Source organism: Saccharothrix sp., from assembly GCF_031180885.1.
Lineage (GTDB): Bacteria > Actinomycetota > Actinomycetes > Mycobacteriales > Pseudonocardiaceae > Actinosynnema.
Map to the genome: position 1 here is coordinate 57,672 of NZ_JAPSLK010000011.1, position 115,343 is coordinate 173,014.

The 115,343-nt window shown below is 71.3% G+C and carries 106 protein-coding genes and 4 pseudogenes (2 of these 110 cut by a window edge); 65 read left to right on the top strand and 45 right to left on the bottom strand.

Annotated features, from left to right (window positions below):
- Positions 1-934, bottom strand: partial view of a M56 family metallopeptidase gene (locus RIN75_RS16125; protein ID WP_309112738.1) — the 5' portion only. 5 nt of this gene lie to the left of the window's left edge; the window shows 934 of its 939 coding nt (coding positions 1-934); the start codon lies at positions 932-934; its stop codon lies off the left edge, out of view.
- A complete protein-coding gene (locus RIN75_RS16130) occupies positions 931-1,293 on the bottom strand; it encodes a BlaI/MecI/CopY family transcriptional regulator (protein ID WP_309112739.1) in 363 nt (120 codons plus the stop codon). Before RIN75_RS16130 ends, RIN75_RS16125 begins: the two co-directional genes overlap by 4 nt.
- A gap of 263 nt (positions 1,294-1,556) precedes the next feature.
- Between RIN75_RS16130 and RIN75_RS16135 the strand changes: the two genes are divergently transcribed.
- The 8 genes from RIN75_RS16135 to RIN75_RS16170 all read left to right on the top strand — a co-directional run bounded on the left by RIN75_RS16135 (position 1,557) and on the right by RIN75_RS16170 (position 11,150).
- Positions 1,557-1,892 (top strand): hypothetical protein, encoded by a 336-nt coding sequence (locus RIN75_RS16135; protein ID WP_309112740.1) that lies wholly within the window; start codon positions 1,557-1,559, stop codon positions 1,890-1,892.
- Between the two features lie 130 nt (positions 1,893-2,022).
- On the top strand, positions 2,023-4,146 hold the full coding sequence (locus tag RIN75_RS16140; RefSeq protein WP_309112741.1) for an MMPL family transporter: 2,124 nt from the start codon (positions 2,023-2,025) through the stop codon (positions 4,144-4,146).
- A 153-nt stretch (positions 4,147-4,299) separates the two neighbouring features.
- Complete coding sequence (locus RIN75_RS16145) at positions 4,300-4,629, top strand: hypothetical protein (RefSeq protein ID WP_309112742.1); 330 nt, start codon at positions 4,300-4,302, stop codon at positions 4,627-4,629.
- Positions 4,630-4,883: 254 nt separating this feature from the next.
- The gene (gene kdpF, locus RIN75_RS16150) at positions 4,884-4,985 is read left to right on the top strand and encodes a K(+)-transporting ATPase subunit F (protein WP_309112743.1); all 102 of its coding nucleotides are present in this window, start codon (positions 4,884-4,886) and stop codon (positions 4,983-4,985) included.
- Positions 4,985-6,607: a potassium-transporting ATPase subunit KdpA gene (kdpA, locus tag RIN75_RS16155; RefSeq protein ID WP_309112744.1), complete on the top strand. Its 1,623-nt coding sequence runs from the start codon at positions 4,985-4,987 to the stop codon at positions 6,605-6,607. The genes kdpF and kdpA overlap by 1 nt, the downstream gene beginning before the upstream one ends.
- Positions 6,604-8,658 (top strand): potassium-transporting ATPase subunit KdpB, encoded by a 2,055-nt coding sequence (gene kdpB / locus RIN75_RS16160; RefSeq protein WP_309112745.1) that lies wholly within the window; start codon positions 6,604-6,606, stop codon positions 8,656-8,658. The genes kdpA and kdpB overlap by 4 nt, the downstream gene beginning before the upstream one ends.
- The gene (locus RIN75_RS16165) at positions 8,655-9,197 is read left to right on the top strand and encodes a potassium-transporting ATPase subunit C (protein WP_309112746.1); all 543 of its coding nucleotides are present in this window, start codon (positions 8,655-8,657) and stop codon (positions 9,195-9,197) included. Before kdpB ends, RIN75_RS16165 begins: the two co-directional genes overlap by 4 nt.
- 129 nt (positions 9,198-9,326) lie before the next feature.
- Positions 9,327-11,150, top strand: coding sequence for an alpha-galactosidase (locus RIN75_RS16170; RefSeq protein WP_309112747.1), 1,824 nt, complete (start codon positions 9,327-9,329; stop codon positions 11,148-11,150).
- A gap of 502 nt (positions 11,151-11,652) precedes the next feature.
- On the opposite strand, the gene RIN75_RS16175 is transcribed toward RIN75_RS16170, so the two are convergent.
- Positions 11,653-12,858, bottom strand: a complete 1,206-nt coding sequence (locus RIN75_RS16175) for a helix-turn-helix transcriptional regulator (protein WP_309112748.1) — start codon at positions 12,856-12,858, stop codon at positions 11,653-11,655.
- Between the two features lie 157 nt (positions 12,859-13,015).
- Between RIN75_RS16175 and RIN75_RS16180 the strand changes: the two genes are divergently transcribed.
- Positions 13,016-13,591, top strand: coding sequence for a hypothetical protein (locus RIN75_RS16180; protein WP_309112749.1), 576 nt, complete (start codon positions 13,016-13,018; stop codon positions 13,589-13,591).
- A gap of 95 nt (positions 13,592-13,686) precedes the next feature.
- A complete protein-coding gene (locus tag RIN75_RS16185; protein WP_309112750.1) occupies positions 13,687-13,995 on the top strand; it encodes a hypothetical protein in 309 nt (102 codons plus the stop codon).
- Between the two features lie 126 nt (positions 13,996-14,121).
- Here the strand turns inward: RIN75_RS16185 and RIN75_RS16190 are convergent, their stop codons facing one another.
- Genes RIN75_RS16190 through RIN75_RS16210 form a run of 5 tightly spaced genes read right to left on the bottom strand, consistent with a single transcriptional unit; the run spans position 14,122 to position 17,832 of the window.
- Positions 14,122-15,138, bottom strand: a complete 1,017-nt coding sequence (locus RIN75_RS16190; protein WP_309112751.1) for a methyltransferase domain-containing protein — start codon at positions 15,136-15,138, stop codon at positions 14,122-14,124.
- Positions 15,135-15,572: a lasso peptide biosynthesis B2 protein gene (locus tag RIN75_RS16195; RefSeq protein WP_309112752.1), complete on the bottom strand. Its 438-nt coding sequence runs from the start codon at positions 15,570-15,572 to the stop codon at positions 15,135-15,137. The genes RIN75_RS16190 and RIN75_RS16195 overlap by 4 nt, the downstream gene beginning before the upstream one ends.
- An 8-nt stretch (positions 15,573-15,580) precedes the next feature.
- Positions 15,581-15,811 carry a PqqD family protein gene (locus tag RIN75_RS16200; RefSeq protein ID WP_309112753.1) on the bottom strand — a complete coding sequence of 77 codons (231 nt, stop codon included), beginning with the start codon at positions 15,809-15,811 and terminating at the stop codon, positions 15,581-15,583.
- A 13-nt stretch (positions 15,812-15,824) separates the two neighbouring features.
- Complete coding sequence (locus RIN75_RS16205) at positions 15,825-17,672, bottom strand: albusnodin/ikarugamycin family macrolactam cyclase (RefSeq protein WP_309112754.1); 1,848 nt, start codon at positions 17,670-17,672, stop codon at positions 15,825-15,827.
- 16 nt (positions 17,673-17,688) lie between these two features.
- Positions 17,689-17,832: a lasso RiPP family leader peptide-containing protein gene (locus RIN75_RS16210; RefSeq protein ID WP_309112755.1), complete on the bottom strand. Its 144-nt coding sequence runs from the start codon at positions 17,830-17,832 to the stop codon at positions 17,689-17,691.
- Positions 17,833-18,090: 258 nt separating this feature from the next.
- Here RIN75_RS16210 and RIN75_RS16215 point away from each other — a divergent pair, with 258 nt between their 5' ends.
- Together RIN75_RS16215 and RIN75_RS16220 are read left to right on the top strand one after the other, a co-directional pair.
- Positions 18,091-18,720 carry a NucA/NucB deoxyribonuclease domain-containing protein gene (locus tag RIN75_RS16215; protein ID WP_309112756.1) on the top strand — a complete coding sequence of 210 codons (630 nt, stop codon included), beginning with the start codon at positions 18,091-18,093 and terminating at the stop codon, positions 18,718-18,720.
- Entirely contained in the window at positions 18,717-19,220 is a 504-nt protein-coding gene (locus RIN75_RS16220) for a hypothetical protein (RefSeq protein WP_309112757.1), read from the top strand. Before RIN75_RS16215 ends, RIN75_RS16220 begins: the two co-directional genes overlap by 4 nt.
- A gap of 48 nt (positions 19,221-19,268) precedes the next feature.
- Here the strand turns inward: RIN75_RS16220 and RIN75_RS16225 are convergent.
- A pseudogene (locus tag RIN75_RS16225) lies at positions 19,269-19,505 on the bottom strand (helix-turn-helix domain-containing protein); the annotation flags it as partial.
- 19 nt (positions 19,506-19,524) lie between these two features.
- A complete protein-coding gene (locus tag RIN75_RS16230) occupies positions 19,525-21,267 on the bottom strand; it encodes an alpha/beta fold hydrolase (protein ID WP_309112758.1) in 1,743 nt (580 codons plus the stop codon).
- 673 nt (positions 21,268-21,940) lie between these two features.
- Between RIN75_RS16230 and RIN75_RS16235 the strand changes: the two genes are divergently transcribed.
- The 4 genes from RIN75_RS16235 to RIN75_RS16250 are packed head-to-tail and all read left to right on the top strand — an operon-like array spanning position 21,941 to position 27,634.
- On the top strand, positions 21,941-23,644 hold the full coding sequence (locus RIN75_RS16235; protein ID WP_309112759.1) for an amino acid adenylation domain-containing protein: 1,704 nt from the start codon (positions 21,941-21,943) through the stop codon (positions 23,642-23,644).
- Entirely contained in the window at positions 23,641-25,101 is a 1,461-nt protein-coding gene (locus tag RIN75_RS16240; RefSeq protein ID WP_309112760.1) for a tryptophan 7-halogenase, read from the top strand. The genes RIN75_RS16235 and RIN75_RS16240 overlap by 4 nt, the downstream gene beginning before the upstream one ends.
- Entirely contained in the window at positions 25,098-26,234 is a 1,137-nt protein-coding gene (locus RIN75_RS16245) for a cation:proton antiporter (RefSeq protein WP_309112761.1), read from the top strand. The genes RIN75_RS16240 and RIN75_RS16245 overlap by 4 nt, the downstream gene beginning before the upstream one ends.
- Complete coding sequence (locus RIN75_RS16250; RefSeq protein WP_309112762.1) at positions 26,231-27,634, top strand: tryptophanase; 1,404 nt, start codon at positions 26,231-26,233, stop codon at positions 27,632-27,634. Before RIN75_RS16245 ends, RIN75_RS16250 begins: the two co-directional genes overlap by 4 nt.
- 51 nt (positions 27,635-27,685) lie before the next feature.
- On the opposite strand, the gene RIN75_RS16255 is transcribed toward RIN75_RS16250, so the two are convergent.
- On the bottom strand, positions 27,686-28,210 hold the full coding sequence (locus tag RIN75_RS16255; protein ID WP_309112763.1) for a hypothetical protein: 525 nt from the start codon (positions 28,208-28,210) through the stop codon (positions 27,686-27,688).
- Between the two features lie 199 nt (positions 28,211-28,409).
- Positions 28,410-28,637, bottom strand: coding sequence for a hypothetical protein (locus RIN75_RS16260; protein WP_309112764.1), 228 nt, complete (start codon positions 28,635-28,637; stop codon positions 28,410-28,412).
- 242 nt (positions 28,638-28,879) lie between these two features.
- Here RIN75_RS16260 and RIN75_RS16265 point away from each other — a divergent pair, with 242 nt between their 5' ends.
- Genes RIN75_RS16265 through RIN75_RS16275 form a run of 3 tightly spaced genes read left to right on the top strand, consistent with a single transcriptional unit; the run spans position 28,880 to position 32,888 of the window.
- Entirely contained in the window at positions 28,880-31,570 is a 2,691-nt protein-coding gene (locus RIN75_RS16265) for an RICIN domain-containing protein (RefSeq protein ID WP_309112765.1), read from the top strand.
- Between the two features lie 35 nt (positions 31,571-31,605).
- A complete protein-coding gene (locus tag RIN75_RS16270; protein ID WP_309112766.1) occupies positions 31,606-32,136 on the top strand; it encodes a SigE family RNA polymerase sigma factor in 531 nt (176 codons plus the stop codon).
- Positions 32,133-32,888, top strand: a complete 756-nt coding sequence (locus tag RIN75_RS16275) for a hypothetical protein (protein WP_309112767.1) — start codon at positions 32,133-32,135, stop codon at positions 32,886-32,888. The genes RIN75_RS16270 and RIN75_RS16275 overlap by 4 nt, the downstream gene beginning before the upstream one ends.
- A 6-nt stretch (positions 32,889-32,894) precedes the next feature.
- Here the strand turns inward: RIN75_RS16275 and RIN75_RS16280 are convergent, their stop codons facing one another.
- The 3 genes from RIN75_RS16280 to RIN75_RS16290 are packed head-to-tail and all read right to left on the bottom strand — an operon-like array spanning position 32,895 to position 35,149.
- Positions 32,895-33,137, bottom strand: coding sequence for a hypothetical protein (locus tag RIN75_RS16280; RefSeq protein WP_309112768.1), 243 nt, complete (start codon positions 33,135-33,137; stop codon positions 32,895-32,897).
- Positions 33,127-33,672: a sigma-70 family RNA polymerase sigma factor gene (locus tag RIN75_RS16285; protein ID WP_309112769.1), complete on the bottom strand. Its 546-nt coding sequence runs from the start codon at positions 33,670-33,672 to the stop codon at positions 33,127-33,129. Before RIN75_RS16285 ends, RIN75_RS16280 begins: the two co-directional genes overlap by 11 nt.
- Complete coding sequence (locus RIN75_RS16290; RefSeq protein WP_309112770.1) at positions 33,665-35,149, bottom strand: sodium:solute symporter; 1,485 nt, start codon at positions 35,147-35,149, stop codon at positions 33,665-33,667. Before RIN75_RS16290 ends, RIN75_RS16285 begins: the two co-directional genes overlap by 8 nt.
- 163 nt (positions 35,150-35,312) lie before the next feature.
- Between RIN75_RS16290 and RIN75_RS16295 the strand changes: the two genes are divergently transcribed.
- From RIN75_RS16295 to RIN75_RS16310, 4 genes are all read left to right on the top strand, one after another.
- Positions 35,313-35,642, top strand: a complete 330-nt coding sequence (locus tag RIN75_RS16295) for a hypothetical protein (RefSeq protein WP_309112771.1) — start codon at positions 35,313-35,315, stop codon at positions 35,640-35,642.
- An 87-nt stretch (positions 35,643-35,729) separates the two neighbouring features.
- Entirely contained in the window at positions 35,730-37,796 is a 2,067-nt protein-coding gene (locus tag RIN75_RS16300; RefSeq protein ID WP_309112772.1) for a carbon starvation CstA family protein, read from the top strand.
- Positions 37,797-37,920: 124 nt separating this feature from the next.
- Complete coding sequence (locus tag RIN75_RS16305) at positions 37,921-38,661, top strand: hypothetical protein (protein ID WP_309112773.1); 741 nt, start codon at positions 37,921-37,923, stop codon at positions 38,659-38,661.
- A 237-nt stretch (positions 38,662-38,898) separates the two neighbouring features.
- Positions 38,899-39,195: a hypothetical protein gene (locus tag RIN75_RS16310; protein ID WP_309112774.1), complete on the top strand. Its 297-nt coding sequence runs from the start codon at positions 38,899-38,901 to the stop codon at positions 39,193-39,195.
- Positions 39,196-39,261: 66 nt separating this feature from the next.
- On the opposite strand, the gene RIN75_RS16315 is transcribed toward RIN75_RS16310, so the two are convergent.
- Positions 39,262-39,897 carry a choice-of-anchor M domain-containing protein gene (locus tag RIN75_RS16315; RefSeq protein ID WP_309112775.1) on the bottom strand — a complete coding sequence of 212 codons (636 nt, stop codon included), beginning with the start codon at positions 39,895-39,897 and terminating at the stop codon, positions 39,262-39,264.
- Complete coding sequence (locus tag RIN75_RS16320) at positions 39,894-40,541, bottom strand: choice-of-anchor M domain-containing protein (RefSeq protein ID WP_309112776.1); 648 nt, start codon at positions 40,539-40,541, stop codon at positions 39,894-39,896. The genes RIN75_RS16315 and RIN75_RS16320 overlap by 4 nt, the downstream gene beginning before the upstream one ends.
- 211 nt (positions 40,542-40,752) lie before the next feature.
- Between RIN75_RS16320 and RIN75_RS16325 the strand changes: the two genes are divergently transcribed.
- The 6 genes from RIN75_RS16325 to RIN75_RS16350 are packed head-to-tail and all read left to right on the top strand — an operon-like array spanning position 40,753 to position 47,628.
- On the top strand, positions 40,753-42,270 hold the full coding sequence (locus RIN75_RS16325; protein ID WP_309112777.1) for an anchored repeat ABC transporter, substrate-binding protein: 1,518 nt from the start codon (positions 40,753-40,755) through the stop codon (positions 42,268-42,270).
- Entirely contained in the window at positions 42,258-43,046 is a 789-nt protein-coding gene (locus RIN75_RS16330) for a TIGR03773 family transporter-associated surface protein (protein WP_309112778.1), read from the top strand. The genes RIN75_RS16325 and RIN75_RS16330 overlap by 13 nt, the downstream gene beginning before the upstream one ends.
- Complete coding sequence (locus tag RIN75_RS16335) at positions 43,039-43,791, top strand: anchored repeat-type ABC transporter ATP-binding subunit (RefSeq protein WP_309112779.1); 753 nt, start codon at positions 43,039-43,041, stop codon at positions 43,789-43,791. The genes RIN75_RS16330 and RIN75_RS16335 overlap by 8 nt, the downstream gene beginning before the upstream one ends.
- Positions 43,788-44,660 carry an anchored repeat-type ABC transporter permease subunit gene (locus tag RIN75_RS16340; protein WP_309112780.1) on the top strand — a complete coding sequence of 291 codons (873 nt, stop codon included), beginning with the start codon at positions 43,788-43,790 and terminating at the stop codon, positions 44,658-44,660. The genes RIN75_RS16335 and RIN75_RS16340 overlap by 4 nt, the downstream gene beginning before the upstream one ends.
- Positions 44,657-46,027, top strand: a complete 1,371-nt coding sequence (locus RIN75_RS16345) for a choice-of-anchor M domain-containing protein (RefSeq protein WP_309112781.1) — start codon at positions 44,657-44,659, stop codon at positions 46,025-46,027. The genes RIN75_RS16340 and RIN75_RS16345 overlap by 4 nt, the downstream gene beginning before the upstream one ends.
- Positions 46,024-47,628, top strand: a complete 1,605-nt coding sequence (locus tag RIN75_RS16350; protein WP_309112782.1) for a choice-of-anchor M domain-containing protein — start codon at positions 46,024-46,026, stop codon at positions 47,626-47,628. Before RIN75_RS16345 ends, RIN75_RS16350 begins: the two co-directional genes overlap by 4 nt.
- A 112-nt stretch (positions 47,629-47,740) precedes the next feature.
- Here the strand turns inward: RIN75_RS16350 and RIN75_RS16355 are convergent, their stop codons facing one another.
- The 3 genes from RIN75_RS16355 to RIN75_RS16365 are packed head-to-tail and all read right to left on the bottom strand — an operon-like array spanning position 47,741 to position 50,406.
- Positions 47,741-48,916, bottom strand: a complete 1,176-nt coding sequence (locus RIN75_RS16355; protein WP_309112783.1) for a GTP-binding protein — start codon at positions 48,914-48,916, stop codon at positions 47,741-47,743.
- Between the two features lie 29 nt (positions 48,917-48,945).
- Positions 48,946-49,359 (bottom strand): transcriptional repressor, encoded by a 414-nt coding sequence (locus tag RIN75_RS16360; RefSeq protein ID WP_309112784.1) that lies wholly within the window; start codon positions 49,357-49,359, stop codon positions 48,946-48,948.
- Positions 49,360-49,368: 9 nt separating this feature from the next.
- A complete protein-coding gene (locus tag RIN75_RS16365; protein WP_309112785.1) occupies positions 49,369-50,406 on the bottom strand; it encodes a methyltransferase in 1,038 nt (345 codons plus the stop codon).
- A 268-nt stretch (positions 50,407-50,674) separates the two neighbouring features.
- On the opposite strand from RIN75_RS16365, the gene RIN75_RS16370 reads away from it, so the two are divergent.
- Positions 50,675-50,815, top strand: coding sequence for a hypothetical protein (locus RIN75_RS16370; RefSeq protein ID WP_309112786.1), 141 nt, complete (start codon positions 50,675-50,677; stop codon positions 50,813-50,815).
- Positions 50,816-50,856: 41 nt separating this feature from the next.
- On the opposite strand, the pseudogene RIN75_RS44125 reads toward RIN75_RS16370, so the two are convergent.
- Both RIN75_RS44125 and RIN75_RS16375 read right to left on the bottom strand, forming a co-directional pair.
- A pseudogene (locus RIN75_RS44125) lies at positions 50,857-51,039 on the bottom strand (twin-arginine translocation signal domain-containing protein); the annotation flags it as partial.
- On the bottom strand, positions 51,032-51,166 hold the full coding sequence (locus RIN75_RS16375; RefSeq protein WP_309112787.1) for a hypothetical protein: 135 nt from the start codon (positions 51,164-51,166) through the stop codon (positions 51,032-51,034). The gene RIN75_RS16375 and the pseudogene RIN75_RS44125, both read right to left, overlap by 8 nt.
- Positions 51,167-51,177: 11 nt before the next feature.
- On the opposite strand from RIN75_RS16375, the gene RIN75_RS16380 reads away from it, so the two are divergent.
- From RIN75_RS16380 to RIN75_RS16390, 3 genes are all read left to right on the top strand, one after another.
- Positions 51,178-51,351: a TetR family transcriptional regulator C-terminal domain-containing protein gene (locus RIN75_RS16380; protein ID WP_309112788.1), complete on the top strand. Its 174-nt coding sequence runs from the start codon at positions 51,178-51,180 to the stop codon at positions 51,349-51,351.
- Between the two features lie 82 nt (positions 51,352-51,433).
- Positions 51,434-52,093, top strand: a complete 660-nt coding sequence (locus RIN75_RS16385) for a response regulator transcription factor (RefSeq protein ID WP_309112789.1) — start codon at positions 51,434-51,436, stop codon at positions 52,091-52,093.
- Positions 52,090-53,187, top strand: a complete 1,098-nt coding sequence (locus RIN75_RS16390; RefSeq protein ID WP_309112790.1) for a histidine kinase — start codon at positions 52,090-52,092, stop codon at positions 53,185-53,187. The genes RIN75_RS16385 and RIN75_RS16390 overlap by 4 nt, the downstream gene beginning before the upstream one ends.
- Here the strand turns inward: RIN75_RS16390 and RIN75_RS16395 are convergent.
- Positions 53,174-54,973, bottom strand: a complete 1,800-nt coding sequence (locus RIN75_RS16395; protein WP_309112791.1) for an ABC transporter ATP-binding protein — start codon at positions 54,971-54,973, stop codon at positions 53,174-53,176. The genes RIN75_RS16390 and RIN75_RS16395 overlap by 14 nt on opposite strands.
- Positions 54,974-55,596: 623 nt before the next feature.
- On the opposite strand from RIN75_RS16395, the gene RIN75_RS16400 reads away from it, so the two are divergent.
- Both RIN75_RS16400 and RIN75_RS16405 read left to right on the top strand, forming a co-directional pair.
- A complete protein-coding gene (locus tag RIN75_RS16400) occupies positions 55,597-56,061 on the top strand; it encodes a DUF418 domain-containing protein (RefSeq protein WP_309112792.1) in 465 nt (154 codons plus the stop codon).
- Between the two features lie 206 nt (positions 56,062-56,267).
- Positions 56,268-58,604, top strand: a complete 2,337-nt coding sequence (locus RIN75_RS16405; RefSeq protein WP_309112793.1) for a xyloglucanase — start codon at positions 56,268-56,270, stop codon at positions 58,602-58,604.
- 24 nt (positions 58,605-58,628) lie between these two features.
- Here the strand turns inward: RIN75_RS16405 and RIN75_RS16410 are convergent, their stop codons facing one another.
- On the bottom strand, positions 58,629-59,108 hold the full coding sequence (locus RIN75_RS16410; RefSeq protein WP_309112794.1) for a tetratricopeptide repeat protein: 480 nt from the start codon (positions 59,106-59,108) through the stop codon (positions 58,629-58,631).
- Between the two features lie 257 nt (positions 59,109-59,365).
- Here RIN75_RS16410 and RIN75_RS16415 point away from each other — a divergent pair, with 257 nt between their 5' ends.
- Complete coding sequence (locus tag RIN75_RS16415) at positions 59,366-59,683, top strand: phosphatase PAP2 family protein (RefSeq protein WP_309112868.1); 318 nt, start codon at positions 59,366-59,368, stop codon at positions 59,681-59,683.
- A gap of 57 nt (positions 59,684-59,740) precedes the next feature.
- On the opposite strand, the gene RIN75_RS16420 is transcribed toward RIN75_RS16415, so the two are convergent.
- Positions 59,741-61,177: a leucine-rich repeat protein gene (locus tag RIN75_RS16420; protein ID WP_309112795.1), complete on the bottom strand. Its 1,437-nt coding sequence runs from the start codon at positions 61,175-61,177 to the stop codon at positions 59,741-59,743.
- A 113-nt stretch (positions 61,178-61,290) separates the two neighbouring features.
- Between RIN75_RS16420 and RIN75_RS16425 the strand changes: the two genes are divergently transcribed.
- Complete coding sequence (locus tag RIN75_RS16425) at positions 61,291-61,638, top strand: L-rhamnose mutarotase (RefSeq protein ID WP_309112797.1); 348 nt, start codon at positions 61,291-61,293, stop codon at positions 61,636-61,638.
- A 458-nt stretch (positions 61,639-62,096) separates the two neighbouring features.
- Here the strand turns inward: RIN75_RS16425 and RIN75_RS16430 are convergent, their stop codons facing one another.
- Positions 62,097-62,348, bottom strand: coding sequence for a TauD/TfdA family dioxygenase (locus RIN75_RS16430; protein ID WP_309112798.1), 252 nt, complete (start codon positions 62,346-62,348; stop codon positions 62,097-62,099).
- A 55-nt stretch (positions 62,349-62,403) separates the two neighbouring features.
- Between RIN75_RS16430 and RIN75_RS16435 the strand changes: the two genes are divergently transcribed.
- Both RIN75_RS16435 and RIN75_RS16440 read left to right on the top strand, forming a co-directional pair.
- Entirely contained in the window at positions 62,404-63,045 is a 642-nt protein-coding gene (locus RIN75_RS16435; protein ID WP_309112799.1) for a hypothetical protein, read from the top strand.
- A gap of 27 nt (positions 63,046-63,072) precedes the next feature.
- Positions 63,073-63,636: a CYTH domain-containing protein gene (locus tag RIN75_RS16440; protein WP_309112800.1), complete on the top strand. Its 564-nt coding sequence runs from the start codon at positions 63,073-63,075 to the stop codon at positions 63,634-63,636.
- A gap of 101 nt (positions 63,637-63,737) precedes the next feature.
- Here RIN75_RS16440 and RIN75_RS16445 read toward each other — a convergent pair whose 3' ends face one another.
- Together RIN75_RS16445 and RIN75_RS16450 are read right to left on the bottom strand one after the other, a co-directional pair.
- Positions 63,738-64,397, bottom strand: coding sequence for a hypothetical protein (locus RIN75_RS16445; RefSeq protein WP_309112801.1), 660 nt, complete (start codon positions 64,395-64,397; stop codon positions 63,738-63,740).
- 12 nt (positions 64,398-64,409) lie between these two features.
- On the bottom strand, positions 64,410-66,707 hold the full coding sequence (locus RIN75_RS16450) for a helix-turn-helix domain-containing protein (RefSeq protein ID WP_309112802.1): 2,298 nt from the start codon (positions 66,705-66,707) through the stop codon (positions 64,410-64,412).
- A gap of 175 nt (positions 66,708-66,882) precedes the next feature.
- On the opposite strand from RIN75_RS16450, the gene RIN75_RS16455 reads away from it, so the two are divergent.
- Positions 66,883-67,842, top strand: a complete 960-nt coding sequence (locus tag RIN75_RS16455; protein WP_309112803.1) for a hypothetical protein — start codon at positions 66,883-66,885, stop codon at positions 67,840-67,842.
- A 6-nt stretch (positions 67,843-67,848) separates the two neighbouring features.
- Positions 67,849-69,150 carry a hypothetical protein gene (locus RIN75_RS16460; RefSeq protein WP_309112804.1) on the top strand — a complete coding sequence of 434 codons (1,302 nt, stop codon included), beginning with the start codon at positions 67,849-67,851 and terminating at the stop codon, positions 69,148-69,150.
- Positions 69,151-69,161: 11 nt separating this feature from the next.
- Here RIN75_RS16460 and RIN75_RS16465 read toward each other — a convergent pair whose 3' ends face one another.
- Positions 69,162-69,551, bottom strand: coding sequence for a hypothetical protein (locus tag RIN75_RS16465; protein WP_309112805.1), 390 nt, complete (start codon positions 69,549-69,551; stop codon positions 69,162-69,164).
- Positions 69,552-69,911: 360 nt separating this feature from the next.
- Between RIN75_RS16465 and RIN75_RS16470 the strand changes: the two genes are divergently transcribed.
- Positions 69,912-70,346: a DUF6196 family protein gene (locus RIN75_RS16470; RefSeq protein WP_309112806.1), complete on the top strand. Its 435-nt coding sequence runs from the start codon at positions 69,912-69,914 to the stop codon at positions 70,344-70,346.
- Here the strand turns inward: RIN75_RS16470 and RIN75_RS16475 are convergent.
- Both RIN75_RS16475 and RIN75_RS16480 read right to left on the bottom strand, forming a co-directional pair.
- Positions 70,332-70,727 (bottom strand): NmrA family NAD(P)-binding protein, encoded by a 396-nt coding sequence (locus RIN75_RS16475; protein WP_309112807.1) that lies wholly within the window; start codon positions 70,725-70,727, stop codon positions 70,332-70,334. The genes RIN75_RS16470 and RIN75_RS16475 overlap by 15 nt on opposite strands.
- Before the next feature lie 165 nt (positions 70,728-70,892).
- On the bottom strand, positions 70,893-71,225 hold the full coding sequence (locus RIN75_RS16480; protein WP_309112869.1) for a helix-turn-helix domain-containing protein: 333 nt from the start codon (positions 71,223-71,225) through the stop codon (positions 70,893-70,895).
- Positions 71,226-71,333: 108 nt separating this feature from the next.
- On the opposite strand from RIN75_RS16480, the gene RIN75_RS16485 reads away from it, so the two are divergent.
- Positions 71,334-72,188 (top strand): NAD(P)-binding domain-containing protein, encoded by an 855-nt coding sequence (locus tag RIN75_RS16485; protein WP_309112808.1) that lies wholly within the window; start codon positions 71,334-71,336, stop codon positions 72,186-72,188.
- Here the strand turns inward: RIN75_RS16485 and RIN75_RS16490 are convergent.
- Entirely contained in the window at positions 72,185-72,484 is a 300-nt protein-coding gene (locus RIN75_RS16490; protein ID WP_309112809.1) for a BBE domain-containing protein, read from the bottom strand. The two genes, RIN75_RS16485 and RIN75_RS16490, sit on opposite strands and share 4 nt — an antisense overlap.
- 191 nt (positions 72,485-72,675) lie before the next feature.
- On the opposite strand from RIN75_RS16490, the gene RIN75_RS16495 reads away from it, so the two are divergent.
- Positions 72,676-73,167, top strand: coding sequence for a hypothetical protein (locus RIN75_RS16495; RefSeq protein ID WP_309112810.1), 492 nt, complete (start codon positions 72,676-72,678; stop codon positions 73,165-73,167).
- On the opposite strand, the pseudogene RIN75_RS16500 reads toward RIN75_RS16495, so the two are convergent.
- Positions 73,053-73,598 (bottom strand): annotated as a pseudogene (locus tag RIN75_RS16500) (FAD-binding oxidoreductase); the annotation flags it as partial. The gene RIN75_RS16495 and the pseudogene RIN75_RS16500 overlap by 115 nt on opposite strands.
- Positions 73,599-73,615: 17 nt before the next feature.
- Complete coding sequence (locus tag RIN75_RS16505) at positions 73,616-75,664, bottom strand: cellulase family glycosylhydrolase (RefSeq protein ID WP_309112811.1); 2,049 nt, start codon at positions 75,662-75,664, stop codon at positions 73,616-73,618.
- 366 nt (positions 75,665-76,030) lie between these two features.
- On the opposite strand from RIN75_RS16505, the gene RIN75_RS16510 reads away from it, so the two are divergent.
- The 3 genes from RIN75_RS16510 (at position 76,031) to RIN75_RS16520 (ending at position 79,369) form a co-directional block, all read left to right on the top strand.
- Positions 76,031-76,387: a family 43 glycosylhydrolase gene (locus RIN75_RS16510; RefSeq protein ID WP_309112812.1), complete on the top strand. Its 357-nt coding sequence runs from the start codon at positions 76,031-76,033 to the stop codon at positions 76,385-76,387.
- A gap of 17 nt (positions 76,388-76,404) precedes the next feature.
- A complete protein-coding gene (locus RIN75_RS16515; protein ID WP_309112813.1) occupies positions 76,405-77,853 on the top strand; it encodes a glycoside hydrolase family 43 protein in 1,449 nt (482 codons plus the stop codon).
- A gap of 100 nt (positions 77,854-77,953) precedes the next feature.
- Positions 77,954-79,369: an RICIN domain-containing protein gene (locus tag RIN75_RS16520; protein WP_309112814.1), complete on the top strand. Its 1,416-nt coding sequence runs from the start codon at positions 77,954-77,956 to the stop codon at positions 79,367-79,369.
- A gap of 225 nt (positions 79,370-79,594) precedes the next feature.
- Here the strand turns inward: RIN75_RS16520 and RIN75_RS16525 are convergent, their stop codons facing one another.
- Positions 79,595-82,285: an RICIN domain-containing protein gene (locus RIN75_RS16525; protein WP_309112815.1), complete on the bottom strand. Its 2,691-nt coding sequence runs from the start codon at positions 82,283-82,285 to the stop codon at positions 79,595-79,597.
- A gap of 331 nt (positions 82,286-82,616) precedes the next feature.
- Between RIN75_RS16525 and RIN75_RS16530 the strand changes: the two genes are divergently transcribed.
- Positions 82,617-85,484: an AAA family ATPase gene (locus RIN75_RS16530; protein ID WP_309112816.1), complete on the top strand. Its 2,868-nt coding sequence runs from the start codon at positions 82,617-82,619 to the stop codon at positions 85,482-85,484.
- A gap of 10 nt (positions 85,485-85,494) precedes the next feature.
- Here RIN75_RS16530 and RIN75_RS16535 read toward each other — a convergent pair whose 3' ends face one another.
- Complete coding sequence (locus RIN75_RS16535; protein ID WP_309112817.1) at positions 85,495-87,222, bottom strand: S8 family serine peptidase; 1,728 nt, start codon at positions 87,220-87,222, stop codon at positions 85,495-85,497.
- Positions 87,223-87,319: 97 nt separating this feature from the next.
- A complete protein-coding gene (locus tag RIN75_RS16540) occupies positions 87,320-87,760 on the bottom strand; it encodes an STAS domain-containing protein (RefSeq protein ID WP_309112818.1) in 441 nt (146 codons plus the stop codon).
- Between the two features lie 161 nt (positions 87,761-87,921).
- Here RIN75_RS16540 and RIN75_RS16545 point away from each other — a divergent pair, with 161 nt between their 5' ends.
- A complete protein-coding gene (locus RIN75_RS16545) occupies positions 87,922-88,242 on the top strand; it encodes an SDR family oxidoreductase (protein ID WP_309112819.1) in 321 nt (106 codons plus the stop codon).
- Positions 88,243-88,254: 12 nt separating this feature from the next.
- A complete protein-coding gene (locus tag RIN75_RS16550) occupies positions 88,255-88,809 on the top strand; it encodes a nuclear transport factor 2 family protein (protein WP_309112820.1) in 555 nt (184 codons plus the stop codon).
- On the opposite strand, the gene RIN75_RS16555 is transcribed toward RIN75_RS16550, so the two are convergent.
- From RIN75_RS16555 to RIN75_RS16565, 3 genes are all read right to left on the bottom strand, one after another.
- Positions 88,806-94,226 carry a ThuA domain-containing protein gene (locus RIN75_RS16555; RefSeq protein ID WP_309112821.1) on the bottom strand — a complete coding sequence of 1,807 codons (5,421 nt, stop codon included), beginning with the start codon at positions 94,224-94,226 and terminating at the stop codon, positions 88,806-88,808. The two genes, RIN75_RS16550 and RIN75_RS16555, sit on opposite strands and share 4 nt — an antisense overlap.
- A gap of 171 nt (positions 94,227-94,397) precedes the next feature.
- Complete coding sequence (locus RIN75_RS16560; RefSeq protein ID WP_309112822.1) at positions 94,398-98,642, bottom strand: patatin-like protein; 4,245 nt, start codon at positions 98,640-98,642, stop codon at positions 94,398-94,400.
- Positions 98,643-99,037: 395 nt separating this feature from the next.
- Complete coding sequence (locus RIN75_RS16565) at positions 99,038-99,637, bottom strand: hypothetical protein (RefSeq protein ID WP_309112823.1); 600 nt, start codon at positions 99,635-99,637, stop codon at positions 99,038-99,040.
- 55 nt (positions 99,638-99,692) lie between these two features.
- On the opposite strand from RIN75_RS16565, the gene RIN75_RS16570 reads away from it, so the two are divergent.
- The 7 genes from RIN75_RS16570 to RIN75_RS16600 all read left to right on the top strand — a co-directional run bounded on the left by RIN75_RS16570 (position 99,693) and on the right by RIN75_RS16600 (position 107,183).
- Positions 99,693-100,604: an LLM class flavin-dependent oxidoreductase gene (locus RIN75_RS16570; protein ID WP_309112824.1), complete on the top strand. Its 912-nt coding sequence runs from the start codon at positions 99,693-99,695 to the stop codon at positions 100,602-100,604.
- A gap of 19 nt (positions 100,605-100,623) precedes the next feature.
- Positions 100,624-101,067: a MarR family transcriptional regulator gene (locus RIN75_RS16575; RefSeq protein ID WP_309112825.1), complete on the top strand. Its 444-nt coding sequence runs from the start codon at positions 100,624-100,626 to the stop codon at positions 101,065-101,067.
- A 48-nt stretch (positions 101,068-101,115) separates the two neighbouring features.
- Positions 101,116-101,766 carry an endonuclease gene (locus tag RIN75_RS16580; protein WP_309112826.1) on the top strand — a complete coding sequence of 217 codons (651 nt, stop codon included), beginning with the start codon at positions 101,116-101,118 and terminating at the stop codon, positions 101,764-101,766.
- 119 nt (positions 101,767-101,885) lie between these two features.
- On the top strand, positions 101,886-103,214 hold the full coding sequence (locus tag RIN75_RS16585; protein ID WP_309112827.1) for a jacalin-like lectin: 1,329 nt from the start codon (positions 101,886-101,888) through the stop codon (positions 103,212-103,214).
- The gene (locus RIN75_RS16590) at positions 103,214-104,800 is read left to right on the top strand and encodes a PHP domain-containing protein (protein WP_309112828.1); all 1,587 of its coding nucleotides are present in this window, start codon (positions 103,214-103,216) and stop codon (positions 104,798-104,800) included. Before RIN75_RS16585 ends, RIN75_RS16590 begins: the two co-directional genes overlap by 1 nt.
- A 107-nt stretch (positions 104,801-104,907) precedes the next feature.
- Positions 104,908-105,609, top strand: a complete 702-nt coding sequence (locus RIN75_RS16595; RefSeq protein WP_309112829.1) for a TIGR02206 family membrane protein — start codon at positions 104,908-104,910, stop codon at positions 105,607-105,609.
- Positions 105,610-105,692: 83 nt separating this feature from the next.
- Positions 105,693-107,183 carry an alpha/beta fold hydrolase gene (locus RIN75_RS16600; protein ID WP_309112830.1) on the top strand — a complete coding sequence of 497 codons (1,491 nt, stop codon included), beginning with the start codon at positions 105,693-105,695 and terminating at the stop codon, positions 107,181-107,183.
- On the opposite strand, the gene RIN75_RS16605 is transcribed toward RIN75_RS16600, so the two are convergent.
- The gene (locus RIN75_RS16605; RefSeq protein ID WP_309112831.1) at positions 107,132-107,488 is read right to left on the bottom strand and encodes a hypothetical protein; all 357 of its coding nucleotides are present in this window, start codon (positions 107,486-107,488) and stop codon (positions 107,132-107,134) included. The genes RIN75_RS16600 and RIN75_RS16605 overlap by 52 nt on opposite strands.
- Here RIN75_RS16605 and RIN75_RS16610 point away from each other — a divergent pair.
- The 3 genes from RIN75_RS16610 (at position 107,482) to RIN75_RS16620 (ending at position 109,601) form a co-directional block, all read left to right on the top strand.
- Positions 107,482-107,778, top strand: coding sequence for a hypothetical protein (locus RIN75_RS16610; RefSeq protein ID WP_309112832.1), 297 nt, complete (start codon positions 107,482-107,484; stop codon positions 107,776-107,778). The two genes, RIN75_RS16605 and RIN75_RS16610, sit on opposite strands and share 7 nt — an antisense overlap.
- Positions 107,779-107,948: 170 nt before the next feature.
- Positions 107,949-108,743 carry a cellulose binding domain-containing protein gene (locus tag RIN75_RS16615; protein WP_309112833.1) on the top strand — a complete coding sequence of 265 codons (795 nt, stop codon included), beginning with the start codon at positions 107,949-107,951 and terminating at the stop codon, positions 108,741-108,743.
- Positions 108,744-108,956: 213 nt separating this feature from the next.
- Entirely contained in the window at positions 108,957-109,601 is a 645-nt protein-coding gene (locus RIN75_RS16620; RefSeq protein ID WP_309112834.1) for a DUF6782 family putative metallopeptidase, read from the top strand.
- 55 nt (positions 109,602-109,656) lie between these two features.
- Here the strand turns inward: RIN75_RS16620 and RIN75_RS16625 are convergent, their stop codons facing one another.
- The 3 genes from RIN75_RS16625 to RIN75_RS16635 all read right to left on the bottom strand — a co-directional run bounded on the left by RIN75_RS16625 (position 109,657) and on the right by RIN75_RS16635 (position 111,852).
- Positions 109,657-110,316 carry a YdcF family protein gene (locus RIN75_RS16625; RefSeq protein ID WP_309112835.1) on the bottom strand — a complete coding sequence of 220 codons (660 nt, stop codon included), beginning with the start codon at positions 110,314-110,316 and terminating at the stop codon, positions 109,657-109,659.
- Between the two features lie 115 nt (positions 110,317-110,431).
- A complete protein-coding gene (locus tag RIN75_RS16630; RefSeq protein WP_309112836.1) occupies positions 110,432-111,160 on the bottom strand; it encodes a hypothetical protein in 729 nt (242 codons plus the stop codon).
- Positions 111,161-111,237: 77 nt separating this feature from the next.
- Positions 111,238-111,852, bottom strand: coding sequence for a class I SAM-dependent methyltransferase (locus tag RIN75_RS16635; RefSeq protein WP_309112837.1), 615 nt, complete (start codon positions 111,850-111,852; stop codon positions 111,238-111,240).
- Between the two features lie 446 nt (positions 111,853-112,298).
- On the opposite strand from RIN75_RS16635, the gene RIN75_RS16640 reads away from it, so the two are divergent.
- Entirely contained in the window at positions 112,299-112,817 is a 519-nt protein-coding gene (locus RIN75_RS16640) for a DUF692 family multinuclear iron-containing protein (protein WP_309112838.1), read from the top strand.
- 97 nt (positions 112,818-112,914) lie between these two features.
- Positions 112,915-113,076, top strand: coding sequence for a hypothetical protein (locus tag RIN75_RS16645; RefSeq protein WP_309112839.1), 162 nt, complete (start codon positions 112,915-112,917; stop codon positions 113,074-113,076).
- A gap of 31 nt (positions 113,077-113,107) precedes the next feature.
- Here RIN75_RS16645 and RIN75_RS16650 read toward each other — a convergent pair whose 3' ends face one another.
- A complete protein-coding gene (locus RIN75_RS16650; RefSeq protein WP_309112840.1) occupies positions 113,108-113,515 on the bottom strand; it encodes a TetR/AcrR family transcriptional regulator C-terminal domain-containing protein in 408 nt (135 codons plus the stop codon).
- A gap of 375 nt (positions 113,516-113,890) precedes the next feature.
- On the opposite strand from RIN75_RS16650, the gene RIN75_RS16655 reads away from it, so the two are divergent.
- From RIN75_RS16655 to RIN75_RS44130, 3 genes and pseudogenes are all read left to right on the top strand, one after another.
- Positions 113,891-114,541 (top strand): hypothetical protein, encoded by a 651-nt coding sequence (locus RIN75_RS16655; protein ID WP_309112841.1) that lies wholly within the window; start codon positions 113,891-113,893, stop codon positions 114,539-114,541.
- Between the two features lie 102 nt (positions 114,542-114,643).
- Entirely contained in the window at positions 114,644-114,844 is a 201-nt protein-coding gene (locus RIN75_RS16660) for a hypothetical protein (RefSeq protein WP_309112842.1), read from the top strand.
- Positions 114,845-115,035: 191 nt separating this feature from the next.
- Positions 115,036-115,343, top strand: a pseudogene (locus RIN75_RS44130) (SDR family NAD(P)-dependent oxidoreductase); its annotated part runs 223 nt beyond the window's last position; the annotation flags it as partial.

The window sequence follows — 115,343 nt, forward strand, 5'->3', positions numbered from 1 at the left end:
GGCAGCCGAGCGCGACGAGGACGAGCAGGCCGCCGAGTCCGGCGACGGTGGGCAGTGCCATCGCGGTCGTGCCGGCGGCCACGCACAGCACGCGGCCCAGCAGCGGGCTCCGGTGGCGGCGGACGCCGGCCAGCCGCTCCAAGCGGACCTCCACCGCGTCCTCGCCCATCGCGAGAGCCGTGCCGGGTGTGCCGTGCTGCGACACCTTCAGCAACGCGGTCCGGACGGCGTCCACGCCGCAAGCCCGCACGGCCGCCGCGTCGGCGGCGAGTTCGACCAGGGCCCTCACCGCCGCCGGCGCGTGCCGGAACAAGGGCAGGAACGGCAGCACCGTGGCGATCGCCTCGCTGGCCGCGACCAGCAGGTGGTGACGGCCCGCCAGGTGGGCCCGTTCGTGGGTGAGCACGGCGGCCACCTGGTCGTCGGTCAGGTGCCGGTTGAGCCCTTCGGTCGCGACCACGACGCCGGGTGTGCCGGCGAGGGTGAACGCGAGCGGTTCGTCGTGGTCCAGCCACAGGGTCGACGGTGAGCCGGGCTCCTGCCGGGCGGCCGTGCGCAGGGTGGCCAGGTGTTCGCGCCGCGTGCGCGCCCGCCGTCGTGCCGCGCGGGCGCTGACCACGGCGAGCCGGGCCAGCAGCGCGGTGACCAGCACCAACCCCGCCACGCCACCGGCGGCTTCGACACTGGGCGTCATGCCGTGTTCGAGGTACGACCAGCAGTCGTGCATGCGGCTGAGCAGGTGCGTGCCGTGGTCGGGCACGAGCAGCAGCGCCACCGCCAACGTGAGGGTCGCCACGACACCGACGGCGGACGCGAGCCACGCGACGATGGACAGGGTCGGGTCGACGTCACGGGCGGCCAGTCGGAGCAGCGGCCGGGGCGCCAGCACCCCGACCAGGCCCGCCGTGAGCAGCAGCGCGGCGGCGACGGTCACGTCTTGCGGGACTTCCGCGGCAGGGCCTTGCGCAGCAGTTCGGTTTCCCGCTCGGACGCCGACCGGGCGAAGTGCAGCAGCGCGCCCTCGGGGTCACCGGACGCGGTCAGCACCTCGCGCAGCGCCTTCGCCGCCGCCTCCGTCCGGCTCACGGCGGCTTCGTAGCGGAACGCCTTGCCGTCGCGCTCGCGGTCCACCCAGCCCTTGCGGTGGAGGTTGTCCAGCACGGTCATGACGGTGGTGTAGGCGAGGTTGCGGTCGTTGTTCAGCTCGTCGAGCACGTCACGGACCTTCATGGGTGCGGGCGCGCGCCACAGCACCTCCATGACGGCCGCTTCCAACTCGCCGAGCCCGTGCATCGCGCCCCTTTCGACCGGCACATCGTAGCGGCCGGGCCGGTTGGGCGACTCCTCCTACTAGTAGATATAGTAGGACCCTCGGGTCGGCGTCCCCGCGCCCGACCCGCGCCGCCGGGTATTCCCCCCTTGTCCGGCGGCCCGCGTCGGGCGGGTGTGACGTGTCGCTCCCGGACACCCGCCCGACGCCATTTCGCCCGCTCCCCGTGGGGTTTCGGCGGGCGATAGCCTGGTTCGCCGAACGGTTCGCGGCGGAGGGGGCGCAGATGGGCGAGACCGATCCGCACATCCACGTCGAGCAGAAGGTGCTGCGGGCGGGACCCGAATTCCGCAACCTGATCTCGTCGATGCTGGGCCGGGTGACGGACGCGCCGAGCGTCGTCACGACCGGCTGCGGGCTCCGGGTGCCCTACGCGATGACCTCCCACCGCCCGGAGAGCGTCACCTGCCTCGCCTGCCGGGAGCACGCCCACCGGGAGTTCCTGCGCTTCGCCGACCAGGTCGAGCGCCTGCACCCGATACCCGGCACGACCATCGCCGGCGCCGACGTGGCCGAGGCGGTGGAACGGCTCCGCGACCGCGCGAAGAGGTGGAGTCCCTGACATTTGAAGCTCCGGCGGAGCAAGGTGTCACAGGTGGACCGCAAGTCCCTGTTCTTTTGGTTGACACCTGCCAGAAGTGCGCCTACGTTCGGCCTCGGCCGTGGACCGGCCGGCGGAACGGGGGTCTCCGATGTTGGCAGGTCTGGGTCGGTGGGTCGCGCGTCGACGCGTCCCGGTGCTGATCGGCTGGGTCCTCCTCACCGTGGTGGGCGCCGCGTTCGGTGGCGGCGTGTTCGACCGGGCGCAACCGGTCGACAGCCTGCGGCCGGGAGCCGAGTCCACGGTGGCGCAGGCCCGGATCGACGAGTTGTCGCCGGACGGCGAGGTGATCGTCGCCGTGCTGGCCGGACGGGACTTCAACGCCACCGAGCTGGTCTCCAGCGCGAGCAAGGTGATGTTCGACATCCGGGCCATCGAGGGGGTGGCCCAGGTGGTCGACTCCTACACGACCGGGGCCCACCGGGTGTCCGACGACAACCAGAAGTCGCTGGTGACGGTCGAGCTCAAGCCGGAACTGTCCACAGAGGAGGCTCTCGCCGCCGCCGACGAGGTGGCCGCCGCGCTGCGCCGGATCGACGTCCCCGAGGTCCTGGTCGGTGGCAAGTTGTTGGCGGAGCGGGCGTTCGGCGAGCAGGCGGTCGAGGACGCGGTGTTCGGCGAGTCGGTCGCGCTGGTGGTGCTGGTCGGCCTGCTCGTCGTGCTCCTGGGCGGTGTGGTGGCGGGCAGCTTGCCGCTGGTGGCCGCGTTGGCCACGATCGCGGGCGCGTTGCTCGCGTTGACCGGGCTGGCGGGTGCGGTGCCGGTCAACGAGTACGCGGTCAACGTGGTGACCCTGCTGGGCATCGGCCTGGCGGTCGACTACAGCCTGCTGGTCGTGGCCCGTTTCCGCGACGAACGCGCGGCCGACCCGGATGCCCCGGTGCCGGAGCTGCTGGCGCGGACGGTGGCCACGGCGGGACGGGCCGTGGTGGTGTCGGGGCTCGCGGTGGGCATCGCGCTGGCCGGGCTGTTCGTCTTCGCCGATCCGTTGTTGGCGGCGATGGCGATGGGCGGTGTGCTCGTGGTCGGCCTGGCCGTGGTGGCTGGGGTGACGCTGGTTCCGGCTTTGATTTCGTTGGCCCACAAGCGGATCCCGCAGCCGGGCACGCGGACGTGGGTGTGGCGGCGGCGTGGACCGGGCGTGCCGGCCGGGCTGGCGGCGTTCGCGCAGAAGCGGCCGGCGTGGGTGGCGTTCGGCGTGGTGGTCGGGCTGCTGGTGTTGAGCCTGCCGGTGCTGCACGTCAACTTCGCCGACTCCGGCGCCCGGTCGCTCCCGGCGGGCAGCGAGGAGCGGCGGGTCGTCGAGGTCGTCGAGCGCGAGTTCGGCGGGGTCGACCCGATCACGCTGGTCATCGAGTCCGAGGACACCGGCGCCGGGGTGCCGGCCCTGCTCGCTCGACTGGACGCGCTGGACGGCGTGTTCGAGGTGGAGCAACGCGCCGACCGGCCACCGGGTGTGACGATCGTGGACGTGCGGCTGGACGAGCACACGTCGAGCGAGCGCGCCCAGCAGGTGGTCCGCGAGATCCGGGCCGTGGACACGCAGGTCCCGGTGCTCGTCGCGGGACCGGCCGCGGAGCTGGTCGACGCCAAGGACGCCACCGCCGCTCAGCTCCCGGTCGCGCTGCTCGTGATCGTCGCCGCGACCGCCCTGCTGCTCTTCGCCCTGACCCGCTCGGTGGTGGTGCCGGTGAAGGCGTTGGTCATGAACGTGCTGACGCTGACGGCGACGCTCGGCGTGATGGTCGCGATCTTCCAGTGGGGCTGGGGTTCGAGTGTGCTCGGCTTCGAGTCCCACGGCGCGCTCGACCTCACCACGCCCCTGCTGCTGTTCGTCTTCATCTTCGGCCTGTCGATGGACTACGAGGTGTTCCTGCTCGCCCGGATCAAGGAGGAGTGGGACCGGCGGGAGAGTGACGACGACGGTGACCGGGCCGTGCTGGCGGGGATCGTCGCCACCGGGCCGGTGATCACGGCGGCCGCGCTGGCGATCGGCGTGGTCTTCCTCGGCTTCGCGCTCGGTGAACTGGTGGCGGTCAAGGAGATCGGTGTCGGCATGGCGGTGGCGGTGCTGCTGGACGTCACCGTCGTGCGCGGCCTGCTGCTGCCCGCCGTGATGGCGCTGCTCGGCCGCGCGAACTGGTGGCCGGGCACACCGCTCACCACGAAACGCCGCGTGCCGGAGTTGCCGGCGGGCTCACGCGGAGTCGCGTGACCTGAACACGACCCCATCGTCCTGGGCCGTCCTGCTCCTGGGCGGCACCGGCTTGGTCGTGGCGGTGCGCGGGCGCGGCGCTCGCCGCCGACCACCCACCCGTGACCAGGGCCGTCACGTGCGGGAACGCGGGGTGGCAGGCGGAACAGGCCCTTGAGCTTGCGCAGGGCCTTGCGGTCGCCGGAGGCCGTCGCCACCCCCGTCTCGATCGCCTCGGCCAGGCTCAAGCGCTGGCCGATCACGTCCACGAACGCAGCCTCGCCGATGGTGATGGTGGCGTCCGGGTTCGGCCTGCGGATCGGTGGTCGGCCGCTGCTGCTGGTCGCGGGAGAGCTGGAGGAGACGGTCGAGGGCGGGCTGTTGTTCCACCGGCTCGACGAGTCGGTCCTGGTGTTCACCGATACCGCCGCCGCTGGCGTTGTCCCGTGGACCACGTCGCGGCGGGGTCTCGTCCGGATCGACGAGGGCAGTCGACGCATCTGACGTGCTCAGCGCCCCGGTGAGCTGGATCTCCCGGGTGTCAAGGACGCGTAAAGGACCCGTTCGGGCGTGTAAGGGAGCCATCAGGTTCGCCGATCAGCCCCACCCCCTGGCGCACGCTCTCCAGCGTCACGGCCGCCAAGTGGGCGGCTGGTTGGTCGGGAAGGGAACACGCTCATGGCCGATCTGGCCTACGCGTTGCTGCTGATCGGGGTCTTCGCGGTGCTGGCGCTGGGCGTGCGCGGTCTGGACAAGTTGTGAGCGGTACGGGGGTGGTGGCGAACGTCGTCGGTGGCGTGCTCGCCCTGCTGGTGATCGGGTACCTGTTCGTCGCTCTGCTCAGGCCGGAGAAGTTCTGATGTCCTCGACCACGGCCGGCCTGCTCCAGATCGGCGTGTTGCTGGTCGCCTTGGCCCTGGTGCACCGGCCGTTCGGCGACTACATGGCCCGCGTCTACTCCAGTCCGCAGCACACGCGGGTGGAGCGGGTGATCTACCGCATGACCCGGGTCGACCCCGACTCCGAGCAGCGCTGGAGCACCTACGCCTACGGCGTGCTCGGGTTCTCGTTCGTCGGGATCGTGTTCCTCTATGTGCTGCAACGGTTCCAGTCACTGCTGCCGTTCGACTTCGACCGCGGTGACGTCGGGCCGGGCATGGCCTTCAACACGGCCGTCAGCTTCGTGACCAACACGAACTGGCAGTCCTACGTGCCGGAAACGGTCATGGGGCACACCGTGCAACTGGTCGGGTTGACGGTGCAGAACTTCGTGTCGGCCGCCGTCGGCATGGCTGTCGCGATCGCGCTCGTCCGCGGGTTCGTGCGGAGTCGGACCGACCGGCTGGGCAACTTCTGGGTGGACCTGGTCCGCGGTGTGGTGCGCATCCTGCTGCCGGTCGCGTTCGTGTTCGCGATCGTGCTGGTGGCGTGTGGTGTGGTGATGAGCTTCAAGGCCGGCGTGGACGTGGACGGGAACACCGTCGCCACGGCCCCGGTCGCGAGCCAGGAGGCCATCAAGGAATTGGGCACCAACGGCGGCGGCGTGCTCAACGCCAACTCGGCGCACCCGTTCGAGAACCCCAACGGCTGGTCGAACCTGGTCGAGATCTTCCTGATCCTGGTCATCCCGGTGTCGTTGACCCGCACGTTCGGCACGCTGGTGGGGGAGCGGAAGCAGGGTTACGTGCTGCTGTCCGTGATGGGCGCGCTGTGGGGCGCGATGCTCGCGGTGATCTGGGCGGCCGAGGCGCACGGCCTCAGGCCGTTGGAGGGCAAGGAAGTCCGGTTCGGCATCCCGTCCTCGGCGTTGTTCGCCAACGCCACCACGGGCACGTCCACGGGCGCGGTGAACTCGATGCACGACAGCTTCACCGGCCTGGGCGGTGGCGGTGCGCTGCTGAACATGCTGTTCGGCGAGATGACGCCGGGCGGTGTGGGCACGGGCCTGTACAGCATCCTGGTGATGGCCGTGATCGCGATGTTCCTGGCTGGCCTCATGGTCGGTCGCACGCCGGAGTACCTGGGCAAGAAGCTGGGGCGGCGGGAGGTGACGGCGGCGGCCGTGTCGATCCTGGCCATGCCGACCGTGTTGCTGATCGGCGCGGGCATCGCCGCGATCCTGCCGGGCACGCAAGGCGCGTTGAACAACCCCGGCGCGCACGGCCTGTCGGAAATCCTCTACGCCTACGCGTCGGCGTCGAACAACAACGGCAGTGCGTTCGCCGGGATCACGGTCACCAGCGACTGGTTCCAGGCCTCGCTGGGCGTGTGCATGGCACTGGGTCGGTTCGTGCCGATCGTGGCCGTGCTGTGCTTGGCAGGTTCCCTTGCCGCGCAACGGAAAGTGCCGGTCACGGCGGGCACGCTGCCGACCACCGGGCCGTTGTTCGCCTCGCTGCTGGCCGGTGCGATCGTGCTGGTCGCGGCCCTGACCTTCGTCCCCGCTCTCGCTCTCGGTCCCATCGCGGAGGCCCTGCTGTGACCGTCACGACCGATCGTCCGCAAAGGACTCCCGAGGAGGTCCGCCACGACCTGGGCCACCAGGTCGCCGCCGGCGTGTTCAACCCGCGTCAGCTCGTCACGTCGTTGCCCGACGCGCTGCGCAAGTTCCACCCGCGCCACCAGGTGCGCAACCCGGTCATGTTCGTCGTCTGGGTCGGCTCGATCCTGGTCACGGTGTTCGCGATCGGCGACCCGAGCGTGTTCACCATTGCGGTGGCGTTGTGGCTGTGGTTCACGGTTCTTTTCGCCAACCTGGCGGAGGCGGTCGCCGAGGGGCGGGGCAAGGCACAGGCGGAATCGTTGCGGCGGACCAAGAAGGACGCCGTGGCCCGTCGCCTCACCGAGGACGGCTCCGAGGAACGCGTCCCCGGCACCGAACTGCGTGTCGGTGACCTGGTCGTGGTCGAGGCCGGTGAGGTGGTCCCGGGTGACGGTGACGTGGTCGAGGGCATCGCGACGGTGGACGAGTCGGCCATCACCGGCGAGTCCGCCCCGGTGGTCCGTGAGTCCGGCGGTGACAGGTCCGCGGTGACGGGTGGGACGACTGTGCTGTCGGATCGGATCGTCGTGCGGATCACCACCAAGCCGGGGGAGACGTTCGTCGACCGCATGATCGCCCTGGTCGAGGGCGCGCAGCGGCAGAAGACGCCCAACGAGATCGCGCTGACGATCCTGCTGTCCACGTTGACGATCATCTTCCTGCTGGCGGTCGTGGCGTTGCAGCCGTTCGCGGTGTACTCCGGCGGCGAGCAGTCGGTGATCGTGCTGACCGCGCTGCTGGTGTGCCTGATCCCGACCACGATCGGCGCGCTGCTGTCCGCGATCGGCATCGCGGGCATGGACCGGCTCGTGCAGCGCAACGTCCTGGCCACCTCAGGCAAGGCCGTCGAGGCCGCCGGGGACATCGACACGCTCCTGCTGGACAAGACCGGCACGATCACCTGGGGCAACCGCCGCGCCACGGAGATCATCCCGGTCAACGGCACCAGCATGGAGGCCCTGGTCGACGCGGCCCGCCTGTCGAGTCTGGCCGATGGCACTCCCGAGGGCCGCAGCGTCGTCGAGCTGTGTGTGGTCGAGCACGGCCGCTCCGCCGACGCGACCGACCACGAGAAGACCGGCGAGTTCGTGCCGTTCACCGCGCAGACCCGGATGAGCGGCATCGACCTGGACGGCCGGCGCATCCGCAAGGGCGCGGCGAGCGGGTTCGAGGTGTCCGAGGAGACCCGCCGTGTCGTGGACGGGATCGGCGCCGATGGAGGGACTCCGTTGGTGGTGGCCGAGAACGACGTGGTGTTGGGTGTGATCCGGCTGTCCGACGTCGTGAAGCCAGGCATGAAGGAGCGCTTCGCCGAACTGCGCGCGATGGGCATTCGCACGGTCATGGTCACCGGCGACAACCCGTTGACCGCCAAGGCGATCGCGGCCGAGGCGGGCGTGGACGACCACCTGGCCGAAGCCAAGCCCGAGGACAAGATGGCCCTGATCCGGCGGGAGCAGGAAGGCGGTCGGCTGGTCGCGATGACCGGCGACGGCACCAACGACGCCCCGGCGCTGGCCCAGTCCGATGTCGGCGTGGCCATGAACACCGGCACCTCGGCCGCCAAGGAGGCCGGGAACATGGTCGATTTGGACTCGGACCCGACCAAGCTGATCGAGATCGTGGAGATCGGCAAGCAGTTGCTGATCACCCGGGGTGCGCTGACGACGTTCAGCGTGGCCAACGACCTGGCCAAGTACTTCGCGATCCTCCCGGCCATGTTCGCCGCCATCTACCCGCAGCTGGACAAGCTCAACATCATGCACCTCGGGTCGCCGCGGTCCGCGATCCTGTCCGCGGTGATCTTCAACGCCCTGGTCATCATCGCGCTGATCCCGCTGGCCCTGCGGGGCGTGCGCTACCGCCCGTCCAGCGCCGCCGCGTTGCTGCGGCGCAACCTGCTGGTCTACGGCGTGGGTGGCATCGTGGCGCCGTTCGCCGGGATCTGGCTGATCGACCTGCTCGTCCGACACATCCCCGGAATCGGGTGAACCCCATGCTCAGGCAAGTCGCCGCGGGGCTGCGCGTCCTGCTCGTCCTGACCGTTCTCACCGGCATCCTGTACCCGCTCGCGGTGTGGGGCGTATCCCGGCTGCCCGGCCTGCACGCCAACGCCGAAGCCGTCGACACCACGTTGGTCGCGGTGGACCGAGAGGGCGACCAGTGGTTCCACACCCGGCCCTCCGCCGCCACCCTCCCGGCGTCCGGCGGGTCGAACAAGGGCGAACGCAACGCCGACTACGACACCGTGGTCGCCGAACGCCGAGCCACCATCGCCCACCGCGAAGGCGTCCCAGAAGCCCAGGTCCCCCAAGACGCCGTCACCGCCTCAGCCTCCGGCCTCGACCCGCACATCAGCACCGCCTACGCGTTGTTGCAGGCACCGCGGGTGGCGCGCGAGAACGGTCTGACCGAGGACCGCGTGCGCGAGTTGATCACCGAGCACACCGACCGCCGAGCCGCCGGCCTCCTCGGCGAACCGGGCGTCAACGTCACCGCCCTCAACCGCGCGCTCAAGGCGGCCCCATGAGTTGTTAGCGCTAACTGGACACTGGGCACGTCTTGACAGCGCGTATCGCGGGCAACACTCTGTGTGTCGAGCTTCGGATGTGAGCGCAAACATCTGTAGGCGCCCTCTCGACGACGAGCAGGAGACAGCGTGGGTGGAGCCCGAATCTCATCCGTGCGGCGAGCGGGCGCGATGCTCGCCGCCGCGGTCCTGGTGGCGACGACCCTGACGTCGGGGTTGGAGGAACCCGCGTCGGCGTGGGACAACGGGGTCGCCACGACCCCGCCGCTGGGCTGGAACAGCTATGACTCGTTCAACTGGAACGTCACCGAGGCGCAGGTCAAGGCCAACGCCGACTACATGCGGGACAACCTCAAGCAGCACGGCTGGCAGTACATCGTCATCGACTGGGCGTGGTACTACCCGGGCCAGGGCACGGGGAGCCCGAACCAGGACGCCAACTTCCAGCCCCGGCTGCGCACCGACGCCGGCGGCCTGCTGTGGCCGGACACGACGCGGTTCCCGTCCGCCGCGGGCACGAACGGGTTCAAGCCGCTGGCCGACTACATCCACGCCGGGGGTCTGAAGTTCGGCGTGCACCTGATGCGCGGCATCCCGCGCCAGGTGGTCGCCGACAACCTGCCGGTGCCGGGCACGAACTGCCGGGCGAACGAGATCGACAACGGCACCACCGCGGCCTGGCTCAACCTGAACTGGGGCCTGGACATGAGCCACCCGTGCGCCCAGTCCTACCTGGACGCCCAGTTCAAGCTGCTCGCCTCGTGGGGCGTGGACTACGTCAAGGTCGACGACATCGCCGCGCCGACCTACCGGCAGGCCGAGATCGAGGGCTACAAGCTGGCGATCCAGCGCAGCGGGCGCCCGATGGTGCTGAGCCTGTCGCCCGGCCCGACGTCGACCGACAACGGCGCGCACGTCGCCGCCAACGCCAACATGTGGCGGGTCGTCAACGACCTGTGGGACAACTGGCCGCAGTTGGAGGCGCTGTTCGAGCGGTTGCACGCGTGGACACCGCACCGCAGGGCGGGCGCGTGGCCCGACCCGGACATGATCCCGATCGGGCGGCTGTCCCAGCGGGGTCCGGTCGGCGAGCCCCGCTACTCCAACCTCACCCCCGACGAGCAGCGCACCCTGATGACCCTCTGGTCGATCACGAAGTCGCCGCTGATGTGGGGTGGCGACCTGACCCAGAACCGGGCGTCCGAGCTGGCGCTGATGACCAACTCCGCCGTGCTGGCCGTAGACCAGCACAGCACCAACAACCGCCAGCTGTTCAGCGGCACGCACACCGCGTGGACCGCGGACGTGCCGGGCAGCGGCGACAAGTACATCGCGCTGTTCAACCGGGGCACGGCCACGGCGACCGTGTCGGCCTCGCTCGCCGAATTCGGGATCGGCTCCGCGACGGTGGTCGACCTGTGGTCGGGCGCGAACCTCGGCACGGTCTCCGGCACCCTGTCCCGCTCCCTGCCCGCCCACGGCGCCGGCCTGTACCGGCTCACACCGCGGACCACGGTGCCGGTGCCGCCCGAGCAGACGCTCACCGCCCGGCACAGCGGCAAGGTCGCGGACGTGTTCCAGCTGTCCACTGAGGACGGTGCGGATGTCGTGCAGTGGGCCGCGAACGGGCAGACCAACCAGCGTTGGCGGTTCCGCGATGTCGGTGACGGCACGTTCACCGTGGTGAACGTCCACAGTGGAAAGTGCCTGGACGTCTACGGCGGGACGGGCGCGACCGCTGACGGCGTGCGGGTGGCGCAGTGGACGTGCAACGGCCAGACCAACCAGCGGTGGCGGGTGCAGGACGCGGGCGGCGGTTACGTGCGGCTGGTCGCCCAGCACAGCGGCAAGTGCCTCGACGTCACCGGCGCCGCCACCACCGACGGCGCGAAGCTGGTGCAGTGGACGTGTGGCACCGGCGCCAACCAGCAGTGGACCCGCCGCGACGCTTGACCCCGGCGGGAAGGATCGGCGGCGGAGCATCCCGCTTCGCCGCCTTCCCCGCCCGCCACGGCGAGCAACTGCGCCGCCTACCTGCGCGCGCTCTACTGGTCGGGATGGCCTGCCGAGGCACTGGCCCGACTACGAGGGCGTCCTCCGCCCCGCCGACGAACCGGCGTCGATCCGGTCCGGCCTGACGGCCCTCCACCACGCGATCCTCACCAGGACCCGACCGCCGCCGCCCTCGACGTCCGTGACTACGGGAGGTGGGGCTTCGACCAGCGGAGCCACAGCCTGTGCTGCCCGATCGACGCGCAGCAGACGACGACCGCTCCAGCGCCAAAAGTCGTCGGCCCTCTCGGGCGGTCGCGCACGTGGAAATTTGCCGGCCAAACCGGCGCACAGGTCATTCGGGGTGTTGCGGTAGGCTCTACCGCAGGTGGTGGCACTACCTCGCATTGATCAGCGTGCTGACCCGACTGTGCGGCGCGATGGGCTGTGCCGGGCGGCTCGATCAGATGGCCTGGAGCATTCCCATTCGGTCCGCGAGACCACGAAGATCGGAACCTCCGGCGTCTCGCCGCGAGCGGTTCCAGATTTCACTGACGATTTCCCGCGCCCAGAAGCTGTGGCCGGTTCGGGAGGGGCCGAGCTTGTGCGCCTTCTTGAGCAGTTTGAGCACTTCGGCGTCGCGACCGCGCAGCTTGTGCAGCGCGCGGGCGTGGTCGATCAGGAACGCGACTTGCCGAGACCGTGCGGGGATGTTCTCGAGCCGCACTCGACGTGCGACCTCGGCTGCGCGTACTGGATCGTCCGCTTCGAGCGCGATGGAGATCCGCCAGAGGTCGACGTTGGTCCGGGAGAACGCCAGGAAGAACGCGTTGGTGCCGGGCGTGCGGGCCGCCAAATCGGCGGCTTCCTCGACGGCCGCCTCTGGATCGCCTGTCCCTGTGACACCGGCGCTGAAGGCGGCGGTGAGGATGGAAGTGCCGTAGACCTCGATGGACTCGGGCGTCTTCGTGTCGAGGAGTTCGGCAGCCTTCTGCGCCAGCGCCGCTGCTCGCTTGTACGCGCCGAGGCCGACAAGCGCCTGAGTCCGGGCGAACTCGGACGCGGCGATCCACAAAGGATCATCCAACTTCTTGGCGGCGGCGTTTCCGCGCTCCGCGGCGACCCATGCGAGATCCACGGCACCGAGGTTCTTCACCAACAAGGCCGTGACCTGGGTGGCCTGCACGATGCTGCGTAGCGCCTCGGGACGCTCGTCCCCGCCTTCGGCCGCGATGGCGTGCAGGTCTGTCAGCAGGGAGGGGAGCGCTCGTCCGACTTCGACGTACTTGCAGGCTTGTCGCAACTCGGCCAGGTTCGTGGTCTGCTCGGCGAGTTCAGCGATGGTTCGCCGCGAGGGCTCATCGACGTCGTCGAGGCTCGTCGAGAGCAGGGCGTGGCGGATGGCGGGCAGAGCTCCCTGCGCCTCGCTGTCGGAGTCGGCAGGGTCGACCAGCACGTGCGTGATGCCGAAGTCGGCGATACTGCACTCTAGCGCATCCGCGATCTTCGTCAGCGTGCTGCGTCGTTCGATCGGCACCGCTCCGGTCTCGATGCGGGACAGGTAGCCCTTGGTGAATCCGGCGCGATGCGCGACCACTTCCAGCGACAGGCCGCGCATCCTGCGGATGCGGCGGATCTCCTGCCCGATGCCGAGGCTGTCCGTCTCCATGCAATCCACCGTACGGCTCGCCCATATGGGTGGTCTACAGCAAGGTTTCATGCCAGGAAACTTTCACCCGCTCGTTGGCCCTAGCGTTCCTGGCGTTGGCCGGATGGCCGGGTTGGGAGACGAAGCCATGTTGGACCAAGACGCCGATGTTGGACACGTGACCTGCTCTGAGGTGCAGGTCGACGCACCTCCGGCGTTGCCAACGGTGGTCGGGGTCACAGGGGACGTGAACTCGACCGCCGTGGGCGGGAGCGGGCCGCACGTCCCGTCGATCAGCGGAGCAGCGGCCCGCTCCCCACTTCCGCTCAGCCCGGGGGCGGCTTACTACGCCCAAGCGTTCGGCTGGCCTGTCGTGATGGCGGGCGACGCCGTGGCGGCGGTGTGCGGCACCCGGTTGGCCGCCTTCACGATGCCTTCCGGCCTTGGCGGCGAGGTCAACCACCTGTTGAAGATCCACATGCTCAACGCGCCGGTCGTGGAGCTGCTCACTGAGGCCGGCCGAACGCTGTGGGTCTTCCTCTGCGAGCCTCGGAGGTCCGCTTCCCCGGCTTCCTCGCTCACCATCCATAGGGTCGCGCACCACGGCGAAGGGTCGACCGTGCTCTTGCCTCCCACCGTTGGCACAACGGCCGGTTCACCTCGGTGGGTCGACCAGCCCCAGTTCGGCATGAAGGTCGAGTTGCCCCCGTGGATGAGTGTCTTCGCGTGCATCCGCAGGGCAACGCTTCGTTGATCCAGCCCTTAAGGGCTGAGGACACCCGATCTCGGTCGGGGCATGTGCTGCGTTGGCGTACATGCTCCGACCGCGCCATCGACTCGGAGATCCCGATGGACATCACGGAGATGATCAGCCGCCTGCGCTTGGAAGGCGGATTCCGGCTGTTGCCCCTGTTGAGCCACACCGGAGAGGTTGCGGGCATCCACCTGACCCGGTTCGCGGCAGGGGGTTTCGTGGACGTCATGCAGGTCTGGCAAGAAGGCTGGACGAGTTTCGCGCGTGTCAGGGACAGCCTGGACTTGGCTGCGCCGCTGGGTGTCCCACCCACCGAGCGCAAGGTGGCAGACGACTTCGCCGTCATCGCGAACGCGCTGCTGCTGGGAGAACTGCCCCCGACCACATTGCCGATCGTCCCGTAGCCGGGCTGTCGGTTCACAGGCCCTTCGGGATGCAGCATCACACTACCGAGTGTGCACTCACCCACCCGCTGCCCCGATGTGGAGACACGGCGGGCCGAGGAGAACACTCCCCGGCCCGCCGTGCGCTTACTCCCCGCCGCGTAGCCTCGCTCGGACGGTCCAGCCGTCCGAACCTTGCTCGAACGTGGCGGTGAGCTGGTCGTGGCCCAGTTCGCCGCACTCGTGCCAGTCGTCCACCAGTTCGGCGAGCTGGTCGGATGCCCGGCTTGTGCCCGCCTCCATGAGGGCACCGTCGGGGAGGACCACCGCGATGCTGTCGGCGAAGCCCACGCCGATACCCCAGCCCCAGGACGTGCCGAGGCTGGCAGGCGAAGTGGTCTTCGCGAGCACGAAGGCGTTGAACGCCTCCCGCTTCGCGCGGTCGACCGGAAGGAAGCCCGGTAGTGGTGTCGATCCGTGTGCCTGGTTGAGCAGGCTGGTGGCGATCGTGCCGGGCTGGTTGTGCAGCTCGTGTGCGCTGATCCACCACGCAGGCCCGTCACCGGTCGACACCGAGGCGTCCACGTACCGGATCGGCAACCCCAGCTCGGTCACGACGTCCGGGGCCATCTCGATGAAGCTGCCCGGTTGGATGTCTCCGCCGCGGATCGGATCGGCCACCTCGCACCTGACGACCACGTTGGCGCACGCGATGTCCGCGACCTTGACCGGGGTGACGATGACGCCGTCCTCGACGGTCTGCTCGACCCAGGGCGCTGGAATCACGTGGGGTGTGGTCCAGGCGATCACCCTGTCGAACGGCGCTCCTTGCGCCCATCCCTGGAATCCGTCGGCGGCGTGCACCTCCACGTTCTGGTGGCCGGCCTGGGCGTGGAGCGTTGCGGCGCGGGCCACCAGTTCCTGGTCGACGTCGATCGAGACGACATGACCGCTTTCGCCGACGATGCCCGCCAGCACGGCGCTGGAGTACCCGGACCCGGTTCCGATCTCCAGTACCCGTGCTCCGGGGTGGAGGTCGAGCATGGCGACCATTTTCTTGATCCGGCTGTCCGCCGTGCTTTGTCGGACCGGGCTTCCGTCGGCGTGCTTGACCCAGGTGTCGTAGTCCACGGTCGCGGCTGCCGCCGGTGGGTTCTCCGTCACGAGGTTGTTCCTTTCCTTGTCGGTGCTGAAGAGATGACGAGCAACCGCTGATAGGTCGCGGTCGTGTCGGGTTCGCCGATCGGGTTGCCCGCGTGGTCGCTGACCCAGGCGTGCGCCTCGAACGGCGGTGTTCGGACCCCTTGGCACCAGGTCACGCCGTGTCCACGCAGGCCCAGCAAGTACACGGCCGCCAGGGACCGTTCAAGGCAGGCGACCCGGAAGGGCATGAAGCGAGCCCCGGAGTCGATCGCGTGCAGTACCCGAAGCACCTCACGAGGGGTTGCAGGACGCCGTGAATGGCGCGCGCACCAGCGGGCCGCTGCGGTCATCCGGTCGAAGGGGAGCAGGCGCAGTGCGACTCCGACGGCGAGGCTCGCCGCCGCGCCGATGAGCGTGGCCAGTGCGGAGGAGCGTTCCGGTCGCCCGGTCGCCATCGGGACGCTCACCGGTCAACCTCGACAAGCCCGGCCCGCTGCAACTGCTCCACGAATGCGACGAGGTCCCGGCGGACCCGGTCGACGGAGACGCCGAAGCGCTCGCCCACCGCTGCCGCCGCTGCGTCGCTGTCCGTGGGATGGTCGGACAGCGCTTGCCAGATGGCCGCGCCCGTCGGGTTGCACTGATGGAGCTTGCCGGTCGCCTCCGCCAGCAGCACGAGGTTGCCCTCGGTCACGACCGCCGACACGTCAGGTCGAAGACGCACGCGCACGGTCGACGTCCTCTCCCCGCAACGCGGCCGACCGCTTCTCCCAGCCACGCAACCACACCTCGGTGCTGACGAGGGCGTCCAACGCCCCCAGTCCCACCGGTAGCCCGGCCGTGCCCTGGTCCACCGACCACCGCACCGCGACCTCGTCCACAAGGCCGAGGGCGCCGAGACGAGAACCGGTGAACAGTTCGTGCAGAACGTCGGCGTTGCGTCGGATGCCTTGATACGCCAGGGCGCTGTAGTCGCCCTTGGTCCTGCGGTTGGCGAGTTCCGCGGGCACCAGGCCGACTGCGGCACGCTGGATCAGCGGCTTGGCCTGTTCTGGTGTCGTCCGCACCCATGCCGGTGCCGACCAGCACGCGCGCACGACGTCGTCGTCAAGGTAGGGCGCGTGGTGGTTGACGCCGTTGGCCGCAGCCAACTCCGAATAGAGCCGCTGTTTGCGACCGAACACGTTCAGCGCCATCCAACTCGCCGAGTCACCGATGCCGAACGGGCCAGGCACGACGGGCGAGTCATGCTCGGCGGCGTGCCGACGAAGGCGGGCCGCGACAAGGTGACGTGCTTCGGGCGTCATCCACTCCGCGACCCTGCTGTGCCCGAGCCACGTCACGAGAGTGGCGAATCCGCGTCGGCGCGTGTTCCCACCCTCCAGATGGTCGGCCTCAACCCTCAAGGCGTCGCCGTAGCCGGTCTGCCTGAGCGCGACGCCTGCCCGAACCAGCCAGTGCGGTGCTTCGTGACGAAGGCTTGCCCAGCCGTTGACGTGCTTCCCGAACTCCCGCAGGGTGCCGACCCTGGCCAGGTCACCGAGGTAGGAAGGAAGCGCGCTCAACACCGCGTCCCCGCCGTCCCCGCTCAGGTGCAGGTCCGACCCGGTGTCCGCGATGCCGCGAAGCCACCAGGCGGACCGGCTTGAGTTGGCCACGTGGGCCGCCGGCTCGTCGAGGAACGGGACGCTCTCCAGGTCGGAGTACGGGACCACCTCTCGCGGAACGAGCCACAGCAGATGCTCAAGACCGCCGGCGTGCTCGGCGACCTTGCGCGCCGTGCCGACGTCATCCACACCAGGCACGGTCAGCGAGATCGCACTGACGGAAGCGTCCTGCGCACGCGCGGCCAGCGCCGCGACGGTGGAGGAGTCCCAACCACCGCTGAGATCGACAGTCGGATGCCTCGCTTCATCGACCCGACCCGTGACGGCACGGGACAGCGCGTGGCCCACGAGGTCACCCGCCTTGCGCACGTCGTTTTCCGGAGCGGGCAACATCGTCAACTGACGCGGCTGCACGCGGTGGCCGGTGACCTGCAAGGCCCAACCGGGGCGAAGCGCGGCCACCTCCGACCACGGTGAACCCGGCCACCACACATCGGCCGCACCCGGCACCAACAACCTCGTCGCCAACCACTCGCGGGACAACGTCCCGTCCACAAGGGACGCGAGCCGGTTCGCATGTGAACCGGCCACAGGCTGTCCTTCCGGTGTGCGCGCGTGGAACACCACGCGCTGACCGGCCAGATCGCCGGTCACCACAATCATGTCTTCACTCGCCGCGATCACGACGCAGCTTCCACCCACGGACGTCATCGCCGTCAGGTCGCCCGCGGCGACCTGACGGGCGACCGTCCGCTGATCCTCGCGGGCAAGCGAGCAGTGGCCGAGTATCAACACCGAGGTGCCGTTCGACTCGGCCAGGTGCACGCGATCGGACGGCCCGGACGGGCCATGCCACAGTCGCATCTGTGCGACGTCGACACACGCCCAGTCCGGACCGATACCCGCTCGAACTGCGAGGTGGGAACTACGGTCGGCGAGAGTTGCCAACCATTCCACTATCGACTCAGTAGTAGTACTCGCCCATGTCGGCGGTGTCGTCCTGCGAGTTCCCGTTGGTCAGCGCCACGACGTCACCCAGCTCGACCACCTGCGGCGTCTCGTAGATCATCGCGTCCGACCCGCTCGGGGTTCCCTTGACGGCCTGCATGGCCATGTCCTTCCCCGTGCACTCACCCGGCGGGAATCCTGGCCACGGTTCACGATCATCGCAACCCGCAGGGTCTCTTATTACCCGATCGGGCTAACCGAGTCCATGGCGTTGCGGTCACGTGACGACGAATGCCGCAATAGTGCGGAATCGCTTACGGCACGAGGGTCATCTGCGTGTTCTCCCGGTAACCGAGTCCTCGGCCGACGTCGCGGTATGCCAGGCTCATGGCGGGTGAGGTGCACGTAGGGGGATGGCGTGGCAACGAAGTCGGGCGTCGGACTACTGCCTCTCGTGCTCGTGGCGGCCGGGGTCGTGGTCTTCTGGCCGGAGTTGCAGGAGAAGTTCGGTGACGTCGTCGGTGGTGTAACCGGAGGTGTCGAACTGGTCGGAGAGGGGGAAAACCGGTTCATGGTCGCGGCATCCGCATCGTCCCGCGTCGATCAGTGCACCCCTCAGAAGAGTCTTGCCGAGGGCGCCTGCGAAGACCTCAAGTTCATCGTCTTCGATGCCTCGAAGATGCCGTTCATCGCGCGGAACATCTCCCAGGCGTGGAAGACCGGCAGGGAAGGAGTTCTGACCAAGGACTCGCAGGCTGAACCGCAGAACCGCAAGGAGGTCTGCCTGCCCTCGTTTCCTCGCGCGTTCGGCGGCGAGTGCGACGAATATCCGTTCGCCAGTACTCGGCAAGGTGGGCGCGGCGCGCGCGAGATGGAGGTTCCGGCACGTGAGAACCGGTGTCAGGGCGGTACAATCAATGCCCAGCAGATCGTTCGCGGCATCAAGGACGGCGATGACTACCTGGTAGTCATCATCCACCCCGAGAACATCGCAACCGGTGACTACCAAGGCGTGGACATCGCGATCGAGAAAGAGACCTGCGGGTGAGCGAACCCACGAACGTGACGAACCTCGACATCGAGATCAACCACGGCCAAGTCTACATCTACTCCGACCCGCCGTGGCGCGTCGATCCGGCCCAAGCGGAAGCGGTGCTCCGCGCACTGGACGACGCGCAGAACTCCGGCCGCTACGTCGGGGTGGCGGCGGGCCTCGTCGACCTGGTGGTCCCCACGAACTGGAACTTCAACGCGCCGATGCGCGTCGAGGTGTGGGCCTCGGAACCGACACCGGACCATGACGACTGGGACAACGTCGTGGACGTCGACCTCAGCATCGTCGATGACACCTTGCACTTCGAGGGCTCCGGAGGGCGGCCGGCGATCAAGTGCACGGTGCCGACCGGGGACTACCGCGCGCGCGTGGCCGGGAGGGGCTACGACGAGCTGAAGGACAGGGTGGAAGGCATGGACAGCTACCGGCTGCAACTCTGGCCACGACTGGTCGATGCGCCCCCGACCCTTCACAGGCGGTGGGCAGGCTGGTGATCGGTGGCCGTGCGGATCGGTCACGAACCGGCGGGCTGTCCAGGGCGGTCACGAGGTGGGCGTGATCCTGGCGCGCATGGGCCGGAATTCGCCCGCTCCGGCTTCCCCGACTCCGGACTCGTCCCGGCCGGAGGCGGAGGCGGTCTTGCGTGTCCGGGACGCGCGGGCCGCAACCGGCGTGATCAACTCTTCCATCCGGCAGCCCAGGATGTCCGTCAACGCAACCATGGTCCGCAGGCTCAACCGCTCGGGCTTGTCCAGCACAAGGCGATTGACCTGGTTCGGCGAGAGGTGGCTCGTGCGGTCAGGTGGGGCAGGTCGTTGGCGCGGGGCGGTTGTCGAGGCGGTCCTGGGTCCAGGCGAGGAGTTCGGGCAGCAGGGGTGAGTCGGGCGCGACGACGCCGAGGTGGTCTCGTCCGGGGTACGTGCGGTGGTCGACGACGCCTCCGGTCGCGCACCGCCGGCGGACGTAGCCGTCCTGTACCGACGGCAGGATGAGCGGGTCGCTCCCGCCCTGTGCGACGAGCAGCGGGGCGGGGATGGGGCCGGTGGGGGTGTTCTCGCGCAGCCGCGCGCCGAACGCGCCGCTGGTGGGGTCGCCGTTCCAGATCGGCCGGTCGAACAGCAGCGACGTCATCACCGTGACCGTGATCGACGGTTCGGTCAGGCAGCGGCCCGCCATCTCGCGTGCCTGGAGGCGGGCGGTCGGCCGGACCATGGCGGAGTAGTCGACGTCCGGGTAGATCTCGCTGTAGGACTCGATCACGTAGGCGGCCAGGACGGTGGCCTGCCGCAGCCCGCCCAGGTTGTCGACGAGCCCGGACAGGTCGGACGCGGGCGCGAGGGCGGCGACGCCGAGGACGTTGGTCTGCGGGGCGTAGGTCGGCGCGAGGATGCCGGTCCACAGCGCGGCGTGACCGCCCTGCGAGTGCCCCCAGACCACGGTCCGCTCGGCGAGGTCGACACCGCCGAGGTGGCGGGCGGCGCGGACGGCGTCCAGCACGGACCGGGCCTCGCCCTGCCCGATCAGGTACGGGTGCGGGCCCGCGGTGCCCAGGCCCGGGTAGTCGGTCGCCACGACGACCCAGCCGCGCGCGAGGACTTCGGCCGCCGCGGGGATGGCTCCGGGGCCGAAGGGATCGGCCGCCAGCGAGGGCGCGCAGCCCGGTGTGGCGCCGGTGGTCCCGTGCGCCCAGGCGATGACCGGGCGCGGACCGGGAGGGGCGTTCTCGGGCGCGAGCACCAGCCCGCTCGCCGTCGCGGGGACGCCCTCGTCGCGCGTCGTCGTGTACAGGATGCGCCACGCCCGCGCGCCGGCCGGGACACCTCGGGTGAAGGGTTCGCTGCGCAGCAACAGGCCGGGCGTGGTCGGCGCGTCGGACGGCGGGTCGTAGAACGCGTCGGGCCGGGGCGCGGCGCCGTGGACCCGCACGCTGACCACCAGCAGCGCCACCGCCACCACCAGCGCGCACACCGCCGCGACCGTGCGGGTCCAACGCGGCAGCACCCGCTTGCCGTGCCCGGGGCGGACCGCTGTGGCGACCAGGTCGACGCCCACGAGCACCAGCCGCGCCCCGAACACGACCGCGACGACGATCTCGGTGATGTCGGGCCAGCTCAGCGCGAGCACCCCGAAGACCACCGCCGCCACACCGCGCACGACCACCGTCACCCGCTGGTCCGCCGCGCCGCGCAGCCCCGTCACGACGTCCACGACACCGGCGACGATCAGCGCCACGCCGGCCAGCACGGTGATCGTGCCGATCGCGACACCGGGCAACAGGATCACGAGGAGACCCGCCACGACCCACGCCACGCCGACGAGCAGCGCCACCCGGGGCATCGCTGACGCGCGCGCCGAGGCCAGCTCGCCGAGGCCGGCCACCGCCATCCCGACGGCGACCAGCAGCACCAGCACGGCGACGGAGCGGAACGGGTGCGCGACCAACACCGCACCCAGCAGGACGCACAACGCGCCGACGACTCCCGCGATCCACCGGACGTGAGTCTTGGGCCGCCTCGCGGCGGGTGCATGCCAAATGGCCACCATGGCCACATCCAACCCCGCGCGTGTGCGGGCGGCTTTCGAGGAGGGCAGAGGAACCTCATCGGGTGACGCGCCGGGCTTGCTCGGGGGGTGGTGGGAGCGGGCTCGCGACGGCGGCCCGGCGACGGTGGTGGCGCGGCGGTGGTGGCGCGGCGGGGTGTGCGGCGGGTGGTGGGGCGTTTGGGCGGGCTCTCCCACCTCTGCTTCCACCCGCCCGCCCCTCCCTAGCCGCCAGCCACAAGCCGGCGCACTGGCGCGCCCAACGCGCTGCGCGAGTTGTTCCGCGCCGCAGGCCGTTCTGCACCGTGAGTAATGCCCGTGTGCGCGGTACACCGTGAGTAGAACGCGTCCAAATCTCCTGTAGCCCTTTCGGGTATTTCGGTTTGCGAGCAACTCGCACAGTTGCATTTATTCGCAATGCAACCGTTACACCCAATCGGGTGACACGAACATACGCTTCCCATACGGCTTAATCGACTGGTCGGCACGCTCGGTGACCAACCGGGGACTGTGGGCGCGCTGACCTGCTGGTTCGGTCGTCGACCGGCCACCGCTATACGGCCGCGTCGATGATACCTGCCGGTGAGCTGAAATCCATTCGCATGCGCGCGAAGCGAACCGCTTCGGCAATTCCGCACGCCCATGACTGTCCCTGCCACGCTCGGGAGAATTGATGACGCGAACTCCTGCTTCCGTGCTCGCCGGTCCGACCCGGGCGGTGCCCGCCGTCGGCTGGTGGGAGTTGTTCGAATGCCGGGCCCAGGCACGGCCCCGCGACGTGGCGCTGGTGGCAGACGGCGTCGGGTGGACCTTCCGCGACCTCGACCGGTGGGCCGACCGCGTCGCCCGCCGCCTGCGCGACGCCGGGGCGCGGCCCGGCGCGGTGGTCGCGTGCGCGGTGCCGAGGTCGGCGGGGGCGGTGGTGGCGCTGCTCGCCGTGGCGAAGACCGGTGCCGCCGCCCTGCCGCTGGACCCGGCGCTGCCTGCGCGGCGGCGGGAGGCGATCCTGGCCGACGCCGACCCGGTGGTCGTGCTGACCGACCTCGACACCGACCTCGACACCGGCCTCCAGACCGGACTTGACCTCGGCACCGGCACCGGCCTCGATCTCGGCACCGTTCTCGACGCCGGCCGTGACGGTCGGCCGTTGGGGCGGCAGGAAGAGAGGCCTGCCTACGTCATCTACACGTCCGGCTCCACCGGCACCCCCAAAGGCGTGGTCGTCGGCAACGCGAGCCTGGTCAACCTCCACGGCGAGCTGAAGGCCCGGCACTTCCCGCCGCACCGCCGGGTCAAGGTCGCCCACGGGCTGCCGTTCGGCTTCGACGCGGCGTTCGACCCGCTGTTGTGGATGGTCGGCGGGCACGAGGTGCACCTGGTCCCCGACGACGTGCGCACCGACCCCGACCGGTACGTCCGCTTCGTCGCCGACCACCGGATCGACGTGGTGGAGACCGTGCCCGCGCACGTGGTGGCGCTGGTCGACGCCGGGTTGCTCCACCACCCGCCCGAACTGCTGTTCCTCGGCGGTGAGGCCATCGGCCAGGAGTTGTGGACGCGGCTGCGCGACACCCCGGGGCTGCGCGCGGTGAACCTCTACGGGCCGACCGAGTGCACGGTGTTCGCCACGTCGTGCCGCCTCGACGAGTGCGAGGCGCCCGCGATCGGGCGGCCCGTCGCCAACACCGTGGTCGAGGTCGTGGACGACCGGTCGCGGCCGGTGCCCGTCGGGCAGCCCGGCGAACTGGTGATCGGCGGGCGGTGCGTCGCCTTGGGCTACCTCCACGGCGAGCGGTTCGACGGCTGGTTCCACACCGGCGACATCGGCCGGCTGCGGCCGGACGGGCGACTGGAGTGGTTGGGGCGCAAGGACGGCCAGGTCAAGATCCGCGGCCACCGGGTGGAGCCCGGCGAGGCCGAGCACGCCCTGCTCGCGCTGCCGACCGTGCGCCAGGCGGTGGTGCGCGCCGAGGGCGAGGGCCTGGACGTGCGGCTCGTCGCCTACGTCGTGCCCGCGCCCGGCGCCGACCTCTCCGACGTCCGGGACCGGCTGCGCGAGGTGCTGCCGGACTACCTCGTGCCCTCGGTCGTCGCGCTGGACCGGATGCCCGTCGGCCCGACCGGCAAGGTCGACCGGCGCGGGATGTCCTCGGCGCAGCGGTTGGTCGCGGACCTGTTCCGGGCGGTGCTCGGCGACGTCCGCGGGGTGACGCCGACCAGCGACTTCCTCGACCTCGGCGGGCACAGCCTGGCCGCCGCCGCCCTCGCGGCCCGGCTGCGCGTGGTGGGCGTGCCGTGTTCGACGCGGGACGTGCTGACCCTGCGCACCGTGGCCCGGCTCGCCGGGCTGGTGACCGCGCACCCGGGGAAGGAGTGAGTGGCGTGGACTACGACGTGATCGTGGTCGGCGGCGGGCCGGGCGGGGCGACGGCGGCGACGCTGACCACCATGGACGGTCACCGCGTTCTCTTGCTGGACAAGGAGTTCTTCCCGCGCTACCAGATCGGCGAGTCGCTGCTGCCCTCGACCGTGCACGGCATCTGCCCGATGCTCGGGCTGCGCGGGGAGATCGAGCGCGCCGGGTTCGTGCGCAAGCGCGGCGGGACGTTCCGGTGGGGCGCCAACCCCGAGCCGTGGACCTTCGCGTTCGCCGCGTCCGACCGCATGGCCGGGCCGTGCTCGTACGCCTACCAGGTCGAGCGGACCCGGTTCGACGAGTTGCTGCTGGACAACGCCCGGCGGCACGGCGTGGACGTGCGGCAGGGGCACCGGGCGGTCGGGGTGGTCCGGGACGGGGGTCGGATCGCGGGCGTGCGGTACGTGGACGACGCCGGTGCGGAACGGGTCGCCACGGCCCGGTTCGTGGTCGACGCCTCGGGGCACACCAGCAGGCTGCACCACGACGTCGGCGGCCGGCGCGAGTACTCGCCGGTGTTCCGGAACCTGGCGCTGTTCGGGTACTTCGAGGGCGGGCACCGGATGCCCGCGCCGAACTCCGGCAACATCCTGTGCGTCGCGTTCCCCTCGGGCTGGTTCTGGTACATCCCGCTGTCGGATTCGCTGACCAGCGTCGGCGCGGTGGTCCGGCGGGAGTCCGCCGCGAAGGTGCAGGGCGATCCGGAGGCCGCGTACGCGGCGCTGATCGCCGAGTGCCCGATGATCGCGGGGTTCCTGCGCGGCGCGCGGCGGGCGACCCGGTCGCCGTACGACAAGCTGCGGGTGCGCAAGGACTACTCCTACGACCGCACCCGGTTGTGGGCGCCGGGCATGGCGCTGGTCGGGGACGCGGCGTGCTTCATCGACCCCGTGTTCTCCTCCGGGGTGCACCTGGCCACCTACAGCGCGCTGCTCGCCGCGCGGTCGATCAACAGCGTGTTCGCCGGCATGGACGAGGACCGGTGCTTCGGCGAGTTCGAGGCCCGCTACCGGCGGGAGTTCGGGTTGTTCCGGGACTTCCTGATCGCGTTCTACGGGCTGCACGTCGACGAGGGCTCCTACTTCTGGCAGGCCCGGCGGATCAGCGCGCAGCGCGGCGGGCGGCTGGAGGCGTTCGTGAACCTCGTGGGCGGGGTGAGCGGCGCGGACTTCGCGCGCCTGGACCCGGGGGTGGCGGGGTCGGGGGTGGCGGGCTCGGAGGAGCGGGACTCGGAGGAGCGGGACTCGGGGGTGCTGGGCTCGGGGGTGCTGGGCGAGTTGATCGCCGAAGGGGTGAACCTCCAGTTGCGGGGGCTGTTGGGCGGTGGTGCCGAGCCGCCGATGTTCCCCGGTGGCCTGTCGGCGTCCGTCGACGGTCGGCGCTGGGTGGTGCCGGCGGCGGCCGGTGCGATCCCGTGATCGCGACCGCGCTGGGCGCGATCGCCGTGCTGCTCGGGCTGCTCGGGCTGGCCCGGGTGTTCGGGGCGGCGGCGGTCCGGCTCGGGCAGCCGGCGGTGGTGGGGGAGATCGCGTGCGGCGTGCTGCTCGGGGTGGTGCTCGCGGCGGGGGACGTCGAGGTGCCGGCGCGGGTGGGGACCACGGTGGACGCCGTCGCGCAGCTCGGGCTGGTGCTGTTCCTGTTCTGCGTGGGCGCGCGGCTGGCGCCGGGGGTCGGCGCACCGGGGCGGGAGGTGGTCGCCGTGCTGCCGCTCGCCGCGGGCGCCACCGTCGTGCCGTTCGCGCTGGGCGCGGCGCTGGCGGTGTGGCCGGCCGCGCGGCACGCCCCGGCGGGCACGGGCGTGTTCGTGCTGTTCGTCGGCGCGGCCGTGGCGGTGACCGCGCTCCCCGTGCTGGCCCGCGTCCTCGCCGAGCGCGACCTGCTCGACCGGCCCGAGGGGCGGCGGGCGCTGGTCGCGGCGGCGATGGCCGACGCCGCCGCGTGGCTGGCGCTCGCCGTGGTCGTCGGCGGGTCGGGGGGCGCGTCGTGGGTGCTCGTGGCCGCGTTCGCCGCGGTGCTGCCGGCGCTGTCCCGGTTGCCGCGGCGCACGCCGGTGGCGGTGTTGGCCGTGATCGCGTGCGGGGCGGCGGCGGTCACCGAGGCGGCCGGGCCGCACGCCGCCATCGGCGCGTTCCTGGCCGGGTTCGCGGTCGGGCGCGGCGGCGCCGAGGCACTGGCCCCGGTCGCCGGGCTGCTCGTGCCGCTGTACTTCGTCCGGGTCGGCCACCGGGTCGACTTCGCGCTGCTGGACCCGTTGCTGGTGCTGGAGACCGCGGCCGTCATCGTCGTCGCGGTGGTGGGCAAGCTCGGCGGCGGCTACCTCGGCGCGCGGCTCGCCGGGCACCCGCGCCACGACGCCGCCGTGTTCGGCGTGCTGATGAACACGCGCGGCGTCACCGAGATCGTCTTCGTCACCATCGGGCTGGAGCTCGGCGTCATCGACGGCGCCTTCCACACCGCCCTGGTCGCCATGGCGCTGGTCACCACGGCCATGACCGGACCGCTGCTCAACCGCCTGCGCGTCACCACACCGGAAAGGGGTGTCCACCCATGACGACCTACGAGCCCGAGCCGTGGCGGATCAAGATGGTCGAGCCGATCCGCGCCACCACCCGCGCGCACCGGGAGCGGGCGATCCGCGCGGCGGGCTGGAACCCCTGCCTGCTGCGCGCCGAGGACGTCCACATCGACCTGTTCACCGACTCCGGCACCAACGCCATGTCCGACCGCCAGTGGTCGGCGCTGATGCGCGGCGACGAGGCGTACGCCGGGGCGCGCAGCTTCTACGTGCTGGAGCAGGCGGTCCGGGAGCACTACGGCTACCCGCACGTCGTGCCCGTGCACCAGGGACGCGGCGGCGAGGCGATCCTGTCCCGCTGCCTGCTCGGCCCCGGCACCCACGTGCCCGGCAACATGTACTTCCCGACCACCCGCGCGCACCAGGAGCTCAACGGCGCGACGTTCCACGACGTGATCGTGGACGAGGCCCACGACCCGGTCTCCGAGCACCCGTTCAAGGGCGACGTCGACCTCGACAAGCTCCGCGCGCTGGTCGAGGAGGTCGGCGCGGACGCGATCCCGTGCGTGTCGGTCGCCGCGACCGTGAACATGGCCGGCGGCCAGCCGATCAGCGTCGGCAACCTCACCGCGGTGTGCGAGCTGGCGCACGCGCACGGCATCCCGGTCTTCCTCGACGCCGCGCGGGCGGTGGAGAACGCGTGGTTCGTCAAGCAGCGCGAACCCGGCTGGGGCGACAAGTCGGTCGCCGAGATCCTGCACGCGCTGTGCGCGCCCACGGACGGCGCGGTCGTGTCGGCGAAGAAGGACGGGCTGGCCAACATCGGCGGCTGGGTCGGCCTGCGGGACGCGGACCTGGCCGACCGGGTGCGCGCCGAGGCGTTGCTGTACGAGGGTTTGCACACCTACGGCGGCATGGCGGGCCGTGACATGGAGGCCATCGCGCAGGGCATCGCCGAGTCCGTGGACGAGGAGCACATCCGGTCCCGCGTGGCGCAGGTGGAGTACCTGGGTGCACGCCTGCGGAACGCCGGGGTGCCCGTGGTGCGCCCGTTCGGGGGCCACTGCGTGTGCGTGGACGCCGCCGCGACCCTGCCGCACATCCCGCGCGGGCAGTTCCCCGGCCAGACCCTGGCCGCCGCGCTGTACGTGGTCGGCGGCGTGCGGGGCGTCGAGCGGGGCGGCGTGTCCGCGGGCCGGGACCCGCGCACCGGCGACAACCGGACACCGGCCCTGGAACTCCTGCGCCTGGCCGTCCCCCGCCGCGTCTACACCCGCTGCCACATCGACCACGTGGCCGACAGCGTCATCAAGGTGCACCAGGAGCGCGAGGAGATCACCAGCGGCTTGGTGTTCAGCCACGAACCCCCCGTGCTCCGCTTCTTCCAGGCGCGGTTCGCCCCGGCCGGCGGGGAGTCCATCTTCGGGCGATCGTGACGGGAGGACCGCGCGGTGTGGGCCACCGGGTGGTGGCCCACACCGGCCTGTTCACCAGAAGTGCGCGACGTCGACCACCAGCCGGTTGGGCAGCGTGAACGCGCGGAACGGCAGCCGTGCGCGTGTGCCGAGCCCGACCGTCGTCCGCCCCTCGAACGACCCGGCCCACGCGACCTGCCGGAACGTCTGGTACCCGGTCACGTTCACGAGTTCGTCGCGGTTGGTGAACGTGTAGGTCGGGTTGCCCCACTGGTCGTAGGCGGGTGAGATCGCGGTGATCCGCAGCTTCGCCCCGCCCCGGAGGGGCACGAGTCTCCCCGAGCCGTCCTCGTACACCTGGTCGACGTACTGCACGTGGTAGCCGTCGCTGTTGCCGCGGAAGTCGAACACCAGCCGGTCGTAGCAGTCGTGCCTGCCGGCGCGCAGACCGATCATCTCCCCGGTCACGGTGGACGTCGCCGATTTGGGCAGCGATCCCCACGTGATGCCGCAGTACGGCGCCGCCGAGGCCGTCGCGGGCACGACCAGGGCCGCCGCGACCAAGGTCGCCACTACCAGGACTGCTTTGCGCAGCATCTTCGTCTCCCTTCACTTATAGAGCCGAGCACCTCGGCTCTATAAGGAGTGACGTCTGTCACAGGGGGAGGTTGCCTGCCGATGTCGGTCCCAGTGCGGTGCTCCGCCGCCGGCTCGCCCCGATCGTGCCGCTGGTCGCCGCGCGGTCACCATGGCCTCACGCCCTCGGCGGATGGCTGCTTGGGGCGGGCGGACCGCGTTACGCGGTGGTGGGCAGCTCGGGGAGCGTCACCGGTGCGCCGTCGTGCTCGCCGCCCCTGCAGGTCGCCCCGGTGCCGTCCTCGTCGGGCAGCGGCAGGCCACCGCCCAGGAGGCACTGCACGAGGGTGACCTCGTCGGGCTCCGCCGCGGCCGTCCCGGCGCTCGCCGCGACCACACCCACCGCCAGTGCGGCCGTGGTCAGCAGAGCTGTCCCGAATCGCTTCACGATTGCCTCCTCCTGCGCTGCTCGTCAGCCTGCTTCTCTGCTACCACGGGCCGGACACCGCTGCTCGCGGTCTCACCCCCCGAACGACGACGTGTCCCTTTCGGGTTCACCGGGCACCGAGCGGGGGCTGGACGAAAAATCCTCGGCCGGGCGGCAACCTTCTGCGCCGGCGGCGGCAACTGGAGGGCAGATCCGAGGGTGACCACGTGGTGGTCGCTTGGGCGACTCCAGGAGTGCTGCTGATGAGTGAGACCCGGTCCGCGGGCGGCCGGCGCGGTGGTGTGGTGCCGCGTGAGGGGAAGCGTCACGGTGGGCGGTGGACGGTGTTCGCCGTGGTGATGGGAGCGGTGGCGCTTGGGAGTCCGTATCTGTTGTTCATGCGGGACGACGACCCGGACGCGGCGAAGGTGGACGCTTCCGCCTACTACCAATTGGTCTCCGAGCACAACGGCAACGCGCTCGACGTGGCCGGGGCGGACACCGCGGACGGGGTGAGGATCCAGCAGGAGAAGCTCACCAAAGGCGCGGCCAGCCAGCAGTGGCGGGTGAAGCCGGTGGAAGAGGGCTTCTACCAGTTGGTCAACCACAACAGTGGGAAGGTGTTGGGGGTACGCCCTGCCGCCTCGCCGGCCAACGTGGAGCAGCAGTCGGACACCGGTGCCATCACCCAGCAGTGGAAGATCACCGACGCCGGTGACGGGTCGGTGAAGATCGTGTCGCGGAGCAGCGGCATGGTGCTGTGCGTCAACGACGGGTCCGACGGCCAGGCTGTCGTCCAGACCGCCGACCGGGACAGTGCCGACCAGCGCTGGAAGTTGGCCAAGGCCGAAGTCGTCGCCACGCGCTCAAAGCCGGCCGTGGCGCAGCCGAAGCCCACCACCACCTCCGCCACGCCCGCCCCGACAGCACCGGTCAAGTCCGGCCCCTACACCTGGCGGAACGTCCAGATCGCGGGTGGCGGCTTCGTCACCGGGTTCGTCTTCAACCCCACCCGCCAGGGCCTGCTGTACGCGCGCACCGACATGGGCGGCGCGTACCGGTGGGACGGCGCCACCAACAAGTGGATCCCGCTGACCGACTGGGTCCCCGACTGGAACATGCTCGGCATCGAGAGCATCGCGACCGACCCGGTCGACCCCGACCGCCTCTACCTCGCCACCGGCACCTACACCAACGACTGGGCGGGCAACGGCGCGATCCTGCGCTCCACCGACCAGGGCCGCACCTTCCAGCGCACCGACCTGCCCTTCAAGCTCGGCGCCAACGAGGACGGCCGCTCCATGGGCGAGCGCCTCGCGATCGACCCCGCCAACCCCGCCACGCTGTACCTGGGCACCCGCAAGAACGGCCTGTGGCGCAGCACCGACCACGGCGTGACGTGGAACCAGGTGACCGGTTTCCCGGTCAAGGACGGCGCCGGCAGCGGCGTCGGCCTGTCCTTCGTGACCTTCGGGCCCGCCGGCAGCAAGACGATCTACGTGGGTGTCGCCGACAAGACCACCTCCCTCTACCGCTCCACCGACGGCGGCGGCACCTGGCAGGCCATCCCCGGCCAGCCCACGGGGCAGTTGCCGCACCACGGCGTCCTGTCCGGTGACGGTTCGCTGTACGTGACCTACACCGACGCCCCCGGCCCGAACGGGGTGAAGGCCGGTTCGGTGTGGAAGTACAGCGGGTCCTGGAAGGACATCTCGCCGATCCCCGGCAACGGCTTCGGCTTCGCCGGGCTGGCGGTGGACCCGCAGCGCCCGTCCACGGTGATGGTCACGACGCTCGACCGCTGGTGGCCCTCGGACGAGTTGTTCCGCTCCACCGACGGCGGCGCGACCTGGAACGCCCTCGGGGACAAGGCCGTCCGGGACGCCTCCGCGGCACCGTACGTCGGCACCGGCATCGGGCACTGGATGGGCGCGCTGGCCATTGACCCCTTCGACTCCGGGCACGTCCTCTACGGCACCGGATCGGGGCTCTGGGCCAGCAACGACGTCACCGCGGCCGACAGCGGCGGCCCGACGCACTGGACGGTCCCGGTGAAGGGACTGGAGGAGACCGCGGTCCTCGGCCTGGTCGCGCCGCCCGGCGGCAAGCTGATCAGCGCGCTCGGCGACGTCGGCGGGTTCCGCCACGAGGACCTGGACCGGGTGCCGGCCGCCGCGATCTCCGGACCGCGCTTCACCAACACCACCGGCATCGACTTCGCGCAGGCCAAGCCCAACGTCGTGGTGCGCGTCGGCTACAGCAACGAAGAACGCGGCGCCTACTCCACCGATGGCGGGGCCACCTGGGAACCGTTCGCCGGTGCTCCGGTGAGCGCCGCGGGTGGTGGCTCGGTCGCGATCTCGGCGGACGGCACCACCGTGGTGTGGACCGCGTCGGGCCAGGTCCCGTACGCCTCCACGGACCAGGGCAAGACGTGGAAGGCGTCCACGGGTCTGCCCACGGGCACGGCCGTCGTGGCCGACCGCGCCACGCCGGGCACGTTCTACGCGCTCAGCGACGGCAAGTTGTTCGCCAGCACGGACGGAGGCCGCAGCTTCACCGCGCGCGCGAGTGGGCTCGGCGGGGGACGCCTCAAGGCGGCTCCGGGCAACGCGGGCGACCTGTGGATCGCGGACGGCGGCAGCCTGTCGCACTCCACCGATGGCGGGGCGAGCTTCCGGAAGCTGGACGGCGTGCAGCGGGCCGAGTCGGTCGGCTTCGGCAAGGCCGCCCCGGGCACCCGGTACCACGCGCTCTACCTCATCGGCACGGTCAACGGCGTCACCGGGATCTTCCGCTCCATTGACGGCGGCGCGGCCTGGGTGCGGATCAACGACGACCGGAACCAGTTCGGCGGGAGCGCGGCCGGCGTGATCACGGGGGACCTCGAGGTCTACGGCCGGGTCTACCTGGGCACCAACGGTCGGGGCGTGCTGTACGGTGACCCGTCCTGACCACTCGGAGCACGCGGAAAGGACAGCCGGCGGACATGCTCGCTGATGACACGTCGGCGGAGTTCCACGCGTTCTTCGACCGGCACTACGCCGAGCTGTCGCGGCTGTCCTACCTGCTGACCGGCGAGGCGGACGCGGCCGACGACCTGGCCGCGGACGCCCTGGTCGCCCTGTGGCAGCGCTGGGACCGGCTGCGCGACGCCGAGCACCCGCTGGCCTACGCCCGCGGGGTGGTCGCGAACCTGGCCCGGGAACGCATCCGCAGCGCGACCCGCGAGCGCCGCCGGATCGCGTTGTTCTGGTCGCACCGGCCGCAGCAGGCGCACGGCCCGGACGTCGCCGCCGTGGTGGACGTCCGGGCCGCCCTGGACCGGTTGCCGTTCCGCAAGCGGGCCTGCGTGGTGCTCCGGCACGCCTTCGACCTGTCGGAGAAGGACACCGCGCTGGCGCTGGGCATCTCGGTCGGCGCGGTGAAGAGCCAGACCTCGAAGGGGCTGGCGGAGTTGGAACGCCTGCTCGGTGCGCGAGCGGCGCAGGACGTGGCGGCGGGGAGGGGGATCCGGTGAACGACGAGATCAGCAGGCGGTTGCGCGAGGCCGCCGAGGCCCACCAGCCCGATCGCGGCCGGATGCTGGCCCGCGTGCAGCGCGGCCTGGCCGGCGCCACCGTCCGCCGGACCCCGGGCATCGCGCGGTCGTGGCCGCGGGTGGCGTTCGCGGGCGTCGCGGCGGCGGGTGCCCTGGCGATCGCCGGCGTGGCCGTCGCCGCGATCGTCGTCGCGCCGGAGCGCCCGGACACCGCGATCAGCGCCACCACCCCGGCCCCGAGCACGACCACCCGCACCACCGAGGCCCCGACCCCGCCGCAACAGGGTCAACCGGAGCACACCGCGAGCCGTTCGAGCGACCCGACCCCGACCTCACCCGAGAACCGGGCGTCGGACGGGCCGCTGGCGGCGGAGGGGTCGATCGACCCGCACAGCCACGCCTACTGGAGCCAGAGCCGGCTGATCCTCAAGACCACCCAGCCGCTCACGGCGCTCACCGTGGAACTGCGCATCAGCCAGACCGGCGGCGTGCAGACCACGGGCCAGTGGCAGACCGGTCCCGCCGACGACTTCACCATCACCGTCCAGGAGGTCGACGGCACGCTGGTCTACCGCTGGGTCCTCAAGCCGGACCGCACGGTGCCGGCCGGAGAACACGCGTTCGCCGCCCAGTACAACCACCAGAGCGGTCCCCGTGACGCCCACGCCGACCGCTACGAAGCGCAATCCGGCACCCACACGGTCCGGGGCACCTTCACGGCCGTGAAGTGAGGGTCCTCAGCGCCGGGCGGGGTCCTCGAAGATGACGTGCTGTGTGGGTGAGGCGTCGCTGAGTGCCCACAGGGCGATGCCGTTGGCCGTCACGACCACGGCGGAGGCGAGGACGGCGACCACGAGCCGGCGGCGGCGTTCCTTGCGCCGCCACCGGGCGCGGACCTGGCGGTAGGCGTCGGGGGAGGTGGTGACCTCGTCGGCCGCGGACCGCAGCGCGTCCGCGAGCCGCTGTTCGCTATTGCCCACCGTCGGCCTCCAGCACCGCGCCCAGCTTCGCCATGCCCCGCGCGGTGTGGGCCTTCACCGCGCCGGCGCTGATCCCCATCGCCTCGGCGATCTCCGCCTCCTTCAGCCCGAGCCAGTACCGCAGCACGAGCGCTTCCCGCTGGCGGGCGGGCAGCTCGCGCAGCGCGTCGAGCAGAGCGCGCTGGTCGTCCCGGACCAGGGCCTGCGCCTCGGCCGAGTCGACGTCCTCGCGCACCCACTCCACGTGCTTGCGCACCACCTGGAGGTGGCGCACCCGCATGCGGACCAGGTTCACGATGACCGCTCGCAAGTAGGGTAGCGCCGCTTGCGTCGAACGGAGCTTGCGCCAGTTGCGATGGAGCTCGCAGAACGCGTCCGCGACCACGTCCTCCGCCTCGGACTCCGCGCCCAGCAGCGTGGCCAGCCGGACCAGCTCCAGGTGGTGGCGGTGGAACACGTCGGACAGCGCGGCCTCCCGGTCGGCGTCGCGCGCCGCCAGGGTCTCCACGGTGTCGGGTTCGCGCTGGTCAGCCACTGCGGCGGACCCCGTCGACCAGGGCGCTGACCGCGACCGCGACGACCAGGTTGGCGGCCAGCGCGACCACCGCCGCGTACACCTGGAAGCCGCCGATCACCACCACGGCCGAGAACCCGCCGGAGGTCACCAGCAGCGTGCCCGACAGCATCCCCACCGCCCACCCGGCGAGCAGGCCGGGCGCGGACAGCAGCCGGGTCACCGGCCCGAGCGCCACCGCCGCGAACGTTTGCAGCACCCACACCCCGCCCAGCAGTTGGAGGTTGATCGTGTCCTGCGCGGGCAGCAGCACCGCGAAGCTCAGCGCGCCGAACTTGACCAGCAGCGACACCACCCGGGCGATCCCGTTCTGGGCCTTCGGGGTGGTGTTCGGGTTGACGTACTCGACGTAGACGTTGCGGGTGAACAGCATGGCCGCCGCGACGGACATGATCGACGCCGGCACCAGCGCCCCGATCGCCAGGGCGCCGAACACCAGCCCGGCCGCCCACCCCGGCATCAGCCGCTCGACCAGCATCGGCACGGCCAGTTCGGCCCGGCCCTGCCCGGTCACGATCCCCATCCCGTGCGCGGCCACGCCGAGCAGCGCGAACAAGCCGAGCACCGCGGTCCACCCGAGCAGCGCCATCGAGTTGCGCCGCAGCACCTGCTCGCCGCGCGCGGCGAACGCGGCGGTCAGCACGTGCGGGTACACCAGCAGCGCCAGCGCCGACCCGACCGCGAGGCTCACGTACGCGCTGGACAGGCCCGGGTCGAGGTGGGTGGTGACGACACCGCCGTCCACGCCCGCCACGACACCACCGGCCCGCCGCTCGGCCTCCCCGAACACGTCGCCCAGGTTGCCCAGCAGCACCATGACGACGACGATCGCCACGAAGATCAGCACGCCCTTGAGGAACGCGATCACCGCCGCCGCGCGGATGCCGTTGCGGTAGGTCGCGATCGCCAGCACCGCGAACACCAGCGTCAGCAGCAGGTCGCCGACCACGCCCGCCGGGTAGACGCCGAGCACGACGAGCACCGTGCGGATGCCGAGCAGCTGGAGCGCCACGTACGGCATCGTGACCAGGATGCCGGTCAGCGCGACCGCCAGCGCGAGCCCGGGGGAGTCGTACCGCACGCGGACCACGTCGGCGATCGTCACCGCGCCCACGTCCCGCGCCTCCCGCCACAGCTTCGGCAGCAGCCAGAACGCCAGCGGGTAGACGATGACCGTGTAGGGCAGCGCGAAGAACCCGATGGCGCCCTGCGCGTAGACCACGCCGGGCACCGCCAGGAACGTGTAGGCGGTGTAGATCGTGCCGCCCATCAGGAACCACGTCGTGACCGTGCCGAACCGGCGGCCGGCCACCGCCCACTCCGTGGGAGTGGGCAGCACGTCGGCGCGGCGGAACCGGCGGGCGGTCACGGCCAGTGCCGAGGCCAGCACGAGGACGGCCGCGAAGGACAGCAGCGCGGGCACGTCGAGTCCGGTCACAGCCGATCCTCCGGGGTCGCACGGCGCACGCGCCGAAACATACGCGACACGAATTTCGGCATGTGTGTAAACCGAACGATCCGGCTGCGCAACTCATGGGTGACGCAGGCCCACGAGCAGGAGGTGCGACGGTGCACCAGGCAGTACCCCGGCGGGTGGTGTGGTGACCTTCCGACTGGACACCTTGGCGCGCAACGCACTGCGCCCGGACGAGGTGGTGCTCGTCGACTGGCACGTGACCGGCTTGTGCTGCGCCGACTCCGGTGAGTTCTCGGTGCGCGCGCTGCGCCGGACCCGCCTGCCCGCCCGGGCGCGCCCCCTCGACGCCACCCCGTCCGGCGCCGTCTACGCCCACCCGACCGCCGCCGCCCACCTGGCCGGCCGCGACGTCGCGGTGAGCTGCCGACGGGTCGGCCCGATCCGCTGGTTCACCACCGACCTCCCACCCGACGCCGGCCTGCGCGCCTGCATGGGCCGACTACCACCCGCCTAGAAGTTCCCCTTCCCAGTCGACCGACTGTCGCTTGTGGACAGTCGGCGTAATGCCGCACGCCCTTTTCCGTCCCGTTGAAGGAGATCCATGAACGTGAAGAAGATCGCGGTGTGGACCGCGGTCGCGCTCGTCGGCGCCCTCGCCTGGGCGGTGCTGGCGCTGTCCCGAGGCGAGGAGGTGTCCGCGGTCTGGCTGGTCGCCGCGGCGCTGGGCTCCTACGCGATCGCCTACCGCTTCTACGCCCGGTTCATCGCGCGGCGCGTGCTCCGCGTGGACGACACCCGCGCCACGCCCGCCGAACGGCTGGACGACGGCGTCGACTACCAGCCCACCGACAAGCGGGTCCTCTTCGGACACCACTTCGCCGCGATCGCCGGCGCCGGACCGCTGGTCGGCCCGGTGCTGGCCGCGCAGATGGGCTACCTGCCCGGCACGATCTGGATCATCGTCGGCGTGATCTTCGCGGGCGCCGTGCAGGACATGGTGACGATGTTCTTCTCGATGCGGCGCGACGGCAAGAGCCTGGGCCAGATGGCCCGCGACGAGATCGGCCCGGTCGGCGGGGCGGCGGCGCTGGTCGGCGTGTTCGCGATCATGATCATCCTGCTGGCGGTGCTGGCGCTGGTCGTGGTGAACGCGCTGGCGAAGTCGCCGTGGGGCACGTTCTCCATCGCGATGACCATCCCGATCGCGTTCTTCATGGGCTTCTACCTGCGCGTGCTGCGGCCGGGCCGGGTGGCCGAGACGTCCGTGATCGGGGTCGTGCTGCTGCTGGTCGCGATCGTGGCGGGCGGCTGGGTGCAGACGTCGAGCTGGGCGGCGTTCTTCACGTTGGAGCCCCGGACGCTCGTGCTGTGGCTGGTCGGCTACGGGTTCCTCGCCTCGGTGCTGCCGGTGTGGATGCTGCTCGCGCCGCGCGACTACCTGTCGACGTTCATGAAGGTGGGCACGATCGTGCTGCTCGCGGTCGGCGTGCTGGTGACGACGCCGGTGCTCAAGACGCCGGCGTTCACGGACTTCGCGTTCAGCGGCACCGGGCCGGTGTTCGCCGGGTCGCTGTTCCCGTTCGTGTTCATCACGATCGCGTGCGGCGCGCTGTCCGGGTTCCACTCGTTGGTCGCCTCCGGCACGACGCCGAAGATGATCCAGAAGGAGTCGCAGGTCCGGCTCATCGGGTACGGGGCGATGCTCGCCGAGTCGTTCGTCGCCGTGATGGCCCTGATCGCGGCGTGCCTGCTCGACCCGGGCCTGTACTTCGCGATGAACTCCCCGGCCGGGGTCGTCGGCACGACGGTGCAGTCGGCGTCGGCGGCCGTGACGCAAATGGGGTTCACGATCACGCCCGAGCAGTTGCAGGCCGCGGCGGCGGCCGTGCAGGAGTCGACCCTGGTCGCCCGGACCGGTGGCGCGCCGACGTTCGCCGTGGGCATGTCGGAGATCTTCTCCGGCATGATCGGCGGGGACGCGATGAAGGCGTTCTGGTACCACTTCGCGATCATGTTCGAGGCCCTGTTCATCCTGACCACGGTCGACGCGGGCACGCGGGTCGGCCGGTTCATGCTCCAGGACGCGCTGGGCAACGTGTGGAAGCCGTTCGCCCGGGTGTCGTGGCGGCCGGGTCTGTGGATCACCAGCGCGCTGGTCGTGCTGGCGTGGGGGTACTTCCTGTACGCGGGTGTGAGTGACCCGTTGGGCGGCATCAACCAGCTGTTCCCGTTGTTCGGGATCGCCAACCAGTTGCTGGCGGCCATCGCGTTGACCGTGTGCACGACCTTGCTGATCAAGAGCGGTCGGCTGAAGTGGGTGTGGGTGACCGCGGTGCCGTTGGCGTGGGACGTGGCGGTGACGTTGACGGCGAGCTGGCAGAAGGTGTTCAGCGCGGACCCGAAGCTCGGGTTCTTCGCCCAGCGCGAGAAGTACGCCTCGGCGTTGGAGAGTGGTCAGGTGCTGGCGCCGGCGAAGAACGCGGACCAGATGCAGTCGATCGTCACCAATTCCACTGTGGACGGTGTGCTGGCGGCCGTTTTCGCGTTGTTGGTGATCGTGGTGCTGGTGGACGCGATGCGTGTGTGGGTGCGCACGATTCGTGGTGGTGAGGTTTCGAGCACCGAGGTCCCCTACGTGGCTTCGGAGCTGGTGCCGTCCGTGCGGTGAGGTCTGGGCCTGGGTCGCGCCGGTGGCAACCACGGGTTCGCCGGCGCGTCCTTGGTGGTGAGGGCTTCTTCGAACCTGACGTCTCCGGCGACGTCCCGCCGGACCGGTCGAAGGAGGCGTCGCCATGACGACGCGAAGAACGATCACATTCGTGGCCGCCCTGACCCTGGCGCTGCTCGCCGGCTGGTCGCCCGCGGGCGCCGCGCCCACGCCGACCGGCACCTCGGACGTCGTGGTCACCCACGACGAGCCGGCCACGCCCGCGGTGGTCAGCGGCATCCGGCTGGGCCGCCACCGCGGTCACGACCGGCTGGTGTTCGACATCTCCGGCACCATGCCCAGCTACTCCGCGCGGTACGTGCGCGCGGCCTACTCCGAGGGCGGCACGCGCGTGCCGGTGCGCGGGGCGGTGGTGCTCGTGGTGTCGCTGCACCCGGTGGACACCACCAGGCCGCCGGCGGTGCCGGCGCGGACCGGGCTGTCGACGATCCAGGACGTGGTCGGGTTCGACCACCACGCCGGCTACCTCAACCACGCCATCGGGGTGAGCGACCGCAACGGGTTCCGGGTGTTCGAACTGGCCAACCCGACGAGGCTGGTCGTCGACGTCGCCCACGACCTGCCCGCCCCCACGTCGACCGCGTTGCGGGCATCGCCGGCCGGCGACGACCGCAACGCGACCCTGACCGCGATCCGCACCGGCGCGCATCCCGGTACGACCGCGTGGTCCTCGACTTCACCGGACCGAACACCGGCCTGCGCCACGTCGTCGCCTACCGGGACGGCGCGCTCCGGGTCGACCTGGGCCACGGCACGGTACGGGACGCCACGGGCACCCCGACCTACACCGGCCCTTGGACGCTGAGTCCCGGGCTGGCGCAGGTCCGCACGATCCGGATCGTGAACGCCACGGCCGACCTCACCACGATCCTGATCGACGTGCGCCACCAGGCCGGGTTCCGCGTCCTGACCCTGCGCTCCCCGGACCGCATCGCCGTCGACATCGCCCACTGACCCGAACGGGTGAGCGGTGGACTCGTGCGATACATGCGCATGGCCTAATGTCCCGGTGCGTCCAGTGCACAGTGAAAGGCGGGTTCTCGTGACAGCAGCACATCTGGAGCACACCGAGCACGGTCACGCCCACGGCGAGGGCTGCGGTCACGTGGCCATCCCGCACGAGGACCACGTGGACTACGTCCACGACGGGCACCTCCACCGGGCGCACGACGGGCACTTCGACGAGTGCGAGCCCGCCGGTCACGGTGCCCACGAAGAGCACGGCCATGCGCACGGCGAGGGGTGCGGTCACGTGGCCGTCCCGCACGGCGACCACGTGGACTACGTGCACGACGGCCACCGTCACGCCGTTCACGGCGAGCACTACGACGAGCACTGACGCGCCGGAGGTCCGCGGTGCCGACGGGCACCGCGGACCTCGGTCAAGGCCGGACTTCGACGGCGATCAGGGCTGCACGGTGAACGTGTAGCTCTTCTGGCCGGTGCTGACCGGGCTGCCGCCCGAGGTGGTCGCGGTGACCTCGAAGACGACGGTGTAGGTGCCCGCGGCCTCGAACGCCCAGTTGGCGTGGGAGTGGGTGTTGACCGCCAGCGTGCGGGTGTCGGGCAGGCCGTTGCCGCTGTCGAACCACACGGTCGGCGTGCCGAACGCGCCGGTGGTGTAGACGCTGAAGTCGTCGGGACCGGTGACGGACACGAGCTTCACGGTCACCGAGTTGTTCTGCAGCACGCCGGTGGGCACGCCCTCGGTGTTCATGCCCGGCCACAGGACCCCGCTGACCTGGCTCTGCGGCAGGACCCAGACCGTCGACCCGGGCGTGCCGAGGAACGCGTAGGCGCTGCTGGACGGGACGGTGGTCTTGCTCGCCGGCACGGCGACCAGCGTCACGGTGGACGGGTCGCGGTCGACGGCGGGGGTCACGGTGCTGTCGCGCAGGTCGAGCGTGAGCGCGCTGCCGGTCCAGTCGACGTCCAGGGCGTCGACGTGCCCGGCGGAGATGGTGACGGCGGCGTGGGCGGTGCCCGTGGTGAGCAGGGCGAGGCCGGCGGCGAGCGCGGCGGCGGCGAGGCGGGCGATCATGAGTTCACCTTGAAGTGGTAGGTGGCCGGGGCGGACACCACGCGCTCGCCGGTCGCGGCCAGCGTGCCGACGGCGCGGACGGTGACGCTGTAGCAGCCGGCCGCCTCGAAGGCCCAGTTGGCGTGCAGGTGGCTGGCGGGGGACAGGTCGATGCCGTCGGGCAGGCCGTTGCCGCTGTCGACCAGGACGGTCGGCGCGCCGACGGCGTCGGTGGTGAAGATGCTGAAGTCGTCGGGGCCGTAGACGCGGGTGACCTTGAGGCGCAGCGAGCCGTCGACGAACACGCCGGGCTGGATCTCCTCGGTGGCGATGCCCGGCCACAGCAGGTTGGTGTCCTCGACCTGGGGCAGCACCCAGACCGGGGCGCCGGGCTTGCCGAGGAAGGCGTAGGCGGGGTCGGCGGGCACGGTCGTGCGCGCCTCGGGCTTGGCGACCAGCAGCACCTCGGAGGGTGCGTACTCGCTGCCGGTGGTCTCGTCGTGGACGTGCAGGTCGAACTCGCCGTCCTCGAAGGCGACGCCGAACACGTCGACGTGCCCGGTGTCGAGCGTGGCGAGCGGTGCGGCCGTCGCCGGCGCGGCGACGAGGCCGGACAGGCCGGTCACCGCCGTCAGCAGCAGGGCGATGCGTGCGGTTCTGCGCAAGGTCGGTGCACTCCAATCGGGTCGTGCGGTCCGGTGGGACCGCGCCGGGAGCGTCGCACACGACAATCGTTTTCAATAGACCCGAACGGCCTACACGCCAACGACAGTCGTTGTCGGTAGGGCCGGATGGCGTATTGAAAACGGTTGTCATTGATATTAGGTTCGCGGTGCCCCGCCGGTCGGGCGACGGGTGTCTGGAGGTTCGAGAACAGTGCGTGCGCCTTTACGGGCCACCGCGTCCTTGTGTGCGGTCCTGCTCGCGGTGACCGCGTGCTCGTCGACCGGGAGTCGGGGTGACGACGGCCTGTCGGTGGTCGCCACCACCGAGATCCTGGCCGACCTGGTCCGCAACGTCGGGGGAGAGCGCGTCCGGGTCGACTCGCTGGTGCCGCCCGGCGGCGACCCGCACTCCTACGAGCCCACGCCGGCCGACGCGAAGAAGGTCGCCAAGGCGGACGTGACCTTCACGAACCACCTGCTGCTGGAGGAACAGCGGCTGATCAAGGCCATCGACGCCAACGCGCGCGAGGGGACGCCGAACGTCTCGCTGGCCGAAGCGTCGGAAACCTATGGCGCGCACGTGATCCCGCTGGTGGAGAACGTCGGGCTGGACGTGCTGTGGCTCGGGCTGCGGGTGCGCGGCGACGGCAAGCAGCGCGGCGCCACGCGCACCTCCGAGGTGCGGCTGACCGCGACGGCCGTGGAGGGGCCGGGGAAGCTGGTGGCGTACCTGACCGAGTCGCTGGGCAAGCCGGTGGTGTACTTCGACTCCGGCGACGGTCTGTCCGATGTGGACTCCACGACGTTGCCGCCGGCCGCGCACACCCACCTCAACTGGGCGTTCACCGCGCCGGGCACCTACCGGCTGACGCTGCGCGCGGCACTGGTCAACGGCGGCGAGGAGGTTCGGCTGGGGGAGAGCACGTTCACCTTCGCGGTGGGCGTCGACCCGACCGGCATCGCGCCCACCGTGCTGGGCCAGGGGCACACCGACCTGACCGTCGACCTGGACACCGGCGAGCTGTACACGTTCAACGACCGCGCCGGCGGCACCACCCAGGACGTCGTGCCCGCCGCGCAGGCCGTGATCGAGGTGCCGAACAAGGCGATCACCACGGTGCCCGACGACCCGCGGTTCGCCTTCCTGGGCGCTCCCGGCGCGTCGGTTCACCAACTGCCGCAGGCTGTGCTGGGCAAGCACGTGCACGGCGAGATCGACCCGCACCTGTGGCAGGACGTCCGCAACGCCCGCGCGTACGCCGAGCTGATCCGCGACACGCTGCGCACCGCCGACCCTGACGGTGCGGCGGACTACGACCGCAACGCCCGCGACTACCTGGCCCGGCTCGACGAACTCGACGCGAAGGTGCGGGAGACCGTGGCGAAGGTGCCCCGGCAGCGCCGACACCTGGTCACCACGCACGACGGGTTCGGCTACTTCGCCAGCGCCTACGAGATGACCGTGGCCGGGTTCGTGGTGCCCAACCCCGCGCAGGAACCCAGCGTCGAGGACGTGCGCAAGCTGACCGAGACCATCCGCAACCTGAAAGTGCCCGCCGTGTTCATGGAACCCAACCTCGCCCAGCGCGGCTCGGTGCTCACCCAGGTGGCCCGCGACCAGGGCGTGCGGGTGTGCCTGCTGTACGGGGACTCCTTCGACGAACGCACCCGCAACTACGCGGACATGATGCGCCACAACGCGGAGGAGATCGTTCGGTGCCTCGCCTGATCCAGGCCCTGCTCGCGACCGCCGCACTACTGCTCTTCACCCCGGCCGCGCACGCCCAAGCGCCGGTGGTCATCGCGGACGGCCATGTCGACCTCGGTCCGCGCCTGGTCGACGGCCGGTGGACCCTCCAGATCCGCGACGACACGGGGGACGGGCCGGTGTGGCGCGAGCCCGCCGACGTCGTGCTCCAGATCGGGGACGCGGCGAAGACCACCGTGCCGAACGACCCCGCGTACGCGTTCCTGGGCACGCCGGGCAGCGAGGTGTGGGTGCTGCCGCAGGTGCAGGACCAGCGGCTGGTGTGGCCGGGCTGGAACACCCAGGACCCGAGCATCGCCGAGGTCGTCGGCCGCGAGGTGGACTGGCGGTTGCACGGCGTCACCGGACCCGGTCGCTTCGAGCTGTTCCTGACCGGCAACTTCGGCACGCCGCAGACGATCTTCAGCAGCGGACGGCCGTACCCGCAGGAGACCGGGGTCGAGGCGGGCACCCACGTGCACGGCAACTGGGTGTTCACCGCGCCCGGCGCCTACTCGCTGGACGTGGAGATGGCCACGGCGGACGGCCGCGCCGACCGCGCCACGCTGAAGGTCCACGTCGGACCCGGCGACCCGGCGACGGCGTTCCCCACGACCTCCAGCGCACCGCCCGCCGACACCCGCGCGGGACCCGTTGAGGCGCAAGGTGTTCCGTGGGGCTGGATCGCGGCGGGCGGCGTGCTCGTGGTGGCGTTGGTGGTCCTGTTGTCGCGCCGGGCGAGGAGGAACGATGGCTGACCCGGTGCTGGACATCGCCGGCGCGACCGTGCACCTGGGCGGTCGGGAAGTGCTGTCCGAAGTGGACTTCCGGTTGGCGCCGGGTGAGCTGGTCGGGTTGATCGGGCCCAACGGCGCGGGCAAGACGACCCTGCTGCGCACCGCGCTCGGCCTGGTCCCGGTCCACCGGGGCACGGTGGTGGTCAACGGCCGGTCCCCGCGCCGGGCGCAGGGCTCGGTGGGGTACGTGCCGCAGCGCCACGAGTTCGCCTGGGACTTCCCGATCACCGTCGAGGGCGCGGTCGCCACCGGCCGCACCCACCTGACCGGGCCGCTGCGCCGCCGCACGGCCCGCGACCGGGACGCCGTGGCGCACGCCCTGGACCGCGTCGGCATGACGCACCTGCGGACCAGGCCGGTCGGCGAGCTGTCCGGCGGCCAGCGGCAACGGGTCCTGGTCGCCCGCGCGCTGGCCCTGCGGCCCCGGGTGCTGCTGCTGGACGAGCCGTTCACCGGCATCGACGCGCCCACCCAGGAGTTGCTGAGCACGTTGCTGTCCGGCCTGCGCGACGAAGGGGTGGCGGTGCTGACCACCACCCACGACCTCGCCGCCGCGACCGCGTTGTGCGACCGGCTGTGCCTGCTCAACCGCACGGTCGTCGCCGACGGACCGCCGTCGGCGTTGGCGGACACCGACATCTGGCTGCGCACCTTCGGGCTGGACCGCGCGGAGCAGTTGCTCAAGGCGTTGGGGGTGACCGGGTGACCGCGTTCCTGGAGGCGCTGGCCGCGCCGTGGGAGTACGACTTCTGGCGGCGCGCGCTGGTGGTGGCGTTGATGTCGGGTGTGGTGTGCGGGGTGATCGGCAGCCACGTGGTGTTGCGCGGCATGGCGTTCATCGGCGACGCCGTGGCGCACGCGGTGTTCCCGGGCATCGCGGTCGCCTTCGTGCTCGGCACGAACCTGGTGCTCGGCGGCGCGGTCGCGGGCGTGGTCACCGCCGTGCTGATCGCGGTGTTCACCCAGAACCGGCGGCTGAAGGAGGACTCGGTCATCGGGATCTTCTTCGCCGCGTCGTTCGGGCTGGGCATCGTCATCCTCAGCACCGCGCCCGGCTACGGCGGGTCGCTGGAGTCGTTCCTGTTCGGTTCGATCCTGGGCATCAGCGACTCCGACGTGGTGTCGGTCGCGGTGATCGGCGCGCTGGTGCTGCTGTGCACGGCGGTGTTCAACGGCCGGTTCGTGGCCGCGACGCTGGACCGCGAGCAGGCCCGCGCGATGGGGCTGCCGGTGTTCCGGCTGGACGTGCTGCTGCACGTGATGGTGACCCTGGCCATCGTCATCTCGTTGCAGGCGGTGGGGAACGTGCTGGTGCTGGCCCTGCTGGTCACCCCCGCCGCGGCGGCGCGGCTGCTCACCGACCGCCTCGGCGCGATGATGCTGCTGGCCCCGCTGATCGGCGCGGGCGGCAGCGTGCTCGGCCTGTACCTCTCGTACGCGCTGGACCTGGCGGCGGGCGGCCTGATCGTGCTGACCCTGACCGCGGTGTTCCTGCTGTGCTGGTTCTTCGCGCCGCGCCACGGCCTGCTCACCCGCCCCCGCCGGGCCGCCGCCCTCGCCGAGGAGAAGTCGTGACCCCCACCCGAACCGCCGCACTGCTCGGTGTGGCCGCCGCCCTCCTGATCACCACACCCACCGCGACCGCCGAGCCCACGCCGCGTGTCGCGGATGCGGCGGACGCCGTGGACGCCGTGCTGGACGTCGAGAACGGCGCGCTGGCGCTGGAACCCCGCCCCGACCAGCCGACATCGCCCGACCAGCCGGCACCGGCCGACGCTGTCGAGGTGGCCGCCGGCGCCGAGCGGGTGGAGTTGCGCTGGGACACCACCGGCATCGAGCCGGGCACCGTGTTCGGCGATGCCGTCCGGCTGCGCGCCTCGGTCGTCGAGTCCGCGCCAGTTGAGCCCGCGCCAGTCGACGCCGCGCCGGTCGAGTCCCCGGCGGACGAACCGGTCGTAGTGCCCGTCGCTTCCAGCGGAACCCTGGAGCTGGACGCACTGCCGGCCGGCGAGCACCTGCTGCGCGTCGAGGCCACGGCGCACACCCTCGACGGCACCCCGCTGACCGCCACCCGCGACTACCCGGTGTCGGTCGCCGCCGCACCGAAGGCCCCCGACGTCCCGGAGGCGCTTCCGCAGACCCCGGCCGTCGCCGCGCCGCAACCGCGCATCGAGGCCGCCGCGCAGCAGCCGCCCACCGCCACCGGCCGCGTCACCCTCAACCAGGGCCACGTCGACGCCGTCGCGCCCCGCCTGCTGCCCGACGGCCTGCACGTCCAGGTCAAGGACGGCACCGCCACCGGTGTCACCACCTGGCGCGAACCCGCCGACGTCGAGTTCCGCGTCCCTGCCGCCGCCCGGACCGAACTGCCCGCCCAACCGGCGCTGTCCTTCCTCGGCAACGCGGGCAAGCAGGTGTTCCTGCTGCCGCAGACCCAGCGGACGGACCTGCTGTGGACCGGCTGGAACACCGAGGAGCTGCGCCCCGCCGACGTGTCCGGCGCGGTGACGTGGCGGCTGACGGCGGTCGACGGGCCGGGTCCGTTCGGCCTGTTCACCACGGGCTCGTTCGGCGCGCCCGAGGTCATCTTCAACAGCGTCGACGGCCTGCCGGACACCCTCTCGGTCCCGCTGGGCACCCACGCGCACGCCAACTGGGCGTTCGCCGAACCCGGCCGGTACCGGCTGACGTTCGCCGTCGACGCGCAGGCCGCCGACGGCCGTCCGCTGACCGACACGGAGACCTTCACCTTCGTCGTCGGCGACGGCGGACAAGCGCAGCAGCCGGGCGGCACCGACCGGCAGACCGGCACGCCGAGCCGCCTGGCCTCCACCGGTCCCGCCGCCCTACCCGCCACGACGGGTCTCGCGCTCGCCCTGATCGTGACGGGCACGGCCGTCCTCGTGCTCACCCGCCGCCGCCCCGCCAAGGAGAACCCGTGACAACCCCGGCCCGCGCGCGGGCGGTGGTCGCCGCCCTCGCGGTCACCGCGTTCGCCGCCCTGTCCCTCACCGCGCTGTCCCACGGCCCGGCCACCGCCGAGCAGGCCCCGACCGTCGTGGACGTGGGTCACGTGGACCTGCTCGCCCCGGTCGTCGGCGAAGACGGAGCGCTCGACATCCGCTACACCTGGCAGGGGACGGACTTCGCCCCCGAGCGGGTCGTCACGCACGTCAAGCCCGGCGCGTACACGACGGTGCCGGACGTCCCCGGGTACGAGTTCCTCGGACCGGTCGGCAGCGACCTCTGGCTCATCCCCGAGGTCCAGAACGACAACCTGGTCTGGGCGGGCTGGAACACCGAAGACCTGACCTCCGCCGACGTCGACCCGGCCTCGGTGCGCTGGAGCCTGGACGCCGTCGCCGGCGACGCGCCCGGCAGCCCCGCGCCGGGCCGGCTGACCGTGTTCGCCACGAGCCCGGTCGGCGAGCCCCTGCCGCGCGTGTTCGACACGTCCCAGCCGCTGCCGCAGCGCAACCCGCTGGCCACGGGCACCCACGCGCACGCCAACTGGACGTTCTCCGCCGAGGGCGTCTACCGGCTGACCTTCACCGTCGAGGCCACCACCCCGGACGGGAAGCCGCTGCGCGACACCGCCACCTACGCCATCGCCGTGGGCGAGATCGACCCCAAGACCGTCAAACCCGGCACCGGCGTCGACCCCACCACGACCACCACGACGACCACCACCACCACGACAACCACGACCACGACGACCACCCAGACGACGACCACGACCGTCCCGCCCGGGTCGTGCGTGGTCCTCAACGACGGCCACGTGGACCTCATCGCCCCGCGCCTGCACGACGGCGCGCTGCGCACGGAGGTCAAGGACGGCACGGCCGGCCCGGACAAGGCCGTGTGGCGCGACCCGGCGGACGTGGTGGTGCACCTGGTCCCGGCGGCCCGCAACACCGTGCCCGCCGACCCGGCCTACTCGTTCCTCGGTGCGCCGGGCTCACCGGTGTGGCTGATCCCGCAGACCCAGATCCCCGGCGTCGTGTGGGCAGGGTGGAACACGGAGTCGTTGCCTCCGCAGGAAGTCTCCGGCGATGTGAAGATCCGCGTGACGGCGGTGGAGGGTCCCGGGCGCGTAGGGATCTTCCTCAGCGGTGTGGCGCCGACCGTGCTGGTGGACTCCGGTGACGGGCTGCCCGACACCATCTCCGTGATCCTCGGCACCCATGCGCACGCCAACTGGGCGTTCGGCGCGGAGGGCACGTACCGGCTCACCGTCGAGGTCACCGCGACCCTCGCCGACGGCCGCACGACCACCGACTCCGACGTGTTCACCGTCGCGGTCGGCAACGTCGACCCGACCGCCGGCAAGACCTGCGCACCCCCGACCACGACCACGTCGACCACGACCTCGCCCGGCCCGGTCCCGACCACCTCGCCGGCGGGGTCCTCACCCAAGCCGGCGGGCTTGGCGTCCACCGGCGTCGGCGGGGTGGGCACGGCGGTGCTGCTGGGCATCCTGCTGACCACCGCGGGCGTCGCGGCACTGGTCCTCACCCGACGCAGGCGCACCCACAGCGGCTGACTGGGGGCGGCGGGCGCACCTGCGGCGGCTGACGTGGAGGCGGTGCAGGCGCACCACGGCGGCCGACCGCGGCGCGGGGTCCGGGCGCACTGGCCGGACCCCGCACCGCGCCTCAGCGCTCGGGCACTGGCCGGGGGAGCGGGAAGACGTGGTCGTGGTCGTGTGGCTCGAAGTCCTCCCACAGCGGCAAAGGGTCGTCCAGCAGTCGCCACGCGGCGGGACCCTCGGCCAGTTCGGCATCGGTGAGCAGCGCCGGGTCCAGGCGGCGGCGCGGCTCGTCGGGGTCGAGGCCGATGCCGATGAAGACCAGTTCCTGGCGGGCGGCGTGGCCGTCGAGGAGTTCGCCCGGTTCGATGGTCAGGTTCGGCCCGGCCTGGGACCACACGGCGAGGGTGTGCGGTCGGCTGGCGATGTGGCAGAAACCCTTGCTGCGCACCACACCCTCCCAGTCCGCCAGCGCCGCGACCAGGCGCGCCGGGTGGAAAGGCCGGTCGGCGCGGTAGGTGACCGAGCGGATGCCGTACTCCTCGGTCTCGGGGGTGTGCGACCCGGCCAACTCCTCGGCCCAACCGGGTGCGGTGGCGGCGGTGACGGGGTCGTAGCGGCCGGTGTCGAGCACCTCGGCCAGGTCGACCACGCCCCGTCGAGCCCGGACCAGCCGGGCGTTCGGGTTGAGCTTGCGCAGCAGACCTTCCGTGGTGGCCAGCTGTTCCGGCGTGGCCAGGTCGGTTTTGTTGAGCACCAGCACGTCGGCGAACTCGACCTGGTCCACCAGCAGGTCGGAGATGCCGCGTTCGTCGTCCTCGGCGGCTTCCAGGCCCCGTTGGTCGAGCCGGTCGCCGCGTTCGACCTCGGCGAGGAACTGGGAGGCGTCGACCACGGTGACCATGGTGTCGAGGCGGGCGTGGTCGGACAGGCTCGTGCCGTCCTCGAAGGTCCACTCGAAGGTGGCGGCCACCGGCATGGGTTCGGAGATGCCGGTGGACTCGATGAGGATGGTGTCGAAGCGGCCGGTGCGGGCCAGTTCGCCGACGCTGTCGAGCAGGTCTTCGCGCAGGGTGCAGCAGATGCAGCCGTTGGTCAGCTCGACCAGCCGTTCCCCGCCCCGGCCGGAGACCAGCGAAGCGTCGATGTTGACCTCGCTCATGTCGTTGACCACGACCGCGACCCGGCGTCCCTCGCGGTTGGCCAGGACGTGGTTGAGCAGCGTGGTCTTGCCCGCGCCGAGGAAGCCGGACAGCACGGTGACGGGGACGCGCCGATCGGCGGTCGGGTGGTTCTCTGACAAGGTTCCTCCGATGGGCGTGGTGTCGACGATCAAGCGGTGGTCCGGCACCGCGCGCAGACGCCGGTCAAGGTGATGGACGGGCGAACATCCGTGAAGCCGTGGTCCGCGGCGGTTCTCCCGGCCCACCGCGCCACGACCGCGGCGTCGACGGGGACACCGCTGCCGCACCTCGTGCACATGAGGGTGGTGGCGTGCTCGCCGCCGGACCGCAGGTAGTAGAGGTGCATGCCGGCGTCGTCGACCATCGTGGCGGCGGTCCCCGCCCGGACCAGCAGGCCGAGGTGGCGGTAGATCGTCGTCAGGCCGATCCGCGCGCCCGTGCGCTGCGCGTGGTGGTGGATCGCGTGCGCGGTCGAAGGGCCGGGCAGTTCGTCGAGCGCGCGCAGCACCACGTCGCGCTGCGCCCTCGGCCGCGGTCCTTTGACGCCCCCGAAGGAGTGCACCGTCGGGGGTCAGGCCGCAACGGCTTCGACGAGGCAGAAACCCGAGGGCGGCAACGGGACCACGTCCTCGACGGCGAACCCGGCGCCGCGCAGCAGCACCTCGAACTCGTCCCGGGTCCGCTCCTTGCCCCCGAGGTTGACCAGCATGTTGAGGTCGCTGAGGTAGATCACGGGCGCGACGACGTCCGCCACCGCTTCCGGCAGGACCGGCTCCACCACGAGCAGCCGGCCGTCGTCGGGCAGCGCTTCCCGGCAGTTGCGCAGGATCGTCGTGGCGCGCTCGTCGTCCCAGTCGTGCAGGACGCTCTTGAGCACGATCGCGTCCACTCCGCCGGGCACGGACCCGAAGAAGTCGCCCGTCCGGATCTCGCAGCGGCCGGCGAGACCCGCCGCGGCGAACACGTCCCCGGCCCGGGCCGAACCTTCGGCGGTGTCGAACAGCACCCCGCGCAGGTTCTCGTGCCGGCCCAGGATCGCCGCGAGCAACGTGCCGTCGCCGCCACCGACGTCCGCGATCGCCGCGAACCGGCCGAAGTCGTAGGCACCCGGCAACACCGCGGCGGTCACGTGGGTGCCCTGGCTCATGGCGGTGTTGAACGCGGCGCCCAGTTCCGGTTCCGCCTTGAGGTGGTCGAAGAACTCCACGCCGAACGCCTGCTCGAACGTGGTGCGGCCGGTGCGCACGGCGTCGTCGAGCCGGTGCCACGCCGTCAGCATCACCGGATCGGTGAACACCCGCGCGAAGGCGCTCAACGACCCCGGCCCCGTCGACCGCAGCAGCATCCCGGCCTCCGTGAGCGCGAACCGCCCCGGCCCCGGCTCGGCCACGAGTCCGATGGCCGTGGCCGCGCGCAGCAGCCGGTGCATGGTGTCGGTGGGGGTCCCGCACGCGGCGGCCACCTGGCCGACCGAGCGCTCGGCGCCGTCCAGGGCGTCGGCGACGCCGAGCTTGACGCACGCCGCGACGACCTGCGCCGACATCGAGCCGAAGACGAGGTTCACCACGGCGAGCCGTGCGGCCGCGGTCGTGTCTGGTGAGTCGGACATGGTGGCCCCCGGATGGCGTGCGGACGACAATGATTATCAAAACCACCATACCGAGGTCGGGCCGCCCGCCGCCACGCGTCACCGGTTTTGGCTGAAGGTCCGCCGGTAGGCGCCGGGGTGGTGCCCAGGTGCACCCGGAAACGGCGACGCAGGTTGACCGCCGAGGCGAGGCCGACCCGGGTGGCGATGGCCTCCACCGGGAGGGTGGTCTGTTCCGGCAGGATCCGTGCGGCGTCGAGGCGGGCGGCGCTGCGCCATCGCCCATGCTGTGCCCGACCAGGACGACCGGTCCGTGTTCGGCGACCCGGCGGACGACATCGGTGACGTGCGCGACGTTGTCGGCCAGGCGGAGCCCGGCGAGTGCGACGGTGCCGCGGCCAGGGCGACCGGGTCCTGCGGAGCCTGGTAGGAGGGCGGGAAGTGGCCGGCGGGTCCGTGGCCGGGCAGGTCCACGGCCAGCGCCCGTCGGCCCTCCTTCACCAGTCCGGCGATCAGCGGGGCGAAGGAGCCCGCGTTGCCGTTGGCACCGTGCACGAGCACGAAGGTCGGTTCACCGCCCGGCGTGCACACCGCCGCCGCGCCCGCGCCGAGCACGGCGGTGCCCAGGAAACGTCGACGGGACAGTTCAGCCACGAGCGGCCCCCCTGCCGCGCCCGATCAGCGCCCGCCCGATCAGCGCCCGCCCGATCAGCGCCCGCCCGATCAGCGCCCGCCCGATCAGCGCCCACGCGAGCAGCGCTCCGCCGAGCCCGCCGACCACGAAATCCGCCCATGCGGACCGGGCAGGACACCGGGCGGATCAGGCCCGAAGTCGACGTCGACAGCGAGGTGGACGCGCTCATCACCCTCGCCGACGGCCTGACCGTGCAGGTCCTGCTCGGCAGGCACACACCCGAGTCGGCACTCGCCGCACTCCGCCGGCGCACCGCCGCCCTGCGGACCTGATCGGGCAACACCCTCGCCGGGCCGGTCCGCGGGGACTCTATGGTCAGCCGGACGGCAAGAACAGAAGTGAAGCGGAGCAACGGTGATCCGGGTAGTGGTGGTGGACGACGAGGCGCTGGTCCGGTCCGGGTTCGGGCTGATCCTGGGCGCCGCGGAGGACATCGAGGCCGTCGCGACGGCCGGCGGGGGTGACGCCGTGGAGACCGTCCGCCGGACGCGGCCGGACGTCGTGCTGCTGGACATCCGGATGCCGGACGTGGACGGGCTCACCGTGCTGCGCGCGTTGCGGGCGATGCCGGATCCGCCGGTGGTGGCGATGCTGACGACCTTCGACACCGACGAGTACATCCTGACCGCGTTGAACTCCGGCGCCGCCGGCTTCCTGCTCAAGGACACCGAACCCGAGCAGTTGCCCCACCTGGTCCGCACCCTGGCCGCGGACGGCGTCGTGCTGTCCCCCAAGGCATCGCGGACACTATTGCGCGGCCACCCCGGCACCGAACCGGCCCTCGACGAGGACGCGGCCCGCGTCCGGCTGCTCACCGCCCGGGAGCGTGAGGTCCTGGTCCTGGTGGCGGAAGGGCTGTCGAACGCCGACATCGGGGCGCGCGTCCACCTCGGTGCCGGCACGGTGAAGGACCACGTCAGCGCGATCCTCTCGAAGCTCCGGGTGACGAGTCGGGTCCAGGCCGCGCTCCTCGCACAACGCGCCGGGCTGCTCGACGAGGAGGTCGGTCGGTGAAGTGGGCCAAGCGCGTGCCCGCGCCGGTCGTCGACCTCGCCCTCGTGGTGGTGGCGGCCGTGGACGTGTGGCTGAACCTGGACGACACACCGCTCGGCGTCGCGCTGGCCGTGCCCGGCTGCGTCGCGCTGGTGTTCCGGCGCAGGTTCCCACTCGTGGTCTTCCTGCTCACGCTGCCGATCGCGTTGACGCAGGACGTCGCCCTCGCCCCGCTCATCGCGCTGTTCACGCTGGCCGAACGCTCCCGCGACCGCCGTCTCCTCGCGCTGTGCGCCGCCCTGCTGGCCGTCGCGAGCAGCGTGCCGTGGCTCCTGGAGAGCGACGGCAGCCGGACCATGACGCTGGTCGTCTTCGTCTACAACCTGGCGACCGCCGCGGTCCCGGTCCTCGTCGGCCAACTCGTCCAGGCGCGGCGGGACCTGGCGCGCCGGCTGGAGGAGATCGAGGAGGCCAAGGAGCACGAACGGGTGTTGCACGCCCAGGCCGTGCTCGCCCGCGAGCGCGCCCAGCTCGCCCGCGAGATGCACGACGTGGTCTCCCACCAGGTCAGCCTGATCGCCGTGCGCGCCGCAGCTCTGCAAGTCGCCACCAAGGACCCGGACGCCGAGGACGCCGCCCGCACGATCCGTTCCCTGAGCGTCACCACGCTCGACGAACTGCGCACCATGGTCACCTTGCTGCGCGCCTCGGGCGGCCGGGACACCGAACTGTCGCCGCAGCCCACCCTGGCCGACCTGCGCGGGCTGGTGGCGTCGAGCGGCACCCACGCGGAGCTGACCGGTGAACTCCCGCCCACCGTCGGAACACCCGCCCAGCGGGCCGTCTACCGCACGGTCCAGGAGGCGTTGACCAACGTCCGCAAGCACGCCCCCGGCGCGACGGCCCGCGTCGAGCTGTGGCACGACGGCCCCGACGTCGGCGTGACCGTCACCAACACCGCGCCCACCCGCCCTTCGCTGTCCCTCCCCGGATCGCGGCACGGTCTGGTCGGTCTGCGGGAACGTGCCGAGATCCTGGGCGGAACGCTGGAGTCCGGCCCGACCGCGGAGGGCGGGTACCGGGTGCGGCTGCGGCTTCCCCTCAACGCGGACTGAGACCGGGGGTCAGCAACTGGGTGGCGGCCAGCCGCGCGTACAGCTCGTCCGCAGCCACCAGTTCCTCGTGGGTGCCCACGGCCCGCACCCGTCCGGCGTCCATGACGACGATCCGGTCGGCGCCGGTCACCGTCGACAGGCGGTGGGCCACCACGAGCACGGTGGTCTCACGCGCCACGTCCGCGACGACCTCCCGCACCGCCAGTTCGTTGACCGCGTCGAGCTGCGAGGTCGCCTCGTCCAGCAACAGCAGTCGGGGCTTGCGCAACAGTGCACGCGCGATGGCGATGCGCTGCCGTTCGCCGCCCGACAGCTTCGAACCCCGGTGGCCCACCGGCGTGTCGAGGCCGTGGGGGAGGCGCTGGACGAGGGTGTCGAGCCTCGTCCGGGCCAGGACGTCGCGGAGGTCGTCTTCCGTGGCGCTGGGGGCGGCGAAGATCAGGTTCTCGCGGAGCGTGCCGGCCAGCACCGGAGCGTCCTGCTCCACGTACCCGATGGCCGCGCGCAACCCGTGCAGCGGCCAGTCGCGGACGTCCTTGCCGTCGACCAGGACCCGGCCGCCGGTGGCCTCGTAGAACCGTTCGAGGAGCGCGAAGACCGTCGACTTGCCCGCTCCCGAAGGGCCGACGAAGGCCGTCATCCCGGTGCCCGGCACGTCGAAGCTCACGTGCTGGTGGATGTACGGCCGGTCCGGGCGGTAGCGGAAGGACACGTCCTCGAAGCGGACCGACGCCGGCGTCTGCGGGGCGGTCTCGTGCCGTGCGGTCTCGTGCCGTGCGGTCTCGTGCTGGGCGGTCTCCTGCTGGGTGGCCGGCTCCGTGGACAGGCGTTCCACCTGCGCGATCCGCGCGATCGCGGCCGCGCCCTCCTGGTAGTGGGACACCGCGTCGACCAGCCTGGACACCGGCTCGATCAGGTAGAACAGGTACAGCAGGAACGCGATGAGCGTGGAGAGCGGCATCGCCCCGGATGCCACTCTGGCCCCGCCGATCCCCAGCACCGCCAGGAACGCCAGCTGCACGGCGAACCCGTCCGCCGAGCCCGCCACGGCCTCCCACTTCGCGCTCTTCACGCCGTGCCGCCACGCCCGCGTCGCCGCCGCGTCCACCCGGGCGGTCTCCCGCTCCTCGGCACCGGACGCCTTCACCGTGCGGAACGCGCCGAAGACCCGTTCCAGCGCGATGGAGATCTCCCCGACCGCCTCCTGCGAGCGTTCGGTGGCCTTGGCGATCTTCGGCATCACCAGCGCGACGGCCCCGCCGGCCGCCGCGACCACGCCGAGCGTGACGCCCAGCAGAACGATGTCCAAGACTGCCATGACGACGATCGCCGCGACGAACGCGACCGCACCCGTGGCCGCCGACACGACCGCCTGGGTGCTGACCGCGCGCAGCAGCGTGGTGTCCGAGGTGACCCGGGACATCAGATCGCCCGGCGGGACCCGCTCCCACTCCGCGAGCCGCAGCCGCAGCAGCCGCCCGATGAGGGTGCGCCGCGCGGCCAGCACCACCGACTCCGCGGTGCGCTCCAGCACGAAGGCGCCGAGCGCTTCCACGACGGTGCTCAGGACCACGAGGGCGGTGAGGGCCAGCACGATCCCGGCGATGGTCGCACCGGAGGAGAGCCGGTCCACCAGTGCCTTGGTGGCCAACGGTTGCAGCAGCCCGCCGGCGGCCCCGATCAGGGCGCACAGGAGACCGAGGGCGACGGCCCACCGGTGTGGCCGGACGTGTGCGTGCAGTGCCTTGAACGTCTGCCGGGCGGACAGGGGAGTGTCATCCGTCACCGGGGCGGACGCGGTGTTCACACAATGCCTTTCTGGACTGGGGTTGTCTGCCTTCCAGGGTGGGAGGCGCGGCCACCGCGTGCCCATCCGGCAACTGGCGGGTCCACCCCCGCCGGGTGGCGGGTGGAACCGAAGACTGCCGGATGTCCTACGACCCGTGCGCACCGCAACGGTTGTCGTATGACAGAAACGCAGGAGACCACGGCCTCGCCGGGGACTTCGACGGGGCGGCTGGTCGGCGTGGACCTGGCCCGCGCGCCGGCCGTGTTCGGCATGTACACCGTCCACATCGGACCTCCATTGTCCGCTGTGGACGGTGTCGGCGGCTGGATCCGGATTGCGGGCCAGGACGCTCGCGATCACCGCGGGTGTGCTCGCGCTCGTCACCCCGCAGGTGGCGTTCGTCCTGAAATCGCTGGTCGAGCCGATCCGGCAGAGCGTCAACGCCTACGACCCGCTCGAACGGCTCGGTGGCGTGGGCGTGCTCGACCTGCTGCTCACCGGCTCCTACCCGACGATCACGTGGATGTCGTTCGTGATCGCCGGCATGGCGCTGGGCCCGCCTCGACCTCGCCGCGACCACCGTCCAACGGCGCCTGGCCGCACTCGGTGCCACCCTCACCGTGACCGCCTACGGGATGTCGTTGCTGCTGGGCGGAAAGGACGCATTGAAGAGTGCGGCGGAAGACGGGGGAGCGTCCGGTTCGGTGTCCTTCGACGCGTTCAAGCCGGACATGTCGGCCTCGTCGCTGGTGACGGCCGGGCCGCACAGCGGGACCACGTTCGACATCGTCGGCAGTGCCGGGATCGCGATCCTCGTGATCGTGGGCGCGACGGTGGCGATGGACCGCCTGCCGCGACTGCGTCGCCTGGCGAGGCCGGTCATCGCCGTGGGTGGCATGTCCCTGACTGCGTACGTGGGCCACTTCTTCATGCAGTCCGCGCTGCCCGGGGACTCGTGGGTGCCGTTGCTCGTGCTCGTCCTCGGGGCTGTCGTGTTCGCCACGACCTGGTCCCACTTCTTCCGCCGCGGACCGCTGGAGCAGTTGCTCAACGTCGCCACCAAGCCGGCGAAGCACATCCGGTGATGGTCCGGTCGGGGGGCACCATTGGCTCGCGAAGTCGAATCGCTTCACCTGCCGGCGCGCCGCCGGGATTAAACAGCATCCTCAACGCACGCACAACGCCTTGCGTGACCTGACTCACCGCTCATAGTGTCTGTCCGGCGACGTTGTCGAAGCGCTTCGACTGCCAGTGCCGCGAGCTGTCTTCCCTGCGACGAAGGGTGATCCCAGTGTCGAGTTCCCCTGACTCCCCGTCCTCCTTCCCCGCCGCACCAGGCCCCGACAGGCGCACGGTCCTGCGGGCGGCGGCCGCGGCGGCCGTTGCCGGTGGCGTTCCGTTGGTGTCGGCCGGCAACGCCAACGCATCGCCAGGTCACTCCGGGCGGTATTCCTGGCGCAACGCGGAGATCGTCGGCGGAGGGTTCGTCACCGGGATCGTCTTCAGCCAGCGCGAGCCGGGCCTGGTCTACGCGCGCACCGACATCGGCGGCGCCTACCGGCTCGACAAGCGCACCAAGCGCTGGATCCCCCTGCTCGACTGGGTCGACTGGGACCACTACGGCCACACCGGCGTGATCAGCATCGCCACGGACGAGGTCGACCCCGACCGGGTGTACGCGGCCGTGGGCACCTACACGATGCCGGAGTGGGACCCGACGATGGCGGCGATCCTCCGCTCCTCGGACCGCGGCCGGACCTGGCAGACCACGATGCTGCCGTTCCGCCTGGGCGGGAACATGCCGGGCCGCGGGATCGGCGAGCGCCTGGTGGTCGACCCGCACCGCAACAGCGTGCTCTACCTCGGCGTGCGCGGCGGCCACGGGCTGTGGCGGTCCGTCGACCACGGCAAGACCTGGGGCAAGGTCGAGAGCTTCCCCAACGTCGGCAACTTCGTCCCGGACCCCAACGACACCGGCGGCTACAACGGCGACAACCTCGGCGTGCTCCAGGTCGTGTTCGACAAGCGCACCGGACGGCGCGGCCGGCCCACGAAAATGATCTACGTCACGGTGGCCGACAAGGAGAACATCCTCTACCGCTCCACCGACGCCGGCCGGACCTGGCAGCGGGTGCCCGGCCAGCCCACCGGCTTCATCCCGCACAAGGCGGTGTTCGACCACAAGAACGGCTACCTCTACCTGGCCACGAGCGACACCGCCGGCCCGTACGACGGCGCCAAGGGCGACGTGTGGAAGCTCGACACCGCGACCGACACGTGGACGCGCATCAGCCCCGTGCCCTCCACCAGCCCCGACTGCCGGTGGGGCTACTCGGGCCTGTCCATCGACCGGAGCAACCCGAGCACCCTCATGGTGACCACCCAGATCCACTGGCACCCCGACATCATCATGTTCCGCTCCACCGACGGCGGCGCGAGCTGGACCCGCGCCTGGGACCTGGTCTCCGACACCGAGCGCACGTTCCGCTACACCATCGACATCTCGGCCGCGCCCTGGCTGACCTGGAACGCCACCCCCGAACCACCCGTGTTCGCGCCGAAGCTGGGGTGGATGACCGAGGCGCTGGAGATCGATCCCTTCTCCTCCAACCACTTCCTCTACGGCACGGGCGCCACGATCTACGGCTCCGACAACCTCACCGACTGGGACACCGGGGGCACCGTGCGGATCGACGTCCGCGCCGGGGGCCTGGAGGAGACCGCGGTCCTGTCGCTGATCAGCCCTCCGGTCGGCGCGCACCTGTTCTCCGCGGTCGGGGACGTCGGCGGCTTCCGGCACACGGACTTCAGCCGTGCCACCAAGATGTACGACACCCCCACTTTCACCACGACGGTCGCCCTGGACTTCGCCGAGAAGGCACCTCGCACGATCGTCCGGGTCGGCCACCCCACGAGCGGCTGGACCCAGCGCTTCGCGATCTCGACGGACGGCGGCGACACCTGGACCCCCTCGGGGAGCGAACCGCCCGGCGTGACCGGTCCGGGCGTCGAGGACACCGCCGTCGCGGTCGCGGCGGACGGCGGCCGGGTCGTGTGGGCGCCGGCCGGGGCGCCGGTGAGCTGGAGCGCCGATGGCGGCGGGACGTGGACCGCCTGCGAAGGTGTGCCTTCGGGGGCGCTGGTGCGCGCCGACCGCGTCAACCCGGCGGTCTTCTACGCCTGCCACACGGGCACGTTCTACCGGAGCACCGATGGCGGCAAGCGCTTCACGCAGACCGCGGCGACCGGCCTGCCCGCCGAGGGCAACGTCCGGTTCAAGCCGGCGCCCGGCCACGAAGGCGACATCTGGCTAGGGGGTGGCAAGAAGGGCAAGGTCTACGGCCTGTGGCGCTCGACCGACGGCGGCACCTCCTTCACCCGCCTGCCGGGCATCGAGGAGGGCGACAACGTCGGCTTCGGCAAGGCCGCTCCGGGCAGCGCCTACCCGGCGGTCTACGCCAGCCTCCGCATCGGCGGGGTGCGCGGGGTCTTCCGCTCCGACAACGCCGGCCGGACGTGGATCAGGATCAACGACGACCGGCACCAGTACGCCTGGACCGGCAGCACCATCACCGGCGACCCGCGCATCTACGGCCGCGTCTACTTCGGCCCAACGGCCGCGGCGTGATCTGCGGCGAGCCGACCCGACCGTTCACCGGCGAGGCGTGACAGGTTCGGGGGCCGCCGTCCGGGAGACGACGGCGTCGAGGTCGTCGAGCCGGCGCTGGACGCGTTCGACGTCGGCGCTGCTGCCCTGTTGCCGGTACAGCTCAAGGGCTTCCTGCCACACCGCGCGGGCCTGCTCGGGCCAGCCGAGGGCGGAGTGGGGACCGCCGAGCTGGTCGAGGGCGTCGGCGGCCCTGGTCGTGTTGCCGAGGGCGCGGCACAGGGCGACGGCCTGCTCGTGGTGGCGGACGGCCTGGCGGTGGTGGCCGGTGCGGTGCTCGATGTAGCCCAGGCCGTCCAGGGCGCCGCCTCGCCGGCGGAGTCGTGGTGGTGCCGGTACAGGGCGAGGGCGGCCTTGCAGTGGGCGGGCGGTGTCGTGGTCGCCCAGGCAGGCGGCGTACCACCCGACCGTGTTGAGCGCGACCCGGACCGCGGAGCAGACCCGGATCGCGCACTTCTGGGCCAACGACCTCGACGACACCTACAAGCCGCCGGGCCAGCTCCACGCGCACACCCAGATCGTCGCCAAGCAGCGCGGACTCGGCACACCGGACAAAGCCCGGCTGTTCGCCCTGGTCGGCCTCGCCATGGGGGACGCGGGCATCGTCGCCTGGGACGCCAAGTACCAGACGTCCATCGACCTGTGGCGACCGGCGAGCGCCATCCGGCTCGCCGACACCGACGGCAACCCCGGCCACCACCGCGGACCCGAACTGGCGGCCCCTGTCCCCGGACGCGGACGGCACCCCGTTCTCGCCGCCGTTCCCCGCCTACGTCTCCGGACACGCCACCTTCGCCGGCGCGTGGGCGGGCGCGATGCAGGCCTACTTCGGCACCGACGCCATCACCTTCACCGCCACCACCGAAGACCCGTACGCGATCGGCGTGACCCGCACCTTCACCACCTTCAGCGCCGCCGCGCGCGAGAACGCCCGCAGCCGCGTCTACCTCGGCGTGCACTACCAGTTCGACGCCGACAGCGGCCTGTCCGCCGGAACCGCGCCGGCGCAGCACGTCGCGGCCACGTTCCTCCGCGACTGACGGCTCGCCCGGTCTCCGGCGACGGTTGCCCGTCGCCGGAGACCGGGTTCCGCGCGATCAGGGCTTGGCGCGGACCGGGAGGCCGGGGTTGCCGGACGGTTTGAAAGTGGCCCACGCCGCCGGGTCGCCGGAGTGGTAGATCGTCGCGGCCGGGCTGTCGGTGAAGACGTCGGCCTCCTGGCGGGGCGGTGTCGGACCCAGGTGGACCGCGGTCAGGGCCGGGTTGCCGCGCATGGCGCCCGGCCCGAGGCGGGTGACGGCCGGGGTGACGAGGGTGGTCAGCTTCGGGTTGTTGGTGATGGCGTTGTGCCACACCGTGGTCAGGCGCGGGGCGTGGAGCCAGCGCAGGTTCGCGAAGCCGGTGACCGCGTTCTTGTCCATCTCGGTGAGCGCGGGCAGGCGCAGGCCGAGGAGTTTGTGGTTGAGGTCGAAGCAGTTGATGCCCAGGTACTCCAGCTTGGGCAGGTTGACCGACACCAGTTCGTGGCTGTCGTTCAACGCGTTGCGGCCGAGGCGGCGCAGTTCGGGTGCGGTGAAGTACCGGAGGCGGGAGGCGTCGTCGAAGGCGAAGTCGTCGACCGCGGTGGCGCTCGGCAGGTTGACCTTGAGCAGGTACTGGTTGCGGCGGAAGGCGTCGTGGGCGATGGTGTCGACGCTGGGCAGGTAGAGGACGCTGAGCTTGGCGTAGGGGGCGTGGCCGAACGCCATCACGCCGATCGACCTGGCCGCGCGCAGGCTCACCTCGGCGAAGTTGTGGTTGCTGAACGCGCCGTCGGGCACCGCGTCCAGGTCGTCGAGGACGAGCTGCTTGACCCAGGTGTCCCACCAGCCGTTGTGCCAGAGGTAGGGGAATTTCCCGCCTCGGGCCTGTTGTCCCGCGCACGGCAGACCGGAGGCGGGGGTGCACTCGCGTCCGCTTTGGATGGTGCGCAGGTTGTAGACGTGGAGCCGGGTGAGGTTGTTCAGGCCGAGGTCGCGGTGGACGCCTTGGAGTGCGGCCAGGTCGGGGTCGGAGAGCGCGGTGCCGCCGGTGAGGTACAGAGCGATCCCGGTGGCCTTGGCCAGGTCCGGTTTGCGTTGGGCCAGAAGGGTTTTGAGGGTGTTGGTGGTGACGTCGTACTGGAGGGTGAGGGTGCCCTCGGGCAGTCGGTGGTCGCCGGGTTTGCTCGCCCGGTAGGTGTAGCGGTCGTTGCGGCTCAGGTCGGGGTCGTTGGCGAAGACCGGGTCCGGGCCGGGGTCGGCGGTCGGGTCCTCGGGCAGCACCCCGTCCGAGTACGGCAGGACCGGTGGCGCGCTCGGAGTGGTGGACGTGGAGGTCGGCGACGAGGTGGTCGTCGGTGCGCTTGAGGTGGCGACAGCGGTGGTGGTGGGCGTGGTGTCTGCTGTGGACGTGGGAGGCTGGGCGGAGTCTTCACCCGAGGTGAGGATGACCGCTCCGATGCCCGAGGCGGCGAGGACGATGCCGACGACCACCAGGATGGCTTTGCGCTTCATATCGGTGTTCTGCGTCCCGCCGCCGAGTCGTAGGTGCTTCCGGGTCGAGGGATGTGAACGCTAACATCCACTCGTTGCCGCCAACAAGGTCGACGTCGCCCGAGGAGAACCGCATGAGCCCCGTCCAGCGCTACGGCACGGTGATCCGGCTGCGCCCGGAGAAGCGCGAGGAGTACCTGCGGCTGCACTCGGCCGTGTGGCCCGCGGTCGAGCAGACGCTGCTCGACGCCAACATCCGCAACTTCACCATCTTCCTGCACGGCGACCTGCTGTTCGGCTACTACGAGTACATCGGCGAGGACCACGACGCCGACCAGACCCGCATCGCCGCCGACCCGGAAACCCGCCGCTGGTGGACCTTCACCGACCCGTGCCAGGAATCCCTCGCCCCACCCGGCTCCGGCCACTGGTGGACCCCCATGCAGGAGGTCTGGCACCTGAACGACCCCGAAACGTCCTGACCCCTGCTCGGCATCGCTCGCGCTCCGCTTCCGGTCGCGCGCCCGGACCGCGACGAACAGCACGATCACGATGGCCCTCGCCGCGATGACGACGTACTGGAACGGGTTCGTCCAGCACACGCCGACGACGGCGCGAGCTGTTCGGTCAACCGTTGGAGAGCTGCGCGACCGTCCGCACTGATCTCGGCAAGACCGGCGTCGTCGGCTGCGCGGATCGTCCGTTGCACCTGGTGCGGCAACCGGTGGACTTCGGCAGCGGTCAGCGCCGCTCGGAACGCCTCCGTCGCGCCGTCGCGATGCCGGGCGCTGGCGGCGCTCTGCGCGCCCCGATCCGTGCTGTTCGGCGGTGCGTCCGGCCACCTCGGCGCGGTCTTCACCGAGTACGACGGCGGACGCGTCACCACGGATGGCGACCAGTCCCGCCAAGGCTGGGAACGCACGCACCGCCGCCTCGTCGCTCATACCGCGACGCTCCGCACGCGCGTGGAAATGCCGGTCCGGATGCCGAGGTGCGGAAGCGGGTTCGCGTTGACGCGGTGCACCACGCGGTGTCCGGTGAACGCTCGCCGACCGTGCAGCCATCGGTGGTTGTCGAGGATGTAGCCCTGTCCGGCGCTCAGGTCCAGGTCGGTCACGTGCTGATCGATCGCCGCTCGCAGCGTGACCAGATGTGCGTCTGCGGCTGTTTTGCGGGTCGGGATGACGTCCAACGGAGAGCACGGAGCGGAGGTGCTTCCCGACTGCGCCGCCGCTGGACTCGATCGGGTGAACTTCTCGATCTTCGGCACGACGGCCGACGAACTCGCCGAGACCCAGCACGCCCGCTACCGCAACCCCGAACGAGCGCAGCGAAAGATCGACGCCCTGAAACGCTCGATCGCCGTCTGCGAGGCGCACGGGGTCAACGCCGGCGCGAACATCGTGGTGCTCGACTACAGCCACGCGCCGCGCGTGCACCGCCTGCTCGATGAATACTCCCCACACCTGGCGGTCCGACTGCTCAACTCGCTGGACCACGGCCCGGCCTCCGTGGAGGCCATCGAGCGCATCCTGGCCGAACGCGGAGCGGTCGCCGAAGCGCACTACATCACCGCAGGTGTCTCCGCAGCACGCACCGCCTACCGCCTCCCGGACGGACGTCGGGTGTACTTCAAGCAGATTCGGCGCGTCCGACTGCCTGAGACGTGCACCGGATGCCGGTTCAACAACGACACCGACTGCCAGGAGGGCTTCTACGGCGTGCGGCTCTACTACGACCGCGCCGGCCGCTACCAGGTCGGTGTCTGCATCCAACGGATGGATCTGACCATGCCCCTCGACGACTTCCTCACCGGGCCGATGCCGGCACAAGTGCTGGCTCTGCGTGAGGTCGAATACGACCGACTCACCCGCCGCCACGCGGCATGACCGATCGACAGGGAAGGACGCACGCGAGTGCGGATCGAGCACGAAGCCAAGATCCTCGACATCGACCCGGCGGAGATGGAACGACGCATCCTCGACAAGGGCGGCCGGAAGCTCGGCGAGCGGTTCATGCGCCGCTACGTCTACGACATCACGCCCGGCGATCAGTCGAAGTGGATCAGGCTGCGCGACACCGGGGACGAGGTGACGCTGACGGTCAAGCAGATCACCAGCGACGCCATCGACGGCACGCACGAGACCGAAGTGACCGTGAGCGACTTCGACGCGACCAACGCCCTGCTCGGTGTGCTCGGGTTCACCGCGAAGTCGTACCAGGAGACCAAGCGCACGAGCTTCGTCCTCGACGGCGCACAGGTCGAGATCGACACGTGGCCGCGCATCCCGCCCTACGTCGAGATCGAGGCCGGATCGAAGGACGAGGTCGTTCGGGTCGCCGCGCTGCTCGGCTACGCCGAGGAGGAACTGACCGGGGCGAACACCATCAAGGTCTACGCCCGCTACGGCATCGACCTCGACAACATTCCCGAGCTGCGCTTCCAGGCATCGTCCGGTGTGGCAGACCAGGGACGGTAGCGCCCGGCAGCGACCAACGTGATCGGGACGGAATTGGCGTGTCCTCGCTGGTCGCGTCGGGCGTCGTCGACCTGGTCATCGCCCGGCTCTTCACGACGTGGTCAGTGGTGGTCGAGTAGGCGGCGGCCCGTTCCTTCGCCGACCATGTCGTGGAGTTTGCGGTGCAGGTAGCGGCGGGCCCAGGTGGGCATGGGGACGCCTTCCAGTTGGCGGTCCAGCCACTCGTTGATGTCGCGGTAGCGCAGCACCGCGCCCCAGGGACCGGGCTGGTGGCCCAGGCCGCGCATGTCCCGTGGATAGGGCGGCAGTTCGGGGGCCGGTGGGGTGACGTCGCCGAGTGCGGGGCGTTCGGGACCCGGGGTCGGTGCCGGGGTTCCGTCCAGCGCGTGGCGTCCCGGGAACGCCAGGTCGAGGACGGTGTCGTCGGTCAGCACGGCGGCGGCCGGCACCGCGGCGCGAACCCGTTGCAGCACTTGCGGTCCGGGCTGTGACCGCACCCGGGGATGCGCGTCGAGCCAGCGGGCCACCTGGCCGATCGCGCTGACGTGCTCCCGCCGGACCAGGTCGAGCCGCGGGTCGACCAGGTCGAGCGCGCGTGGTGGTCCGGGTTGCGGGTCCCGCTGCGCGGTGATCGCGGCGGTCACGGCGCTGTTGCCGACCAGGCCCTGCAACGAGAGCACGTGGTGCGCCGTGGGCGGCGGGGTTCGCGGTCCGGTCCCGCGCCGGCTGGTGCCACCCTCGACCGCCCGTGCTCTCGACACCCCGGGAGGGTCTCACCCCTCGACGTCCACGGGAGCGTCCGAACGGGCAGTCGACCGGACACCGGTCCCCGCCTGGCGCAGCGTGTCCGCCAGCCGTTCGTGCCGGAACTGGTGCGCCGCGCCCACCTGGCGCAGGAGTCCCCGGTAGTGGGCGTCGCGCAGGAACGCGATCACGTGCAGCGGCAGCTTCCCCGTGCCCCACAACCACAACCTGGCCAGCACGAAGCGCCCCCACGCGGTCACGTGCACCCCGCTCCACCCCTGGTCCAGTCCGCCGACGAACGACCGGGTGACCGCCGCCGCCAGTCCCGCCGCGAGACCGGCGGAGAGGCCGCGGAACACGCCGAACGCGAGCCCGCAGGCGAGCCCGCCGACCAGCCCCTGGGCGAGCGCCACGGTGCGGTCGCTGCGCAGGACGGTCTCCGGGCTGGTCGACGACGTCCCGTCGACCGGCACGCTGACCCAGTAGTCGACCGTCCGCGCGACCGCGACCGCCGTGAACGTGGCGAGCCCGGCGTTGGCGCCGTTGGCCAGCGCGGCGTCGAAGCCGCTCGTCGACGCGACCGCGGCGGTCACCACACCGGTCACGCACAGGCCACCGGCGAAGCCGATCCCGAGCCCGTCGGCCAGGTGCCGCCACAGCGGTCGTCGGGACCAGTCGGGCGGGTGCGTCCGCCAGAACCGCACCGGCACCACCGAGGGCAGCGCCGGTCGCGCGGTGGCCAGCACGAGCAGCGCGGTGCCGCCGAACGATCCCGCCGCCACCGCGCCGATCGCACCCCACAGCACCGCCTCGGCGGCCCGACCACCGATGACCAGCGGCAACCCGATCGCCGCGCCGACCGTCACCGCGAAGACCAAGCCGCCCAGCAGCGCGATCACGGACCGGGGCACCGCGCGGTCGAGTTCCCACCAGGTCACCTCGGACGTGTCGAGCCGCCGCACGTGCCCGGCGAGGAACGCGAGCCACCGCGTGGCGTCCTCGGTCGAGGGCGTGGGTGTCATCGGTCGGCGGACCCGCGTCGGCACCGGCCCCCGATCGGCGACCCAGGTCGGGTGGTACCGGGTCGTCACCAGCTGTTCGAGGAGGTGCTGCTCGATCGCGCCTCGGTCGGTGAACGCCAGCAGGTCCGCGGGGTCGGCGGCGCCTTCGACGTACCGGACGGTGGCCAACCACGCCATGAGGGGCGTGGACAGCGCGGCGGCGAGCGGCCCGTCGGGACGGCGGTCGAGGTGGTCGAACACCGCGTCCCACATGTCGGGTCGGAGCTTTGCCGTGGCGCTGCGCAGCAGGTAGCGGCGGACCGCGTCCAGGCGGGGCACCTCCATGTCCGCCACCGCCGTGGCCGCCAGCACCTCCCCGCCGCGGTGCCGGACGGCCGCCCGGTACTCGCCCGCGCGGGACGCCAGCAGCAGCGGCACGCCCTTGCGGAGCATGCCGTTGACCCGTCGCAGCGCCAGCGGCCGCAACCGCTCGGGCATCTCGTCGAAACCGTCCAGGACGGGCATCACCAGCCCCGACCCGACCAGGTCGGCCGCGCGGCCGGGGTGCCGGACCGAGGGGTACCTGGCCACCAGCTGCGCGGCCAGCCACTCCTCCAGGCTGTTCGTCGTGGGGTCCCAGTCGCGCAGGGGCGCCACGACGGGCACCGGTTCGCCGTCCTTGCGGCGACCCAGCAACCCCAGCACCACGTGCGCCAGCGTCACGGTCTTGCCGACACCGGGTTCGCCGAGCAGCACCAGGCGGTGCCGGGGCAGGCGGATCAGGAACTCCACCGCGTCGTCCAGTTCGCCGTCGAACACCTCGGGGCCGCTGGGCAGGACCAAGCCGCGCTCGTCGGCCACGTCCCACGTCAAGGCCCACCGGGCCGGCATCGCTTTGAGCAGGTGCTCGCCCTGCCATTGCCGACCGACGTCGGCGGACAGCTCGTCGAGCATCGTGCGCAGGGTCGGCGAGGTGGTCCGCCGCCACGGGATCACCGGTTGGAACTCGGGGAGGTCGAGCAGGGCGCTGCCGTTGTCCTCGACCTCCGTTCCGCCGGATGCGCGGTACAGGCGGGCGTGGAGTTCCTCCCACCGGAGCTTCAACTCCGCCGGGTCGACCCGGTAGAACTCGAGGAGCTTCCCGATCGTGTGCCAGGTCCGCAGCGACGCTTTGCCGTTCTCCAGCCCGGACAACCACGCGGGCGAGCAGTCGGTCCGCCGTGCCACGTGGCGCAGGGAGAGCCGGCGCTCCACCCGCAGCTCGCGCAACGCGCCGCCGAACCGCCGTCGCGCCTCGTCGAGCGTCTCCGGCACCTGCTCGGTCATGCGCACTCCCCGCTGGCGGCGTTCCTGCTGTTCAAAGGTGTTCACGGCGGTGGCCCGTGAACACGTGAACAGCTACGAACGCAGTCGTACCGCGTCCTCGACTCCCGGAACCCGCAGATTTGAGGACAGCGCCCGCACCGATCGGGTTAACCACCGCGCACCATCTGGAGGCCCCATGGCATACGCCACCGCCGCCGTGTACCCCTCTGCCCGCAACAGACATCGTCTGCGGGTCCTGTGCCAGGCGACCGCGGTCCTGCTCGTGGCCGCGGTGTGCGTCGACACGGTGGACCGCGTGCGCCTCGACGTCGCCGCGGACTCGCCCACGACGAACACCGCCACGAACACCGCCACCGCTTTCGACAGCCACCCGTCCGCGCCCGCCGCGATGATGCCCGACGCCCGTGTGGCGCGCGGCGACACGACCGGCACCCCGAATCCGCAGGACCCGGCTCCGCAGGACCCGGCTCCGGCACCACCTCCGACGGTGGCTCCGGTGGCCGAGACCGACAGCATCCCCGACACCATGGCGACCGGACACGACGTCGAGCCCACGCCCGACGAGTCCCCGTCGACAAGGGATGCCACGTCGGTGTTGCCGGACCTGCGAACCGGCTCGGCGGAAGCCGGATCGGCTCCGGAGACCCGACCCGAGACGAAACCCGAGACCCGATCGGAGACCCGACCCGAGACGAGGCCCGCGGGTGAGCCGGCGAAGACCTCCGCCCACCCGGCGGCGCGGCCGGCCGAGCAACCCCGGACCGAGGAGCCCGCCCGACCGGCCAAGGAGCCGCTGACCGCAGTGCCCGCGCGACCGGCCAAGAAGCCGCAGACCGCGGTGCCCGCGCAGCCCATGGGCCATCCGCAGGCGGTGGTCACCTGCGGGTCCGGCTCGGCCATGACCCAGCCGGTGCCCGCGACACCGGTGGAGCGCGTGATGGTCGGCATTCCGGTCGACATGAACGGGGGCGCCACGCCCACCATGCCCGGCCTGTCGCCTTCCGGGATGACCGCGGCCGGCGACCTGATGCCCGCGCGAGGGCCGGTGGCGGCGATCCCGATCCTCGCCCCTCCGGGAATGGTCGGCGCCTGCCCGGTTCAGACGGGCGGCACGCACGACCGGTCGATGGGCTGACAACGGATGCGGGCGCAGGAGGACGACCGGGCGGAGGCGCCCCGGTCGGTGCGGAACCAGGTGTCCGATGTGGTCGGCCCGGTGGTGCAGGCCGACCACATCGGAACCCTCACCCTGCACTCGGCGCCGGCGAGCGCCCCGCCGCCCGTCCGCCCGTCCCGTCGGCGGCGGCTGCTGCGCGTCCTGGTGCCGGTCGCGGCGATCGGGACGGTTTCGGTCGTCCTGCTCTACGCGTTCGGGGTTCCGGACGGGTGGTTCGGACCGACCGCGGCGCGGAGCAAGGCGTGCCTGGTCAAGGTGGACCCGTCCGTGAAGGCCGGGTACGTCTGGGCGGACCGGCCTCGCGAGTCGTCCTACGCGCCGTCCGAACCGCACCAGTGCAACTCCACGGGCGCGGTGAACACCGTGACCCGGGCAAGTGCCGGTCGCTACGCGGTGCGGTTCCCCGGTCTCGGGACCGACAGCGGAACGGTCGACGTGACCAGCGCGGACGTGAACGATCGAGTCTGCTCGGTGGAGCAGTGGGGACCCGCGCCCGACGACGAACACGACCAGGACGTCCACGTCGTGTGCGTCGACCGCGACGGCACGCCCGCCGACGCCTCGTTCACGGCGTCGTTCCTGTTCACCATGGGCGGTTCGGGCTCGATGGCCTACGTCCGGGCGGACAAGCCGTCCTCGCCGCCGTACACCCCGGACTCGAACCACCAGTTCAACCCGGTCGGCGGGCTGAACACGGTGGAGCGGGAACAGGAGGGCACCTACCTGGTCTTCCTGCCCGGCCTGCACGGGACCCCGGGCGGGATGGTCAAGGTCACGTCGCTGGGGTCGACGCCGAACGCGTGCTCACCCGTGGTGTGGATGCCCTGGCGCAATCCCGGCACCGGCAAGGACTTCCTGGTCGTCCGCGTGGCCTGCGCCACGCTCCGCGGCGTTCCGGTGGACGCGGCCTTCACGTTGAGCTACACGGTCGACCTCGGGTCCACCGCCGACGTGCGGATTCCCGGCGCGTACCTGTGGGCGAGCGAGAGCGGCGCCGCCGAGTACACGCCGATGAAGGACTACCAGTACAACTCCACCCACGCCCTCAACACGGTCAGCCGGACGGCCACCGGGACGTACACCGTCCACCTGCCCGGCCTGGTCCGGCCGGGCGGGAATCCCCAGGTGTCGGCCTACAACTCCACCGCGACGTGCGGCGTCGCCGGGTGGCGGCCCGTCGAGCACGAGCACCAGGTCGAGGTGGTCTGCCGGGGAGCGCAGGGTGAACCGGTCGACGCCCAGTTCGCTTTCCTCTTCCGCCAGTGAGCCGGGGTGCGTCACGGCAGGACGTCGAAGGCGTTGGGCAGATCCGCGCGGCGCAGGCGGCCGTGCGGGCGGCGGGCGCGCTCGACCCGTTGCCCGAGTCGACCCCGGGCGACCCGGGCATCGACCTCGACCCGCAGCCCTTGGAGCCGGTCCGGTGCACGGTCGCCGACGCGGACCTCGCCACGATGGGCACCGCAGCACCGGCTGCCGGGGCGCCGGCCACCGACGAGCAGGTCCGCGCCGAGGCCGAAGCCGAGGTGGAACGCGTGCTGCGGCAACGGGACCGGTTCACCGAGTTGGCGCTCGCCGAGCGGCTGGCCGAGTTGCGCCCGGATCGCCCGGGAAGGCGGGGGCGGCGAGTGGGCCGCGGGCCAGGCCGCGGCGTGGGAGGTGCTGCGCACGTTGGTGAGCCCGCGGGTCCGGTTCGACGTGTGGGGCGGTGGGTTCCGGTTCCTGCCCTGGCCGGGGTTCGAACACCGCGTCCCACATGTCGGGTCGGAGCTTCGCCGTGGCGCTGCGCAGCAGGTAGCGGCGGACCGCGTCCAGGCGCGGCACCTCCATGTCCGCCACCGCCGTGGCCGCCAGCACCTCCCCGCCGCGGTGCCGCACGGCCGCCCGGGCGGTCACGTGGAGCGCGAAGCCAACGCGTCCACGTCCAACCCGCTGATCTTCCCCAATTGGTCTTCCACTTGGGACACGGTGAGTGGAATAAGTCTTGCGGCGTGGGCGTTGGAGGTTCACGGACTCGAGGGGGCGGGCTGATGGTCAGTGTGAGTGTGGAGACCGCGGAGCAGACGGAGTTGCGGCTGCGGCGGGTGATCGCCGAGGCTGATCTCGTCGTGCACGACGGGGTGTGGTGCTTCGAGGAGTTCCCCGCCGACGAGCCGCCGGTGGTGACGCCCGAGACCCTGGCTTACGTGCGGGACCGGGAGAGCTGGAGCCGGCTGGTTCCGTTGACCGGTGAGGTCGACGGGGTCGAGCGGTTCGGGATCTTCTCCTTCCACTTCGTCGACGGGTTGGACAACAGCGGGTTCGTCGGCTGGCTGGCCACGCGCCTCAAAGCGGAGCTGGGGACGGGCGTCTTCGTGGTGTGCGGGAGCAACCGGGGGCGCGGCGGCATCTACGACTACTGGGGCTGCCCCGTCGAGCTGCTGGACCAGGCCATCGCGGTCGTCGAAGCGCTACGGGCGGGCTGACGGCGGCCGCTCGAACGCGGAAGCGTGGTCGGCGGCCCAGTCGGCGAAGCGGCGGGGCGGGCGGCCGGTGACGTCCTCGACGGTCTCGGCCGTCATGTCGATCGGCCAGAGCACGGTCCACTCCAGGTCGCTCGCCGCGACGGCCTGTTCCACCGGGCCTTCGCCGGTGCCCAGGAGGGTGACCCGGCGGACCCCGGCCGCGGTCGCCAGCGCCACGATCGCAGGGCCGGTCGCGAGGGGCGCGTTGTCCTCCCCGGTCAGGGTGAGCAGGTGCATGGCGGTGACGCCGTCCGGCGCGGGCGCAAGGCTTTCGGGGGCGTTGAGGTCTCCGCGCACGACTTCCACCCCGGCGGGCAGGTCGGCGTTCGATTTCCTGGTCAACGCCCGCACCCGCACACCGCGGCCGACGAGCCGGTCGACGATCTTGCGCCCGGGGTTCCGGTGGCTCCGGTCACGAGGACCACGTCCGTGTGCTGTTCGACGGTGCTCATGATCGCGACCCTAGAAGGCTTCCAGGTCAGCTTCTGTCCTCGATGTCGACCGGGTTCAGCGGGGGATGGCCTCGATGCGGGACTTGTGGCGCTCGCCCCACTCGCCCAGCGGCAGGAGCGCGGTCATCAGGGAACGGCCGAAGTCGGTCAGCGAGTACTCGACCTTCGGCGGCACCTCGTGGTGCAGTTCGCGGTGCACCAGGCCGCTGGTCTCCAGCTCGCGGAGCTGGTTGATCAGCACCCGCTCGCTGATCCCGGGGACCGCCCGGCGCAGCTCGCCGAAGCGCAGCGTCGCGCTGTGCAGTTCCCACAGGATCAACGGCTTCCACTTCCCGCCCATCACGTCGATCGCCGCGTCCAGACCGCACGTGTACGTCCGGTGCTTCAACGCCAACCCCCCGACAAAAGAGTCAGTACCCGTCAAAAATGACGGTACTTGATCAACTCCCGCGGTGCTCCGAGCATGGGTTGCGACCCCAAGAGTCGGAGGGAACGCATGAATCGCACACCGGTCACGGTGATCGGGCTCGGCTCGATGGGTCGGGCGCTGGCGGAGGCGTTCGTCGCCGCCGGTCACCCGACCACCGTGTGGAACCGCACGCCGGGCAAGGTGCCGCCGGGCGCGGTGGCCGCCGGGTCCGCCGCCGAAGCGGTCGCGGCGAGCCCGTTGATCGTCGCCTGCCTGTCGCACTACGACGCCACAACGGAAGCGTTGGCGGACGCGGACCTGAGTGGACGGTCTGTGGTCACGCTCAACAGCGGCACCCCGTCCGGGGCGCGGCGGATGGGGGAGTGGGCGGTCGGGCGCAAAGCCCGGTTCCTCGACGGGGCGATCAAGAACGTCCCGGCGGCGGTCGGGGCCGCGGACACGCAGCTGTACTACAGCGGCGACGAGTCGGTGTACGCCGAGCACGAGGCCACGCTGCGGGTCCTCGGCGGCGACACCTCGTTGCTGGGCACGGACGTCGACCTGGCGAAGCTGTACGAGTACGCGGTCGGCGGCACGTTGCTGCCTGCCCTGCTCGGCTTCTTCCAGGGCGCGGCGCTGGTCACCGGGCGGGGGCGCACGGCCGCGTCGCTGGTGCCGCACACGGCCAAGTGGCTGGACATGATCGCCTCGGTGCTGCCGACCCTGGCCGACGAGATCGACCGGGGCGAGTACACCGACCCGCAGTCGTCGGTGGGGGTGTTCCACGACGCCGTCCCGTACGACCACGAAGTCACCGCCGAGGCCGGCCTGGACGTAAGCTGGCACCAGCCGATGCACGACCTGCTGCGGCGGGCCGTGGAGGAGGGTCGCCGCGACCAGAGCATCGCCGCGTTGGTGGAGTTGCTGCGCGAACCCGCCTAGCGGATCGCTTGGGGGAAGCGCAGGACGCCGTCCGGGTCGTACCGGCGGGCCACGGCGCGCAGCCTGGGGAGGTTGTGCCGGTACGCGGTGGTGGCCCAGTCGTCCTGGAGCGGGTCGAGGTAGTTGATGTACGTGCCGGTGCCGATCAGGTGCGCCAGGTCCGACTGCACCTGGTCCACCTCCCGGGTCACCTGCTCGACAGGCAGGGTGCCGACGGTGCCGAAGACCTCCACGGACGTCGGCGCGCCGCGGTGCGGGTAGGCGGTGTCGGTGGGGGGCCGGGTGGTCGAGCGCACCGCCCAGCGCTCCGATGATGAGGAGGGCACTTTCCTTGTCCCGCACCGTGTCCGCGATGGCCGCAGGGTCGTGCCACAAGCCCTCGGCGATGCGGGAGGAGGCGCGGAAGGCGTTGCGGGGCGGGTGGCCGCCGGTCATGATGCCGATCGCCGCGGGGTAGTCGACCTCCGCGTACTCCAGCGGCGCGTCGATGCCCGCGGTGGCGAGCAGGCGGGCGATCTCCGCGCGCAGCGGACCGGACGGGCCGACCGCGCAGCCCGTCAGGTCCACCGCACCGGACGGCGTTACCACGCAGACGCAGGAGATTTCCGGCGGCAACGCCACGCTCCACGGCTGCCAAGCGCCGAGCACGTCCGCCGCCGAACCGGCCGGGAACCGGACGCGGAACACGGTCAGCACCTTCGGCGCGGGCACCGTCGAGAACTCGAAGGAGGTGACCACGCCGAAGTTGCCGCCACCGCCGCCGCGCAACGCCCAGAACAGGTCCGGCGCACGGTCGGCTGCCGCCGTGACGCGCCGGCTGTCGACGGTGACCACCCGCGCCGACCGCAGCCAGTCGCACGTCAGGCCGTACGTTCTGTCCAGCCAGCCCAAACCGCCGCCCAGCGTGAACCCCGCGATCCCCACCGAAGGGCAGTTGCCCAGCGGCAGGCAGCGACCGGCGGCGGCGAGCGCGGCGTAGACGTCCCGCAGGCGGGCACCCGCGCCGACCACGGCGGTGCCGTCCGGGCGCACCTCGACACCGGCCATCGGCCCGAGGTCCACCACCAGGCCCTCGTGCGGCGTGGAGTACGCGGCGTAGCTGTGCCCGCCACCCCGGGTGGCCACCGGGATGCGGAACCGGCGCGCCTCCGCCAGGCAGTGCTGCACGTCCTCGGGCCGCACGCAGCGGGCGATCGCGGCGGGCCGGTGGTGGTCGAACAGCGAGTTGAACGGCAGCCGCGCGGTGTCGTAGCCGGTGTCGCCGGGCAGCAGCAGCTCACCGGACAGCCGGGCGCGCAACCTCGCCCACCGGCCGGCGGCGACGGCCTCGGGGTGTCCCGAGACCGCCGCCGCGCCGCTCGCTACCGCCGCACCGGCCCAGCGCAACACGCTCCGCCGGGATGGCGCCACGTTGACCTCCTGGCAAATCAGCCGGTCGTGCCGGTGACCGTGCTGCCCGACTTGGTGACGTAGTAGGTGACCCGCGCGCCACTCCAGTAGTGGAACGTGAGCGTAACCCGGGAGTTGTCGTTCACCTCGGCGAAGAACTCCGACGTCAGCGTAGTGGCACCATTGGTGTAGTTCGGCGCGAACGTCCGGTCGAACTCCTTGTACGACGTCCAGTTGTGCGGGCCGGCGTTGGTGCCGTCCGCGTACTTCGCCTCCATGGTGGCCAACAGGTCGCCCCGGAAGTTGGTCGGGATCGCGAAGGAACTCGTGGAACCGGTGGCGTTGCTCAACACCGGGGTGTCGTACGTGATGAGGTTGATCCGCCACGGCACGCCCTGCGAGAACCGGGCGTGCAGCACGGCGTTCGTGCCGTACGCCCGCGACCCGCTCAGCCTGGTCATCGCCGACGCGGTGAGCGTGAGCTGGTCGCCGGAGACGGTGTAGTCGGTGCCGCGCACCAGTTCCGTCGAGCCCTGGTACAGGCCCGCGAACGTGGTCCCGTTGAGGTTGAGCGCGAGGGTCTTCGCGGTGACGGCCGAGGACCGGGCGCTGAACACCTGGTCGGAGTACGCGGTGCCGGAACGGGTGGTCCAGCTGGACTTGATCTGGGCGATCAGTTCCGGGTCGCTCCACTGGAAGGACGTGCGGCCGAAGTGCTGGCCGTTGTCCCACAGCATCGTGGTGATCTTCCTGGCCCGCGCGTAGTACCCGAGGTACTCGAAGAACTTCAGCTTCTCGCCCTGCTGGATGGTGTTGATGTGCCGGTCGAAGCCGAGCAGGCCGTACTCGCCGAGGATCACCGGGATGCCCTTGGACACGAACGTGTTGTAGGCGCGGTCGAAGGTGTCGGTGAGGTCCTTCTGGGCGGTGGCGTCGAAGCGCGTGCCGCCGGCGACGTTGACGCTGAACGGCCAGTAGCCGTAGTTGTGGATCGTCGCGATCAGGTTCGGGTCGCGGTAGCCGTTGATGGACGTGGCCAGCGCGTCGAGCCGGGCCTGGTCGCCGGAGGTGTGCAGGGTGGGCAGCACGAGCAGGCGGGCGGCATTGTTGCCCCCGGACCGGCGGACGATGTCGCGGAACGACGTGTTCAGCTCGTGCAGCAACTGGTCGCCGCGGGTGGCGTCCACACCGGTGAACTGCGGCTCGTTGACGCTCTCGAAGACCAGGTTCGGCGAGGCGTCCCGGAACGCCGCCGCGAGCTGGGTCCAGGTCGCGTTGTAGCGGGCGAGGACGTTCGCGCGGTCGTTCGGCATGGCCGCGATCCACTGCCACGAGTCGTGGTGGATGTTGATCATCACCTGGAAGCCGTCCGCCAGCGCCCAGCCGACGACCTCCTTGACCCGGTTGAGGTAGGCGGCCTCGATGGTGTAGCCCGGCGCGCCGCCCTGGTGCTGGCCCCACGTCACCGGGATGCGGATGCTCTTGAAGCCCTGCGCCTTCACGTTGTCCAGCAACGCTTCCGTGATGCGCGGGTTGCCCCACGACGTCTCGTCGGACCCGGTCGCGTCCAGCGAGTTGCCGAGGTTCCAGCCCGGCTGCATCGCGGCCACCCGCTCCATCGCGTTGCCCGGCACCGGGTTCTGCGAAGTGGTCGTCGTGGTCGTCGTGGTGGTGGTCGTGGTGCCGCCGTCGCAGGTGACGCCGTTGAGGGCGAAGGACGACGGCGCGGTGTTGGCGCCCGTCCACGAACCGTTGAAGCCGAACGACACCGACCCGCCGGTGGCGATCACGGCGTTGTAGCCGACGTTGGTCGCCGTCGCCTGGCTGCCCGACGAGGTCACCGTCGCGTTCCACGCCTGGGTGACCTGCTGGCCGGACGGCCACGTCCACACCAGCTTCCAGCCGTCGACCCGGTCGCCCAGGTTGGTGATGTTCACGTTCGCGCTGAACCCGCCGGCCCACTGGTTGGCCACCGAGTAGTCGACCCGGCACCCCTGCGCCGCTTCCGCTTGGCCCACCGCCACCAGACCGGCGCTCGACGCCAGCGCGGTCACCCCGGCGACCAGCAACCCGACTTGACGGCGCACTCGCGCCCCGATGCGCATTCCCGCCATGACGCCCCTCGCAATCGTGCGACTACCGTCCTGAGGTTTCCCGGAAACCCGCGGCGGGGGCAAGGAATCGATGCGCTTCGACCAGTGCGGAAATTTCGTCGACGCGGAAATCGAATCGAAATCGACGAAAAGGAGTTCGACTCGGCCCGGACCTCCTCCGGGCGGCGCGCCGGGGTCGGTGCCGGCGGGTAGTGGCCACCCGACCATCAGAGGATTGATGTGAACGTGCACATGGCGCATACTCAGCGCCGCCAAGGGCCAGTCCACGACGAGAGAGGGAGTACGAGCGCGGTTTGTTAGCGCTCACTCAGCTACCGACCAACGTCGATCGGAGCCAGCATGAACCGGCGCACCCGGGTGCTCGCGCTGTCGTCACTCCTCGTCGCGTCGACCCTCGCCCTGCCCGCCGCGCCCGCCTCGGCGGACGCCACGTCCACCGTCGTCAACGGGCCGGCCGCGCCGTCACCGCCGGGTCCGTGGACCAAGCGCGGCGCGGTGCTCCAGAAGCGCCTGGACCTCGGCATCAAGGGCACCGGCCACCACTCGGTGGTCCAGGCGCCCGGCACCGACACCCGGTACGTGGCCTACCGCCGGTTCGCCGTCCCCTCGGGCAACGGCACCAACCGCGAGGTCACGATCGACCGCATGGTCTTCAACCCCGACGGCACCATCGCCCCGATCGTCCCCACCCTGTGATCCGAGGGAGAGAAACCATGCAACGAACACGGTCGCGGACGGCCGCGGTGCTGGCCACGGCGCTCGCGCTGCTCGTCACCCACCTGCTCGTCGGGGCGGGTCGCGCCTCGGCCGCCGATCCGTTCACCGGGTACCTGATGGCGCACTTCACCGGGGAGAGCGCCACCGGCGAGCAGATCTACCTGGCGCACAGCAAGGACGGCCTGCACTGGACCGACCTGAACAACGGCGCGCCGGCCCTGGTGTCCACTGTGGGCACTCGCGGCGTGCGGGACCCCGCGATCGTGCGTTCCCCCAGCGGTGACCGGTACTGGATCATCGCCACCGACCTGCGCATCGCCAGCGGCATCTCGTGGGACGACGCGGCGAACCGGGGCAGCACGTCCCTGGTCGTCTGGGAGTCCACGGACCTGGTGAACTGGTCCGCGCCCCGCCTGCTCAACGTGGCCGGCTCGATCCCCGGCGCGGGTGACGCTTGGGCGCCGGAGGCGATCTTCAACCCGGCGACCAACGACTACGTGATCTACTGGGCCACGAACGCGACCATCAACGGGGTCCGCAAGCACCGCATCCACTACGTGCGCACCAGCGACTTCCGGTCCGTCACCGCGCCCCAGGTCTACATCGACCGGCCGGGCACCCAGGGCATCATCGACACCCAGATCGTCGAGTCGCCCACCAGCGTCGGCGGGTTCCGCTACTACCGGGCGTCGGCCGACGGGCACATCACGATCGAGGGCAGCGACAGCGTGCTGGGCTCGTGGACCCGGATCGGCGACCTGTCGCACATGGGCATCTCCAACGGCACCGGCGGCGGCAACGTCGTCGAGGGGCCGATGTGGATGCCGTTCAACGGCCGCACCGAGTGGGCGCTGTGGCTGGACCAGTTCGCCACCGGCCGCGGGTACATGCCGATCACGTCCACCAACCTGGGCAGCACCAGGAACTTCCGCACCGTGTCCGACTACCGGCTCGGCGGCACCCGCAAGCGCCACGGCGGGATCATGGCCCTGACCGCGGTCGAGGAGAGCCGGGTGCTGGGCAAGTACGCGAGCGTGCCGGTCAACCGGCTCCAGTCGTTCAACTTCCAGGACCGGTACGTCCGGCACGCCGACTTCGACGTCCGCATCGACGCCAACGTCAGCCCCGCGGCGGACGCGCAGTTCCGGCTGGTGAAGGGCCTCGCGGACCCCGCCGCGGTGTCGATCATGTCGGTCAACTACCCCGGCTACTACCTGCGGCACCAGAACTACGACTTCGTCCTGGCCCCGGACGACGGCACCGCGCAGTTCCGGGCCGACGCGACCTTCCGCCAGGTGGCGGGGCTGGCCTCGACGTCGTGGAGTTCCTTCCAGTCCTACAACCACCCCGACCGCTACATCCGGCACTACGCCTACCAACTGCGGCTGGACCAGATCACCACCGCCGTCGCCCGCAGTGACGCCACGTTCCGCGTGACGACCTGATCCGGCCCGGGGTGGACGTCGTTCGGCGTCCACCCCTTCCCACCCCTTGAGGAGAAAACCCATGCACCGAAGTCTGCTAGCTGGGAAAGCGCTTACCTTGATGCGTCTGTTGGCGTTGCTGGTGCTGGCCGCCGGTCTGATGACCGCCGTCCCGGAGTCGGCGCGCGCGTCCACGAGCCAGTTCAAGGGCGTCAACTGGGCCGATCCCCGGGACAACTTCGTCAACGGCGTGCTCTACCTGTCCGGGCTCAGCGCCTCCGACACCTACGCGTCGGCCACCGTCGTCGCGAACCAGGTGGTCGGGCAGATGTACTCGATCACCGGCGCCAACACGGTCCGGATGCCGATCAACGAACCCACGGTCGCCGACTTCTGGGGCACCTACACGGGGGCGATCGACGCCGCGCTCACCAAGGGCAAGGTCATCCTCGCGTACTGGGCGCACACCGGTGGCAGGCCGCCGAACATGACCGCGTTCAACCAGATGTGGGACCGGGTGATTTCGCGGTACGGCAGCAACCCGAACGCCTACTTCGAGGTCATCAACGAGCCGCACGGGTACAGCACGACCGACCTGAACAACATGTACAACACGTGGCTGGGCCGGTACTCGTCGGTGCCGCGCGGCCGGGTGATCCTCGACGGGGCCGGGTTGGCGCAGAACGTGCCCGCGGTGGGCAACGACAGCCGGTTGAACGGCACGCTGCTGGCGGTCCACGACTACTCGTTCTTCGCCGGGTACGAGAGCGAAACCCAGTGGGCGGACCACATCGGCAGCTACATCGGCAACTTCGCCTCACGGACGATCGCCACCGAGTGGGGCGGCGCCATGAGCCCGGGCACCAAGAACGGCGTGTACTTCGACCGGGTTGATTACAGCGTGCCGAGCGGGTCGTACATGGCTGATTACATCCGCGGGGTCAGCAGCAAGTTGCGGAGCCTGGGGATGGGCAGCGTGTACTGGCCGGGGTTGCGGGACGGCGACTGGTACAGCCTGACCACGCGGACCGGGAGCGGGGCCGACACCAGGCTGTCGTTGACCAACGCGTCCGGCCTGCTGCGGCTCCACTATGCGTGGGGCATCGGGGACGGTGGTACGAACGTGGCCAAGATCCGCAACGTCGCCACGGGTTTGTACGTGGACGGCATGGGCGGCACCGCGAATGGATCGACCGCCGGTCAGCGGGCGGCGGGTACGGGTCTTGAGCAGCAGTGGATCATCGAGAACGCGGGCGCTTACGTGCGGATCAAGAACGCGGCCACCGGGCTGTACCTCGATGGCGCGGGCAACACTTCCAATGGTGCCAACGTGAGTCAGTGGGCGAGTAGTACCAGCAACAACCAGCAGTGGACCGTCGTGACCGGTGCCACCAATGGCAACGACGTCCGCATCCGCAACCGTGCCACGGGGTTGTACCTCGACGGGATGGGGCGGACGACGAGCGGCGCGAACCTGGGGCAGTGGAGCGACAGCAACAGCAACAACCAGAAGTGGCGGATCGTCCCGGCGAACTGACCACGTGCGGCTCGGGACCGCGCGCGGATCCGGAGATCATCGGCCGCGCGCGGTCCCGGGCTGGTTAGTGGTGTGCGGTTTCGGGCCGGCGGTTCGCGGCGGGTGGTTCCGGGCCGGCGGTTCGCCACGCGCCGACCTGGCGAGGCGGGTCGCCGCCCGCGCCTGCCCGCGCCCGCCCGGCCGCGAACCGCCGGGGGCCGGGAAGGTCCCGGCCCCCGACGTTGGTCAGTTGCGCAGGGTCCACTGCTGGTTGGCGCCGCCGCCGCACGACCACAGGATGATCCTGGTCCCGTTGGCGGTCGCGGCGCCGTTGGCGTCCAGGCACAGCCCGGACTGCACACCCGTGATGGTCCCGTTGGCGTTGACGTTCCACTGCTGGTTGGTCTGCCCGTTGCAGTCCCAGATCACCACCGCGGTGCCGTTGGTGGTGCCCTGGTTGCTGGCGTCCAGGCACTTGTTCCCGTACACCTGCAACTGCCTGCCCGCGGTGTGGGTGAAGCGCTGGTTGGTGCCGCCGTGGCAATCCCACAGCTGGGCCTGGGCGCCGTTGGCGGTGCTCGTGCCGCTGATGTCGACGCACCGGCCCGACTGGCCGCCGACGATCATGGACCCACCACCGGGCTGCGTGCCACCCTGCCGTCGGGCCAGCGACTTCGACTCGGCCGACCGAGCGCCCTGCGCGTCCACGACGTAGAGCCGGTAGTCACCGGAGGTCGTGGGGACCTCGATGGTCGTTGCCGTGCCGCCCGCCCTGGTCATCGTCGGGCCTACGGCGAAGTTGGTCGTCCCCGGGGGAGCCAGCCAGACGGTCTTGGTCGCATCGCCGGCGCTGCGGATCGGGATCGAGGTCGTGCCGCTGCCCACGTAGGTGCTGTCGGGGAGAACGTAGTCGGGCAACGACAGCAGGTTCGCGGGGATGATGTCCCGGTACGCGTCCTCCAAGCCGGAGTTCACGGCGATGCTGTGCGCGGGTGCGGGCCACACGTAATCAGACGACACGATGATGTCGTGGATGGTGCTGTTCGGCAGGTTCTTGTTGGAGACCTTGTTGATCGGCCCGTAGGTCTGGGTGATGCTCAGGTCGTGCTTGCGGCCGAAGTCGTCGGAGTTGACCATCCACGTGACGTTCTTGTCCACGCTCAGCACGTTGTCGCGGAACGTGATGTACGCCGAACCCTCGTCCGGGTGCAGTCCGTACTTGTGCCCGGACGGGACACCCTGGAGGTAGTTGTTGGTGATCGTGGTGTTCGGCTGGCTGCCCAGCGTGTAGATGGGCGCGGTGTCGTTGAGGCGTTGGACCGTGTCGATGATGTGGTTGTGGCTGATGGTGTTGTTCCGCGCGGTGGTCGTGGGGCGGTTGGGGACGATGGAGCCCGACGAGCCGTCGAAGTTCCACCAGCCCCAGCCCATCGTGATGCCGTTCCACGGGGCCTTTTCGATCCGGTTGCGCTGCACGGTCAGCGTGTCGACGAAGAACGCGGAGATCGGGCTGTGGCCGTTGAACAACACCGCGCTGTCGTACAGGTAGTTGTTCTTGATCTCGATGTTCTTCGGCAGTCCCTCGACCTGCGGGGAGTACTTCTCGCGGTTGGACGACGTGTGGTCGCCGATGTAGACGTGCTGCGGGTGGCCCACGTTGATGGCGGACCCGCCGACGTCGTTGGTGAAGTTTCCGATCAATTGGGTGTTTTGAACGTCGTTGACCAACGTGATGGCATCGACTCCCGTGTGCTGCACGCGGTTGCGTAGCAACTGGATGCCGTCGGCGTTCTCCACCTGGATCGCGCCCGGCGCGGTGTCGACGTTGCGGTAGTGGTAGACGTGGAAGTTGCCCTTGACGTACGCGGTGTTGCCCAGGTTGCCCTGCTGGGCCTGCTTGAACACCGAACCGGCGACGTTGAACAGGTTCCAGTCGGAGTGCTGGACCGTGATGCCGGAGAACGTGATGTTGCGGACGTGGTTGGTCGTCGACGTGCCGGCGACCCGGAGCAGGGTGGACACGTTGTTGGGCGCGTAGACCGTCGCGGTCGCCATGTTCTCGGCGGCGGCCTTGTAGTAGTAGACGGTCTGGGCGGCCCGGTCGAAGTAGAACTCGCCCGGCGTGTCCAGGAACTCGTAGGCGTTCATGAACTTGTGGCTGCCGCCGACCTGGAAGTTGCCGTTGAACGCCCCCTGGGCGATCGCCCCGCCCGGCTGCTGGAACAGCGCGACCCGGCCGGAGCCGTCACTGGTGACCTGGCGGACGCCCACGATGGCGGTCTGCCACGTCGTCGCCGTCTCGATTTCGAGGTCGTCGGTGTTGCGGGAGATGGCGGGCAGGTCGGCCGTGGAGTACCTGGCACCGTCGCACTGCGAGCCGGACTCCCACGCCCACGGGGCCTGGCCGGCGTTGACGTTGTACGTGCCGTAGCAGCCCTGGGACGCGATCGTCTTGGTGGCCATGACGGCGCGCTTGTCGTTGACGTAGAGCGCCCGCAGCTTGTTGGCGCGGGTGAGCGGGGCCTTCCAGATGTTGCCGCTGTGCTGCGTCCAGCCGGTGACCTGGACGCCGCCGTTGAGGACCGGCGTTTCGTTGGGGTAGGCCGAGTACAGGACCCGGTGGCCGTTGGTGCCCGAGTCGCTGGGCGTCAGTTCGATGGTGCTGGTCACGGGGTAGTTGCCCCCGCGGAGGTAGACCTGGATGTCGCCCGTCATGTTCGCGTTGATGGTGCGGACGGCGTCGCGGGCGCGTTGGACGGTGCGGAACGGCGCGGTGATCGTCCCGGGGTCGGCGTCGTTGCCGTTGGGGGCCACGTAGAACGTCGCCTGGACGGCGGCCGAGGCCTCGGGCGGGCTCGCCGTGGTTGGTAGCAGCGCGGCGGACACGAGCACCGCCAGCGCGGTCAACGACCTCGCGGCGGTAGCGGCTGATCTCACCTTGTCTTTCCCTTCGCTTGACGCAGGCGGCCGAGGTGGCGGTGGGTCCCGGTGCGCGCAGGGTGGACATGCGGTCGGCAGCCGGTACCAAGACCAGGGCGCCGGCGCCTTCCGGCAAGCTAGCCGGCCGCGGCAGCCTGGGCAATGTCCGGTTTCTGCCAACTTGTTAACGCTCACTTCGGTACGGGATCACGACCTGAGCGAACGGCGCGGCGTTCGGTACTGTGCCGATCAGCGGAAACGGTGATAACCGCTCGTTCAGACCAGTGAACCGCGAGCCTCGCGCGTGACGGTTGTGAGCGTAACCATCGGGCGGGCCGGCGGAGGTGCGATGAGGCGACGGGACGGTGTTCCGCAGGCGTGGCCCGGTCGGTGGTTCCGCACCAGCTCACCGGTCCTCATCGGGCGCGGCGAGCACCTGGCCGTGCTGCGGGAGGCCGTGGCCCGCCGTCCCGCGGTCGTCCTGCTGGAGGGCGAGGCGGGGGTGGGCAAGAGCAGGCTGGTCGCCGAACTGCTCGGGGGCGACCTGGGCGGGGTGCTGCCGTTGGTCGGCCACTGCCACCAGGTCGGCGAGCCGTTCTCCTACGGGGCGCTGCTGGAGGCGTTGCGGGGCGTGGGGCCGGTGTTGGCCCGGCGAGGGGAGTTGAACCCGGTGATCGGGGCGCTGGCACCGCTGCTGCCGGAGATCGCCGCCGACCTGCCGCCGCCGTTGCCGCCGATCGGCGATCCCCGGGCGGAGCGGCACCGGCTGTTCCGGGCCGTGCGGGAACTCCTCGCTGGGCTGGGGCCGGCGTTGCTGCTGGTCGAAGACCTGCACTGGGCCGACGACGGGACCCGGCAACTGCTGCGGTTCCTGGCCGGTGGTCCGCCGGCCGATCTCGGCATGGTGCTGACGTACCGGCGGGAGGATTTGCCCGGGGGGAGCCCCCTGGGCGCGGAGTTCCGGTCCGCCGCCGGTGGGCTGGTGGCTGTGCTGGAAGTGGAGCCGCTGGACGTGGACGGGGTGGGGCGGCTGACCGAGGCGATCCTTGGCGCACAAGGGGTGTCGGCGGAGTTCGCGGCGCTGTTGCACGAGCGGACCGCCGGTATCCCGTTCGTGGTGGAGGAGACGTTACGGGCCTTGCGTGACCCGGCGGGGGCGGTGCAGGCGGGTAGCGCGCGGGCCAGGCGGTTGCTCGACGCGGTCAAGGTGCCGGTGTTGCTGCGGGATGCGATGGCCGATCGCCTGGCCACCCTGCCCGCGGACACCGTCCGCCTGGTCGAGGCGGCGGCGGTGCTCGGCACGCCCGCGCCCGCCGCGTTGCTGGCTCAGGTGAGCGGTGTCCCGGATGACGAGACGCCGACTGCGCTGGCGCACGCCCTCGACGGGCACGTGCTGCACGAAGTGGGGGAGGGGTACGGGTTCCGGCACATGTTGGCCCGCCAGGCCGTCTACGACACGATCACGGCTCCGGAGCGCGTCGCCCTGCACGACCGGGCCGTGGACGCGCTGGAGCGCGTGCAGCCGCGTCCGCTGGTGCAACTCGCCGAGCACAGCGAGCGCGCGGGGCGGGCGGCGGCCTGGTGCGCCTACGGCGAGGCGGCGGCCGACCGGGCCATCGACGCCGGTGACGCGGCGACCGCGACCACGTTGCTCCAGCGGCTGCTCGCGGTGCCGGTGCTGCCCGCCGACGTGGTCGACCGGCTGGCGATCAAGCTCGGGCGCATCGCCAACACCGGGTTGGACCAGCGCGACCCGACCGGGACGCTGGAGCGGTTGCTCGCTGACCCGCGGCTGGCCACGCCGGTGCGCGGCGAGGTGCGGCTGTACCGGGCGCTGCTGCTGGTCCGCCGGATCGGGCACATCCGGGAGGGGCGGGCCGAACTCGAACGCGCGATCGTAGAACTGGCCGACCGACCGGATCTGGTCGCCCGCGCCACCGCGGCGTTGTCCATGCCGTACTTGGGTACCGCCCCGCCGGAGGAGTTGGCCCGGTGGCGGCAGCAGACGGAGTCGCACCGGGTTGTAGCGGCCGGCGAACTGCGGATCGCCTTGCTGGCCAATGAGGTCGGGGCGCGGCTGCACCAGGGGCAGCTTGAGTGGCTGGCCGAGGTGCCGGGGGACGCGGACACGCTGGGCGGGCAGCAGCACCTTGCCCGGTTGCGGTGCAACGTCGCTGATGCGTGTGTGTGGCTGGGGCACTTGGAGTTGGGTGCTCGGTTCCTGCACGACGGGTTGGCGCTGGCGGCGAGCAGCGGTGCGCCGTTCGTGGTGAGCACTGGCCGGACGACCGAGGCGCGGTTGGACTGGATCACGGGGCGGTGGTCGGGGCTGGCGCAGCGGGCGCGCGGGTTGGTCGAGGAGTACCGGGACGTGACCAGCATGGCGTGCGAGCTGGAGTTGGTGCTGGGGTGGCTGGCTGCGGCGCGGGGGGACCGGGTGGCGGCGGCTGGGCACTTCGGTCGGACCGGGGCGCACGACCCGGCGGACGCGATCCTGCCGGTGGCGATCAGCGGGGCGGCGGGGTTGGCGTCGATCCTGTTGGAGCGGGGCGCGGTGGGTGAGGCGGTGGGGGAGGTGGAGCGGGCGCTGGCTGCGGTGCGGCGGACGGGGTGTTGGCCGTGGGTCGGGTTCCTGGTGCCGGTCGCCGTTGCGGTTTGGGTGGCGGCTGGGCGGGGTGGTGAGGCGGGGCGGCTGGTGGACGAGGTTGTTGAGGGGGTCGGGGCTCGGGACGTGCCTGCTGTGCTTGCTGCGGTGGCGCAGTGCCGAGGGGTGTTGGCCCGGGAGCGGGGGGACGATGTTGCGGCTGTCGGGCATTTTCGGGATGCGGTTGCGGGGTACGAGGCTATGTCTGCGCCGTACTTCGCGGCGTTGGCCAGGGAGCATGAGGCGTTGCTGACGCCGTCTGTGGACGTGTTCAGGGACCTGGCGGCGTCCTTCGATGCTCTTGGTGCGTCGAAGGACGCCGCCAGGTGTCGTCACGCGCTGCACACCCTCGGCGGTGCGGGACCGGCTCGGCGGGGACGGCGTGGGTACGGCAACGAGCTGTCGCCCCGGGAGGTCGAGATCGCGCGCTTGGTCGCGGCTGGTCGGACCAATCGGGCGATCGCCGAGGAGTTGTTCCTGTCCTCGCGGACGGTCGAGCAGCACGTGGCACGACTGTTCCGCAAGCTCGGCATCACCTCCCGCGCCCAACTGCGGGCCGACCGCCTCGACTGACGTGCCCCGGTCAGTAGTACTGGGCGAAGCAGAAGGTCAGTGAGCCGTAGACGTTGCACTGGATCTGCTTGGTCGTGCTGCCCTTGCCGCCCGTTCGGTCGGTCACGACGAGTTGCGGGGTGTAGGTGGCCGTTCGGGGCGGGTAGGTGTGCTGGAGCTTGACGCCGGTGCCGGTCGTCCCGTCGCCGAAGTTCCAGGTGTAGGTGGCGATGTCGCCGTCCGGGTCGGTCGACGCGGTGGCGTCGAAGTCGCACCTGGCCTGGTAGCAGTACACGGTGAACGACGCGGTCGGGGGCTGGGGGCCGGCTTGGACACGCCTTGACGTGGTCGCCGTCTTGCCGGTGTTGTCGGTGACCGTGAGCTTCGCGGTGTAGGCGCCGGGTGTGTTGTAGGTGTGGGCGGGCTTGATGCCGGTGCCGGTGGTGCCGTCGCCGAACTCCCAGGCGTAGGAGGAGATCGAGCCGTCGGGGTCGGTCGAGGCGGAGGCGTCGAAGGTGCAGGACGGGGTGGTCGACGAGCAGGTTGCGGTGAACGAGGCCTTGGGGGCGCCGGGGTCGTGGGTGCCCAGGTCGTCCACGTACAGCAGGCGGTTGGGTGAGTCCTTCGGGTCGGTGACCTTGTTGGTGGTCGCGGTGTCGAGGACCTTGGCGTTGGCGTCGGCCACCGCGATGCCCGGGGTGGCGCTGGTCGCGAGAACCAGACCGCCCGCCACGTGCGGGGTCGCCATCGACGTGCCGCTCATCTGGCCGGTGCCGCCGCCCCGGGTGGAGGACGTGATGGAGGTGCCCGGTGCGAACAGTTCGACGCAGCTGCCGTAGTTGGACGCGGAGTTGCTGCTCCACACGCTGCGCTTGTCCGCGCTGTCGGTCGCGCCGACGGTCAGCACGCCCTCCGCGGCCGCCGGGCTGTAGTTGCAGGCGTTCTGGCCGGCGTTGCCCGCCGCGACCGCCCACGCGACACCCGCCTTGACCGAGTTGGCCACGGCGGTGTCCACCGACGTGGTCCGGCTGCCGCCCAGGCTCATGTTGCCCACGGCGGCGGTCGGGGCGTTGCGGGTGACCCAGTCGATGCCCGCGATGATCTTGTCCCACGGGCCGCTGGAGTTGCAGTCCAGCACGCGGACCGAGACCAGCTCGACGTTCTTGGCCACGCCGTGGGTCCGGCCCCCGATCGTGCCCGCCACGTGGGTGCCGTGGCCGTGGCAGTCGCTCGCGTCGCTGTCGTTGTCGATGAAGTCGTAGCCGCTGGTCGCCCGGCCGCCGAAGTCGGGGTGGTTGAAGTCGACGCCGGTGTCCAGGACGTACGCTTTGACGCCGGAACCGTCGTTCGGCGCGGTGAAGGCGTTGTCCAGCGGCAGGTCCCGCTGGTCGACGCGGTCCAGGCCCCAGATCTCGGTCGCGTGCGCCATGGCGTTCTGCTCGACGTGGCGCACGGCCGGGTCGGCGGCCAATCGGCGGGCTTGCCGCTCTGTCATGCGCACCGAGAAGCCGTGCAGGGCGGCGGAGTAGATCTGCGAGACGGTTCCGTCGTACTGCTCGGCCAGGTTGGTCGCCATCGTGGACACAGCCGGCGTTTCGTGCAGGGTGACGATGTAGCTGCCGTCGATGGCGCCCGGTGCGCCGGTGCCGAGCACCTGGCCTTCGGCCGCGTGTGCGACGCTGACGCCGTTGAGCGTCAGCGCGATGGTCGAGGCCAGGCCGGCGCACAGGCCGGCCACCCGCTTGCTCCCGTGTGACATGCGAACCCAATCTCCTTCGGCCGTGGTCCACCCAGCATCGGCGCCGCGCCCGACCGAACAATTGGTATCGCGTCCTATTGCGTATACGGGTTTTTTGCTACGACGACCACCAGGAGAAGCCGTCGTCTCCGCGCGGCCCGCCCTCGACCACGTCCAGCGCCTCCTCGACGGTGGCGCACAACCCCAGCAGCCCGTCCACTTCGGTCACCCGCATCGGCCGCACCAGCGTGCGCGCACCCGCCACGACCGCGAACCCGGCCGCCGACCGCTCGGCGTGCTCCCGCACCTCGACCAGCACGGCGATGCCCATCGACCCCAGGAACGGCACACCCGCCAGGTCCACCACCAGCCCGTCCGGCCCATCGGCCAGGCACGCGAGGAGTTGCCCCCGGACCTGCTCGCACGTGCCGGTCTCGATCTCACCCCGGACCTTCGCGAACACCACACCCCGGCGCTTGGTGACCGCGACCGACACCGACTCCCGATCGCGGCGCGCCGTGCTCAGGTGGTGCCTCCCGAGCGGGACGTCCCTTCGCAAGGCGACTCCTCTCCGGATACGGCGGTTACTCAACGCACCGTCCACCCTCGCCCCCTCCGAGCGGTAGAGGACGGTCGGGTGAAGCAACCGTCCCGGCGATGCCCGTCGGGCATCGCCGCAGGTCTTGGACGTGGGCCGACCTGTACGGACACGATCGCGGCATGACCGACTCAACGAAATCCGGGCCGCCGGGCGCGGTCGGGCGGGTGACCCGCCGGTCCCTGTTGGCCGGTGCCGGTGTCGCGCCGACCGGCGTGCGCACGGCGATGGTGTTGAACGAGGCCACCTACCGGTGGGCGGGCGGCACGGGTCCGGAGGACTTGGAGCGGGCGTTGCGGTCCTGCAACACCCAGCCGGTCGGCCTGATCGAGCCCGAGGACGTGGCCGACGCCATCACGTTCCTTGTTTCACCCAATGCCCGCTACATCTCCGGCACCGTCCTGGACGTGACCGCCGGTGCCAGCACCCGCTGGAGTTCCTGAGGAGCAGAACAGATGCCGAGTCACCTGACCCGAAGGTCGATCTTGGGCAGTGGGGCCGCGATTGCCGTTGTCGGAGTCACCGCTGCGGAAGCTGCGGCCGAGGAGGTGATCAGCGATCCGCTGGGCGCTACCAGGGAAATGGCGGTCCGCTTCGACCTCAAGCAGTGGGACAGGTTGGTGCAGGTCTTCACGACCGAGGTCCACGTTGACTACACCGGGCTGGTGGGTGGTGAGCCGGCGACCGTCCCTGCCGCCACGCTCGTCGGGGACTGGCGGCGCAACCTGGGTCATCTGTCCGCCACCCAGCACATGTTGGCCAATCAGGCTGTGCGGGTGACCGGGCGCGAAGCCGGCGCGACCGCCGACTTCCAGGCCACTCACCGGAGTGGCCCGTTGGTCGGCGGTCGGCTGTGGGTGCTCGGCGGTCGCTATGACTACCGGCTCACGCGCGTGGGCGGGGGTTGGCGGATCAACTCGGTCACCATGCACCCGTTGTGGGAGCACGGGGACCGGACGATCATCGGCTTGCCCGCCGGCGGCCGGCGCCGGCGGGCGACAGCGCGTTAGACGGCCTCCCAGCAGTCGTCGTGACCCTTCCGGGGCGTGTACCGGCCGATGGCCTCGACGTTGCCGGCCGCGTCGATCGACCGGTACTCCACGTACTGCTTGCCGTCGGGTCGGACCTTGATCTCACCGCCCCGGTGGACCTGCCACTTGCCGCCCGAGATGCGGTACTCGGTGCGGGCCACGCCCGACGTGGCGTCGGAGGCGGTGAGCTTGACCCGGGAGGCCGAGGAGCCGCGTTCGGCCTTGGTGACCGGGGGAGCGGTGTCGACCTTCACCTCGACGGACTGTTCGGCGGAGGTGTTGCCGGCGGCGTCGGTGGCCCGCACCGCGACCCGGTGGGTTCCGTCGGTGACGGACACCGGACCGGTGTAGGGCCGCCACGGGCCGCCGTCGACGCGGTGTTCCAGCACCGTGCCGCCGGACGTGTCGTCGGTGGCCGTCGCGGACACCAGCGCCGCTTGCGTCCACCAGCCCTCGGGGCCGGGTGCGTTGTCCGTCTTCACGGTGAGCCGCGGCGCGGTGCGGTCGACCTTGACGGTGGTCGACTGCTCCGCGGAGACGTTGCCCGCCGCGTCGGTCGCGCGGAACGTGACCACCCGCTCACCGTCGTCGGCGAACGACAGCGGCGTGGTGTACGCGACCCAGTCGCCGGCGCCCACCTTGTACTCGACGCGGACCGCGCCGGGCTGGTTGTCGGTCGCGGACGCGGTGACGGTCACCGGAGCGGTCCACCAGCCTCCCGCACCCGGCGACGCCGGGTCGGTGACGACCGACAGGACGGGAGCGGTCCGGTCGGTGACGATGCGGAAGTGGTTGAACTTGGCGGGTTTCGACGCGGTCTGCGCGCCGCCCAGGGCGAACACGCCGATCCGCGCCCCGGCCAGGCTCTCGTTGACCACCGGTTCGAGCGAGGTCCACGTCTGCCCGTCCGCGCTGTACGAGCCGGTGTAGGTGGAGCCGGACTTGGCCAGCCGCAGGTGCCACACGCCCCCGGTCACACTGGCGCTGGGCTGCGGTTGGCCGACCACGTCACCGCTCTCGGTCCGCAGTTCGACGGCGCGCTGGACCGGCGTGCCCGCCTCGTTGACGGCGAGCTGGTCCAGCTTCACGTAGTTCGCGTCGTCCCGGTAGGCGATCAGGCCCGCCTGCTGGTAGCGCTCGTCGAACGCCGACGCGTCCACCTCCGTCTCGATCACCCAGTCGCCCTCGGGCGCGCGCTGGAGGATGAAGTTGCCCGGGGCGTCGGTGGCGCCGCCGTAGATGTCGCCGTTGCTGGTGTCGATGCGCAGGCCGCCATCGGTGACGGCGTAGCGGGTCGGGTCGGGCCGGACGACGGCGTTCCAGCGGCAGCCGTCCAGGGACGTGCCGGTGAAGTCGTCGTTCGGGTCCACGGCCGCGGTGTCGTCGGGGACCAGGGTGAACCAGTCGAACTCGGCGTCGATCACCGGCCGGTCACCGCCGCCGCCGACCAGCGACAGCAGGCCGACCTTCGGGTTCACCATGCCCGCCAACGCCTTGGTCTGCGGCATCGCGGTGAACGACTGCCCGTCCGCGCTGTAGGACGCGGTCAGGTTCTGCCCGTCGCTGGTGAACCGCACCCACACGGTGTCGGGGTACGCGGCGCCCAGCGGCGCGGTGTTGGACTCGCCGACCTCGTTGGGCTGCCCGGCTTCCTCGCGGATGAACTGGAAGATCCGGTTCGCCGCGTCGTCGGTGTCCGACCGGCCCTCGATGACCATCTTGGCGTAGTTGTCGTCGTCGCCGTAGATCACCAGACCGGCCTGCTGGTAGGCGCGCCGCGCCGGGAAGTGCACCTTGGCGGTGGCCTGGAACGGCCCGGACGGCAGGTCCTGCAACACGATGTTGGGCGTGTTGTTGGTGCCCGCGTAGATGTCCGAGGACGCGGACGGGATCACCAGCTTGCCGTCACGCACCGACAGTTCCTGGTTCTCCCGCACCACCGTGGTCCACCGGTTGCGGTCGAGCGCGGTGCCCAGGAAGTCGTCCGAGCGGCCGGCGAAGCAGGTCACGTCGGGGGAGCGGACGGTGACCGCGACGGTGGTCGAGCCGCTCGCGCCACGGGAGTCGGTCGCGGTGACCTTGGCGGTGAACGTGCCCGGCGCGGTGTAGGTGTGGCTGACCGACGCGCCCGTGGCGGTGCCGCCGTCGCCGAACACCCACGTGTAGCTGATCGGGGTGTCGCCGTCCGGATCGGTGGCCGACGCGGTGAAGTCGACCTTCAGCGGTGCGGTGCCGGTGTTGGGCGAGGCGGAGGCGGTGACGACGGGGCGCTGGTTGTGCGTGACGCCCCGGCCGGCGAACTCGACCCAGTTCAGGTTGGCCAGGTAGCCGGTCGTCGAGGTGCCCTCCGGCCGGCGGATGACGAAGAACAGTTCCGAGCCGGACGGGACGTCGTCGGCGATGTCCGCGGTCACCGTGGTCCAGGTCTGCCAGCCGCCGGTGCCGGCGAAGGTCGCCGTGCCCGCGAGCGGGCCGTCCGGCGCGCCCGCGCGGACCTCCAGCCGACCGCCGCCGGACGCACCCGCGACCCGGAACCGGACCTGGTCGATGCCCTGGAGCGTGGCCGGGCGCAGCGAGAACCAGTCGCCGTCGGTGATGAACCCGATGTTCTGGCCGCCGCCGGTGTCGGACGTCGTCTCGCGCTGCACGCCCGGCGAGTCCTCGCCGATGCCGTCCGCGGTGCGGCCGGTCGCCGTGTAGTACTCGGCCTCCTTGTGCTTGGGCTGGAGCACCAGGATCGACTCGCCGGTCAGCGGGGACGCGCCGTTGCCGCCCTTGTCGGTGTACTTCGCGGTGAGGACGCCGAAGATGTTCGCGCCCACGTGGCCCTCGTCGCCCGACATCAGCGCCAGGCCCTCGCAGCCGCGGTACTGCTCGTAGCCGTGGGAGTGCTCGTCGTGGCCCAGGGCGGGCTGCACGATGACCTGCTGGCAGTCGATCGTGCCGTCCTCGGCGTCGGTGACGGTGACCTTGTAGGAGACCTGGTCGCCGAAGTCGATGAAGCCGCCGTCGGTCGGCGCGGTCAGGGTGACCACCGGCGGGGTGTTGCCGACGACGATCCGCACGTTGGCCACCGCGGACCGGCCGCCCCCGTCGGTGACGGTGAGCCGCGCGGTGTAGTCGCCGTTGACGGTGTAGGTGTGGCTGGGCGCGGTGTCGGTGCTGTCCGTGGTGCCGTCGCCGTCGAAGTCCCACGCGAACGTCAACGGGTCGCCGTCCGGGTCGCGGGAGCCGGCCGAGTCGAACCGGACGGTCAGCGGCGCGTGCCCGGAGGTCTTGTCGGCCTTGGCCGCCGCGATCGGGGCGCGGTCGCCGCGGACGTAGTCGATGCGGTAGACGCCGCTGTCGGCGTTGTTGCCGCCGAACCCGGAGCCCCACTCGATCACGTACAGCGCGCCGTCCGGGCCGAACTGCATGGCGTGCACCCGGTTGAACGCCATCCCCGGCAGCATCCGGCTGATGTCCGCGACGCTGGTGCCCTCGGCGTTGAGCTGCAACGAGAACAGCCGGCCGTCGTTCCAGTCGCCCCAGATCGCCTTGCCGTCCCAGTAGGCGGGCCACTTGCGGGGCGAGTCGAGCTGCGGGTCGTACCGGTAGGTGCCGCCCGCCATCGGCGCGCCGCTGCCGCCGATCTCCGGGTTGCCCGTGCTGGTCTTGCCCTGCCAGATCTTCGTGCCGATCGCGGCGGGCAGTTCGGTGATGCCGGTGTTGTTCGGCGAGTTGTTCACGGGCTTCGCGCAGTCGAACGGCGCGCCGGACACGCCCGTGGCGAAGTCGTAGTCGACGTACGGGGTGTTGTCGCCCACGCAGTACGGCCAGCCGTAGAACCCTGGCCGGTCCACGATGTTCCACTCGACGCGGCCGTCCGGACCGCGCTGCGGGTTGCTGCTGCCGGCGTCCGGGCCGTAGTCGGCGACCTGGAGCTTGTTGGTCAGCGGGTCCAGGCCGATGCGGAACGGGTTGCGGAAGCCCATGGCGTAGATCTCGGGCCGGGTCTTGTCCGTGCCGGGCGGGAACATGTTGCCCGCCGGGATGGTGTACGTGCCGTCGGCCTGCGGGGTGATGCGCAGGATCTTGCCGTTGAGGTTGTTGCTGTTGGCCGAGGAGCGCTGGGCGTCCCACGGCGCGCGGCCGGCGGTCTCGTCGATCGGGGTGTAGCCGTCGGAGTTGAACGGGTTGGTGTTGTCGCCGGTGGTGATGTAGAGGTTGCCGTCGTTGTCGAACTCCAGCGCGCCGCCGGCGTGGCAGCACTGCTGGCGCTGGGTGGTGATGGTCAGCACGACCTTCTCGCTGCCGGCCACGATCGTGTCGCCCTGCAGCGTGAACCGGGAGACCCGGTCGACGGATTCGGCTCCGGCGGGGGAGTAGTACAGGTAGAGGTGGTTGTTGGTGGCGAAGTTCGGGTCCAGCGCGATGCCGAGTAGGCCGAACTCCTGTCCGGTGTAGACGTTCACCGTGCCGGCGGTGACCACCGCGCCGTCACGCCGGACGATGCGGATCGCGCCGTTGCGGTCGATGTAGAACACGCGGCCGTCGTCGGCGATCGCGAGTTCCATCGGGTTGGCGGTGGTGTCGTCGAGGGTGACCTTCTCGAAGGCGTTGGTGCGGGTGGCGGTGCAGTCGGCGTCGACGACACCGGCGGCGGTCTGGAGGCCCTTGAGCAGGTGGGTGAGGAAGGCCGGTTCGGTGTAGGACTCGTTGGTGTGGCCCAGGCCGGTGTACCAGGAGCGCCCGCCGTCGTAGTCCTGGCACCAGGCGATCGGGTGGCTGGAGCCCATCGTGCCGCCGCTGTAGGACGTCTCGTCCATCTCGGCGAGCACGTGCACGTCGGGGGAGGGGTCGGAGCGGAAGTCGTACCACTCGTCGAAGCGCCGCCACGACTGCGGCAGGTGGGACGTGGCGGGGTGCGCCGGGTCGGTGACCTTCACGGTCGCGTCCTGCTGCGCGGGGTGGCTCTTGAAGTAGGCGCCCACCAGGTCGCCGTACCAGGCCCAGTCGTACTCGGTGTCGGCGGCGGCGTGCACGCCCGCGTACCCGCCGCCCGCCTTGATGTAGCGCTCGAACGCGGCCTGCTGGTCGGCGTCGAGGACGTCACCGGTGGTGGAGAGGAAGACCACGACCTCGTACTGGGCGAGGTTGGCGTCGGTGAACGCGGCGGCGTCCTCGGTGTGGTCCACGGTGAAGCCGTGGTCTTCGCCGAGCTGTTCGATCGCGACGACGCCGGTCTCGATCGACGGGTGGCGGAAGCCCGCGGTCTTGCTGAAGACCAGGGCCTTGAAGGTCTCGTCGCCGTGTCCCGGGTGCGCCTGGGCCGGCGGGGCCAACGCGGCCAGCACCGCCACCACGACCGCGGCGACCGACCACCGTCTCCAGCCGCGCTTGGACGAACTCCCCATTGAGGCCTCCACTCGACGGGCGCGCTGGAGTCGCCCCCGATTAGTCAGTTGACTAAACAAATTAATGAGGCCTTTTTCACGGGGTCAAGGGCTGGGGATGTCCACAAGTCGCCACTGCCACGACCTGCTGGAAAGCGGGAATACCGCGTTCGGCGGCTTTACCGCACCGCGTCACGACCGGACACTGCGCGCTCCGCACCGCTCGACGTCCACGTACCACCGGGAACCACGGCGGCGCAGGCGGATGTCCGCCTCTGTGTCGGTGTTCGTCAGCTTCGCCAGCGCGGAACCGCGGCCGGCCGGGGCGACGGTGTCGACTTCGAGGTCGCGGAGGTCTTCGTCCAAGCGCTTCAACAAGGCCTCCGCCGCGCGCTCCGAGCGCCGGAAGGACAAGCGCCACAACGCTGTCGCGTCCGCCGACCGCAACGCCTCCGCGTACTTCCGCGCCGCGCTCTCCGGGTTTTCCGCGCCGTCGGTCGCCGGATCGGGCGGCCAGAGACCGGCGCGGATGAGGGTCGCGATCCGTGTGCCGCGCCGGGCCAGCGCCAGCCCGCCCTCGGACTCGTCCACCAGGTAGCGGTAGAGCAGGCCGCGGCCTTCCAGCAGGACGAGCAGGGTCGAGGTCACCCGCGTCGGGCTCGGGTAGAGGGACACGGTCGCCTCGTCGACCAGGTCCTGCCGCAAGCGCCTGCGCGCCCGGCCCGGCACGAACCACGGCGTCACCAGGACCAGCACGAGCGCGGCGACGGCGGCGGTGACCAGTGCGGTCAACGCCCACCAGTCCGCGCCGACCCAGCGGCCGACCACCCCGCCGTCCGCGGGATCGGTGCCCGGTTCCAGCGCGATCAGCACCAGGATCGCCGCTCCGTACAGAGCGCCGTACACCAACGCCCACCCGGCCGTGACCGCCGCGGGGTGGAAAGCGCTCTCCAACACCCAGGTCCCGTCGGGGCCGGCGAGCCGCCGTTGCAGCCGCCGACCGTGCACCCACGCCATGACCACCCCGAACACCACGGCGACGAGCACGCACCCGCCGACGATCCACAGGGTCACCGGCACGCGCCGGACCACGGCGGCGATCGCGAAGTACCCGACCACGGCCACCGCCATGGCGGCCACGGCACCCGCCGGACGCCGGGTCACGGCCGGCCGGCCCGGGCGACGACGCGGGTTGGCCAGGACGCCGAGAGGGGTGCGCAACGGCGCCCGGAGGCTGCCGATGACGAGCAGACCGCCCACGGTCAACGTGATCAGCAGGAACGACGACGCGGCGGGCAGCGTCGGCCCGCCCGGCCCGCCGTGCAGCGACACCTGCAACGCGTGCGCGGCCAGCGGCAGCACGGGCGTGAGCAGCACCAGGCCGTGCAGGAGGCTCCCGGAGCGCAGGGCCGCGTACCCGAACGCGGCGAGCAGCGTCGCGCCGCCGACCGCCGCGGCCACGCTGCCGGGACCGTCGCGCAGCACGCCGAGCAGCGCGAGCACCAGGGCCAGTCCGCCGCCGCCGAGCGCGAGCATCGCCAGGAACCGCGCGATCGGACCGCCGCGGGTCAGCCCGACCACCGCCCAGTACGGCAGCAGCGCCGCACCCCGCAGCCCGCGCGTGATCGGCCGCACCGCCTTGACCCCGCCCAGCCCCGAGTTGTCGCTGTCGACCACGGTCACCGCCACCGCCGCGGCCGTCGCCGCCGTCCGGATGGCCTGGTCGCTGGAGATCTCCTGGCCCAGCGGCTCCCGGCCGACCGCGGCCCGGTCGAACGCCCGCAGCGCCGCCACCCCCTTGTCCCGCGCGGTCGCCGGCAGCTCGGGGTCCAGCTTGGCCAGCTCGTCGAGCAGGGTCCTGTGCTCGCGGACGAACCGCGCGCCGTTGGACCGGGTGTCCGAGCCGTCGTCGAGGTCCGCCTCGACGGCCACCTTCAGGTGGGGCAGTTCCTCGACGGCGATCCGGGCCTGGAGGCCCCACGCGGCGAGCGTGGCGAGGTTCCGGGACACCGGTTCCAGGTCGACCGGCTCGACCGTCCCGTCGTAGACCCGCTCCAGCTCGCGCACCGCGCCCTCGATCGCCTGCTCGATCTTCTTCTCGCCCTCGGGCACCCCGCCGAACAACTCGACGACGAGCCCGTCGACCGCGGTCCGAGCGCGCTCTTCCACCACCTGCTCCCGGTTCGCCACGTCCGAACCGACGGTCTGCCGGTCCAGGTCGGCGACCCGGCGCAGGCGGCGCTGGTCGCACAGCACCCGGCACAGCATGGTGGCCGCGTCCAGCCGGCCCCAGATCCAGTCGTTGACCCGCCAGGAGCGCTTGAGGAACCCGCCGAACCGGCCCAGCGCCATCCCGCCCGCCTTGTCGTCGGAGGTGCGGCTGTACTCGGCGAAGTCGTTGTCGGTGTGCAGGCTGAGCTGGATGAGCTCCACCGAGCGGTCGAGGCCGGTGGGGGACTCGTCGGCCAGGCACGCCGTGGCCACCTCCAGCGCGAGCAGGCGGGACAGCCAGGCCGCCTGCCGCTTGGCGAAGCCCGCCTGGGAGTCGCTCATCTTCTGCGCGGCTTCGGTCGCCTGGTCGACGGTGAGCCCGGGAAGGTCGAGGGGCGACTGGGCCAACGCGCTCTCCGCCGCCGGTTTCGGCTCCAGCAGGAGGAGGTACCACGGGGTGAGCCCGCCGGCCTTGCGCTGGTCGTCGTCGAGCGCGAACAGGATGCTGCAGGCGTCGGCGGCCACCCGCCCGATCGTGTCGACCTCCGCGCGCACCTTGTTGCCCACGATCGTCTCGTCGTCGCCGATCATGTCGTCGGCGAAGGCCTCCAGGCGGTCGCGCCAGTACTGGAAGTCCAGCCGTGCCGCGGGTGCCTCGACCCACGGCCGGTCGCGTTCGGTGCGCAGGGCGCGGACCCGGTCGCGCACCCAGTGCAGCTCCAACCGGGCCGCGCCGATCCGTTCGGTGGCGCGGGCGAGGGGGCCGGGCTGGTCGGTCGGGACGACCCACAGCAGGCGTTCGGTCAGCTCCATCACCGCGGCGGCGATCCCGTCGACGATCGTGAACCCCCACCGCCACCCGTGCCGCCCCAGCAGGTCGTCGGCCACGTGGGGCGGCGGTTGCGCGGGCACGTAGGGCAGGCCCTCCCGGCCGGTGAGCCGGTCCCGCTGGGCGCTCTCCGCGGCCTGCCGGACCCGTTCGAACGGCCAGCGCTCGGTGTTGGAGCCGACGACGTCGAGCTGCCGGGTCACGATGTCCCGCGCCGCCCGCCGGATCCGCAGGTCCTGGTAGTGCGGGTGCAGGGCGTCCACCAGCGAGTACAGCCGTTCGGGCACGGTCGGTCCGGTCGGGTCGCGGCCGTGCTCGTCGGCCAGCCGGTCCAGCACCTCGTCCCGGCTGCCCCGGCGCGACGCGGCGACCCGGTTGTGCTCCTCGATCTTGTCCACGTAGGTCTTGGTGCCCTGGTTGCGCAGCGCCGCCAGCAGCCGCCCGCCGGTGCCCAGCGTGGAGGGCACGAAGTCCGGGTCCGCCGCCGCGGGCTCGTCGCCGGGCAGTTCGGCGTGCGGGAACACCAGCAGCATGACCCGCCGCACGGGGCCGCCGGCGGGCATCCGGTCGATCGCCTCCAGGGCCTCGGTGGTGGGCGTGTTGGCCAGCAGCCCGCCGTCCACCGCGAACCGCGACCGGTCGGTGCCCGCCCGGTCGGCCCAGGAGGCGAACGCGCGCATGTCCGGCCGGTCCGGTCCGGCGGTCCCGTTGACCGGGACGTAGGAGGGCTCGAACGCGAACGGGAACGATGCCGAGGACCGGGCGGCGAGCGCGAGTTGCGCGACCCTGGCCCTGAGGTCTTCGGGCCGGAAGTCGTCGCGGGGCTGGAGTTCCTCGCCTTTGCGGCCGCTGAGGGGGTGGTCGCGGCGGAAGGTGAACGTGCAGCGGTGCTCGTACTGGGTCAGCGGCTGGCCGAGGTCGTCGAAGGTGGGCTGGGGGACGCCGTCGAGCACGGTCGTGGTGATCCGCAGGTCGATCGGGCGGTCCTCCGGCCGGGTCGGCTCGTGGTCGGCGACCAGCCGTTCGAGCGCTTCCCGCAGCCGGGGCAGGAAGAACTCGTCACCGCGCAGCAGCGACACCGGCTGGCCCGCGAACGGCGTGCGCAGCAGTTGTTCCATGCGCCCCTGCTCCGACCACAGGCCGCGCAGCTCGTCCAGCCGTGCGTTGGCGTTGACCTGGGAGAGCGCGAGCGCGGCCCCGTTGATGCCGCCGGCGGAGGTCCCTGAGATGACGTCGGCGCGTGCTTTGCAGCCGACCATGTCGAGGAGCTTCCCGTAGACGGACGTGCCCCGCGTCAGCCGGTCCAGCTCCAGCACCGCGCCGCCCATCCAGACGGCCAGGCTCACCCCACCGTTCAGGACGACGGCGAACCGGATCTCCTCGGGCTCGACGGGCATGACGGCCTCCCCGGTCGTGCTGACCCGTCGGGCGGTTCCACCCCGGCGGGTGTACATGAAGTCGTCCGAGGGGTGCAGCGGGTTACGCCTCCACCAGGCGGGATGTCCGCAAGGGCAGACCTGGGCCGCACCTCTTCCACCCGACCGGGTGACGGGTGACGATGTGCCGGTCCCCGCAGGGGAGGAGGCGCCGTGGCCGAGTCCGCACGCGTCGACACCCCTGCGCCGCTCCGGGCCGCCTCCACAACCGTCATAGCCGATCGGGGGGACGTATGGGCGGCACAGAGCTGTACGACGACATCGGCACGGGGTACTCGCTGGGCCGTATCCGCCGGCTGCGCCAGGGCCTCGACCAGTGGGACGCGGGCTTCCGCCGCATCGTGTCGAACGCCTGGTCACCGCCGGGTCAGCCCGACGCCCAGCACGTCCCGGACGTAGATCTCGACGAACTCCGGCAGCCACGGGTTCTCGGCCATCCGGTCGAACACGCGCAGCAGCCCGGTGTCCACGGCGTCGGTGAGGTGGACGATGCGCCACAGGTTCAGCGGCTGGTCCTGGGTGCCGCCGGCGCCGTGCTGGACGTGGAAGATCGGCTGGAGGTCGCCCGCGCGCAGCAACTCGCCGTCCGGGCCGGGGTGTTCGGGCGTGCCGAGGAACGTGACCATCCGGGTGGCGTGGTCGACGTGGGTGCGTTCCAGCACCAGCGTGTACTCCTCCGGCGCGGTCCAGGATCGTTGCATCGAGCGCCGGACGAAGGTGTCGCCCTCGCCCCACGAGTCGGCGCTGCCCGCCGCGACGACGGTCGGGATGAACAGATCCGGGCGGCGGGCCTTGCGCACCTCCATGTCCCACAACATGTCCTGCGTGAACACCAGCGGCTCGCTCAGCTCGTAGCGCTCGGCCAGGGTCCGGTTGACGTCGACGGGCGGCAGCTCGTAGCGGGTGTTGGCCGGGTCGGCCCAGGTCTGCTCGAACGTCGCGGCGTAGTCGTTCATCGTCATCTCCTCGGAAGTGGTCCAAGTTAGTCACCAACTATGATAGTCATAGATCGTGACTATCTCCTTCGGCTTCTCCCTCGCCCCCACCCTCGACCTCGCCGGCCACCTCGACCTGCTCGCCGTCGCGGAGGCCGGGGGTCTGGACCTGATCGGCATCCAGGACCACCCCTACGTCGCGGACTACCTGGACACCTTCGTGCTGGCCGCCACCCTGCTGGCGCGCAGCGAACGCGTGACCGTGTTCCCCGACGTGGCGAACCTCCCGCTGCGAACACCGGCGATGCTGGCCAAGACCGCCGCGGCGCTCGACCTCGTCTCGGCGGGGCGGTTCGAACTCGCGCTCGGTGCGGGCGGGTACTGGAACGCGATCTCCCGGATGGGTGTGCCCCGCCTGTCCGCCGCCGAAGGCTTGAACGCGTTCGAGGAGGCCGTCACCGTCCTGCGCGGGTTCTGGCGCGGCGACGGCGCCCCGGTGAAGTTCGCCGGGACGCACTACCGGGTCGACGGCGCCCCGTCCGGGCCGCGACCGGCGCACGACATCGGCATCTGGACCGGGGCGCAGGGGTCGAAGGCGTTGGCGGTCACCGGGCGCATCGCCGACGGCTGGGCCGCGCCGATCCCGTCCTACCTGCCGTACGAGAAGTGGAGTGCCTCCAACGCGATCATCGACGACGCGGCCCGCGTGGCCGGGCGTGATCCCCGGTCGCTGCGGCGGATCGCGCAGATCGTCGGCACCATCACCGACCGTCCGGGCGCGGACGCCGACGTCGCCGCGACCGAGGGCGCGGCCCCGGTGCGGGGTGACGCGGGGCAGTGGGCGGCGCTGATCGAACGGCTGGCCACCGAGCAGCCGTTCACCTCGTTCGTCTTCTGGCCCGAGCGGCAGAGCGTCGAACAGGTCACGCGGTTCGCCCGGGACGTGGTGCCGGCGGCCCGCGCGCTGCTGGCTGGGCACGGTCTGTGACCGCGCGTACGGTGTGCTGATGAGCAGCCGGTCCGCCAGGAACAGGCAGCACGCCGACATCGGCGTACTGGCGGCTCGGCTGCTGTTCTCGGTGCAGGAGCAGCTGTACGCGCGCCTGGCCGAACAGGGTTTCGACGACCTGCACCCGCGCCACGGGGTCGTGCTGGCGTACCTGGACCCCGCAGGCATCCGGGCCACGGAAATCGCCGAACTGTCCGGCCGGCACAAGCAGGTCATCGGCACGGTCGTGGACGAACTCGAAGCCCTGGGCTACGTCCAGCGCCGCCCCGACCCCGCGGACCGCCGGGCCAAGCTCATTCACCCGACCGAGCGAGGGCTGGCGCAGATGCGCGCCGCCGACGCCGTCATGGCGGCGATCGAACGCCGCTACGCCCGCCGCCTCGGCGGAACCGGTTACGCGGGCTTCAAGCGCGACCTCGCCGCGCTGATCGGGTCCGCCTGACCGGCCCTCTTGTCGGTGACCGCCGAACAGCCCGGGTACCCACACCGCATGACCTCCGACAAGAAGACCGTGCAACGGTTGCTCGACGAGGCGGGGCGCACGTACGCGGACGAGGCCGGCATCCGGCTGACCAACTCGCCGTCGCCGCTGTACCGCCTGCTGGTGCTCAGCGTGCTGCTCTCCACGCGGATCCGCGCGGACATCGCGGTGGCCGCGGCACGCGAGCTGGCCAAGGCGGGCTGCACCACCGCGCGCCGAACGCTCGACACGACCTGGCAACAACGCGTCGACGCGCTGGGCCGGGCGCACTACGTCAGGTACGACGAGAGCACGGCGACAGCGCTCGGTGAAGGCGCTCAGTTGTTGCTCGACGAGTACCGCGGCGACCTGCGGCGGCTACGTGAGGAAGCGGACGGCAAGGTCTCCGAAATCCGCGAACTGCTCCAGAAGACGCCGCGACTGGGGCCGGTCGGCGCCGACATCTTCTGCCGGGAAGCGCAACGGGTGTGGCCCGAACTGCGCCCGTACCTCGACCGCCGCGCGCTCAAGGGCGCCCGGTCGCTCGGGCTCCCCGGCACGCCGGAGCGCCTGGCCGGCCTGGTGGACCAAGCCGATCTCGCCCGGCTGTCCGCGGCGCTGGTCCGCGTCACCCTCGACGACGCGGTCGCCGACCGGGTCAAGGCCGGCGGTGGTGGCTGAACTCGCCACCGCGAGGGCGTTGCTTTCTGTACATGTAGTTGTCACTCTACGGGCATATGAACATCTTTCATGTAGCCCTACCCTCTCGTCGTCGGGCTCGAACGATTCAGGAGCGTGCGATGAGAATGGCCCCCTTGGCCAGGTGTGCCGCCGTTGGCCTGCTGGTCGCGGCCGTGCTGCCGTCGACCACGACCCCCGCTGCCGCCGTGCCGCCGCCCAGCGGGACGTTCTCGGTCCTCAGCTACAACATCGCCGGGCTGCCGGAGGGCCTGTCCAGCGGCGACCCCGAGAAGAACACGCCGATCATCGGTCAGCGGATCCGGCCGTACGACATCGTCCACGTGCAGGAGGACTTCAACTACCACGCCTCCCTGTACGCCAACAACACCCACCCGCACCGCACGCCCACCAGCGGCGGCGTCCCGTTCGGCGACGGCCTCAACACCCTGTCCAACCACCCGTACTCGGACTTCACCCGTGACAAGTGGGACCGGTGCAACGGCACGGACTGCCTGACCCCCAAGGGTTTCACCTGGTCGCGCATCCGGCTGGCCGAGGGCGTGCTGATCGACTTCTACAACGTCCACGCCAACGCGGGCGTCACCGACGCCGACCTGGCCGCCCGGCGCGCCAACATCACCGAGCTGTCGAGGTTCATCACCGCCAACTCGGCGGGCAACGCGGTGGTCGTCGCCGGCGACACCAACACCCGCTACACCCGCACCGGCGACAACATCCGCGAACTGCTCACCGCCAACGGCCTGACCGACGCCTGGGTGCAGGAGGAACGCGGCGGCGTCCCGCCCGCCGCCGGCAGCCCCACGATCGGGTGCGACGACCAGAACGTCACCGACGCGTGCGAGGTCGTGGACAAGATCCTCTACCGCGGCAACCGGTACATCACGCTGAACCTGACCCGGTACGCCAACGAGAACGCCGCGTTCCGGACCGCCGACGACAAGATGCTGTCCGACCACTACCCGATCGCGGCCGACTTCCAGTGGACCCTCAACCCCGCGCTGTCGCTCAGCGACACGTTCGGAGGACCGCACGGCACGCCGTTCACCGATGTCGCCGCCGTTCCCTTGGCGCAGCGCGTCACCGGCGTCGGCATCCGCACCGGATCGCGGGTCGACCAGGTCGGCCTCACCTACGCCAACGGCACGTCCTTCACCCACGGCGGCACCGGCGGCACCGCTGGTCACCTGGCGCTGGGTGTTGGCGAGCACCTGAAATCGGTCACCCTCCACTCGGCGCAACGCGACGGCCACACCAGGATCTTCCGCGTCGGCTTCACCACCAACACCGGCCGCACCCTGTCCGGCGGCACCGAGACCGCGAACTCGGTCACCCACACCGCGCCCGCGGGCTGGCAGATCGCCGGTTTCCACGGCCGTTCCGGCGACGAGATCGACTCCCTCGGCGTGATCTACACGAGGGTGCCGTGATGGCGGGGACCGACCGACGCAGCTTCCTGATCGGCACCGGTGTCGCCGCCGGAGCCGTTCTCGCCGGCACCCCGGCCCGTGCCGAGCGCCGCGACGGCTACCTGTGGCTGGCCGGTGACCACCACATCCACAGCCAGTACAGCAACGACGCGATGTACCCGGTGGCCACGCAAGTGGAGCGGGCGGCCCGGCACGGCCTGAGCTGGCTGACCATCACCGACCACGGCAACGTCCCGTTCGCCACGTACAGCATCCCGCCGCTGCTGTCCGACATCGTCGCGGCGCGCCGCAACCCCGACGACGTCATGGTGTTCACCGGTTTGGAGTGGAACATCCCGGCGGGCGAGCACACCACGTTGATGCTCGCGCCCGGTCGTGACGAGGCCGGGCTGTTGCAGGAGTTCGTCACCCGGTTCGACGCACGGGTGAACGGCACCCGCGACGGCACGCCCGCCAACGAGGCGATCGCGTTGCAGGCGTTGGAGTTCTTGCGGCGATCGGTAGCCGACCGGCGGATCGACGACGCCCTGGTGCTGCCCAACCACCCGTCGCGGCTGGGCATCAACTCCCCGCAGGAGACCCGGAACTGGCGGGACACCGCGCCCGGCATCGTGATCGGCATGGAGGGCGCGCCCGGCCACCAGGCAGCCGGCCTGCCCGCACCCGGCATGGCCCGCGGCCGGGGCCTGTACGACTCCGCCCCCGGCCGGTACTCCTTCCCCGGCTACCCCGCCGAGTCCTACCGCACGTGGGGCGGTTTCGACTGGACCACAGCCACGGTCGGCGGCCTGTGGGACAGCCTGCTGTCCGAGGGCAAGCCGTGGTGGATCACGACCACTTCGGATGGCCACCAGGGCTGCGGGGACTGGGTGAAGAACCCCGTCGACAAGCTGGACCAGCAGGGCTACGACAACGTGCCCTACGACAGCGAGGGCCACACGTTCGCCAACACCGGCCGCTTCCCCGACCCCGTCAACGCCGGCCGCCCGATCACCGAGTACAGCTCGTTCCCGCCCGGGGCGTACAACAAGACCTGGGTGGGCGTGACCCGGCGCGGGTACCGCGAGGTGATGCAGGCGATGCGGGCCGGCCGGATGTGGGTGTGCCTGGGTGATCTCGTGGCCGGCCTGGACGTGCGGTTGCGCGGGCCCCACGGCGCGTCGATGGGCGGTACGGCCCGGGTGCGCCGTGGCCAGGTCGTGGAGGTGGTGATCAAGATCGACCTCGCCGACCGCCCGAACTTCGCCGGTCTCGTGCCGAAGCTCGCCCGGGTCGACCTGATCGTCGGCCGCATCACCGGTCCCGTTGCCGACCGGTCGACTTCGCACGCGCCGGACACGAAGGTCGTGCGGTCGTGGGAGGTCGATGGGCGCGGGCGCGGCGGCACGGTGGAGTTGGTGCACCGGATCACCGCGGACGGGCCGTTCTACGTCCGGGTTCGCGGCACTGACGGGAAGCGCAGCGCACCCGGTTACCACGGCGCGGCAGTCGACCCGGCCGGTCCCGCGATGGACGTCGTCGGCCAGGCAGACCCGTGGGAAGACCTGTGGTTCTACTCGAACCCGATCTTCGCCAAGACCGACTGAGGTGACCGCGGGGCAGCGGTTGCGCCGGGGCACGACGGTCCCGCGCGTGCCGCTGCCCCGATCGGCTCTCGGGTTGCGGTGCGACCGGCCTCGGGTATACCCGGACTGTGGCGCAGACGCCGATCGCCGGTGAGTTCACCCCTTACGGCCCATCCCATTGGGTCGTTCTGGGGCTGTTCGTGGCGGGCGCGGTGGTGCTGGTCGGGTTTGGGCGGGCGTATCGCGGGTCGGCGGCGGCCAGGCGGTTCGAGCGGGGTTTTGCGGTGGCCGTGTTGGGGGCGCACATTGCGGTGCAGGCGTATCTCATGGCGCCGCCGCGGTGGAACATCACGCATTCGTTGCCGTTGCAGCTCTCCGACCTCGCAGGCCCCATCGCCGCGTTCGCCCTGTGGACGCATCGGCCGTGGGCGTGCGCGCTGACCTACTACTGGGGGCTGACGCTGAGCGTCCAAGCCCTGATCACGCCGGTCCTGCGCGGCCCCGACTTCCCCGACTGGCGGTTCCTGCTGTTCTGGGGGACCCACCTGTTCACGGTGTGGGCGGCGGTGTTCCTGACCTGGGGTGCCGGGGTACGGCCGGACTGGCGCGGTTACCGGATCGCCGTCGTGGTGACGGTCGGGTGGGCCGCAGCGGTCTTCCTGCTCAACCTCGCCCTGGGCTCGAACTACGGCTACCTCAACCGCGCCCCCGAGACCGGCTCGGTGCTGGACCTGCTCGGCGACTGGCCGTGGTACCTGCTGCCCGAGACCGCGCTGATACTCGGCGTGTGGGCGCTGATGACGCTCCCGTGGACCGCCCGACGAACCTGAACGGACAACCATCGCGCACCGCCGTCGTTACCTCCACAACGGGGTTCACACCGCCGTGAACGCCCGACGAAGTGGAGGTGCCGATGCGCATCCTGACCGCCCTTGCCGCGGTGGTGGCCGCCTCGCTCGCAGCCGTCGTCCCTGCCCAAGCCGCTGAACCGCCCCAGAACGTCTGCATCGCGAGCGTCCCCGAGACCGACCCGTCGGCGCCCGGCCCGGTGAACATCTGCCTGACCGTGTTCAAACCCGCCGGCGCCTCCAAGGACCGCCGGGTGCCGGTGCTGCTGCACAGCCACGGCTGGGGCGGCTCCCGGACCTCGGCACCGGGGTCGTTCCAGCGGTACCTCGACGCGGGGTTCGGCGTGGTGAGCATCGACCAGCGGGGCTTCGGCGAGAGCGGCGGCAAGGCGCACGTGGAGGACCCGGCGTTCGAAGGGGAGGACGTCATCCGGGTCGTGGATCACGTCGCCTCCCTGGACTGGGTGCGCAAAACCTCAGCAGACGACCCGGTGTTGGGCGCGATCGGCGGCTCCTACGGCGGCGGCTACCAGTTCGTCGGCGCGTTCACCGAGATCATGAAGACCGGCCGCACCCGGTTCGACGCGCTCGCCCCGCAGATCACGTGGCACTCGCTCAACGACAGCCTCGCTCCACGCGAGGTCGTCCGCACCACCTGGGTCAGCGCCCTGTACGCCGCCGGCCTCGACGCGCACACCACGACCGTCCACGCCGGCTACGCGGAAGGCCTGGTCACCGGCGACTGGCCCGCGGCCATGGACGAGTTCTTCCGCGACAACGGCCCGGCGTTCCACGTCGCGGCCGGCCGGCGGCTGGACATCCCGGTCCTGATGCGCCAAGGCCTCAGCGACAACCTCTTCCCCCTGGACCAGGCCATCGACAACTTCGACCGCGCCCTGACCCCACGAGCCCGCGCCAAGAGCCTGCTCGTCGGCTACAACGGCGGCCACGCCCTGCCCAACGCCGTCCCGCCGGGTTACGCCGTCGCCGGCGACACCTGTTCCCACCGGCTCGGCGGCGCGGACTACGACACCCTCGAACTGCGGTTCTTCGCCGAGAACCTGCAAGGCGCGCCCCGCACCCTGACCGGCCACGGCCGCTACCACCTGATGACCGCCGAGGGCGGTTGCGTCAGCGTCGACTCGGTCGCCGCGAACACCTCCTACCCGCTCCCGGACCTGGTGACCTCGACCGTCACCCCGCAGGTGGTCAAGATCGCCGACGGCCCGCTGACCGTCGCCGGGTCGCCGTCGCTCGACGCGTCGATCACCACGCTGGGGCTGGACAGCCGCGCGTTCTTCGCGTTGAGCGTGGGCACTTCGCCGTTGGACGCGAAGGTCATCCAGAACAACGTCCTGCCGCACCGCGAGAAGGGCCTGGCCTTCGGTGCCCGCCGGAACATCGAACTGCCCGCGGTGGCCGCCACGGTTCCGGCCGGCCAGTCGCTGTTCCTCACCGTGAGCCCGGTGTCGGACATGTTCCTGTTGCACGGCAGCCGAACGCCTTACGCGATGGTGTTGAAGGACGTGGCGGTGCGGGTGCCGGTCGTGCGGTGAGCGAGCGCGTCGAGTTGCCGTCGTACGCGATCGGCGTCGGTGTCGCGCTGTTGTGACCGGTACAGCTGCAGCGCCTCCCGCCAGACCGCCTGGGCCTGGTCGCGCTGCCCGGCGGCGGCGTGGGAGCGCCCGAGCCGGTCGAGGCTGTCGGCCGCGGCGACGGTGTGGCCGCGGTCGCGGAACGGGGTCGCGGCCCGCCGGAAGCGGTGGACGGCCGCGCCGAGGTGGCCGGTGTCGTGGTCGATGCCGGCCAGGTGTCGGAGTGTGCGCCTCGCCGTAGGGGTGTGGGTGGCGGCCGGTGCCACTGGTGGCCGACGGCGGTGCGCTGGGCGGCGAGCAGGCAGTGGTGTTCACCGTCGAGCCGCGCGAGGGCCGTCGTGATGTTGGGGACGTGGCCGGGGCGGCAGCCCGGCGCCGGCGGGTCGAGGTGGAGCGGCTCGCGGCAGGGCTCCATCAACTGCGTCGCCGAGTCCGCGGTGTGCGGGTAGTGGTCGACCACGCGGCGCAGGGCGGTCTCCCGCTCGGGCGCGGGGACGGTGTCGGCGACCTCGGTGGCGTAGCGGCGGATGAGGTCGTGAGTTCCGCTGATCGGTGACCCCGGGCGGGGTGTCGTTGTGGACACCCCGCCCGCCCGACCCGCGAAGCCGGTTGCGCGGGTGATTGACACCGGTCGCGGGGGCGCTCCATGCTTTGTGCCGTCAGGCAAATCGACGTGATGCGCCGGACCCACCGCCATTCGGTCGCACACGGCCAAAGGGAGGGCCAGTGGTCCGTCAGACGGCTCATCGCCGCCTGTTGTCGGGGCGGCGCGCGGGGTTCGGTGTGTCGGCGGTCGTGGTGGCGTTGGCGGCGACCTTGACGGGGTTGGCCCCGGGGCAGGCCCGAGCCGACGTGCCCGAAGTGGTGGTCGACCACGGTGGTGCGGGCCAGGCGGTCATGCCGGGGTCCGGCAGCGCCGTGGTGAAGGTGTCGCTGTCCGCTCCGCCGCCGACCTCGACGACGGTGACGATCGCGCGGGACGTGCCGAGCCCGGTGTTCGTCAGCTCGCGGCGCACGTTGACCTTCACGCCGACCGACTGGAACGTTCCGCGGTCCGTGCGGATGATCTCGCTGCGGGACTTCGGGCCGGGGGAGTTCACGGTCACCGGCCCGGGTGTCGCCGGCGGGGTGATCCGCGTGTACTCCAGCACAATGCCGTTGCCGCCCAACGTGAACCAGGCCTGCCGGGTCGCGTTGAGCAGCGCCACCTTCTGGAATGGCGGCTTCTTCATCAACGCGACCATCACCAACTCCGGCCCGACGCCTTTGACCGACTGGACGTTGACCGCTCTGTTTTCCGGGGACGAGAAGGTGACTTCGGCGGGGACCGGTGACTGGGGGCAGTACGGTCGGGGTGCGGCGTTCCCCGCGCCGAGTTGGCGGCGTCAGCTTCTGCCCGGCGAGTCGGTGAGCGTCGGCTTCGTGGCCACCAGCACGCACGCGTCCATCGTCCCGTCGCTGCGCTGCGTCCCCGAGCCGTACCTCCTCACCACACCGCCGACCACCACAGTTCCGGACTGATCAGCCCGCGGTCGCCCGGAAGGGCAGTGGGCGTTGCCCTTCCGGGTGGCCTTGGGGGAGCGCTGGGCGGAGTCGGCGTGCCTACCGTTCAGTGTGTGGACGTGTGTCCGCGTCGGGGGAGGGGTCATGCGGCGGGATGTGCGGGGTGGGCAGCGGGGTGATCCGAGGCGGTCGCCGGGGCGTGCCGGGGCGGATGTGCCGTTGTGGAGCCGGATGGGGAATCGGGCGTTCACGACGGTGGTGCAGCGGGGGCTGCTCGGGGACACGTACCGGTTCCAGGTGAAGCGGGCGCGTTTCATGTCGATTCTCGGGAGTACGCCCGAGGGTCGGCACGCTCTTGAGGTCCAGAACGAGCACGGCATCACCCTGTCCTGGGTGGACGGTGGCGCGGCGTCGTACGACGGCGACTCGCGCTGCACCCTCAACCTCAACATGGACGCGGCTAGGCTGGCCGGCTACTTCGTCCACGAGATGTACCACGTGGAACGCAAGAAGTCCGGTGCTTCGCCGGACGCCGACGCGTCGCCCGACGAACAGCAGTACGTCGACCGCATGGTGGAGGAGGAGATCGAGGGCACGGTGCTGGGTTTCCAAAGCCGAATCGGCCAGTCCGGGCCGCTGATGCCCGGTGAGGAGTTCTACCGGTTGGCATATCAGGACGCGAAGAAGCAGGCGTTGGCCGGCGGTGCGGACGCTGCTACGGCGGAGGAGGCGGCACGGTCGGCCGCGCGGCGCGTAGTGCGACACCTGATCCGCCCAACCGACGGGTCGTGGCCACGCATCGCGCCGAGCACGTTGGAGTCCTACGAGATGTACTACCACCGCGTCTGGCGCAAATCCCACGCCGTCCGCCGCTGACCAGATTGGCCGGCATGGGTGGCAGGCGTACTCGTCCGGCGCGGATGGCGGCCGATCAGGTGTCGAGCACGTAGCGGTCGAAGCCCAGGCGCACCAGGTGTTCGTAGGCGGTCCAGACGTGGGGTGGGATGGGCATGGGGGCCTGGAAGCCCCGGTCGGCGTAGACCTTGATGCGTTGCAGGTCGCCGACGATCAGTTCGATCGTTCGGCGTTCGGAGGCGTCCTGGGCGGTGTACTCGGCGAACGTCACGGCCGGGGTGCTGACGGACCAGTCCACCTCGGGCCACTGGGCCAGGCCGGTGGCCAGGGCGCGGCGGGCCATGTAGGGCTTGGCTACCAGGATGGCGCGGTCGATGCTGATGCCGGCGTGAGTGAGAAGTGCGCGGCTGAAGGTGATGTTTTCGCCGGTGTTGGTCGCGGATTCCTCCAGGAGCATCGCGGAGCGGGGGACGCCGCGGGTGGCGGCCAGGTCCGCGAAGACCTGGGCCTCTGACCGGTCCCAGGACTCGGTGACCTTGCCTCGGCCGCCGGAGAAGACGACCAAGGGAGCGTGGCCCGACTTCCACAGGTCGGCCGCGTGCTCGGCTACCCGCAGGTCGTGGCTGCCCAAGACCAGGAGGGCGTCGGCGGTGGTTGGTGGCGCGGTGATGTGGTGGTAGTTCCACAGGATTTCGGCCAGGGCGCGGGCGTGGTCGGTGAGAGGTGGTTCGGTCACGCGTCCAGCCAGATGTAGGCGCCGAAACGGCCGGTGGGGCGGTCTCGGCGGTAGGAGAACAGTGCACGTCGCCGTGGACGGCGGCGGTCTGCACGGCCATGACCGGGACCGCAATTCAGCGGCCTTCGGGCTGATCGTACCAGCACTGCGCAGTCAGGGTGACGATGGCGAGGTAGCGGTGTTGTCGGAGGGCCGCCGTTTTCGCCTGTTCGTGGTTGAGCGGGTCCTTGTGCTGGAACAAGAGAGGGTGGAGGGAGCGGACCTCAGTGGTGGTCCGCCGTTCGTGGTCGGTGAGCGGCTGCCCGGCCTCCAGCCAGCGCTGGCGCAACGTCAGCGCAGGGTTGGACGTGCCGCAGGCGAACAGCTTCGAGCCGACGCCGGTGTAGGAGACTTCGGGCAGGTTGCTCGCGTCGTAGGTCCGCGGACCCTCCGGTCGGCCCCGGAACTCCCGGTAGTACCAGATCGGCGTGTCGACGGGCTGGGTGCTCGCACCCCAGCCCGTGCCGGCGGCGGCGGCGTCGAACGCCCGGATCTCGTCGGCGAGTTCGGTGTCGAAGCCGATGTACTGGGTGGAGACGGTGAAGCACAACAGGTGCTCCGTTTTCCGTGCGAACAAGCCGCCGGAGGACTCCGTGCCGCAGGTGTGGTCGACCGACGACTCCAACCACCGCGTCCCCGGCATGGCTTCGCGCAACGCCGCCATCCGCTCACCGGCCACCCGGGCCGCTGTCTCCCGATCCCGCGTCGCCTGCTCACCGTGGGCGACGGCCTTGTAGTCCACCGACGGCGACGCGCACCCGACCAGCATGAGCAGCGCCGGAAGCACTCTGACCAGAACCTTCATCGGATCCCCCTCCACTCCAAGACTCACACCGGTCGACGACCGTCGACCACGTCCGCCACCGGATCGAGACCGGATGGTCACTTCTCCGGCCTCCAGGCCGGTAGGACGGCAGCGCGCAGGTCGGGGTGCGGGGTGGGGACGGGGATCAGGCCAGCGCTCGTCGGTTCACGGGTGATGACGGCGGGGTGGGTGGGCCACGGGGTGAAGTCCTCGTGTTCCTCGCGGACGACCCGGCCCTCCCGGTGGACGCGGTAGGTGAACCGCAGGCGTTGTGCGCCGTTGTGGGGTGTGGAGGTCACGTCGGCGCGGTAGACGTCCGGTCCTACCTGGACCGGGGGCAGGCTCCAGCGGCCCGGGAGTGCGGGGTGGGCCGGTGGTGGGTCGAACAGGAGCAGGCCGCCGGGGGCCAGGGCGTTGGCGATCGCGTGCCAGATCGCGCGCCGGCCAGCAGGAGGCACGCAGGGGATCACGTTCGAGGCGACAGCCAGGTCGGCGACGTGGCGCAGGCCGGTCTCCTCGGCCGGGCACGGGTGGACGGTGACGCGGGCGCGCGAGCAGGCGGGTAGGCGGGCGATGCGGGCCAGCAGGGGCGTCCGCATGGCGCGGCACGGTTCGACCGCGTGGACGGGCACCGAGGACTCCCGGACCAGGACCTCGGTCTCGATGCCGGTGCCGGCACCGACGTCGACCACACCCACCCGCGCGTGACGGCGGCGGCGAAGCGCTCGCAGGCGCGGTGGTGGTCGCGGTCGTCCTGCAAGAGGTCGTAGAACTCGGTGGAGACGGTGTAGGTGGCCTCGCCGGTGGGAGCGGCGGTCATGGGCGTCCATTCCGGTGCCGGGTGCCGTACGGCTTGCCGGTCGCGGGCCGGGCCACCCATTTGTCACACGTCCGGGTTGTCCTGCGGGGTCGCGGGCGGCGGCGGGTACCAAGGGTGAAAGGCGCTTGGAGGACAGGGTGACGGCACTTCCCCGACTGGGTTCCGGGCTCGGCTACCGGCCGTCCTGGGAACCGTGGCTGCGTGGCGGGCAGTCGCCGGCGGCCTGGACGGAGGTCGTGGTCGAGCGGTGCGTGGACGAGTCCGGGGAGGACCGGGCGGCGTGGCGTGGCCTCACCGCGACGATGCCGGTCGTGCCGCATGCCGGAGGCCGCCTTCGACGTGCCGGGCGAGGACGACCCGGCCGCGGTGGAGGCCTGTGCGGAGTTGGCCCGCGAGTTGGGTGCGCCGTGGGTCAGTGGGCACCTGTGGCCGTCGCGGGGTGAGGTGCGGGGGATGGGGCGGCGTGCGCAGGAGTTGCAGGACCGGCTCGGGTTGCCGTTCCTGGTGGAGGTTGCCGAGTACGACTCGCCCGGAGTGGTCGCCGAGGTGGTGGAACGGTGTGATTGCGGGCTTGTGCTGAACCTGGCGTTGTTGGCGCGGGCGGATTCGGCGGCGTTTCTGCGACTGGTGCCGCTGGAGCGGGTTGTGGAGGTGCACCTGACGACCGGGGACGGGGACGGGGTGGAGGTGCACAGCGAGCCGGTGGCCGCGGAGGTGTGGGAACTGTTCGCCGGCATGGCCGCCGACGTGCGGGCGTCGGTGGTGGAACGTGACGGTGGCGGGCAGGCCGAGGTTGCCGCGGACCTTGAGCGTGCCCGGGCGATGTTGGGGTCATGAAACCCCGCGGGCCGGGCGGGCACCGTCGCGGCACACGGCGCTCGTCGAGTTCCTGGCGCGACGGCACGGGTGGCTCGGGGACGTCATCAGTGTTGAGGTGGAAGGGAAACCGGTTGTCGTGTGCTGCGGCGACGACGGCCCCAGCGCCTGGGCCGCCGACGCGGGGCTCGACTGGGGCGATGTGGAACGCGGTCTGCGCTCGCAAGCGGCGTTCTGCGACTACGAAGTCCTGACGGTGGACCCCGACGCCTCGAACTGACGCCGTCCACAGTGGACAGCTGGCTGCCCGGTCACGAGGGCGGTGGGGTGTAGCTGCGGAGGAAGGCCCGGACCCCGGCTGTGACGATCTTGTCGATGTCCGCCGGGGGCAGTGGGACCGCGCCGTAGAACGTCTGCTGGTTGATGTCGGTGATGGTCAGCAGGGTGAGGTGGGCGGCGGCCCGCTCGGCGTCGTCGATGTCCAGCAGGCCGCGGTCGGCGATCCGGCGCAGGTACGGGGCGAGGCGCAGGTGCGCGGTCTGGGGGCCGGCGTCGACCCACGCCTTGAGGACCGGCGGCGGGATGTGGGCCGCTTCCGCCTCGATCGCGCGGACCAGCGCGAAGTGGTCGGGGAAGGCGGTGACGGCGGCGACCCGGTCGAGGGAGAAGTCGATCAGGTCCTGCTCCAGGTCCGCGATCTTGTGCAGGTGCCGGTCCATGATCTGCGCGATGGCCGCGGTGACCTCGTTCGCGCCCTCCAGCGCGACGTCGAGGAACAGGCGCTCCTTGTCGGCGAAGTGGTTGGGGGGTGTCCGTCGCCGACGCGACCTGGACCGCCACCGCGTTCGGCTGGGCCGCCGCAGTCGGCGCGCCGCTGACCGCGGGACTGCTGCGCCGCCGCGGTCCCCGTGTCGCCGTCCTCGTGAACGCGGTCCTCGTCCTGCTCGGCACGCTGCTCGTGGCCTTGGCCCCGCCGCCGCCCGCAGCCTGCGCCGCCCGTCCTGCTCGCCGGACGGGCGGCGCAGGCCGCGGGCGGCGGCGGACTGGTCACCCTCGCGATCGGTCTGGCCGCGACACCGGGGCGGACCGGCGCGGTGACCGCCGGCATCGGTCTGCTCGGCGCTTTCGGACCGCTCGCGGGCTCGACGCTGTCGGCGATCTCGTGGCGCGTGGCGCTCTGCCTGTCCTTGCCCGCGCTGCTCGCCGTACCCGCTGTCCTGCGCCGCGTCCCCGCGCACCGTGACGAGACTTCTGACGGGGACGCCGCGGGTCTCGTGCTGGTGCTGGTACTGGCCAGCGCGCTGGTGCTCGTCCCGCGCTTCCCGGTGGCCGGGCTCGCAGCGGGGGCGGTGACTGCCGTCCTGCTCGCCCGGCACGTCAACCGGCACCCGGAGGGATTCGTGCCGCGGCCGGCCACGCTCATCGCCCTGGCCACCGGCTCCACGGCCTCGCTCCTCATCGCGCGGTACACCTCCCGGCTCGGCCCGGCGGTCATGCGCGTCGTGCTCGTGGCCGCCGCGGGTCTCGCCGTGGCCCTGCCACTGATCACGACCAGGCCGGTGGCCCACGCGGCGGCCACCGCGTTCGCGGTGTTCGCCGCCACCGCCGGGATGGCCTGGTACGCGGGACAACTCGGCGACGCCACGCCGAACGCGCACCGGCCCAGCGCACTCGGCCTGCTCACGCTCTCCTACCAACTCGGCGGCGCGTTCGGCCCGGCACTCGCCACCCTGCTGATCACGTGAACTCAGGCGCGGGTGGTGGCGGTGTGCTCGGCGGCGAAGCGGCAGGCTTCGGCCAGCTTCTCCGCCAACGGCGTGATCGTCCGGACGGCGAGCGAGGTGGACGTGGCCATCTCCGGGTCGACGAGTCGGTTGCACTCCACGGTGACCGGCGAGCTGGTGGACGGTGGTGGGCTGGACGCCGACTACTGGGTGCGCGACCTGCGCCGGCCGGTGCGGTTCGCCGACGTGGTCGCGGCGACGGCCACCAGAACGACCTGGAGCCCGCGCAGCCGGCCGAGCCGCTGGCCGAGGTGGGCGTGCTGAACCGGGCGTCGTCGGTGTGGAGCCACGTCCGCGTGCTGGAGGTCGACTCGGAGGGGACCGCCACGGCGGACGTCGTGGTGCTGGACGACAGGGAGCGGATCGTGGCCGAGCTGCGGGGACTGCGGGTGCGCGCCAACGAGCCCCGGCGCAACCAGGCTGTTGCGGCGGAGGTTCCGGCGGCGTCCGGCACGGTGATCTCGCTCAAGGGCGAGTTCCGGCTGGAGGAGTTGATCCGGGAGATCGGCCATGACCGCGTCCACTTCCACCACACCGACGTCCGGGACCGTGCCTCGGTGGAGGCGCTGATGCGCGCCACCCACGAGCGCTTGGGGCGGCTGGACGTGCTGGTGTGCAACGCGGGCGTGAGCAACGACGGCATGGTGCGCGACCTGGACCCGAAGGCGTGGGCGGAGGTGATCGACACCAACCTGACCGGGACGTTCACCTGCGTGCAGGAGGCGGTGCCGTACCTGGAGCGGCAGGGCGGCGGTCGGATCAT

Excerpts from the sequence above, each read along its gene's own strand:
- RIN75_RS16535 (WP_309112817.1), bottom strand. The coding sequence starts at position 87,222 with ATGTCACACGGGAGCAAGCGGGTGGCCGGCCTGTGCGCCGGCCTGGCC.
- RIN75_RS16520 (WP_309112814.1), top strand. The coding sequence starts at position 77,954 with ATGCGTCTGTTGGCGTTGCTGGTGCTGGCCGCCGGTCTGATGACCGCC.
- RIN75_RS16420 (WP_309112795.1), bottom strand. The coding sequence starts at position 61,177 with ATGAAGCGCAAAGCCATCCTGGTGGTCGTCGGCATCGTCCTCGCCGCC.
- RIN75_RS16510 (WP_309112812.1), top strand. The coding sequence starts at position 76,031 with ATGAACCGGCGCACCCGGGTGCTCGCGCTGTCGTCACTCCTCGTCGCG.
- RIN75_RS16185 (WP_309112750.1), top strand. The coding sequence starts at position 13,687 with ATGGACATCACGGAGATGATCAGCCGCCTGCGCTTGGAAGGCGGATTC.
- RIN75_RS16130 (WP_309112739.1), bottom strand. The coding sequence starts at position 1,293 with ATGCACGGGCTCGGCGAGTTGGAAGCGGCCGTCATGGAGGTGCTGTGG.
- RIN75_RS16450 (WP_309112802.1), bottom strand. The coding sequence starts at position 66,707 with ATGACCGAGCAGGTGCCGGAGACGCTCGACGAGGCGCGACGGCGGTTC.
- RIN75_RS16560 (WP_309112822.1), bottom strand. The coding sequence starts at position 98,642 with ATGCCCGTCGAGCCCGAGGAGATCCGGTTCGCCGTCGTCCTGAACGGT.
- RIN75_RS16255 (WP_309112763.1), bottom strand. The coding sequence starts at position 28,210 with ATGCTGCGCAAAGCAGTCCTGGTAGTGGCGACCTTGGTCGCGGCGGCC.
- RIN75_RS16365 (WP_309112785.1), bottom strand. The coding sequence starts at position 50,406 with ATGTCCGACTCACCAGACACGACCGCGGCCGCACGGCTCGCCGTGGTG.
- RIN75_RS16640 (WP_309112838.1), top strand. The coding sequence starts at position 112,299 with ATGCCGGAGGCCGCCTTCGACGTGCCGGGCGAGGACGACCCGGCCGCG.
- RIN75_RS16630 (WP_309112836.1), bottom strand. The coding sequence starts at position 111,160 with ATGAAGGTTCTGGTCAGAGTGCTTCCGGCGCTGCTCATGCTGGTCGGG.
- RIN75_RS16140 (WP_309112741.1), top strand. The coding sequence starts at position 2,023 with ATGTTGGCAGGTCTGGGTCGGTGGGTCGCGCGTCGACGCGTCCCGGTG.
- RIN75_RS16495 (WP_309112810.1), top strand. The coding sequence starts at position 72,676 with ATGCCCGCGGTGGCGAGCAGGCGGGCGATCTCCGCGCGCAGCGGACCG.
- RIN75_RS16555 (WP_309112821.1), bottom strand. The coding sequence starts at position 94,226 with ATGGGGAGTTCGTCCAAGCGCGGCTGGAGACGGTGGTCGGTCGCCGCG.
- RIN75_RS16250 (WP_309112762.1), top strand. The coding sequence starts at position 26,231 with ATGACGACCTACGAGCCCGAGCCGTGGCGGATCAAGATGGTCGAGCCG.
- RIN75_RS16575 (WP_309112825.1), top strand. The coding sequence starts at position 100,624 with ATGAGCAGCCGGTCCGCCAGGAACAGGCAGCACGCCGACATCGGCGTA.
- RIN75_RS16600 (WP_309112830.1), top strand. The coding sequence starts at position 105,693 with ATGCGCATCCTGACCGCCCTTGCCGCGGTGGTGGCCGCCTCGCTCGCA.
- RIN75_RS16460 (WP_309112804.1), top strand. The coding sequence starts at position 67,849 with ATGCGGGCGCAGGAGGACGACCGGGCGGAGGCGCCCCGGTCGGTGCGG.
- RIN75_RS16195 (WP_309112752.1), bottom strand. The coding sequence starts at position 15,572 with ATGGCGACCGGGCGACCGGAACGCTCCTCCGCACTGGCCACGCTCATC.
- RIN75_RS16650 (WP_309112840.1), bottom strand. The coding sequence starts at position 113,515 with ATGGACCGGCACCTGCACAAGATCGCGGACCTGGAGCAGGACCTGATC.
- RIN75_RS16550 (WP_309112820.1), top strand. The coding sequence starts at position 88,255 with ATGCCGAGTCACCTGACCCGAAGGTCGATCTTGGGCAGTGGGGCCGCG.
- RIN75_RS16455 (WP_309112803.1), top strand. The coding sequence starts at position 66,883 with ATGGCATACGCCACCGCCGCCGTGTACCCCTCTGCCCGCAACAGACAT.
- RIN75_RS16590 (WP_309112828.1), top strand. The coding sequence starts at position 103,214 with ATGGCGGGGACCGACCGACGCAGCTTCCTGATCGGCACCGGTGTCGCC.
- RIN75_RS16270 (WP_309112766.1), top strand. The coding sequence starts at position 31,606 with ATGCTCGCTGATGACACGTCGGCGGAGTTCCACGCGTTCTTCGACCGG.
- RIN75_RS16305 (WP_309112773.1), top strand. The coding sequence starts at position 37,921 with ATGACGACGCGAAGAACGATCACATTCGTGGCCGCCCTGACCCTGGCG.
- RIN75_RS16335 (WP_309112779.1), top strand. The coding sequence starts at position 43,039 with ATGGCTGACCCGGTGCTGGACATCGCCGGCGCGACCGTGCACCTGGGC.
- RIN75_RS16235 (WP_309112759.1), top strand. The coding sequence starts at position 21,941 with ATGACGCGAACTCCTGCTTCCGTGCTCGCCGGTCCGACCCGGGCGGTG.
- RIN75_RS16580 (WP_309112826.1), top strand. The coding sequence starts at position 101,116 with ATGACCTCCGACAAGAAGACCGTGCAACGGTTGCTCGACGAGGCGGGG.
- RIN75_RS16175 (WP_309112748.1), bottom strand. The coding sequence starts at position 12,858 with ATGGAGACGGACAGCCTCGGCATCGGGCAGGAGATCCGCCGCATCCGC.
- RIN75_RS16380 (WP_309112788.1), top strand. The coding sequence starts at position 51,178 with ATGCGGACCGGGCAGGACACCGGGCGGATCAGGCCCGAAGTCGACGTC.
- RIN75_RS16545 (WP_309112819.1), top strand. The coding sequence starts at position 87,922 with ATGACCGACTCAACGAAATCCGGGCCGCCGGGCGCGGTCGGGCGGGTG.
- RIN75_RS16425 (WP_309112797.1), top strand. The coding sequence starts at position 61,291 with ATGAGCCCCGTCCAGCGCTACGGCACGGTGATCCGGCTGCGCCCGGAG.
- RIN75_RS16565 (WP_309112823.1), bottom strand. The coding sequence starts at position 99,637 with ATGAACGACTACGCCGCGACGTTCGAGCAGACCTGGGCCGACCCGGCC.
- RIN75_RS16265 (WP_309112765.1), top strand. The coding sequence starts at position 28,880 with ATGAGTGAGACCCGGTCCGCGGGCGGCCGGCGCGGTGGTGTGGTGCCG.
- RIN75_RS16300 (WP_309112772.1), top strand. The coding sequence starts at position 35,730 with ATGAACGTGAAGAAGATCGCGGTGTGGACCGCGGTCGCGCTCGTCGGC.
- RIN75_RS16470 (WP_309112806.1), top strand. The coding sequence starts at position 69,912 with ATGGTCAGTGTGAGTGTGGAGACCGCGGAGCAGACGGAGTTGCGGCTG.
- RIN75_RS16515 (WP_309112813.1), top strand. The coding sequence starts at position 76,405 with ATGCAACGAACACGGTCGCGGACGGCCGCGGTGCTGGCCACGGCGCTC.
- RIN75_RS16210 (WP_309112755.1), bottom strand. The coding sequence starts at position 17,832 with ATGCAGGCCGTCAAGGGAACCCCGAGCGGGTCGGACGCGATGATCTAC.
- kdpA (WP_309112744.1), top strand. The coding sequence starts at position 4,985 with ATGTCCTCGACCACGGCCGGCCTGCTCCAGATCGGCGTGTTGCTGGTC.
- RIN75_RS16135 (WP_309112740.1), top strand. The coding sequence starts at position 1,557 with ATGGGCGAGACCGATCCGCACATCCACGTCGAGCAGAAGGTGCTGCGG.
- RIN75_RS16530 (WP_309112816.1), top strand. The coding sequence starts at position 82,617 with ATGAGGCGACGGGACGGTGTTCCGCAGGCGTGGCCCGGTCGGTGGTTC.
- RIN75_RS16585 (WP_309112827.1), top strand. The coding sequence starts at position 101,886 with ATGAGAATGGCCCCCTTGGCCAGGTGTGCCGCCGTTGGCCTGCTGGTC.
- RIN75_RS16620 (WP_309112834.1), top strand. The coding sequence starts at position 108,957 with ATGGGGAATCGGGCGTTCACGACGGTGGTGCAGCGGGGGCTGCTCGGG.
- RIN75_RS16485 (WP_309112808.1), top strand. The coding sequence starts at position 71,334 with ATGAATCGCACACCGGTCACGGTGATCGGGCTCGGCTCGATGGGTCGG.
- RIN75_RS16315 (WP_309112775.1), bottom strand. The coding sequence starts at position 39,897 with ATGATCGCCCGCCTCGCCGCCGCCGCGCTCGCCGCCGGCCTCGCCCTG.